The organism is Streptomyces sp. NPDC050263 (assembly GCF_040655955.1).
GTDB lineage: Bacteria > Actinomycetota > Actinomycetes > Streptomycetales > Streptomycetaceae > Streptomyces.
Window position 1 is genome coordinate 1 of the sequence record NZ_JBFAKW010000020.1, and the last position, 107,024, is coordinate 107,024.

86 protein-coding genes and 8 pseudogenes are annotated in these 107,024 nt (G+C 71.9%); 43 read left to right on the forward strand and 51 right to left on the reverse strand.

From position 1 onward, the window contains the following. Positions 1–120 precede the first annotated feature (120 nt). Entirely contained in the window at positions 121–714 is a 594-nt protein-coding gene (locus tag AB0J04_RS12185; RefSeq protein ID WP_363168272.1) for a TetR family transcriptional regulator, read from the reverse strand. Positions 715–850: 136 nt separating this feature from the next. On the opposite strand from AB0J04_RS12185, the gene AB0J04_RS12190 reads away from it, so the two are divergent. The 3 genes from AB0J04_RS12190 (at position 851) to AB0J04_RS12200 (ending at position 2,033) form a co-directional block, all read left to right on the forward strand. Beyond that, on the forward strand, positions 851–1,435 hold the full coding sequence (locus tag AB0J04_RS12190; protein WP_363168273.1) for a dihydrofolate reductase family protein: 585 nt from the start codon (positions 851–853) through the stop codon (positions 1,433–1,435). 88 nt (positions 1,436–1,523) lie between these two features. Next, positions 1,524–1,718 (forward strand): hypothetical protein, encoded by a 195-nt coding sequence (locus tag AB0J04_RS12195; RefSeq protein WP_363168274.1) that lies wholly within the window; start codon positions 1,524–1,526, stop codon positions 1,716–1,718. Positions 1,719–1,760: 42 nt separating this feature from the next. After that, a complete protein-coding gene (locus AB0J04_RS12200; protein ID WP_363168275.1) occupies positions 1,761–2,033 on the forward strand; it encodes a hypothetical protein in 273 nt (90 codons plus the stop codon). A gap of 3 nt (positions 2,034–2,036) precedes the next feature. Here AB0J04_RS12200 and AB0J04_RS12205 read toward each other — a convergent pair whose 3' ends face one another. The 3 genes from AB0J04_RS12205 to AB0J04_RS12215 are packed head-to-tail and all read right to left on the reverse strand — an operon-like array spanning position 2,037 to position 3,710. Further along, positions 2,037–2,846 (reverse strand): VOC family protein, encoded by an 810-nt coding sequence (locus AB0J04_RS12205; RefSeq protein WP_363168276.1) that lies wholly within the window; start codon positions 2,844–2,846, stop codon positions 2,037–2,039. Positions 2,847–2,880: 34 nt separating this feature from the next. Beyond that, positions 2,881–3,297, reverse strand: coding sequence for a VOC family protein (locus AB0J04_RS12210; RefSeq protein ID WP_363168277.1), 417 nt, complete (start codon positions 3,295–3,297; stop codon positions 2,881–2,883). 11 nt (positions 3,298–3,308) lie between these two features. Continuing rightward, positions 3,309–3,710: a helix-turn-helix transcriptional regulator gene (locus tag AB0J04_RS12215; RefSeq protein WP_363168278.1), complete on the reverse strand. Its 402-nt coding sequence runs from the start codon at positions 3,708–3,710 to the stop codon at positions 3,309–3,311. 102 nt (positions 3,711–3,812) lie between these two features. Here AB0J04_RS12215 and AB0J04_RS12220 point away from each other — a divergent pair. The 4 genes and pseudogenes from AB0J04_RS12220 to AB0J04_RS12235 all read left to right on the forward strand — a co-directional run. Beyond that, positions 3,813–3,944, forward strand: a pseudogene (locus AB0J04_RS12220) (inorganic phosphate transporter); the annotation flags it as partial. A 175-nt stretch (positions 3,945–4,119) separates the two neighbouring features. Next, positions 4,120–5,916 carry a histidinol-phosphate transaminase gene (locus AB0J04_RS12225; protein ID WP_363168279.1) on the forward strand — a complete coding sequence of 599 codons (1,797 nt, stop codon included), beginning with the start codon at positions 4,120–4,122 and terminating at the stop codon, positions 5,914–5,916. Continuing rightward, the gene (locus tag AB0J04_RS12230) at positions 5,916–6,719 is read left to right on the forward strand and encodes a phosphatidate cytidylyltransferase (protein ID WP_363168280.1); all 804 of its coding nucleotides are present in this window, start codon (positions 5,916–5,918) and stop codon (positions 6,717–6,719) included. The genes AB0J04_RS12225 and AB0J04_RS12230 overlap by 1 nt, the downstream gene beginning before the upstream one ends. A gap of 185 nt (positions 6,720–6,904) precedes the next feature. Continuing rightward, positions 6,905–7,591, forward strand: a complete 687-nt coding sequence (locus AB0J04_RS12235) for a hypothetical protein (protein ID WP_363168281.1) — start codon at positions 6,905–6,907, stop codon at positions 7,589–7,591. Positions 7,592–7,780: 189 nt separating this feature from the next. On the opposite strand, the gene sodN is transcribed toward AB0J04_RS12235, so the two are convergent. Continuing rightward, complete coding sequence (gene sodN, locus AB0J04_RS12240; RefSeq protein WP_010353595.1) at positions 7,781–8,176, reverse strand: superoxide dismutase, Ni; 396 nt, start codon at positions 8,174–8,176, stop codon at positions 7,781–7,783. 144 nt (positions 8,177–8,320) lie between these two features. On the opposite strand from sodN, the gene sodX reads away from it, so the two are divergent. After that, a complete protein-coding gene (sodX, locus tag AB0J04_RS12245; protein WP_363168282.1) occupies positions 8,321–8,764 on the forward strand; it encodes a nickel-type superoxide dismutase maturation protease in 444 nt (147 codons plus the stop codon). Here the strand turns inward: sodX and AB0J04_RS12250 are convergent. Continuing rightward, complete coding sequence (locus AB0J04_RS12250) at positions 8,659–9,297, reverse strand: CGNR zinc finger domain-containing protein (RefSeq protein WP_363168283.1); 639 nt, start codon at positions 9,295–9,297, stop codon at positions 8,659–8,661. The two genes, sodX and AB0J04_RS12250, sit on opposite strands and share 106 nt — an antisense overlap. 100 nt (positions 9,298–9,397) lie before the next feature. Between AB0J04_RS12250 and AB0J04_RS12255 the strand changes: the two genes are divergently transcribed. Next, positions 9,398–10,204 carry a class I SAM-dependent methyltransferase gene (locus AB0J04_RS12255; RefSeq protein ID WP_363168284.1) on the forward strand — a complete coding sequence of 269 codons (807 nt, stop codon included), beginning with the start codon at positions 9,398–9,400 and terminating at the stop codon, positions 10,202–10,204. Between the two features lie 118 nt (positions 10,205–10,322). On the opposite strand, the gene AB0J04_RS12260 is transcribed toward AB0J04_RS12255, so the two are convergent. From AB0J04_RS12260 to AB0J04_RS12270, 3 genes are read right to left on the reverse strand one after another with little or no spacing between them, the layout of a single operon-like run. Beyond that, positions 10,323–11,084 (reverse strand): amino acid ABC transporter ATP-binding protein, encoded by a 762-nt coding sequence (locus AB0J04_RS12260; RefSeq protein WP_363168285.1) that lies wholly within the window; start codon positions 11,082–11,084, stop codon positions 10,323–10,325. Continuing rightward, complete coding sequence (locus AB0J04_RS12265) at positions 11,081–12,019, reverse strand: amino acid ABC transporter permease (protein WP_363168286.1); 939 nt, start codon at positions 12,017–12,019, stop codon at positions 11,081–11,083. Before AB0J04_RS12265 ends, AB0J04_RS12260 begins: the two co-directional genes overlap by 4 nt. Positions 12,020–12,077: 58 nt before the next feature. Further along, on the reverse strand, positions 12,078–13,046 hold the full coding sequence (locus tag AB0J04_RS12270; RefSeq protein WP_363168287.1) for an ABC transporter substrate-binding protein: 969 nt from the start codon (positions 13,044–13,046) through the stop codon (positions 12,078–12,080). A 619-nt stretch (positions 13,047–13,665) separates the two neighbouring features. On the opposite strand from AB0J04_RS12270, the gene AB0J04_RS12275 reads away from it, so the two are divergent. The 4 genes from AB0J04_RS12275 (at position 13,666) to AB0J04_RS12290 (ending at position 16,992) form a co-directional block, all read left to right on the forward strand. Then, the gene (locus tag AB0J04_RS12275; protein WP_363168288.1) at positions 13,666–14,895 is read left to right on the forward strand and encodes an NADP-dependent malic enzyme; all 1,230 of its coding nucleotides are present in this window, start codon (positions 13,666–13,668) and stop codon (positions 14,893–14,895) included. 246 nt (positions 14,896–15,141) lie between these two features. After that, the gene (locus tag AB0J04_RS12280) at positions 15,142–16,107 is read left to right on the forward strand and encodes a zinc-binding dehydrogenase (protein ID WP_363168289.1); all 966 of its coding nucleotides are present in this window, start codon (positions 15,142–15,144) and stop codon (positions 16,105–16,107) included. Positions 16,108–16,192: 85 nt separating this feature from the next. Next, positions 16,193–16,402 carry an HTH domain-containing protein gene (locus AB0J04_RS12285; RefSeq protein WP_018571396.1) on the forward strand — a complete coding sequence of 70 codons (210 nt, stop codon included), beginning with the start codon at positions 16,193–16,195 and terminating at the stop codon, positions 16,400–16,402. Beyond that, positions 16,402–16,992: a Clp protease N-terminal domain-containing protein gene (locus tag AB0J04_RS12290; RefSeq protein ID WP_363168290.1), complete on the forward strand. Its 591-nt coding sequence runs from the start codon at positions 16,402–16,404 to the stop codon at positions 16,990–16,992. The genes AB0J04_RS12285 and AB0J04_RS12290 overlap by 1 nt, the downstream gene beginning before the upstream one ends. Before the next feature lie 26 nt (positions 16,993–17,018). Here AB0J04_RS12290 and AB0J04_RS12295 read toward each other — a convergent pair whose 3' ends face one another. Together AB0J04_RS12295 and AB0J04_RS12300 are read right to left on the reverse strand one after the other, a co-directional pair. Beyond that, positions 17,019–18,128 carry a helix-turn-helix transcriptional regulator gene (locus AB0J04_RS12295; protein WP_363168291.1) on the reverse strand — a complete coding sequence of 370 codons (1,110 nt, stop codon included), beginning with the start codon at positions 18,126–18,128 and terminating at the stop codon, positions 17,019–17,021. A gap of 1 nt (position 18,129) precedes the next feature. Further along, a complete protein-coding gene (locus AB0J04_RS12300; RefSeq protein ID WP_363168292.1) occupies positions 18,130–19,089 on the reverse strand; it encodes a hypothetical protein in 960 nt (319 codons plus the stop codon). Positions 19,090–19,234: 145 nt separating this feature from the next. Between AB0J04_RS12300 and AB0J04_RS12305 the strand changes: the two genes are divergently transcribed. Then, the gene (locus AB0J04_RS12305) at positions 19,235–20,089 is read left to right on the forward strand and encodes a hypothetical protein (RefSeq protein WP_363168293.1); all 855 of its coding nucleotides are present in this window, start codon (positions 19,235–19,237) and stop codon (positions 20,087–20,089) included. A gap of 81 nt (positions 20,090–20,170) precedes the next feature. Here AB0J04_RS12305 and AB0J04_RS12310 read toward each other — a convergent pair whose 3' ends face one another. Then, positions 20,171–20,353, reverse strand: a complete 183-nt coding sequence (locus AB0J04_RS12310; protein WP_358801197.1) for a DUF6104 family protein — start codon at positions 20,351–20,353, stop codon at positions 20,171–20,173. Positions 20,354–20,520: 167 nt separating this feature from the next. On the opposite strand from AB0J04_RS12310, the gene AB0J04_RS12315 reads away from it, so the two are divergent. The 8 genes from AB0J04_RS12315 to fxsT all read left to right on the forward strand — a co-directional run bounded on the left by AB0J04_RS12315 (position 20,521) and on the right by fxsT (position 34,121). Then, a complete protein-coding gene (locus AB0J04_RS12315) occupies positions 20,521–21,078 on the forward strand; it encodes a CU044_2847 family protein (protein WP_363168294.1) in 558 nt (185 codons plus the stop codon). Then, positions 21,075–23,339 carry a trypsin-like peptidase domain-containing protein gene (locus tag AB0J04_RS12320; RefSeq protein WP_363168296.1) on the forward strand — a complete coding sequence of 755 codons (2,265 nt, stop codon included), beginning with the start codon at positions 21,075–21,077 and terminating at the stop codon, positions 23,337–23,339. The genes AB0J04_RS12315 and AB0J04_RS12320 overlap by 4 nt, the downstream gene beginning before the upstream one ends. A gap of 109 nt (positions 23,340–23,448) precedes the next feature. Then, positions 23,449–24,471: a MoxR family ATPase gene (locus AB0J04_RS12325; protein ID WP_363168297.1), complete on the forward strand. Its 1,023-nt coding sequence runs from the start codon at positions 23,449–23,451 to the stop codon at positions 24,469–24,471. Between the two features lie 7 nt (positions 24,472–24,478). Further along, positions 24,479–27,847, forward strand: a complete 3,369-nt coding sequence (locus AB0J04_RS12330) for an SAV_2336 N-terminal domain-related protein (protein WP_363168298.1) — start codon at positions 24,479–24,481, stop codon at positions 27,845–27,847. A 28-nt stretch (positions 27,848–27,875) separates the two neighbouring features. Further along, positions 27,876–28,058 carry an FxSxx-COOH cyclophane-containing RiPP peptide gene (gene fxsA, locus AB0J04_RS12335; protein WP_363168299.1) on the forward strand — a complete coding sequence of 61 codons (183 nt, stop codon included), beginning with the start codon at positions 27,876–27,878 and terminating at the stop codon, positions 28,056–28,058. Positions 28,059–28,325: 267 nt separating this feature from the next. Then, a complete protein-coding gene (locus AB0J04_RS12340) occupies positions 28,326–29,471 on the forward strand; it encodes an FxsB family cyclophane-forming radical SAM/SPASM peptide maturase (protein ID WP_363168300.1) in 1,146 nt (381 codons plus the stop codon). Then, on the forward strand, positions 29,471–30,946 hold the full coding sequence (locus AB0J04_RS12345; protein WP_363168354.1) for an HEXXH motif-containing putative peptide modification protein: 1,476 nt from the start codon (positions 29,471–29,473) through the stop codon (positions 30,944–30,946). Before AB0J04_RS12340 ends, AB0J04_RS12345 begins: the two co-directional genes overlap by 1 nt. A gap of 133 nt (positions 30,947–31,079) precedes the next feature. Continuing rightward, complete coding sequence (gene fxsT, locus AB0J04_RS12350) at positions 31,080–34,121, forward strand: FxSxx-COOH system tetratricopeptide repeat protein (RefSeq protein WP_363168301.1); 3,042 nt, start codon at positions 31,080–31,082, stop codon at positions 34,119–34,121. An 80-nt stretch (positions 34,122–34,201) separates the two neighbouring features. Here the strand turns inward: fxsT and AB0J04_RS12355 are convergent, their stop codons facing one another. From AB0J04_RS12355 to AB0J04_RS12370, 4 genes are all read right to left on the reverse strand, one after another. Continuing rightward, the gene (locus tag AB0J04_RS12355) at positions 34,202–38,005 is read right to left on the reverse strand and encodes a multifunctional oxoglutarate decarboxylase/oxoglutarate dehydrogenase thiamine pyrophosphate-binding subunit/dihydrolipoyllysine-residue succinyltransferase subunit (protein WP_363168302.1); all 3,804 of its coding nucleotides are present in this window, start codon (positions 38,003–38,005) and stop codon (positions 34,202–34,204) included. A gap of 302 nt (positions 38,006–38,307) precedes the next feature. After that, complete coding sequence (locus AB0J04_RS12360; protein WP_363168303.1) at positions 38,308–39,411, reverse strand: ATP-binding protein; 1,104 nt, start codon at positions 39,409–39,411, stop codon at positions 38,308–38,310. Continuing rightward, complete coding sequence (locus AB0J04_RS12365; protein ID WP_310433446.1) at positions 39,408–40,148, reverse strand: response regulator transcription factor; 741 nt, start codon at positions 40,146–40,148, stop codon at positions 39,408–39,410. The genes AB0J04_RS12360 and AB0J04_RS12365 overlap by 4 nt, the downstream gene beginning before the upstream one ends. A 122-nt stretch (positions 40,149–40,270) precedes the next feature. Beyond that, positions 40,271–40,957, reverse strand: a complete 687-nt coding sequence (locus AB0J04_RS12370) for a spermidine synthase (RefSeq protein ID WP_363168304.1) — start codon at positions 40,955–40,957, stop codon at positions 40,271–40,273. A gap of 229 nt (positions 40,958–41,186) precedes the next feature. Between AB0J04_RS12370 and AB0J04_RS12375 the strand changes: the two genes are divergently transcribed. Beyond that, a complete protein-coding gene (locus AB0J04_RS12375) occupies positions 41,187–41,960 on the forward strand; it encodes a rhomboid-like protein (protein WP_363168355.1) in 774 nt (257 codons plus the stop codon). On the opposite strand, the gene AB0J04_RS12380 is transcribed toward AB0J04_RS12375, so the two are convergent. Together AB0J04_RS12380 and AB0J04_RS12385 are read right to left on the reverse strand one after the other, a co-directional pair. Then, on the reverse strand, positions 41,957–42,973 hold the full coding sequence (locus AB0J04_RS12380) for a DUF5954 family protein (protein ID WP_363168305.1): 1,017 nt from the start codon (positions 42,971–42,973) through the stop codon (positions 41,957–41,959). The two genes, AB0J04_RS12375 and AB0J04_RS12380, sit on opposite strands and share 4 nt — an antisense overlap. Before the next feature lie 130 nt (positions 42,974–43,103). Further along, entirely contained in the window at positions 43,104–43,760 is a 657-nt protein-coding gene (locus AB0J04_RS12385) for a GNAT family N-acetyltransferase (protein WP_363168306.1), read from the reverse strand. Between the two features lie 110 nt (positions 43,761–43,870). Between AB0J04_RS12385 and lon the strand changes: the two genes are divergently transcribed. Together lon and AB0J04_RS12395 are read left to right on the forward strand one after the other, a co-directional pair. After that, positions 43,871–46,285: an endopeptidase La gene (gene lon, locus AB0J04_RS12390; protein ID WP_363168308.1), complete on the forward strand. Its 2,415-nt coding sequence runs from the start codon at positions 43,871–43,873 to the stop codon at positions 46,283–46,285. A gap of 229 nt (positions 46,286–46,514) precedes the next feature. Further along, on the forward strand, positions 46,515–46,994 hold the full coding sequence (locus AB0J04_RS12395) for a MarR family transcriptional regulator (RefSeq protein WP_351903378.1): 480 nt from the start codon (positions 46,515–46,517) through the stop codon (positions 46,992–46,994). Between the two features lie 27 nt (positions 46,995–47,021). On the opposite strand, the gene AB0J04_RS12400 is transcribed toward AB0J04_RS12395, so the two are convergent. Then, on the reverse strand, positions 47,022–47,813 hold the full coding sequence (locus tag AB0J04_RS12400; protein WP_363168310.1) for a hypothetical protein: 792 nt from the start codon (positions 47,811–47,813) through the stop codon (positions 47,022–47,024). Between the two features lie 369 nt (positions 47,814–48,182). On the opposite strand from AB0J04_RS12400, the gene AB0J04_RS12405 reads away from it, so the two are divergent. Genes AB0J04_RS12405 through AB0J04_RS12425 form a run of 5 tightly spaced genes read left to right on the forward strand, consistent with a single transcriptional unit; the run spans position 48,183 to position 53,811 of the window. Further along, positions 48,183–50,999, forward strand: coding sequence for a nitrate- and nitrite sensing domain-containing protein (locus AB0J04_RS12405; RefSeq protein ID WP_363168312.1), 2,817 nt, complete (start codon positions 48,183–48,185; stop codon positions 50,997–50,999). Beyond that, on the forward strand, positions 50,996–51,499 hold the full coding sequence (locus AB0J04_RS12410; RefSeq protein WP_363168314.1) for a roadblock/LC7 domain-containing protein: 504 nt from the start codon (positions 50,996–50,998) through the stop codon (positions 51,497–51,499). Before AB0J04_RS12405 ends, AB0J04_RS12410 begins: the two co-directional genes overlap by 4 nt. Continuing rightward, the gene (locus AB0J04_RS12415) at positions 51,496–51,918 is read left to right on the forward strand and encodes a DUF742 domain-containing protein (RefSeq protein WP_363168315.1); all 423 of its coding nucleotides are present in this window, start codon (positions 51,496–51,498) and stop codon (positions 51,916–51,918) included. Before AB0J04_RS12410 ends, AB0J04_RS12415 begins: the two co-directional genes overlap by 4 nt. Continuing rightward, on the forward strand, positions 51,899–52,543 hold the full coding sequence (locus AB0J04_RS12420) for an ATP/GTP-binding protein (RefSeq protein WP_363168316.1): 645 nt from the start codon (positions 51,899–51,901) through the stop codon (positions 52,541–52,543). Before AB0J04_RS12415 ends, AB0J04_RS12420 begins: the two co-directional genes overlap by 20 nt. Positions 52,544–52,557: 14 nt before the next feature. Continuing rightward, the gene (locus AB0J04_RS12425; RefSeq protein ID WP_363168317.1) at positions 52,558–53,811 is read left to right on the forward strand and encodes a styrene monooxygenase/indole monooxygenase family protein; all 1,254 of its coding nucleotides are present in this window, start codon (positions 52,558–52,560) and stop codon (positions 53,809–53,811) included. Here AB0J04_RS12425 and AB0J04_RS12430 read toward each other — a convergent pair. The 4 genes from AB0J04_RS12430 to AB0J04_RS12445 form a co-directional block, all read right to left on the reverse strand. Next, on the reverse strand, positions 53,760–55,061 hold the full coding sequence (locus tag AB0J04_RS12430) for an NlpC/P60 family protein (protein WP_363168318.1): 1,302 nt from the start codon (positions 55,059–55,061) through the stop codon (positions 53,760–53,762). The genes AB0J04_RS12425 and AB0J04_RS12430 overlap by 52 nt on opposite strands. A gap of 101 nt (positions 55,062–55,162) precedes the next feature. Next, positions 55,163–55,465 carry a hypothetical protein gene (locus tag AB0J04_RS12435; RefSeq protein WP_363168319.1) on the reverse strand — a complete coding sequence of 101 codons (303 nt, stop codon included), beginning with the start codon at positions 55,463–55,465 and terminating at the stop codon, positions 55,163–55,165. Positions 55,466–55,479: 14 nt separating this feature from the next. Next, positions 55,480–56,130 (reverse strand): helix-turn-helix domain-containing protein, encoded by a 651-nt coding sequence (locus AB0J04_RS12440; protein WP_363168320.1) that lies wholly within the window; start codon positions 56,128–56,130, stop codon positions 55,480–55,482. A gap of 37 nt (positions 56,131–56,167) precedes the next feature. Further along, the gene (locus tag AB0J04_RS12445; RefSeq protein ID WP_363168321.1) at positions 56,168–57,109 is read right to left on the reverse strand and encodes a diiron oxygenase; all 942 of its coding nucleotides are present in this window, start codon (positions 57,107–57,109) and stop codon (positions 56,168–56,170) included. A gap of 132 nt (positions 57,110–57,241) precedes the next feature. Here AB0J04_RS12445 and AB0J04_RS12450 point away from each other — a divergent pair, with 132 nt between their 5' ends. Together AB0J04_RS12450 and AB0J04_RS12455 are read left to right on the forward strand one after the other, a co-directional pair. Then, positions 57,242–57,844: a Uma2 family endonuclease gene (locus tag AB0J04_RS12450; protein ID WP_363168322.1), complete on the forward strand. Its 603-nt coding sequence runs from the start codon at positions 57,242–57,244 to the stop codon at positions 57,842–57,844. Beyond that, positions 57,841–58,080, forward strand: a complete 240-nt coding sequence (locus AB0J04_RS12455; RefSeq protein ID WP_363168323.1) for a hypothetical protein — start codon at positions 57,841–57,843, stop codon at positions 58,078–58,080. The genes AB0J04_RS12450 and AB0J04_RS12455 overlap by 4 nt, the downstream gene beginning before the upstream one ends. A 37-nt stretch (positions 58,081–58,117) precedes the next feature. Here the strand turns inward: AB0J04_RS12455 and AB0J04_RS12460 are convergent. The 7 genes and pseudogenes from AB0J04_RS12460 to AB0J04_RS12490 all read right to left on the reverse strand — a co-directional run. Further along, positions 58,118–58,609 (reverse strand): annotated as a pseudogene (locus AB0J04_RS12460) (DUF3291 domain-containing protein); the annotation flags it as partial. 153 nt (positions 58,610–58,762) lie between these two features. After that, positions 58,763–60,220, reverse strand: a complete 1,458-nt coding sequence (locus tag AB0J04_RS12465; protein WP_363168324.1) for a penicillin-binding protein 2 — start codon at positions 60,218–60,220, stop codon at positions 58,763–58,765. Continuing rightward, on the reverse strand, positions 60,217–61,665 hold the full coding sequence (locus AB0J04_RS12470) for an FtsW/RodA/SpoVE family cell cycle protein (RefSeq protein WP_363168325.1): 1,449 nt from the start codon (positions 61,663–61,665) through the stop codon (positions 60,217–60,219). The genes AB0J04_RS12465 and AB0J04_RS12470 overlap by 4 nt, the downstream gene beginning before the upstream one ends. Positions 61,666–61,718: 53 nt before the next feature. Continuing rightward, positions 61,719–61,949, reverse strand: a pseudogene (locus AB0J04_RS12475) (SH3 domain-containing protein); the annotation flags it as partial. 835 nt (positions 61,950–62,784) lie between these two features. After that, entirely contained in the window at positions 62,785–64,101 is a 1,317-nt protein-coding gene (locus tag AB0J04_RS12480; protein WP_363168326.1) for an ATP-binding protein, read from the reverse strand. After that, positions 64,098–64,820 (reverse strand): hypothetical protein, encoded by a 723-nt coding sequence (locus AB0J04_RS12485; protein ID WP_363168356.1) that lies wholly within the window; start codon positions 64,818–64,820, stop codon positions 64,098–64,100. The genes AB0J04_RS12480 and AB0J04_RS12485 overlap by 4 nt, the downstream gene beginning before the upstream one ends. Before the next feature lie 204 nt (positions 64,821–65,024). Next, positions 65,025–65,534 carry a dual specificity protein phosphatase family protein gene (locus AB0J04_RS12490; protein WP_363168327.1) on the reverse strand — a complete coding sequence of 170 codons (510 nt, stop codon included), beginning with the start codon at positions 65,532–65,534 and terminating at the stop codon, positions 65,025–65,027. A gap of 113 nt (positions 65,535–65,647) precedes the next feature. On the opposite strand from AB0J04_RS12490, the gene AB0J04_RS12495 reads away from it, so the two are divergent. Further along, positions 65,648–66,451: a nuclease-related domain-containing protein gene (locus AB0J04_RS12495; protein WP_363168328.1), complete on the forward strand. Its 804-nt coding sequence runs from the start codon at positions 65,648–65,650 to the stop codon at positions 66,449–66,451. A gap of 160 nt (positions 66,452–66,611) precedes the next feature. Here the strand turns inward: AB0J04_RS12495 and ligD are convergent, their stop codons facing one another. Continuing rightward, entirely contained in the window at positions 66,612–67,493 is an 882-nt protein-coding gene (gene ligD, locus AB0J04_RS12500; protein WP_363168329.1) for a non-homologous end-joining DNA ligase, read from the reverse strand. Between the two features lie 83 nt (positions 67,494–67,576). Between ligD and AB0J04_RS12505 the strand changes: the two genes are divergently transcribed. Further along, positions 67,577–68,683: a Ku protein gene (locus AB0J04_RS12505; RefSeq protein ID WP_363168330.1), complete on the forward strand. Its 1,107-nt coding sequence runs from the start codon at positions 67,577–67,579 to the stop codon at positions 68,681–68,683. 7 nt (positions 68,684–68,690) lie between these two features. Here the strand turns inward: AB0J04_RS12505 and AB0J04_RS12510 are convergent, their stop codons facing one another. After that, positions 68,691–70,052, reverse strand: coding sequence for an acyltransferase (locus AB0J04_RS12510; RefSeq protein ID WP_363168331.1), 1,362 nt, complete (start codon positions 70,050–70,052; stop codon positions 68,691–68,693). A gap of 224 nt (positions 70,053–70,276) precedes the next feature. Between AB0J04_RS12510 and AB0J04_RS12515 the strand changes: the two genes are divergently transcribed. The 5 genes from AB0J04_RS12515 (at position 70,277) to AB0J04_RS12535 (ending at position 76,746) form a co-directional block, all read left to right on the forward strand. Next, positions 70,277–71,482: an MFS transporter gene (locus AB0J04_RS12515; RefSeq protein WP_363168332.1), complete on the forward strand. Its 1,206-nt coding sequence runs from the start codon at positions 70,277–70,279 to the stop codon at positions 71,480–71,482. Between the two features lie 405 nt (positions 71,483–71,887). Then, positions 71,888–73,681, forward strand: coding sequence for a beta-galactosidase family protein (locus AB0J04_RS12520; protein WP_363168333.1), 1,794 nt, complete (start codon positions 71,888–71,890; stop codon positions 73,679–73,681). A gap of 111 nt (positions 73,682–73,792) precedes the next feature. Continuing rightward, on the forward strand, positions 73,793–74,941 hold the full coding sequence (locus tag AB0J04_RS12525; RefSeq protein ID WP_363168334.1) for a LacI family DNA-binding transcriptional regulator: 1,149 nt from the start codon (positions 73,793–73,795) through the stop codon (positions 74,939–74,941). Beyond that, positions 74,938–75,675, forward strand: coding sequence for an ABC transporter ATP-binding protein (locus AB0J04_RS12530; protein WP_363168335.1), 738 nt, complete (start codon positions 74,938–74,940; stop codon positions 75,673–75,675). The genes AB0J04_RS12525 and AB0J04_RS12530 overlap by 4 nt, the downstream gene beginning before the upstream one ends. An 84-nt stretch (positions 75,676–75,759) precedes the next feature. Next, entirely contained in the window at positions 75,760–76,746 is a 987-nt protein-coding gene (locus AB0J04_RS12535; protein WP_363168357.1) for an ABC transporter ATP-binding protein, read from the forward strand. Between the two features lie 23 nt (positions 76,747–76,769). Here the strand turns inward: AB0J04_RS12535 and AB0J04_RS12540 are convergent, their stop codons facing one another. The 5 genes and pseudogenes from AB0J04_RS12540 to AB0J04_RS12560 form a co-directional block, all read right to left on the reverse strand. Next, entirely contained in the window at positions 76,770–79,652 is a 2,883-nt protein-coding gene (locus AB0J04_RS12540) for a hypothetical protein (RefSeq protein ID WP_363168336.1), read from the reverse strand. Between the two features lie 35 nt (positions 79,653–79,687). Continuing rightward, positions 79,688–82,936 carry an ABC transporter permease gene (locus AB0J04_RS12545; protein WP_363168337.1) on the reverse strand — a complete coding sequence of 1,083 codons (3,249 nt, stop codon included), beginning with the start codon at positions 82,934–82,936 and terminating at the stop codon, positions 79,688–79,690. Positions 82,937–83,249: 313 nt separating this feature from the next. After that, a pseudogene (locus AB0J04_RS12550) lies at positions 83,250–83,662 on the reverse strand (PIN domain-containing protein). Next, positions 83,659–83,920 (reverse strand): annotated as a pseudogene (locus tag AB0J04_RS12555) (CopG family transcriptional regulator). Before AB0J04_RS12555 ends, AB0J04_RS12550 begins: the two co-directional pseudogenes overlap by 4 nt. Positions 83,921–84,170: 250 nt before the next feature. Next, positions 84,171–85,190, reverse strand: coding sequence for a DNA-directed RNA polymerase subunit alpha (locus AB0J04_RS12560; RefSeq protein ID WP_363168338.1), 1,020 nt, complete (start codon positions 85,188–85,190; stop codon positions 84,171–84,173). A gap of 96 nt (positions 85,191–85,286) precedes the next feature. Here AB0J04_RS12560 and AB0J04_RS12565 point away from each other — a divergent pair. Then, positions 85,287–85,695, forward strand: a pseudogene (locus AB0J04_RS12565) (ABC transporter ATP-binding protein); the annotation flags it as partial. Positions 85,696–85,698: 3 nt separating this feature from the next. Further along, positions 85,699–85,854, forward strand: a pseudogene (locus AB0J04_RS12570) (IS5/IS1182 family transposase); the annotation flags it as partial. A gap of 85 nt (positions 85,855–85,939) precedes the next feature. Here AB0J04_RS12570 and AB0J04_RS12575 read toward each other — a convergent pair. From AB0J04_RS12575 to AB0J04_RS12635, 13 genes are all read right to left on the reverse strand, one after another. Then, positions 85,940–86,629 carry a hypothetical protein gene (locus AB0J04_RS12575; RefSeq protein ID WP_363168340.1) on the reverse strand — a complete coding sequence of 230 codons (690 nt, stop codon included), beginning with the start codon at positions 86,627–86,629 and terminating at the stop codon, positions 85,940–85,942. Further along, positions 86,629–90,669 carry an HPC2 multi-domain protein gene (locus AB0J04_RS12580; protein WP_363168341.1) on the reverse strand — a complete coding sequence of 1,347 codons (4,041 nt, stop codon included), beginning with the start codon at positions 90,667–90,669 and terminating at the stop codon, positions 86,629–86,631. The genes AB0J04_RS12575 and AB0J04_RS12580 overlap by 1 nt, the downstream gene beginning before the upstream one ends. 351 nt (positions 90,670–91,020) lie before the next feature. Beyond that, positions 91,021–91,830, reverse strand: coding sequence for a hypothetical protein (locus AB0J04_RS12585; RefSeq protein ID WP_363168342.1), 810 nt, complete (start codon positions 91,828–91,830; stop codon positions 91,021–91,023). Between the two features lie 639 nt (positions 91,831–92,469). Further along, positions 92,470–94,041 carry an ATP-binding cassette domain-containing protein gene (locus tag AB0J04_RS12590; protein ID WP_363168343.1) on the reverse strand — a complete coding sequence of 524 codons (1,572 nt, stop codon included), beginning with the start codon at positions 94,039–94,041 and terminating at the stop codon, positions 92,470–92,472. Continuing rightward, the gene (locus AB0J04_RS12595; RefSeq protein ID WP_363168344.1) at positions 94,038–94,925 is read right to left on the reverse strand and encodes an ABC transporter permease subunit; all 888 of its coding nucleotides are present in this window, start codon (positions 94,923–94,925) and stop codon (positions 94,038–94,040) included. Before AB0J04_RS12595 ends, AB0J04_RS12590 begins: the two co-directional genes overlap by 4 nt. Beyond that, positions 94,922–95,875 carry an ABC transporter permease gene (locus AB0J04_RS12600; RefSeq protein WP_363168346.1) on the reverse strand — a complete coding sequence of 318 codons (954 nt, stop codon included), beginning with the start codon at positions 95,873–95,875 and terminating at the stop codon, positions 94,922–94,924. The genes AB0J04_RS12595 and AB0J04_RS12600 overlap by 4 nt, the downstream gene beginning before the upstream one ends. Beyond that, positions 95,872–97,455 carry an ABC transporter substrate-binding protein gene (locus tag AB0J04_RS12605; RefSeq protein WP_363168347.1) on the reverse strand — a complete coding sequence of 528 codons (1,584 nt, stop codon included), beginning with the start codon at positions 97,453–97,455 and terminating at the stop codon, positions 95,872–95,874. Before AB0J04_RS12605 ends, AB0J04_RS12600 begins: the two co-directional genes overlap by 4 nt. Positions 97,456–97,477: 22 nt before the next feature. Then, entirely contained in the window at positions 97,478–98,281 is an 804-nt protein-coding gene (locus AB0J04_RS12610) for a class I SAM-dependent methyltransferase (protein ID WP_363168348.1), read from the reverse strand. Continuing rightward, on the reverse strand, positions 98,278–99,558 hold the full coding sequence (locus tag AB0J04_RS12615; protein ID WP_363168349.1) for an MFS transporter: 1,281 nt from the start codon (positions 99,556–99,558) through the stop codon (positions 98,278–98,280). Before AB0J04_RS12615 ends, AB0J04_RS12610 begins: the two co-directional genes overlap by 4 nt. Further along, a complete protein-coding gene (locus AB0J04_RS12620; RefSeq protein WP_363168350.1) occupies positions 99,542–100,600 on the reverse strand; it encodes a dipeptide epimerase in 1,059 nt (352 codons plus the stop codon). Before AB0J04_RS12620 ends, AB0J04_RS12615 begins: the two co-directional genes overlap by 17 nt. Further along, complete coding sequence (locus AB0J04_RS12625; RefSeq protein ID WP_363168351.1) at positions 100,597–101,700, reverse strand: pyridoxal-phosphate dependent enzyme; 1,104 nt, start codon at positions 101,698–101,700, stop codon at positions 100,597–100,599. Before AB0J04_RS12625 ends, AB0J04_RS12620 begins: the two co-directional genes overlap by 4 nt. Beyond that, complete coding sequence (locus AB0J04_RS12630) at positions 101,697–102,560, reverse strand: DUF364 domain-containing protein (RefSeq protein WP_363168352.1); 864 nt, start codon at positions 102,558–102,560, stop codon at positions 101,697–101,699. The genes AB0J04_RS12625 and AB0J04_RS12630 overlap by 4 nt, the downstream gene beginning before the upstream one ends. Next, positions 102,557–103,813, reverse strand: coding sequence for an ATP-grasp domain-containing protein (locus AB0J04_RS12635; protein WP_363168353.1), 1,257 nt, complete (start codon positions 103,811–103,813; stop codon positions 102,557–102,559). Before AB0J04_RS12635 ends, AB0J04_RS12630 begins: the two co-directional genes overlap by 4 nt. A gap of 129 nt (positions 103,814–103,942) precedes the next feature. On the opposite strand from AB0J04_RS12635, the gene AB0J04_RS12640 reads away from it, so the two are divergent. Together AB0J04_RS12640 and AB0J04_RS12645 are read left to right on the forward strand one after the other, a co-directional pair. Further along, the gene (locus AB0J04_RS12640) at positions 103,943–104,128 is read left to right on the forward strand and encodes a Tn3 family transposase (RefSeq protein ID WP_363168358.1); all 186 of its coding nucleotides are present in this window, start codon (positions 103,943–103,945) and stop codon (positions 104,126–104,128) included. Positions 104,129–104,326: 198 nt separating this feature from the next. Beyond that, positions 104,327–104,560 (forward strand): annotated as a pseudogene (locus AB0J04_RS12645) (hypothetical protein); the annotation flags it as partial. A 69-nt stretch (positions 104,561–104,629) separates the two neighbouring features. On the opposite strand, the gene AB0J04_RS12650 reads toward AB0J04_RS12645, so the two are convergent. Next, complete coding sequence (locus tag AB0J04_RS12650; protein WP_363168359.1) at positions 104,630–106,657, reverse strand: AAA family ATPase; 2,028 nt, start codon at positions 106,655–106,657, stop codon at positions 104,630–104,632. Between the last annotated feature and the right edge of the window lie 367 nt (positions 106,658–107,024).

Below are 107,024 nucleotides of genomic sequence, written 5' to 3' on the forward strand. Positions count from 1 at the left end.
CCAGGGGGCTGTTCTAGGACAGCCCCCTGGCCGGTCCCTTGACGGCCCCGGCGGGTCCCGCGCATCCCCACGGTGGGCGGGGCCCGCCCCCGGCCGCTGTCTTCCGCACCCCCGGCCTGCTCAGTGGGCCTCCGGCACCACCGTCGCCACGATCCGCTCGACCAGGCCCTCCGGGACGGCGACTTCCGGCAGGGCGCCGTCCAGGACGTCGGGCAGGGTCAGGTGTTCCAGGATCAGGCCGAGCATCGCCAGGTACAGCACGACGACCGTCTCGTCGCCGCCGGGCAGGCCCGCCTCGCGGTGGAAGTCCATGCCCTGCTGGAGGTCGCCGCGCACCGACGTGGTGAAGGAGGCGCGCAGTTCGGGGCGTCGGGTCGCTTCGAGGCGCATCTCCAGCAGCGCGAGATATCCCGTCCGGTCGCGGGTCGCGCGGGCCATCAGGTCGTGCATGAACGCCGTGACCAGTGAGCGGTCCCGCGGCAGGGTCAGCAGCCCGCCGAGCACCTCGGGGTCGGGCGCCAGCCGGACATGCAGTCGGGCGTCGATCTGCCGCAGCAGGTCGTCGCGTCCGGTGAAGTAGTTGGAGGCGGTGCCCACCGGCACACCCGCCGCCGCGTCCACCGCGCGGAAGGTCAGCCCCCGCGCCCCCTCGCCGGCGAGCACCTCGACCCCGGCGTCGACCAGGGACGCCCGGCGCTCCGGATTTCCGGCCATGCGGAATCCACTCCCTCACTTGGCTCCGTTTCCCGAAACATCGGGAAACCCGCTTGCAACCACTTCGGCTGTAGTACTACAACTGAAGTACTACAGCCGAAGTGGTTCACGACGCAGCCTACGGAAAGAGCCCTCCTTGCGAAAGCTCACGTACTTCATCGCCTGTTCCCTCGACGGCTTCATCGGGGACGAGACCGGGGACGGCTCCGCGATGATCTCCTTCGTCGACGAAGAGTTCTTCGACTTCCTCAAGACGGAGTATCCGGAGACCCTGCCCACCCACGGCCGCCGCCCGCTGGGCATCGACGACCTGGCCAACCGGCGGTTCGACACGATCATCCAGGGCCGGGCCAGCTACGACCTCGCTCTGAAGGAGGGCGTCACCAGCCCCTACGCCCATCTGCGCCAGTACGTCGCCTCGCGCACCCTCGCCGAGTCGCCCGACCCGGACGTCGAGATCATCGCGGACGATCTGCTCGGCCGGGTCCGCGAACTGAAGGCCGAGGACAGCGGCCTCGACATCTACCTCTGCGGCGGCTCCCGCCTCGCGGGCGAGCTGTTCGACGAGATCGACGAGCTGGTGATCAAGTCCTACCCGATCGTCTACGGCACCGGCATGCCCATGTTCGGCGCCCGATGCGACATGGCCCGCTTCGCCTTCGGCGGCCTGCGCGCCTTCGGCAACGGCGCGGTGGTGCGGACGTACGCCAGGGAGCGCTGAGGGGCAGCCGACGGGCAGCCGAGAGGCAGCCGAGGGGTGTCGGCGCACAGCGGGGGCGTTCGCGCCCGGCCCGGCCTACTCTGAGGACATGGACAGGGAACAACGCGTCTGTCCCACCTGTGGGCAGCCCGTGCAGTCCGTCGTCCAGCGCTACAAGACGCTGGGCGCGTGGGTCCCGCGCTGGGTGTCGGGGCCGTGCCACAACCCGAAGTGCGACGCGCATGTGGGGCCGGACGCCGAGCCCGAGCAGGAGCCCGACGCGCACACCGCCCCGACCTCCTGACATTCGACCCCGGACGGCCGCCCGCGCGGCTACCGTGGCGCCATGGGGAGCAGTCGGCGTCGGATGTGGCGGTGGGCCGTCGGGGCGTGGCTGGCGGCCGTGGTCGTCGCGGGCGGTCTGACGCTGTGGCTGCAGGACTCCGCCGCACCCCCGGCGCGGCAGCCGTACGGCGGGTCCGTGCCCGACGAGTCCGCGGCGCCGCTGTTGCACACGGCCACCGGCGGCGACACGGACGACAACCCGTGCCCGAGCCCGGGCGGGCAGGGGCCGTCGACCGACGACCGGGTCATCTGCGTATACGCGACGGGCCCGTAGCGGTCACGAAGCCTGCCGCGGCAGTCCGCCGGTCTTCGCGTCGCGCCCGGTCAGGCAGTACAGGCCGCCGGCCGGGTCGCGCATCACCGTCCAGTGCGGACGGCGGGCGACGAGCTCCGCGCCGAGCCGCTCGTGCCGGACCCGCACGGCGTCGACGTCCGGTCCGCAGGCCAGGTCGAGATGGGCGGCGGCCGCACCGCCGTCCTCGGGCCGTTCCTCGTCGAGCCGCTGGAGCAGGATGCGGACCGGAAGGCCGGCCGGCGGTTCGACCACATGGAACTCGGGCAGGGAACCCGGCCGGGCCGACCAGTCGGGCAGCAGGCCGCTCCAGAAGGCGACTTCGGCGTCGTACGCCGACGGCGGGACGTCGAGGCACACCTGATCCAGGCGGCTGCCGGCCACCACGGGCGGCCGCACCGACTCCCCGTGCCACGGCACCACGCAGAACGCCGGCCCGGCGGGGGAGCGCAGCACCGCCCACCCCTCGTGGGCGGCGGCCGTCTCCGCCCCCAGCCTCCGGGCCTCCTCGACGAACGCGGGCACGTCCTCGACGGCGAAGTCGAGATGCGCGCCGCCGTCGCCGCCCGCGACCCCCTGGACCTTCACACAGGCGTCGGCGCCCGCCGCCAGCAGGGTGACGAACTCCCCGTCCTCGCCCCGGAGGTCGGAGAGCGAGGTGTCCGTGACGGCGGTCCAGAACGCGCAGGCCCGCTCGAAGCGCGCGGCGGGCCGGTCGACGAAGGCGTACGTCCAGCGCACGGGGGTGCGGACGGAGGTGCGGGCGGGAGTGCGGGCGGGGGTGTGGGCGGTCATGGCGCGATCGTAGGCGGCCGGACGGCGTCGCTCGTCACGCGTCCTTGCGTTCCATGAACCGCAGCAGGTTTCCGGCCGGATCCCGGAACGCGCAGTCGCGCACCCCGTACGGCTGGTCGGTCGGCTCCTGGAGCACCTCGACGCCGGCCTCCCGCACGCGCGCGTGCAGCGCGTCGCAGTCGGCGGTGGAGAAGATGACCCCGCGCAGCATGCCCTTGGCGAGCAGCCGGGCCAGCGCGTCCTTGTCGGCGGGGGAGGCGTCGGGGTCGGCGCCCGGGGGTTCCAGCACGATGCTGACGTCCGGCTGGAGCGGCGAGCCGAGGGTCACCCACCGCATCCCCTCGAAGCCGACGTCGCCTCGGACCTCGAGCCCGAGGACGTCGCGGTAGAAGTACAGCGCCTTGTCGTGGTCGTCGACGGCGATGAAGCACTGGTGCAGTCTCAGGTCCATGGTGTCCAGCCTTAGGGGCGTCGAGGGAGCTTCGGGCGGGTGAACTTCCGGGCCACGCACGGCGGGATCACCGCGCTCGGCTCGTGCGACCGCGCCCGGTACGCACTCGGGGTCTCGCCGACGAGCTCGGTGAAACGGGAGCTGAACGAGCCGAGCGAGGTGCAGCCGACCGCGAGGCAGACCTCCGTCACGGTCAGGTCGCCGCGTCGCAGCAGGGCCTTGGCACGCTCCACCCGGCGGGTCATCAGGTAGCCGTAGGGCGTCTCGCCGTAGGCCTCGCGGAAGCTGCGCTGGAAGTGTCCCGAGGACATCAGCGCCGTGCGCGCGAGCGCGGCGATGTCGAGCGGTTCGGCGTACTCACGATCCATGCGGTCCCGCGCCTGCCGCAGCCTCACCAGGTCCTCCCGTTCCATCACGCCAGGATTGCACGATCCTCACCCCACGGGCGCGGGGACCTGGAACAGCCTTTGCCTCCGGTTCGCCTCCCGTACGCAAGCGCTTGTTCCCATGAGGCGATGGACCACATCACGTTCCTCGTGGCGGTCGCCATCGTCACGGCCCTGGCCTTCGACTTCACCAACGGATTTCATGACACGGCGAACGCGATGGCCACCTCCATCGCCACCGGCGCCGACCCCACGACCGCCTGAACGCCCGCGCGTCGGAGGGCACTTGGGCTCTGGGCCCGGCTGCCCCAGTACCGGCTGGCCCGCCTGAGTACGCGTACTCAGGCGGGCTGCGTCGCTCGGCCCTGGCTCGCCCGGTCCGTGCTCCCGACGATGGAGTGCTTTCCGTACCGAGACAGTTGCTCGAGAGGTGCTCATGGGCCGTGACCTGCAGTTGCGCGTTGCCACTCCGGAGGATTCGGAGTGGATCCATGAACTACGCCACCGGGTGTACGCGGCCGAGCTGGGCCAGCATCCGCCGGATCCGGCCGGGCGCCTTCGCGACGGGCTGGACGACGGCGGCAACGTCTACCTGGTCGCGGCGCGAGGAACGGTCCCCATCGGCTTCGTCAGCCTGACTCCGCCCTGGTCGGGGCGGTACGCGCTGGACAAGTACCTGACCCGTGACGAACTGCCGCTGCTGACCGACGACGATCCCTTCGAGGTGCGCATCCTCACCGTCGAGCCGCGCTGGCGGGCCACCGCGGCGGCGCCCCTGCTGATGTACGCGGCGCTGCGCTGGATCGCCGCCCGGGGCGGTCGCCGGGTGGTGGCGATGGGACGTGCCGAGTTGCTCGGCATGTACCGGGCCGTCGGCCTGCGCCCGGTCGGCCGCACGGTCCACAGCGGTGCGGTGACGTTCGAGGTGCTGACCGGCGAAGTCATCGAGCTGACGAGGCTCACGAGGGAACGGTACGGGGCCGCGCTGGAGCGGCTGAGGTCCACGGTGGACTGGCGGCTGGACATGGCGTTCGCACCCCGGCCGGACGGCTGTGAACACGGCGGCGCCTCGTTCACCGCCATCGGCACGGACTTCCGCACCCTGCACCGGCGTTCCGGCATCGTCGCCGCCGACGTGCTGGACGCCTGGTTCCCGCCGGCCCCCGGAGTACGGGCGGCGCTCGCGGAGGACCCGGCCTGGGCCGCCCGGACCTCGCCGCCGTCCGGCGCCGAGGGACTGCTGGCGGAGATCGCCGCCGTCCGGGCCCTGCCGCCGGAGACCCTCGCCGTCGGCGCCGGTTCGTCCGACCTGATCTTCCGGGCCTTCGGTCAGTGGCTGACCCCGCAGAGCCGGGTGCTGCTGACCGACCCGTGCTACGGCGAGTACGCCCATGTCACCGAGCGGGTGATCGGCTGCCGGGTGGACCGGTTCCGGCTGCGTCGCGAGGACGGCTGGCGGATCGACCCCGACCGGCTGGCCGACGTCGTCGGATCCGGCCGCTACGACCTCGTCGTGGTGGTCAACCCGAACAACCCGACCGGACGTCACGCACCGGCCGCGGAGCTGCGCCGGGCGATCGTCGCCGCGCCGGCCGGCACCCGCTGGTGGATCGACGAGGCGTACCTGGGCTACGTCGGCCCGGCCGAGTCGCTCGCCGGGCTCGCCGCGACGGACCCTCGGGTGGTCGTCTGCACCTCGCTGTCCAAGATGTACGCGCTGTCCGGCATGCGGGCCGCGTACCTGGTGGCCGAGCCGGACACGGCGGCAGAGCTACGCCGACGGACACCGCCCTGGCCGGTCAGCCTCCCGGCCCAGCTGGCCGCGGTGGCTGCCCTGCGCGACCCGGCGTACTACAGCGACCGTTGGCGTCGCACACATGAGCTGCGCCGTCAACTGGCCACCGCCCTGGCCGGGTTGGACGAGGACCTGGCGGTCGAGGAGTCGGTGGCGAACTTCCTCGCGGTGACCCTGCCGTCGGACGGGCCGAGCGCCGCGCGACTGGTGGCCGAGTGCCGTCGGCACGACGTGTACCTGCGCGACCTGTCGCCGTTGTCGCCCCGGTACGAAGGGCGCACCCTGCGGATCGCGGTCAGGGACACCGCCGAGAACGCGCGCATCGTGGCTGCGTGCGGAGCGGCGCTGGGGGCGCTGGGCGGGCTGCGGACGGGGCAGGCGTCGCGCGCCGAGACGCCTGCCGTCGCAGCCGTCGCCGCCGCCGTCGGATCCGTTTGATGGTCACTGTGGCCTCGCTGGCGCCCTACCTCGGTGGGGCGTTGGTGGTCGGCGGCGTCGCGGTCGCGGTGTCCCGGCGTCGTGAGCTGATGATCCGGTGGTGCGCGTGGGCGGTCGGAGTGCCGCTGGTCACCGGTGCGTTCTGGTGGGGTCGGCCCGGCGCCGCGGCTGTCGCCGTCGCCGTCGGGGTGATCTCGGTGCTGGAGTTCGGCGGGCTGATGCGGCTGGGCCGGGCGGACCGGGTGGTGCTGGCCGCGGCCGTGGCAGCCGTGGTGCTGACGGTCTGGCTGGCGCCCGGACAGGTGTTCCGGGCGGCCGGGATCGGGGCGCTCGCGGTGGCCGCGGTGCCACTGCTGGCCGGGGACGCCGACCACGGCCTGCGCCGCCTGGGCGCCGGTCTCCTCGGGCTGGCCTGGCTGAGCGTGTCGGCCGCGCTGGTACCGCTCGGGGCGAGTGCGCTGGCGTTGTTCGTGGCGGTCTCGATCGCCGACATCGCGGCGTACTTCGCCGGTCGACGGCTCGGCGGGCCGCGACTGTCGCCGCTGTCACCGGCCAAGCGGTGGAGCGGGACGCTGGCCGGGGCCGCGGCGGGCCTGGCGACACTCGCCGTGCTGTCCGCGCTGAGCTGGCCGACGGCGGTCGCGGTGGCGGTCGGCGGCCCGGCCGGGGACCTGCTCGAATCCATGGTCAAAAGGGGTGCGCAGGCCAAGGACGCCGGGCGCTGGCTGCCCGGCTCCGGCGGCCTGCTGGACAGGATCGACTCACTGCTCGTCGCCCTGGCCGTGGTGCTGGTCCTGAGCTGAGCCGACTGCCTGAAACTCCCGTACGGGGATGAGTGGTTGTACTCATCCCCGTTCGAGGCCCCTGGCCCACCGTAGAGACCACGAACAGGACCGACCCGAACGCGGCCCAGAACTCGGCCCAGAACTCGGCCCCGAACTCGGACCCGAACGCGGCCCCGGACCGACCCGAACTCGAAGGAACCCAGATGCCGAACGCCTCCCGCCCGCGCCGCCTGCCGCGTCGGCTCTTCGCGCTTGCCACCGACAACCGGCTCGCTCGGGGTTACCTGGCGGTCTTCGCCGCCTCCGTCCTGGTCATGTTCCTCTTCCCGGACAGCGGCCTCGCCCAGAGCTCCATGATGCTCACGGCGCCGCTCTCCTTCCTGGGCGTGGTCCTGCCCTTCGGCCCCGGCACCCAGGGCGGCGGGGTGGTCGAGGCGTCGACCATCGTCCTCTGGGCGCTCTGGGTGGGCCTGTGCGCCCTCGTGAACGCCGCCGCGCTCGGCGCCCTCGCCGCGGCGAGGCCGACGACCGCCGCAGCGCCCGCCCCGCGCACCGGCCGGCGACGGACCCGGGACCTGCTGGCGCCCGCGGTGGACAACTGGCTCGCGCGCGGCTACCTCGCCGTGGTCGCGGCGGCGCTGGGCTTCTTCCTGGTCGCTGTCCACGCGCTGCCGGACCCGGGGTTCGCCGGCATCTGGCCGCTGATGTCCACGGCGCCGTTCAGCATCCTCGCCCTCCTGGTGGCGGTCCCCACGGAGGACTCCACGCTCGCCTGGCTGAACCCGCTGACCTTCTCCGCCGGCGTGGCCCTGTGCGGCCTGTTCAACGCGGTGCTGCTCGGCCGCCTCGCCCGCCGACTGCGGGTGCGGGAGGCACGTCCGGCGGCGTGAGCGAGACGCCGGACCGGCGGCCGGGGGCGGTGTCGCCGATCCGGCCAACGCCTGAGACGTGCTTCGACGTGCCTCGGCCCTGGGCGCACAAGACCGCACCCGGACCCTCTGGACGCCGGGATCGGCGGCCTGTGGGGCCGGGTGCGGTCTTGTGGAGCTGCGGAGCAGGTGGAGCAGGTGATCGAAGGATCAGGCCTTCTTGGTCTCCCAGAAGATCCGGTCGATCTCGGCGATGAGCTCCAGGGCCTTCTCGCCGGTCTTCGGGTCCGTCGAGGCCTTGGCGGCCGACAGGGCCTTCAGGGTGTCGTTGACCAGAACGTGGAGCTCCGGGTACTTCTCGAAGTGCGGGGGCTTGAAGTAGTCGCTCCACAGGACCGACACGTGGTGCTTGGCGAGCTCGGCGCGCTGCTCCTTGATGACAACGGCGCGAGCCTGGAAGTGCGGGTCGTCGTTCGCGGCCATCTTCTCCTGCACGGCCTTCACCGACTCCGCCTCGATGCGGGCCTGGGCCGGGTCGTACACACCGCAGGGCAGGTCGCAGTGTGCGCTGACCTTGACCTTGGGGGCAAACAGGCGGGAAAGCATGGAGCATTCCTTCCTCGTGATCGTCTTCTCAGGTGGGACATTACTCCCTGAGGGACGGCTTTTCGCGGGTGCCCCCATGGGCTTAGGACAAAAGTCCGGGGTCAGACTGAGACTGGTGGAGGAACGACCGGGGAGGTGCCGGCGATGCCGGAGCTGTCGCAGGAGACCGAGCGCGCGAGGGCGGCCGCGCTCTTCGGACTGGCCGAGGTGACCGGCCCGTCCATGGTGCCGACGCTCTACCACGGCGATCAGCTGGTGGTGCAGTACGGCGCGCGGGTGCGGCCGGGGGACGTCGTCGTGCTGCTGCATCCGTTCCAGCAGGACCTGCTGGTCGTCAAGCGGGCTGTGGAGCGGCGGGACGGCGGGTGGTGGGTGCGCGGGGACAACGCGTACGCCGGCGGCGACAGCACCGACTACGGGGTCGTGCCCGACGAGCTGATCCTGGGCAGGGTGCGGCTGCGCTACCGTCCGCGGAAGCCGACTCAGCGCTCGCCGTTGGCGCTGGTGCGCTGGGCGCTGTCGGCGGCCAGGCCGGTGCCGAGGGTTCGGTCCGTCCGGTCCGCCTCCAGGCGTTTGCGGGCGCGGTAGGCGGCCACGTTGGCGCGGGTCGCGCAGCGGTCGGAGCAGTAGCGCCGGGAGCGGTTCGTGGACGTGTCCAGGTAGGCGTTGCGGCAGGGGGGCGCCTCGCACAGGCCCAGGCGGTCCACGCCGTACTCGGTGAGGTGGAACGCCAGGCCCATGGCCGCGATCGCCGCGTAGCCCGCCGTCGCGTTCGACGGGTGGTCGGCCAGGTGCATGTGCCACAGCGGGCGGCCGTCGTCGTCGCGGAAGTCGTGGCCGGAGATCTGCGGGCTCACCGGGAACTCCAGGAGGAGGGAGTTCAGCAGGTCGACGGCGAGGGTCTCGTCGCCGTCGTCGGCCGCCTCGAACACCGCGCGCAGGCGGGCCCGGACCGAGCGGAACCGGGTGACGTCCGCGTCGGTGGCCCGGCGGCCCGCGGACCGGTTGATGCCGAACAGGGCGCGCACGGCCTCGACCGAGGTCAGCGCGTCCTTGCCCCGGGCCGGTTCCTCGCTGTTCACGAGGCGCACGGCGTAGTCCGAGTAATAGGCCAATTCCACTTGTAGTCCTTACGGAGGCGCTCTAATGTCGGGGTGCGGGCGGGGTAACGGCCGTTCGTAGTTCCAGGGTATTACGGGACATACGCGGTGGAGGATTGCGATGACGGACGCGCGGACGATCACGACCGGTACGACGGGTGCGACCGCTACGACGGCTGCGACCGGTACCGACTGGGCTGCCTGGCAGCGGAGCTGGGACCGCCAGCAGGAGTGGTACATGCCGGACCGCGAGGAACGCTTCCGGGTCATGATCGACATGGTCGAGGCGGTCGTCGGGGCGGAGCCGCGGGTGCTCGACCTCGCCTGCGGGACCGGGACCGTCACCGCCCGGCTGCTCGCCCGCCTCCCCGGCGCCACCAGCACCGGGGTCGATCTCGATCCGGCGCTCCTGGCCATCGCCGAGGGGACTTTCGAGGGCGACGACCGGGTCACCTTCGTGACCGCCGACCTCAAGGACCCGGAGTGGGCGACGGCGCTGCCGTACGACTCGTACGACGCCGTCCTGACCGCCACGGCCCTGCACTGGCTGCACAGCGAACCCCTCGCTGCCCTCTACGGATCGGTCGCGGAACTCGTCCGCGACGGGGGTGTCTTCATGAACGCGGACCACATGATCGACGAGACGACGCCCAGGATCAACGCGGCGGAGCGGGCGCTGCGGCACGCCCGCATGGAACAGTCCAAGGCCGGCGGGGCGCTCGACTGGGCGCAGTGGTGGCGGCTGGCGGGCGAGGATCCCGTCCTCGCCGGGCCCACCGCCCGCCGGTTCGAGATCTACGGCGAGCACGCGGACGGGGACACGCCCTCCGGGACGTGGCATGTGCGGCAGCTGCTGGAGAGCGGTTTCGGCGAGGCTCGCGCGGTGTGGGCATCGCCGTCGGACGCGTTGGTGCTGGCGTTGAAGTGAGAGCGCGGAGGACGGGGCGCGGAGAACGGGGCGCGGAGGACGGGGCGCCGAGCGCGGGGCGCGGAGGACGGAGGGGCGGTACGGGAACCCCGTACCGCCCCTCCGTCCTCTTGTGTCGCTACAGCACCTTCGACAGGAACGCCTGCGTCCGCTCGTGCCGCGGGTTGGTCAGGACCTCGCGCGGGTTGCCGGATTCGACGACCACGCCGCCGTCCATGAAGACCAGGCTGTCGCCGACCTCGCGGGCGAAGCCCATTTCGTGGGTGACGACGACCATCGTCATGCCGGACTCGGCGAGGTCGCGCATGACGTCGAGGACGTCGCCGACCAGCTCCGGGTCGAGGGCCGAGGTCGGCTCGTCGAACAGCATCAGCTTCGGGTCCATGGCCAGCGCCCGGGCGATGGCCACGCGCTGCTGCTGGCCGCCGGAGAGCTGCGAGGGGTAGCTCCCGGCCTTGTCGGCGAGGCCGACGCGGTCCAGGAGCTCGTTCGCGCGCTCCCGCGCCCGGGCCTTGCTGACGCCCTTGACCTGGACCGGGGCCTCGATGACGTTGTCCAGCGCCGTCATGTGCGGGAACAGGTTGAACCGCTGGAACACCATGCCGATGTCCCGGCGCTTCAGCGCGACCTCGCTGTCCTTGAGCTCGTACAGCTTGTCGCCCTTCTGGCGGTAGCCGACCAGCTCCCCGTCGACGTACAGGCGACCGGCGTTGATCTTCTCCAGGTGGTTGATGCACCGCAGGAAGGTCGACTTGCCGGAGCCGGACGGGCCGATGAGGCAGAACACCTCACCGTTCTTGACCTCCAGGTCGATGCCCTTGAGGACCTCGACCGCGCCGAAGGACTTGTGGACGCCCTCGGCCTTCACCATCGCGGTCATGCCGTGACCCCCTTCGGGCGGCGCGCGGGCAGGACGGCGGCCCTGAGGCGCTGGAGCGGGGTCGGCGGCAGGCTGCGGCTGGAGCCGCGGGCGTAGTACCGCTCGACGTAGTACTGGCCGACGCTCAGGATCGAGGTCATGATCAGGTACCAGGCGGCGGCGAGGAAGTACATCTCCACCGTGGAGCCCGCGTTCTGACCGATGTCCTGCGCCTCCTTGAACAGATCGGCGAACTGCACGGCCGAGACGAGCGAGGTCGTCTTCAGCATGTTGATGACCTCGTTGCCCGTCGGCGGCACGATCACCCGCATCGCCTGCGGGATGACGATCCGGCGGAGCGTCTTGATGTGACTCATGCCCAGGGCGTGCGACGCCTCGGTCTGTCCCTCGTCCACCGACAGCAGACCGGCACGGCAGATTTCGGCCATGTAGGCGGCCTCGTTGAGGCCGAGGCCGAGCAGCGCCGTCAGCAACGGCGTCATGAAGGACGACCAGTAGTCCTTGTAGATCGGGCCCAGGTTGATGTACTCGAAGACCAGGCCCAGGTTGAACCAGACGAAGAGCTGGACCAGGACCGGGGTGCCGCGGAAGAACCAGATGTAGAACCACGAGATCGACGAGGTCACGGGGTTCGTCGACAGCCGCATCACGGCGAGCAGGATGCCGCCGGCGATGCCGATCACCATGGACAGCACGGTGAGCAGCAGGGTGTTCCAGACACCGTGCAGAATGCGGTCGTCGAAGAAGTATTCGGGGATCGCGTCCCAGTTGATGTTGCCTTGCGCGAAGGCGTAGACGACCGATCCCAGCAGTGCGAGCGCGACGACGGCCGAGACGTACCGCCCCGGGTGCCGGACCGGGATGGCCTTGATGGCCTCCGGCCCGGCGGAGGGTGTCGCGTCGGGGCCGTCCGTCTTGTTGACGTCAGCAGTCACGGGTGGAGCCTTTCAGAGCCGATCAGGGGCGATCAGAGCCGAGTCGAACGGTGCCGGTTCAGGAACCGCCGTTGATCTTGGCCTCGGTGATCGCGCCGTCCGCGACACCCCACTTCTCGATGATCTTCTTGTACTCGCCGTCGGCGATGATCGCCTGGACGGCCGCCAGCAGGGCGTCCCGCAGCTGGGTGTTGTCCTTGGCGACGGCGATGCCGTACGGCCCGGCCTCGACCTGGTCGCCGACGATCTCGAAGTACTTGCCGCCGCCGCTCGTCTTCACCGAGTAGGCGGCGACGGGGAAGTCGGCGGAGACGACGTCCGCGCCCTTGGAGCGCATCCGGGTCTCGGCCTCCGGGTTGGTGGCGAAGTCCTCGATCTTGAGGGTCGCCTTGCCGGCGTCCGTGCACTTCTTCGCCTGGTCCTTGGCGAGGTCGTGGGAGAAGGTGTTGCGCTGCACCGCCATGGTCTTGCCGCACAGGTCGTCCCAGGTCTTGATGCCCTGGGTGTCGCCCGCGTTGGTGTACAGGGAGACACCGGCGGTGAAGTAGTCGACGAAGTCGACGCCCGCGCCGACCTTCTTGCCCGTGTCCGCGTCGATGCCGTCCTGGCGGTCCTTGGTGTCGGTCATGGCCGACATCGCGATGTCGTAGCGCTTGGACGCGAGACCGCCGATGAGGGTGTCGAACGTGGCGTTCTCGAACTCGAACTTCACGCCGAGCTGCTTGCCCATGGCTTCCGCGACGTCCGGGTCGATACCGACCGTCTTGCCGGAGCTGTCCTTGAACTCGACCGGCGCGTAGGCGATGTCCGAACCGACCTTGATGACGCCCTTGTCCCGGATCGGCTGCGGCAGCTTGGCGGCCAGCGGGGCCGAACTCGTCGAGGCGCTGCCGCTGCTCTCCGACTCGTTGTCCTTGGTCTGGTCGCCGCACGCGGTGAGCAGCAGGGCGCCGGCGACCGCGAGAGATCCGACCGCTGCCAGGCGGGTGCGCGCGGCGGTCGTGCGTCGGGTGATGCTGGCGGTCATGGTGGGTTCCTCCGGCGGATGGATGGAGATGCCGATGGTTCGACAATGCCGATGGGTCGACGAGAACACACACCTTTGGGTGTCGCGACCTCGTGTGATTACGGCATCTTGCCATTCGGACTACGTCCTTCAGGGGTCCACCCATGTCAAAATCGGATAACGGGCGACCCCCGAACCCCATCAGTCCGGTACATCACGACCGGATTGAGCCGGACCATCTGCGGGAATCTCCCGTTCCGGCCGGAAGATCTTCGGTTCATCTTGTGATGTGATCGTTTGGCGTGCGCTTCATACCTTGACTTGACTCCATGTGAGTCCATGTCAAGCGGTTTCAGGCCCCTTGGCGAGTCTTCGCGCATGACGCATGTCACTCCCGGTGACCACTGTCGAAGGTCCACAGGTCGAGGGATGTGACCTTGCACGAATCGACTCGTCGGCTGTGGTCTCCGTCCGGTAAGAAGGTTTTTTACACCCCTCATCCGGGGCTCAGGGCGCGTGTGCGGCGCGCCCGACGCGCAGGCGCCCGTCGCATCACCTCTGGGGCCCGCGCGATGCCCGCCCACTTCTCAATCAGGAGTGGCCACCCTCAAGCCAATGAAGACCTAAGGGGTAAGACACAGTGGCAGCGGAGATCGTCAATCCTCGCAGCGAGAGCGCCGACGGATCGGGCCAGGAGGGCGGTGCGGAGCCCCTCGATTCGTTCGACCCGGTGTTCGCGCTGCACCGTGGCGGCAAGATGGCCGTGCAGGCCACCGTTCCCGTCCGTGACAAGGACGACCTGTCCCTCGCCTACACGCCCGGTGTGGCGCGGGTGTGCACCGCGATCGCGGAGCAGCCGGATCTGGTCAACGATTACACGTGGAAGTCGTCCGTCGTCGCCGTCGTGACCGACGGCACGGCTGTGCTCGGGCTTGGCGACATCGGCCCGGAGGCCTCCCTTCCGGTGATGGAAGGCAAGGCGATTCTGTTCAAGCAGTTCGGCGGAGTGGACGCGGTCCCGATCGCGCTCGCCTGCACGGACGTGGACGCGATCGTCGAGACGGTGGTGCGCCTCGCGCCCTCGTTCGGCGGAGTGAACCTCGAGGACATCTCGGCGCCGCGGTGCTTCGAGATCGAGCGCCGGCTCCAGGACGCGCTCGACATCCCGGTCTTCCACGACGACCAGCACGGCACCGCGATCGTGTCGCTGGCGGCGCTGCGCAACGCGGCGAAGCTCAGCGGGCGTGACCTCGGCGAGCTGCGGGCGGTCATCTCGGGCGCCGGCGCGGCCGGTGTCGCCATCGCCAAGATCCTGGTCGGGGCCGGCATCGGGGACGTCGCGGTCACCGACCGCAAGGGCATCGTCTCGGCGGACCGCGAGGACCTCACCGACGTCAAGCGCGAGCTGGCCGAGATCACCAACAAGGCCGGGCTGAGCGGTTCGCTGGAGGACGCGCTGGCCGGCGCCGACGTGTTCATCGGCGTCTCCGGCGGTACGGTCCCGGAGGAGGCGGTTGCCTCGATGGCGAAGGGCGCGTTCGTCTTCGCCATGGCCAACCCGACCCCCGAGGTGCACCCGGACGTCGCCCACAAGTACGCGGCGGTCGTCGCCACCGGGCGGTCGGACTTCCCGAACCAGATCAACAACGTGCTGGCGTTCCCGGGCATCTTCGCCGGTGCGCTGCAGGTGCGGGCGTCTCGGATCACCGAGGGCATGAAGCTCGCGGCCGCGGAGGCGCTGGCCGGGGTCGTCGGCGACGATCTCGCGGCCGACTACGTCATTCCGTCGCCGTTCGACGAGCGGGTCGCCCCCGCGGTGACTGCGGCCGTTGCCGCGGCTGCCCGTGCCGAGGGCGTTGCCCGCCGTTGACGTTCGGCTGAATGGCCCCGCCCGTCAGGGCGGGGCCATTTCTTGCCCACCCACCAGCCCGTTCGGGTGAGCTGCCGCGGCGCCGTCCCCGAAGGCTTCGCCTCCCGGGACCCCCATCGGCCCCGAAAGGGCCTCGTCCTCGAACTCCCCGGAGGGGACGCCCCCGGACGGGCTGTTCCGCAAGAGGGCGTGTCTCACAGTCGTCCCCGGTTTCGCCCGCCCCTCCCCGCGCCTATCGTCGAAGACATGTTCGCCGTCTACGCCGCCCGAATCGACCGCGACCAGCCGCTTTCCGGCCTGGAGTTGGGGGAGCGTCCGGCCCCCGAGATCCGGCCCGGCTGGAGCGTCGTCGACGTCAGGGCCGCCTCCCTCAACCATCACGATCTCTGGTCGCTCCGGGGCGTCGGTCTCCCGGAGGGCCGGCTGCCGATGATCCTCGGCTGCGACGCCGCCGGTGTCGACGCGGACGGCAACGAGGTCGTCCTGCACTCCGTCATCGGGCAGACCGGGCACGGGGTCGGACCCGACGAACCCCGTTCCATCCTCACCGAGCGCTACCAGGGCACCTTCGCCGAGCAGGTCGCCGTGCCGACCTGGAACATCCTGCCCAAGCCCAAGGAGCTCTCCTTCGCGGAGGCCGCCTGTCTGCCCACGGCCTGGCTGACGGCGTACCGGATGCTCTTCACCAACGCGGGTGTGCGGCCCGGTGACTCCGTTCTCGTCCAGGGGGCGGGGGGCGGGGTCGCGACGGCGGCCATCGTGCTGGGCAAGGCGGCCGGTCTGCGGGTCTTCGCCACCAGCAGGGACGAGGCCAAGCGGAAGCGGGCGCTGGAGCTCGGCGCCGTCGAGGCCGTGGAGCCGGGGGCGCGGCTGTCGCAGCGGGTGGACGCCGTGATCGAGACCGTCGGCGCGGCCACCTGGTCCCATTCGGTGAAGTCGCTGCGGCCCGGCGGCACGCTCGTCATCTCCGGGGCCACGAGCGGCGACCGGCCCTCGCACGCCGAACTCACCCGGATCTTCTTCCTGGAGCTGAAGGTCGTCGGCTCCACCATGGGCACCAAGGACGAGTTGGAGGACCTGCTCTCCTTCTGCGCCGCAACGGGTGTCCGCCCCGTCATCGACGAGGTGCTCCCGCTCGACCGGGCCCGCGAGGGCTTCGAACGGCTCGCGTCCGGCGACCAGTTCGGCAAGATCGTGCTCACCCACTCCTGACATCGTGCTCACCCGCTCCTGACGAGGACACCGCGAGTTGTCAATTTCGGTTGACATCCCTGCTGTGTCAATGTAAGTTGACGCCATGACCGAAGCAACGGATCTCGCCGAGCGCGCCGGCGACCGCGATCCACGGGTCGGACTGCGCGCCGTCGCCGCACTGCGCCGACTGCTGGAGCAGTTGGAGGCGGTGCAGGTGCGCAGTGCGCGCAATCAGGGCTGGTCGTGGCAGGAGATCGCCGCGGAACTCGGGGTCAGCAGGCAGGCCGTGCACAAGAAGTACGGGAGGCAGTGATGTTCGAGCGGTTCACGAAGGACGCCCGGGCCGTGGTCCGGGGGGCGGTGGTGCACGCCGAACGGGCGGGGGCCGAGCGGGTCGAGGAGACGCATGTGCTGCTCGCCCTCCTCGACCGCGAGGGCAGCCGCGGTTCGTTCGCGTTGGCCTCGCTCGGGCTGCCGCCGGGCCGGCGCGAGGGACTGGTACGGGATCTCGGCGAGGTCCGCCGCCGGGGCGGCCTCTCCCGCGCCGACGCGGACGCCCTCTCGGGGCTGGGCATCGACGTCTCGGAGATCGTCGCGCGGGTCGAAGAGGCCCATGGGGAAGGCGCGTTGGCGGCCGAGGGCAACGGTGGGCGGGGCGGTTCCGGCGGGCGCCTGTTCGGCGGGCGGCCCTTCGGCCGCGAGACCAAGGAGCTGCTCACCGACACCCTGCGCATCGCCCTCAGCCGCCGCGAACGGTCCATCGGCGACGAGCACCTGCTGCTCGCCCTCACCAGCCGCCGCGGCGTCCCCGCCGAACTCCTCGCCGACCACGGCGTCACCTACACGGCCCTCACCCGGGTGCTGTACGGCCATGGTCGAGAAGGCGAGGCCAAGGCCGGCTGAGGGGCCCTGTCAGGGCCAGGGGCTCGTCAGGGCCTCGGGGCGCGGAGTATCACTCCGATGTGTGCCGCCGCCGTCGACAGATGGCGGCGGGCCTCGCGGAGCTGGTCGCCGGTGACGCCGTGGTCGCGCGCCGCGTCGCGGATGTCGTCCCGGAAGCGGTCGAGCAGGCGGTCCAGGTCGCGGGCCGGGTCGCCGCCGGGGTCCTCGTGCGCCCAGGCCGGCTCGTACTCGGCCGGGAAGTCCTCCGGAGTGCGGGAGTACTCCGGACGCTCGGCTGCCGAGGGCTTCGGCGGCGTCGGTCCTGTCGTGCCGGGGCGGGCGAAGCCGAAGTCCTTGCCGTGTTCCCTTCCGAAGTCCTTGCCAAACTCCCCGAACTCCTTGGCGAGTTCGGTCAGGCCCTCCCGGACGCCGGTCGGCCAGTCGCCCCGGGTGAAGTGGTCCTGGACCTGTTCCTGGACCCGGCGCGCGATGCGCTGCACCTCCTCCTGGGCCTGGGTCCGGGCCCGCTCCTGAGCCTCCTTGGCCTGGCGGCGGGCCCGCTGGGCTTCGTCCCGCGCGCGACGGCTCTCGTCCTTCGCCCGGCGGGCCTGTTCCTTCCACTCCTGCTTGACACGGCGCATCTCCTCCTTGGCGGCGCGCCACGCCTCCTTGTCGCCGTACTCCCCGTACTCCGCGGAGTCGCCGTGTTCGCCGTGTTCGCCGTGGTCTCCGTGCGCGCCGTGTTCTGCGGAGCTCGCCCCGGTGCCCCTGCGGGCCTCCGAGGCCGCGGCTCGCATCTCGCGGCGCAGATCGCCCGCCGCGCCGCGTACGTCGGCCCGGATCTCCGCGGCCAGCTCGGCGACCGATTCGCGGATCTCCAGCTCCAGGTCGACCAGTTCGCCGCTGCGGTCCGCCAGTTCGGCCCGGCCCGCGTCGGTGATGGCGTACACCTTGCGGCCGCCCTCGGTGGTGTGGGTGACCAGGCCCTCGGCCTGCAGCTTGGCCAGCCGGGGGTACACCGTGCCCGCCGAGGGGGCGTAGAGCCCCTGGAAGCGTTCTTCGAGAAGGCGGATCACCTCGTAGCCGTGACGCGGTGCTTCGTCCAGCAGCTTCAGGAGGTAGAGGCGGAGACGGCCGTGGGCGAAGACGGGAGGCATGTCAGAGCACCTTCTTGTCGTCGGTCGTGCTGTCGGCCGGGTCGGCGGAGGAACGGTCGCCGCCCGGGCCGGAAACGGCATTGTCTCCCGCCTCGGCCCCGGCTTCGGTCCCCGCCTCGGTTCCGTGTGCGGCCCAGGCCTCGGCGTCGGCCTCCTGCTCCGGAGGCCTCCGGAGCAGGGCGATCGAGCCGGAGACCGTCGTGGCCTTGAGGCGGCCGTTGCCCGCGCCCAGGCGGCCGGTGATGCGCTTGGCTCCCCACTGGCCGCTGACCCGGAGATCCTCGAAGGCGTTGGAGACCGAGCCGCTCGCGGTGTTCGCCTCCACCTGTGCGTCCGCCGGGTGGGGCAGCCGGATGGCGATCTCGCCCGAGACGCTGGTCAGGTCGATGTTCGTGGGGCGGCTCGTGGGGTCTATGTCGACGATCATCGACCCGCTCACGGAGTCGGCCTTCACGGAGGAGCCGGCCTCGACCACGGTCAGGTCCCCGGAGACGGAGTTGAAGCGCAGATCGCCGGTGAGGGCCTGGGCCTCCACGCTCCCGGAGACGGTGTCCGCGCGCACCGGGCCCGCGAGCCCCACCAGGGTCGTGTCTCCGTTGACCCCCTTCACCTCGGCGTGGCCGTCGATGCCCGAGACCACCGCCGCGGCGCTCACCACGCCCACTTCCACCCGGGTGCCGGCCGGCACGGCGAGCGAGACGACGGCGCTGCGCCGCCAGCCCTTGCGGTCGAGCCACTTGAGGAAGCCCTTCCAGGGCAGGTCCTCGTACGCCACCGTCAGGTTCCCGTCGAGGTGGCTCACCGCCAGGGGCGGTCCTTCGATCCGGGAGATTTCCAGGTGGGCGGAACCTTCGTCCGTACCCACCACGTTCACAGTGCCGTTGACGATGCGCACGTGCAGTTCGTGCACGGGCTCGTCGAAAGAGAGCTTCCTCGGCTCGGCGACGGACCACTCGGACATGGTGCGGACCTCCTCCAGGGCAACGACACGACACGCCATATCGCGTCTCACGTAAAACACGATATATCGCGGTCGTCGAAAGTCAAGACACCCGTTCTGGTGATCATTCCCGCCCAAAGGTGACGAACTGGCCTAGCGTGTGATCATGCCGAGCGAAGACACGGAAGCCGGGGAACACGGCGGCGCGCTGCTGCTCTGCCGGGCCGAACCCGAGTCCGTCGCCCCCGCCGCCCATCTCCTGCGCGCCCGCATGCTGCTCACCGGGGCCGGAGAGTCAGGCGGCGAGTGGAGCGTCCTGGTTCCCGAGGGCGGGCCGTGGCAGCGCGGCGGCGAACCGGTGGACCGCGTCCTCACCGGCTGGGCCACCGCCCTGGCCGTCGGCGCCCCCTGGCCGGTGCTCGCGCTGTGGTGGGACGCCGACCGCGCCGGGTTCACCCTGGCCTCGGGCTTCCGCCGTCCCGTCGGCTACGTCTGGCTCGCGGACGGCACTCCGGTCGGCGAGGACGAGGCCATGCGCACCTTCGCCGCCCGACTGGGCCTCGACCCCGTCCACGACATGGAGTGCCTGGAACGGCTCACGCGGCAGGACGGCGGCGCCGACGCCCACGCGCGTGTGCGTGCCGTGGTCGCCGTCCTCGCCCGTACGGGCCTCGCGCTCCCCGTCGGCCTGGCTCCCGGCGCCCCCGCCGACCGGCTGCGCGACGTCGCCCGCGCCCGGCCGGACGTCCGGCAGATCGCCTGGCTGGGCTGGCGGGAGACGCTCCGCGTCGAACTCGACGCCGTGGAGGACAAGGTCGAGCACAGCCCCCTGGGGCCCTGGCTGCCCTGGTCGGGCAGCCCGCGCGCGCGTGCTCTCGTCCTCGCCCAGGTGGCGGCCGGTCTGCCCCTCACGGTCTGGGGAGTGCGCCGGCGCAGCGCGGGCTGGATCGCGGCGGGCGCGCTGCTCCTGGCCCACGGTGCGCTCGGACTGTCGTACGAACTGGTCCGGCCTCGCGACTGACGCGACTGACGCGACTGACGCGAATGGCTGTGACTGACGCGACTGGACCGTGGCTCACCGGACCTGTTCGGCCTGCTGGGTCTACTCGTCGTCCTCGTCGTCGTCCAGTCGTGCCAGCCACGTCGCCAGGCGCTCCACCGGCACCTCGAAGTCCGGGTTCAGGTCGACGAACGTCCGCAGCTGCTCGGCGAGCCACTCGAAGGTGACCTCCTGCTCGCCGCGCCGCTTCTCGAGTTCCTCGATTCCGCGATCGGTGAAGTACATGGATCGTGCTCCGTGGGTGGGTCGCAGGGATAGGGATCCTCCCTCGGGGGAAGGACCTTTGTTCCTGTGAAGGGGGAAAGGTTCCGCTGTCCGGTGGGGAGGGGACAGGAAAAGGATAGGCGTACGCACGGGCGGGACCAGGGGGACCGGGGATGCGGGGGAGTGCGATGAGCGGTGATGACGTGACGCGGGTGGCGCGTATCGCGCTACCGGACGGAACACCGGTGTGGGCCCGGATCTCGGGGGCCGAGGAGCTGTCCGCGCCGGCCGGGCAGGCCGGGCGGCTGTCGTACAGCGACACCGGGTTCACCGAGCGGGTGGAGGCGAGCGTGGAGAGTCTGCACGCGCTCGTCACGGGGGTCGCGCGGTCGCTGGCGGAACCACTGCGCGCGGTGCGGCCCGACGAGGTGAGCGTCGAGTTCGGCATCGAGCTGACCGCCAAGGCCGGGAAGGTCGTGGGACTGCTCGCCGACGGCGAGGCCAAGGCGGGCATCACGGTCACCCTCACCTGGAACAGCGGCCCACCGGACCTCGACGCACCACTCCCTGCGGCCGACCCGCACGCCGCCACGGCGCCCCGCGCGCGTGACGGCTCGTCCTCCACGGCGCCTCGCGCGCGTGGCGGCTCATCGTCCGACGGAAGCGGGGCGCGGCACGAGGGCGCGTCCCCCGGCGCGTCGATGCACGGGGGCGGCGACGGCACGCTCGGCGGGGGCGGAGCGTGACGGGCGGGCACGCCCTGGGCGCATCGAACGCGTTCGATGCGGCCCGCCGTGCACTGCGTGGACTCGTCGTGGCGGCGACCGTGCGCATTCATCGCCCGGTCGTCGGGTATGCCCTGGAGGAGCCCGGCACGTTCCTCGGGAGTGGCTTCTTCGTCGCCCCGAACTGGGTTCTGACCTGCGCACATGTGGCCTGCGGCGGGGAGGGGGGCGAGGTCGCGGTGGTGTATGAGACGGCGCCCGGGCGGGGTGTCTCGACCGCACCCGGCAGGGTGGTGGCGACCCTCCCCGACCGCGCCGAACAGACCGTGCCCGCGGCCGGCAACTGGCCGGCCCCGGACCTGGCCCTGGTCCAGCTGACCGAACCCGCGGACGACCACGAGTGCGTGTACGTCTCCGAGCGCCCGGCCGCCTACTACGGCGAGGGCCGGGTGCTGTACGCCGGCTGGACCGAGAACGAGGGCCGCTTACAGGTCCTCGACGGCACGCTCACCGTGCAGGGAACGATCGGCGGCTGGTCGTCGGACGTGCAGATGCGGCTGGGCGACAACGACCTGCCGTACGGCGTCTCCGGCGGCCCGGTGATCGACCCCGCGCGCGGTGAGGTGATCGGCGTGCTGAAGGCGCGCTCGGACCACCGGCCCGGCGGCACGTCCACCGGGATCGAACAGCTGCGCACCCTGCGGGTCCCCGTGGAGCGGGTCTCCGCCGAGCACAGCGACCTCTACCAGGCCGTCTTCCACGCCCACGACCGCTACCACCGCGACCGGCAGCGGCACCCGGCCGCGCGCCGCCAGACGTGGACCGACGTGCAGGGTCGACTCGGCGCCCGCCCGGGGCGCACCCTCAGCCCGGACGAGCGGATCCAGCTGCTCGGCCGACTCGCCGAACTCCCGCCGCCCGACAGCACCCGCGGCCTGCTGGACATCCTCGACTCCCTGCCGGACTTCCAGGCGCCCACCCCGCTGCCCGCGCCGCGCGGCTGGCGCGACGGTCTGGGGGCGCTGTACGAGAGCGCGAGTGACGACGGGGCGCTGGAGCTGGTGCTCGACTACGCGATGCGGGCGATGTCCGCTCCGCGCCCGTTCCTCGTGCCCAGCACCCCGGATGCCGAGAAGGCCCTGTGGGTGTGGGTGTGGCAGGCCGCGCAGCGGCTGAGCGCCCGCTACCGGGCCGGCCTCGCCGAGCAGCGCATCGAGCGTCTGCGCTGCCGGGACCAGGCGGAGCACGACGTGGAACAGCACCCGAACCACGACATCCCCGACACGTTCTCGGGTACTCCCCGTCCGGTCCCCGCCGGCGCCGGCCCGAGGCCCGGCGCCGGCGCGCACAGGCCGCACCGGCGTCCCGACTCCGACGCACGCGCGCGTGCCCGCGCCCGTGCCGTCGGCAGCGTGGCCCGGCCCTCCGCTCTGCTCGAACTGGTGCAGCGCGGCTGGGAGCCGGACCGCTGCGACTGGTCGGTCTCCGTGTCCGCGCCCGGCGGGGACGCGGTCCGGCTGCACGAGACCGAGCGCACGCCCCTGGCCGAGCTGCCCGCCCACCTGGCCGGTCCGCTCGCGGAGGCCTTCCGCCACTGCGACGAGCCCGGCCGGCCCGCGCTGCTCCAGGTGGCGCTGCCGCACGCGCTGCTCGGCCTGGAGGTGGACACCTGGCAACTGCCTCCCGAGACGGAGCCGTTGGGCACCCTGCGGCCGGTCGTCGTGCGCTGCGCCGACCGCGACCGGCTGCCCGACGACGCGTTCGGCGCGTACGACGCCGGCCGCTTCGACGACCCGTACGGCCCGGACGACTTCGGCGATGTGGACGAGGAGCGCCGGGCCCGCTGGCGCTGGCTGCACGCGCACCGCGCGCGGGCCGAAGTCCTGGACTGCGACGAGGGGTTGCGCAAGCCCGTGCCGACCGTGGAGCAGTTGCGCGCCCTGTCGCACGGCACCGTCCCGGTGCTCTGCCGGTACGGCGACCTCCGCTTCGAGGACGACGCGGCGGCACTCGCGCGGATCGTGCTCGGGGGCTACGGCGTGGCCCTGTGGCGGCGTCGGCGCGGACAGCCCGACGACGTGTGCGGGGAGTTCCATCGCGGCACGATCGACGAGATCGCCGAACCATCCAGCGCGCAGGCCCTTCCCGAGGCCGTGCACGATCTTCGGATGCGGCTGCGCGCGGGCCGCACCGAGTCCTTCTGGGCGGACGGGGTCGCCCTGTTGTACGACGATCCCCACCAGCCCCTCCCCGGAACCGGTGACCTGCTGGAGGCTCCTTGAGCCCACCCTCGCGCGGGGCCGGTCGGCCCCTTACCAGGCACCCGCAGGATGGATAACGTGATGCACGTTCGGACGGCCGCGGCGGTGGACGAGTGACGAGGACCGGATCATGACCGAATCCAGTGAGTGGCTCATCTACCGAGGCGCCGGCGAACCGCACGACGGGATCGAGCGACTGCCCGATCCGCCCCCCTGGCGGGACTTCACCAGCCGTGACGCGGCGGGCTCCGGCGACGGATCCGAGGACCGCAGGCTCGGCGCGCACCGGCATCTGGCCGAGCTGCACCGGCCGGGCGCCGAGGAGCTGGAGATGATCAACGCGGCGCTCTATCTGCGCCGCCCGCTGCTCGTCACGGGCAGCCCCGGCGCGGGCAAGAGCACCCTCGCCCACTCGGTGGCGTACGAACTCGGCCTCGGCAATGTGCTGCGCTGGTCCATCGTCAGCCGTTCCGCGCTCCAGGACGGGCTCTACCACTACGACGCGATCGCCCGGCTCCAGGACGTCCAGATCGCCGCGCAGGGCGGGTTCGGGTCGGCGGCGGGCACTCCGGGCGCGGTCGAGGGCATCGGCAGCTACATCCGGCTGGGCCCGCTCGGCACCGCGCTGCTGCCCTCGGACACCCCGCGCGTGCTGCTCATCGACGAGCTGGACAAGAGCGACATCGACCTGCCCAACGACCTGCTGAACGTCCTGGAGGAGGGCGAGTTCGCGATCCCCGAGCTGGAGCGGATCGCCGACCGGCTGCCGGACGGCGAGGCGGAGGTGCTGACCGCCGACGGCGTGAAGGTCCGGGTGCGCGACGGCCGGATACGCTGCCGCGCCTTCCCGTTCGTGGTGCTCACCAGCAACGGGGAGCGGGACTTCCCGGCCCCGCTGATGCGCCGCTGCATCCACCTGGAGCTGGGGCGCCCCGACCACAACCGGCTCGCCACGTTCGTCCGCGCCCATCTCGGGGACGAGGCGGCGCGCGCGGGGGACGATCTGATCACCCGGTTCCTGGAGCGGTCGCGCAGCGAACTCCTCGCGGCCGACCAGCTGTTGAACGCGATCTACCTCACCGACGCGGCCGCGCCGCCCAGTCGGGACCGCCTGGCAGACCTGCTCATCCAGCGACTCGACCGCCCGAGGTGAGGGCCTGATGCCCGACGCAGCGGCCCGCCACGGCCCCGTACCGCCCGACGGCGATCCGCTCGCCGAACTCGTGGCGCGGTTGCGGGAGGTCGGGCTCGATCCCGATGTGGCGCAGCTGTGCGACGCGCTCTGGCTGGCGCGGTGGACCCGGCCGGTGGACGTGGCGGAGCCGGAGGAACCGCACACCGCGACCGGCGGGCCGCCCGGACTCCGGCTCGCCGGGACGCACGACCGGGACCCGGGCGGCCGGGACGCGCGGGAGCGGACCGGGCGGCCGGAGCGGCCCCCGCAGGACATGGTGGCCGACGGGCGCGTGAACCTGTACCCGATGCCGCAGGACGGGCTCCCGCGGGCCCGTGGCGCGGGCCGCGCCACCGCGCTGCCGGTCGGCGTTCCCGCGGCCCCCGCACTGCCCGCCCCGCTCGAACTCCAGCGCGCATTACGGCGGTTGCAGCGCTACCGGAGCCCGGCGCCGCCGCTGCGCACGACGCTCGACGAGACGGCGACGGCGGAGCGCAGCGCCCAGGCGGGCGGCCTGATCCTGCCCGTCCACCGTGCCGTCACCCGGGGGGACGCCCGGCTGCAACTGGTCCTGGACGCCTCCTCGTCGATGCGTGTGTGGGATCGGCTCTTCATCGAACTCCAGCAGGTTTTCGGCCAGTTGGGCGCCTTCTCCGACATCCAGGTCAGTCATCTGCACCAGGGCCCGGACGGCGAGCCCGCCGTCAGCCGCAGCCCCGACACGTTCGCGGCGCCGCTGCATTCCACCGACCGGCTCAGCGACCCCACCGGCCGCCGGATCGTGCTCTTCGTCAGCGACTGCGCGGGCCCGCTGTGGCACAGCGGACAGGCGCACCGGCTGCTGCACCACCTCTCCCGGCAGGGTCCGGTCGCCGTGCTCCAGCCACTGCCGCAGCGTCTGTGGAACCGCACCCGACTGCCCGTGATCTTCTGTGAGTTGAGCCGCGGCGAGACCCTCGGCGGAGCCTCCGCACTGCGCGTCCGCACCCCCGCAGGCGTCCCCGCGGAGGCCCGCCGCGGCGCTCTGCCCGTGCCGGTGCTGCCGCCCGAGCCGGTCGCTCTCGGCGCCTGGGCCAGGCTGCTGTCCGGGGCCGGCGCCGGGCCCGTGCCGGGCACCGTGGGCTGGGTGCGCGCCGACCAGCCGCCCGCCCCGACCCCGCGCGCGGACCGGCGGCGCACCCCGTTCGAACGGGTCAGCAGGTTCAGCTCCAGCGCCTCCTCGGCCGCCGCACGGCTCGCCGTCTACCTGGCGGCCGCGCCCCTGTGCCTGCCGGTGATGCAGCTCGTCCAGCGCACGATGCTGCCCGACTCGGGCCCGTCCGAACTCGCGGAGGTGCTGGTCGGCGGCCTGCTCACGCGCGCCACGGAGTCGGCCGAGTACGCCGACGACGGCGCCCAGTGGTACCGCATCGAGCCGGACGTCCGCGACGCCCTGCTGTCCCGGCTCGGCCGCGACGAGGCCATGCTGGTGCTCAAGCACTGCTCGGAGTACATCGAGCAGCGCTTCGGCAAGGGCGGCCCCAACTTCCCGGCCCTCGCCCTCGCCCAGCTCGGCGACGGCGGCGCGGGCCGCCCCTACACGCCCACCGCCCGCCCCGCGGGCAACGGCGGCGACCACGGCGACAACGGCGGCAACGGCGACGAAGCGCCCGTGCCGCAGCCCTTCGCCGAGGTCGCGGCCCGCGTCCTGCGCCGGTTCATGCCGCTGCCCGAGCAGTTCGAGACCCACGGCGGACGCGGCGGCCCGGGACAGCCCGCGGACCGGCCGACGCACCAGGCTGTCCGCAGGGCCCGCGCCCTGATCGAACGCTTCGACAGCGAGGGCATGATCCAGGACGTGATCGACGCCGTGCAGTTGCTGCGCGGCGCGACCGAACACGAGCGGCCCGTCGGCGCGGACCCCGAACTGTGGGCCGAGTACGCGCACTGCACGCTGCGCCTGTGGGAGGTGCAGGGCGGCGACGACCTGCTCCAGGAGGCGGAGGCGGCCGCGGAGCGGGCCACCGCGCACCCGCGCCGGCTGCACGAACGGGCCGTCCTCGCCCGGGTGCTGCACGCCGCCGCCACCGACCGCAGGCGCCGCGGCGACCGGACCGGCGCCCTGGACCTGCTGCGCCGCGCCGACCGTGAGTACGCCGTGGCCTGCGCGGCGCCCGACCTGGACGAGAACCAGACGCTGAAACTCACCCTGGAGCGGGTGCGGGCCCTGGAGGCGCAGTGGCGGCTCGGCGGGGACAGCGCGCTGCTCCAGGGCGCCGTCGGCATGCTGGAGGCCTTCGCCGACGTCTGGCCCGACCGCCGGCTGCGCCCGCCCGAACTCCCCCTGGAACACGGCCGGATCCTGCTGCGGCTGTCCGGTGCCACCGCCGACCCCGTGCAGGCCCGGCTCTACGCGGAGCAGGGCGCGCAGTCGCTGCGCAACGCCCTGGACACGGCCGAACCGCCGTCCACCGCCGAGTCGGTACGCGCGCGTGTCCGGATCCTGCTCGACCTGGTCGACGCGCTGCTCCGGGCCGGCGGCCCGCTGGACGACGCCCAGACCCGGGTCGACGAGGCCCTCGCCCTGGTCCGCGAACAGGGCCGACGGGCGGCTCTGCTGGCGCGCGCCGGGCGGATCGCCGTCGCCCGCTACGCCGAGTCGGGCGAGCCGGCGGAGCTGGAGACGGCCGCGGACCGCTTCGCGCAGGCCGCCCAGCGGATGTCACGCGACGCGCCCGCGCACGCCGACGTGCTCGCCGAGTGGGGCGAGGCGCTGCTGCGGCTGGCCGGGCTTCAGTCCGGCGCGCGGGCGCAGGGCACCCTCTCCCGGGCGATCCGCGTCCTGCGGGACTGCCGGATGGAGACTCCGGCGGGCAGCGCCCAGGTCGCCCACCGGCTGCTGCTGCTCGGCCGCGCGCTGATGCTGCGCTACCGGGCCCGCGGGGACCGCGTCGACCTGCGCGAGGCCGAGCACCTTTTCGGCCTCGCGGCGGCGGACGCGGAGGACCCGCTGCTGGCCGCGCGCTGCCGACTCGACCTCGGCCAGGTCCAGTTCGAGGCCTACCGCAGCCTGCGCCGTCCGGCCCGCCTCGACCTCGCGGTCGACGCCTTCCGCGACGCGGCGGAGGCGGCCCGGGAGGCGGAGGGGGCGGCCGAGACCGATCGCCGCCGGCAGGAGGCCGTCCAGGCGGGTGCGCAGGCGCACCACTGGCGGGGTATGTCCTATGAGGCGGCTGCACGACCACGGGCCGCCAGGGAGGCCTACCGGGCCGCCCGCGCGGAGTGGTCGCGGCTGCCGGAGGGCAGCCTGGTCGCCGACGGCCCGACGGCCGCCGAGACGGCGGAGCGGCTGGCCGCACTGGAGCGCGTGACGTGAGCGGGTCGAGTCGGGAGGGGTGGGCACGATGGACGTACGGGGCGAGTCCGCGGGGGTGACGGGGGAGCAGCTGCCGGATCTGCTGGCGCTGGATCTCGCGGAACTGGGCACGATCGAGCATCCCGTGCTGCGGGAGGTGGTGGAGGAACTGCGGGACCGGGCGGGGAAGTCGACCGACATGCTGTGGGGCTTCGACTCGGTACTGCTCTGACCGCGCTGCTCTGACCGGGCTGCTCCGACCGCGCTGCTCTGACCGGGCTGCTCCGACCGCGCTGCTCCGACCGGGCTGCTCCGACCGCGCTGCTCCGACCGCGCTGCTCTGACGGCCCCGTACCGCACGGGTTCGATCGTTTGAAGTCGATTCCAGTCTCTTCTGTGCAGGACTCGGACAAGTTCGGTCGCGCGGGGTTTGTGCACGGCATCCACCCGGGAATGCGCCCCATGCGGCACGCAGGGCCGACGGCATGGGGGTGCTGGGGTGTCTGGACAGGGCTTCCGGCAGTTCATCGTGAAGATGCACGGCCGCTGCAACCTCGCCTGCACCTACTGCTACCTGTACGAGGGCCCCGACCGCACCTGGCGTACCCGCCCCGGGGCCGCCGCCCCCGAGGTCCTCGACCGCACCGCGACCCGTATCGCCGAACACGCGCGCAGCCACGCCCTGACGGCCGTCTCCCTCGTCCTGCACGGAGGAGAGCCCCTGCTGGCCGGCGCCGAGACGCTGGCCGGCTTCACCGCCCTGGTACGCGCGCGTGTCCCCGCCCACTGCACGGTCCACGCCGTCGTCCAGACCAACGCCACCCTGCTCACCGCACGGCGGCTGGCCGTCCTGGCCGACGGCGGCGTCAGGATCGCCGTCAGCCTCGACGGCGGCCTCGCCGCGCACAACGCGCGCCGCGTCGACCACGCGGGTCGCCCGTCCTGGCCCGCCGCCTCGCGCGGGGCCCTGCTGGTCGCCGAGCACGCCCCGCAGGCGTACGCCGGCATCCTCACCGTCGTCGACGTCACGCTGGACCCGGTGGAGACCTACGAGTCCCTCCTCGCGCTGCGTCCGCCCGCACTGAACCTGCTGCTGCCGCACGGCAACTGGTCCGCCCCACCGCCGCACCGGACGGGCGCCCGGCACGGGGAGTGGCTGTCCGCCGTCTTCGACCGCTGGTGGACGGCCGGCCGGCGGGAGACCCGGGTCCGGCTCTTCGAGGAGTGCGTCGCACTGCTGCTGGGGCTGCCCTCGGCCACGGAGGCCCTGGGCCTCGCGCCCTTCGACGCCGTCGTGGTGGAGACCGACGGCTCGATCGAGCAGGCGGACTCCCTGAAGTCCGCGTACGACGGCGCCGCGCGGACCGGCCTGGACGTCTTCCGGAACACCTTCGACGAGGCGCTGAGGCATCCGGCGGTGGCCGTCCGGCAGGCGGGCGTCGCGGGCCTCGCGGACCAGTGCCGAAGCTGTCCGCTGCTGACGGTCTGCGGCGGCGGCCACTACGCCCACCGCTACCGCGCCGGACACGGCTTCCGCAACCCCTCCGTGTACTGCGCCGACCTCCAACACTTCATCCACCACGTCGCCACCCGCCTCACCGCGGCCACGCCGGTTCCGGTCGCCCGCGAACGGAGCGCACCGTGATCCGGCCGACGGTCCCGGACCGGATGCTGGCGGAGTTGGGCCGCACCGAGGCGGGCCCCGACACGCTCGCTCTCCTGGTGCGGGACCAGGACACCCGACGCCTGCTCCTGCTGCGCGCCGTGCTCGACGCGGCCGACGCCGCGGACCCTGCCGTCTGCTCCGTCGGCCGAAGGGCGCGCCTGCGCGACGACTGGGCCCTCCTCACCGAGGCCGACAGCCCCCGGCCGCCCGACCCCGGGCACCCCCGACCCCACGGTCAGCGGCCGGGGCGGCACGGTGTCGGGCTCACGCCCGCCCGGGCCCGTCTCTTTCATCCGTTGACCGGGCCGTGGGCGCTGAGCTGCCTGCGCGGGCTCGACGACCGCAGCGGACCGCCGGACGAGCGGCGGGCCCGTCGGCTCCGGCAGGACCTCGCCCACTTCAGCGCCGTAGCCGCCGTGGCCGCGGCCCGCGCCGGGATCCCCTTCGCCGTACGGCTGACCGCCCGCGCCGGGGCGCTCACCCTGCCCTCCCTCGGCTCCCTGCGCACGGCCGCCGCCGGCGACGTCCCGGTCGACGTCACCCACCGGGACGGATGTCTGGCGATCCGTCAGCCCGACGCGCCGGACGTCTTCGTGCGGCTGGAGCGCGGGATCGGCGCCTGGTCCGGTGCCCTCGCCTGGACGCCCGCGCACGCCCTGCCCGGACTGCTGCCCGGCACCGCGCCCATGCCCCTGGACGACGTCGACCCCTACCGTGCCGGGCCCGGCCCCCGCCGTCGGACGCTCGACGGAGCGGCCACGCTCGACCACACGGACTACAAACGATGGCTCCAGGCATGGTCCGGCGTCGCGGCCGCGCTGCGCACCGGCGGCGAGCACCGGGTGGCCGAGGCGCTCGCGCTGCTGCGCTGTCTGGTGCCGCTGGAGCGCCCGCCCGGCGCGGGCGCCGACGGGCGGGACAGCCGCAGCGCGACCCGGCACGAGGCGTTCGGCGCGCTGCTGGCCAGCCCCCCGCAGCACGCCGTGGCCCTCGCCGCGACCCTCGTCCACGAACTCCACCACACCCAACTGGCGGCCCTGGCCGATCTGGTGACGCTGCATCACGCCGGCCCGGAGGCCCGGTACTTCGCCCCCTGGAAGACGGATCCCCGCCCCTACGACGGCCTGCTCCACGGGGTCTACTCCCATCTGGCCCTCGCGGACTACTTCCAGCGTCGTGCGCTCGTCACGCCGCCGCCCGACGCCGAGTACGCCTGGTCCCGGCACGCCCGCCACCGCGCCCAGGTCGGGGCGGCCCTGCCCGCCCTGGTCGGCTCGCCCGACCTCACCGTCCGAGGGCGCCGTCTCGTCGACGAGATGACCGCCACATACGAACGCATGGCCGAACATCCGGCGCCCCGAAACCACACGGCCCGGGCACAGGCCTACGTGAAGGCGGTGCGCGCCTTGTGGACACAGCGTCATACTCCCGCGCTGCCACGCCCGAAACCATGAGGATGGCCTGCGCGGGGCCCTCCGGTGCGCGAAGATCGTCGGGCCGAGGCGCGCGCTGGAGAAGTCGGCGGGCTTACGCGCGACGCGCCGAGGTCCTAGGATTTTCGAGGTACTACGTGCTGGAGGCCGCTGCATGTCTGGAGCTCGTACGCCGGTCGGGGCAACCGGGAGGGGGTCCGCGAGGCAGACGGTCACGATCCACTTCGCGGGATTCAACCGGGCCTGGGCGGCCTGGATCGGTGACCGGCTCGAACGACGCGGCCTGCGGGTCGTGTACCTGCGCTGGGACTCCCCGGCGGAGGTCCCCCTGGTCGACCTGTTGCGCGACCTGGAACTCGCCGAGGGCCGCATCCTCATCGTCGTCAGCGAGTGGTACTTCCAGCTCGGCCCCCGGACGCAGGAGGAGTGGAACGCGGCCCTGCGCGAGGTCGTCGCCCCCGACCCGTCGCGGTTCGCCGCCGTCTCCGTGACCACCGCGTCCGTGCCCGCGGCGACCGCCGTCCTCGCCCCGGTCGATGTGACCAACATGGGCGCCGAGGAGGCCGAGCGCCGCCTGTTCGACCGGCTCGACCTGCCGCTCGACCCACTGCCCGAGGCGCCCGACGGCCCCCGCCGCGGCCCCCGCTTCCCGGCGGCCATGCCCGAGGTCTGGGGCGGGGTGCCCCGCCGCAACACCCGCTTCACCGGCCGCGAGTCGCTGCTCAACGACGCCTACCACCTGCTGCAAGGGGCCGAGCCGGGCGCCGGCGTGGTCACCTTCCACGGCATGTCCGGGGTGGGCAAGACCCAGATGGCCGCCGAGTACGTCTACCGGTTCGGCTCCGAATACGACGTCGTGTGGTGGGTCAACGCCGAGAAGCGGGTCACCTACCGGCGGCTGCTGGCCGAACTCGCCCCGAAACTCGGGCTGCAGACCGGCCAGGAGTACGGTGAACGGCTGCGCTCCGTCCGCGACTCGCTGCGCCGCGGCGACCCGTACGGGCGCTGGCTGCTGATCCTCGACGGAGCGGACGAACCCGACCAGGTCTGGGACCTGGTGCCGACCGGCCCCGGCCATGTCATCATCACCTCCCGCAACCCCGAATGGACCGAGCACAACAGCAAGTTGCTGGAGGTGCCCGTCTACGCCCGGGACGAGTCGGTGGCGTTCATCCGCCGCCGCGCCCCACGGCTGTCGGAGGTGGAGGCCGACCAGCTCGCCGACGCGCTGGAGGACCTGCCGCTGCTGCTGGACCAGACGGCGGGCTGGCTGAACGACTCCGACCTCTCGGTGCGGCAGTACATCGCCCTGCTGGACGGCGGTATCGACAGCGACGTGGTGAAGGTGTCGGCGGACTTCCCGCTCGCCTTCCAGACCGCCTGGTCGATACTGCTGAACAAGCTCCGCGAGACCGTCCCCGAGTCGGTCGACCTGCTGCGGCTGTGCACGTTCTTCGCCCCGGGCTTCATCCCCGTCCGCCTGCTGCGCGAGATGTCCAGCGACCAACTGCCCGAACAGCTCGCCGGACTCCTCAACGACCCGCTGCTGTGGAACAAGGCGATCAACCAGCTCCGCCAGTACTCCGTGGTCCGACTGGAGTCCCACGAGACGGCCGGCGACGAGGGATCCCTCTCCGGCGAGTCGCTGTATCTGCACCGCATGGTCCACCAGATCGTGCACAAGGACATGCCCGACGTGGACCGCAAGGAGTTCATCGACGTCGTACGCCAGGCCCTCGCCGCTGCCGACCCGCGCAGGCCCACCGACCCCGACCTGTGGCCGGGATACGCCGAGATCGTGCCGCACCTGAAGTACGCGGACGTGCTGCAGACCCAGGACCCGGGCGTCCAGCGGCTGGTCTTCAACTGCCTGCGCTACATGTACTTCTCCGGCGAGTACAACGCCGGCATCAAGCTCGGCGAGCGCGCGATGAAGGCCTGGCGCGAGCTGCTCGGCCCGACCCACCCCAAGATCTGGGAACTGACCTACCACTACACCAACCTGCTGCGGGCCGTCGGCGACTACGCCTCCACCGAGGCCGTCAGCCGCGCCGCGGCCGAACATCTGAAGGCCGAGCGCGGCCCCCAGGACCTGGAGCACCTGCGGGCCGCCGCCGGCCTCGCCGCCGACCTGCGAGGCCTCGGCCGCTACGACGAGGCGCTGGAACTCTCCCAGTGGGTGCTGGTCGCCTACCGCGACCTGCTCGGCGAACAGGACTCGCGCAGCCTCAACTCGCTGAACAACCTGGCCGTCTCCCTCCGGCTGCTCGGCCGCTACCAGGAGGCCCTGGACCACGACCGGCGGACGATGGAGTCCCGGCGCCAGCTGCTGCGGGCCCGGCATCCCTGGACCCTCGGCTCCGAGATCTCCTACGCCATCGACCTGCGGCTGCTCGGCCGCTACGCCGAGGCGGAGTCGATCCAGTCGAAGAACGTGCGCGAGATCCGGCTCGTGATGGGCCCGGACAACCCCCAGACCCTCAAGGCCGAGCACAACCTCGCCCTGTGCCGCTACCGGCTGGGCGAGCGGGACCGCGGCCGCGACCGCGCGGGCGAACGCGAGGAGCCCGGGGACCTGCTGTCCAGCGTGCTGGAGCGCGGCGAGCGGGTGCTGGGCGAGACCCACCCGCTGACCCTGATCTTCGCGACCGCCCAGAGCTGCTACGCCCGCGAGCACGGCGACATCGACCGGGCCCGCGAGCTCAGCGAGGCCGTCGTCGCCCGCTACGAGATGATGCTCGGCGACGGGCACCCCTTCGTCGCCGGCGCCCGCGCCAACCAGGCGCTGATCCTGCGCAACGTCGGCGAGCGGGAGGCCGGTCACGTCCTCCTCGAACAGGCGCTGGCGGCGATGACCGAGGCGGTGGGGGAGAACCATCCCTGGACGCTGGGCTGCGCCCTGAACGCCTCGGCCCTGCGCAATATCGTCGGCGACACCGAGAGCGCCGCCGACCTCAGCCGGGAGACGGTGACCCGGGCCGTCGAGTCGCTCGGCCGCACCCACCCGCTGACCCTGTCGGCCCGTATCGCCCACGCGGCGGACCTGCGCGGACTGCGCGACCGGCGGCAGGCCGAGAAGGTCGAGCAGGAGGCCCTCTCGGACCTCGACTCGACGCTGGGCAGCAAGCACCCGCACACCGTCTCGGCCCGCTCCCGCAACCGCCCGTACTGGGACTTCGAACCCCAGGTGATCTGAGCCCGGCACGGGCGAAGGGCCCGGCCCCCGGAGACTTCCGGGGGCCGGGCCCTTCGCCCGTGGTGCGGGTGACTCGAGGACTACGCCTCGAACACCTCGGTCACCAACTGCTCCTGCTCCGCCTGGTGCCGCTTGGCGGAACCGACCGCCGGGGACGAGCCGTGCGGGCGCGAGATGCGCCGCAGCCGCTCGCCGTGCGGGACGTCCGCGCCGACCGCGAGGTCCAGGTGGTCGATCAGGTTCAGGGCGATGAACGGCCATGCGCCCTGGTTGGCCGGCTCCTCCTGCGCCCAGATGTACTTCTCGGCGTTCGGGAACTTGTTGACCTCGGCCTGGACCTCCGCGCCGGGCAGCGGGTACAGCCGCTCCAGCCGGATGATCGCCGTGTCCGTGACCCCGCGCTTCTGCCGCTCGGCGTCCAGGTCGTAGTAGACCTTGCCGGTGCAGAAGACGACCTTCTTGACCGCGTTCGGGTCGACCGAGGCGTCGCCGATGACCGGGCGGAACTGCCCGCTCGTGAACTCCTCCGCCTTCGACGCGGCGGCCTTGAGGCGCAGCATCGACTTCGGGGTGAAGACGACCAGCGGCTTGTGGTGCGGGTTGTGCACCTGCCACCGCAGGAGGTGGAAGTAGTTCGACGGGAGCGTCGGCATCGCGACCGTCATGTTGTTCTGCGCGCAGAGCTGGAGGAACCGCTCGACACGGGCCGAGGAGTGGTCCGGGCCCTGGCCCTCGTAGCCGTGGGGGAGGAGCAGCGTGACACCGCTCGTCTGGCCCCACTTCTGCTCGGCGGCCGAGATGTACTCGTCGACGACCGTCTGCGCGCCGTTGACGAAGTCGCCGAACTGCGCCTCCCACATCACGAGCGCGTCGGGACGGGCCAGCGAGTAGCCGTACTCGAAGCCCATGACCGCGTACTCGGAGAGGAGGGAGTTGTAGACGTTGTAGCGGGCCTGGTCCTCGGCGAGGTACTGGAGCGGGGTGTGCTCCTCGCCCGTCTCCCGGTCGATGAGGACCGCGTGCCGCTGGCCGAAGGTGCCGCGCTGGGAGTCCTGGCCGGACAGCCGGACCGGGGTGCCCTCGAGGAGCAGCGAGCCCACGGCCAGCGTTTCGCCCATGCCCCAGTCGATCGTGCCGTCCTCGACCATCGACGCCCGGCGCTGCAGCTGCGGCAGCAGACGCGGGTGGACGTGGAAGTAGTCGGGGATGTTGACCTGGGACTCGGCGATCCGCTTCACGGTCTCCGTGGAGATCGCGGTGTTCACGGCGACCGGGAACTCCGCGTGCGGGTCGGAGACCGCGCCCGCGGCCTGCTGCGAGGTGATGGCCTCACGGACCTCCGTGAAGACCTTCTCCAGCTGGCCCTGGTAGTCCTGGAGCGCCTGCTCGGCCTCTTCCAGGGTGATGTCGCCGCGACCGATGAGGGACTCGGTGTAGAGCTTGCGCACCGAGCGCTTCTTGTCGATCAGGTCGTACATCAGCGGCTGGGTGAAGGCCGGGTTGTCCGACTCGTTGTGACCGCGGCGGCGGTAGCAGATGAGGTCGATCACCACGTCCTTGTTGAACGCCTGACGGAACTCGAAGGCCAGGCGCGCGACGCGCACGACGGCCTCGGGGTCGTCGCCGTTCACGTGGAAGATCGGGGCCTCGATCATGCGGGCCACGTCCGTGGCGTACATCGAGGAACGCGACGACTCGGGAGCCGCCGTGAAGCCGACCTGGTTGTTGATGACGATGTGGACCGTGCCGCCGGTGCGGTAGCCGCGCAGCTGAGACATGTTCAGGGTCTCGGCCACCACGCCCTGGCCCGCGAAGGCCGCGTCGCCGTGCAGGGCGACCGGCAGGACGGTGAAGTCCGTGCCGCCCTTGTTGATGATGTCCTGCTTGGCGCGGCTGATGCCCTCGATGATCGGGTCGACCGTCTCCAGGTGGGAGGGGTTCGCGGCCAGCGAGACCTTGATCTGCTCGCCGTCCAGACCGGTGAAGGTGCCCTCGGCGCCCAGGTGGTACTTCACGTCGCCGGAGCCGTGCATCGACTTCGGGTCGAGGTTGCCCTCGAACTCGCGGAAGATCTGCGCGTACGACTTGCCGACGATGTTGGCGAGGACGTTCAGACGGCCGCGGTGGGCCATGCCGATGACGACCTCGTCCAGCCGCGACTCGGCCGCGCTGTCCAGCACCGCGTCGAGCAGCGGGATGACGGACTCGCCGCCCTCCAGGGAGAACCGCTTCTGGCCGACGTACTTCGTCTGGAGGAAGGTCTCGAAGGCCTCCGCCGCGTTCAGTCGGCGCAGGATGCGCAGCTGCTCCTCGCGCTCCGGCTTGCTGTGCGGGCGCTCGATGCGGTCCTGGATCCAGCGACGCTGCTTCGGGTCCTGGATGTGCATGAACTCGACGCCGGTGGTGCGGCAGTACGAGTCGCGCAGCACGCCGAGGATGTCGCGCAGCTTCATCAGGGACTTGCCCGAGAAGCCGCCGACCGCGAACTCGCGCTCCAGGTCCCACAGGGTGAGGCCGTGCTCGGTGATGTCGAGGTCGGGGTGCTTGCGCTGGCGGTACTCCAGCGGGTCGGTGTCGGCCATGACATGGCCGCGGACCCGGTAGGAGTGGATCAGCTCGAAGACGCGCGCGGCCTTGGTGACGTCGTCGTCGTGGCTGGCGTCGATGTCCTTGAGCCAGCGGACCGGCTCGTAGGGGATGCGCAGCGCCTCGAAGATCTCGTCGTAGAAGCCGTTCTCGCCGAGCAGGTAGTTCGCGACGATCCGCAGGAACTCGCCGGAGGCCGCGCCCTGGATGACCCGGTGGTCGTAGGTCGACGTGAGCGTCATGACCTTCGCGATGCCGAGCTTGTTCAGGGTGTCCTGGCTGGTGCCCTGGAACTCCGCGGGGTAGTCCATCGAGCCGACGCCCATGATGACCGACTGGCCGGGCATCAGACGCGGCACGGAGTGCACGGTGCCGAGGCCGCCGGGGTTCGTCAGCGAGACGGTGACGCCGGTGAAGTCGTCCATCGTCAGCTTGCCGTCGCGGGCGCGGCGGACGATGTCCTCGTAGGCCTGCCAGAACTCGAAGAAGTTCAGCGTCTCGGCCTTCTTGATGCCGGCGACGACGAGCTGGCGGTCGCCGTTGGCCTTCACCAGGTCGATGGCCAGACCGAAGTTGACGTGCGGCGGCTTGACGAGGGTGGGCTTCCCGTCCTTCTCCGCGTAGTGCCAGTTCATCGACGGCATGGCCTTGATGGCCTGCACCATCGCGAAGCCGATCAGGTGCGTGAAGGAGATCTTCCCGCCCCGGGCCCGCTTGAGGTGGTTGTTGATGACGATGCGGTTGTCGAACAGCAGCTTCACCGGGACCGCGCGCACGGACGTGGCCGTGGGCAGCTCCAGCGAGGCGTTCATGTTCTTGGCGACCGCGGCGGACGGACCGCGCAGCGTCACGAACTCCGGGCCCTCGGCGGCCGCGGCGGCGGGTGCGGGCTTCGCGGCGGCCGGGGCCGCCTTCGCCGGGGCGGGAGCCGCAGCCACGGGGGCGGGAGCGGCGGCCGCGGGCTTCGGCAAGGTGGCCGGGGCCGGCGCGGGGGCGGGAGCGGCGGGCGCGGCCGGGGCCGCAGCAGCCGGGGCGGCGGGCGCCGGGGGCGTGCTGGTGGTCGCTGCGGCCCCCGCGGCCGCAGTACCCGCCGGAGCCGAAGGCGCGGCGGCCCCCGGCTTGTAGTCGGCGAAGAAGTCCCACCAGGCACGGTCTACCGAGTTCGGGTCCTGGAGGTACTGCTGATAGATCTCGTCGACGAGCCACTCGTTCGGTCCGAACGCAGCCGCGGGATTCTTGCCCGCTTGGTCTGCGTCGGTCGAGACACTCGATGCGTTACTGGGGGACTGTGGCGACACGGCGGCAACCGCCCTCTTCCGCTTCACAAGGTTATGGACAGCGGGAATAAAGGCTACGCCCCCGGGAGGGTGAAGGTCAGGTCGAGCCGGGCCATCGTCGCGTAAGTCACATCGGAAAGCGCGTTTCGCGGACGGAAATGGCGGGAAACAAGCGCGGTTGCGCTGCAAAAGGGAAGTGTTGATGCAGGTCGCGCACGCCGAACGTGCGAACCCGTGCCGACCTGGGCCGGTCCTCTGCCTGATCACACGTGTCCGACTGCGCGAACTGCCGTGGATCTTGTGGCTCCGGTTCGAACTTTACGTCAACTTGGGACGGATGACTCTCCCGGAAGGGTGATAAGAATCCGGCAACCCCGCTCGGATTCGGCCACCCCGATCCGGCCGCCGTGAAGATCGACCGCCCAGCGGGCGATCGCCAGCCCCAGGCCCGTGCCGCCGTCGCTGCCCGGACCGTGCGGCCGGCGGACGGCTCCCCGGTTGAACCGCTCGAACACGCGATGCCACTCCGAGCGCGGAATGCCGGGCCCCTCGTCCAGGATCTCCAGCTCCAGCGACTCCGGCTGCGGCCCGCGCCGCGCCTTCACCGTCACCCGTCCGTGCGGGGGGCTGTGCTTGACCGCGTTGTCGATCAGGTTGGCGACGACCTGGTGGATGCGCTCCGGATCCGCGTGCGCGGTCAGCTCCGGCGGGGAGACGTCCAGATGCAGATGGACGTCCGTGCGGGTGTGGTTGCCGCCCGAGCCCATGGTGGCGCGCGCCGAGGCAACCATGTTGGCCTCCTTCAGCACGCCCGACAGATACGGCCACACCTCGAAGCGCCGCCTGCGCAGCGGGACGACGCCGTTGTCGAGGCGGGACAGGTCCAGCAGGGTCTCCACCAGCCGCCCGAGCCGCTCCGTCTGCTTCAGGGCCGTGCGCATCGTCTCGGTGTCGGCCTCGGCGATGCCGTCGACCACGTTCTCCAGGACGGCGCGCAGGCCCGCGATGGGCGTGCGCAGCTCATGCGAGACGTTGGCCACCAGCTCCTTGCGCTGCCGGTCCTGCGCCTCCAGCTCGTCCGCCATGACGTTGATCGTCTGGGCCAGGTCGCCCAGCTCGTCACGGCGGTTCTCGCGCACCCGGCGGGTGTAGTCGCCGTGCGAGATGGACCGGGCCACCGTGTTCATCTCGTCCAGCGGCGCGGTGAGCGAATGCGCCACGAACTGCGTGATGAGCAGTGTGGCGATCATCGAGAAGACCGTGATGAAGCGCAGCTCCGTCTTGGTGTGCACCGCGATCATCGACAGACCGGTCGTGATCAGCACCGAGATCACGACCAGCGCGCCCAGCTTGGTCTTGATCGAGAACGGGCGTACGCCGCCCCAGGGCTCCCCGGGGCTTCTCGGTCCGTCCGGCCCGGAGCTCATGGCGTCGGGGTCTCCAACGCGTAGCCCACGCCGTGCACCGTGCGGATCCGCTCGGCGCCGATCTTCCGCCGCAGCGCCTTGATGTGGCTGTCGACGGTACGGGTGCCGGAGGCGTCCGCCCAGTCCCAGACCTCGGCGAGGAGCTGCTCACGGGAGAGCACCGCGCGCGGGGTGTTCGCCAGGCAGACCAGCAGGTCGAACTCGGTGGGCGTGAGGTGCACGTCCTCCGAGCGCACCCGCACCCGGCGCTGCGCGTGGTCGATCTCCAGCTCGCCGAGCCGCAGGATCCCGCTGCGCGGGGTCGTCGCCGCGATCGCGGCGCGCTCCACCCGGCGCAGCAGCACGTGCACGCGTGCCGCCAGCTCCCGCATCGAGAACGGCTTGGTCATGTAGTCGTCCGCGCCCACGCCGAGCCCGACCAGCATGTCGGTCTCGTCGTCGCGCGCGGTGAGCATCAGCACCGGCACCGGACGGGCGGCCTGCACACGACGGCAGACCTCCAGACCGTCGAAGCCGGGCAGCATGATGTCGAGGATCAGCAGATCGGGCTGCCAGGCCTCGGCGGTGTCGACCGCCGCGGGACCGTCGCCCGCCGTTTGCACGAGGAATCCCTCGGCGCGCAGGCGGGCCGCGATGGCGTCGACGATCGTCGGGTCGTCCTCCACCACCAGGACGCGCCGCTGCGCTCCCGGGGTCGCCGTCGCCGTGCTGTTGTGTGCGGTGTGTGTCTGCTCCATCGCCCGCCCCTGAGTGTGCTTTCCGGAACCAGTGGGGTGATCCCTTGTCTGCGCATGACTGCGGTTGACGCATGAATGATCGGCGTCAGGGGTGCAGCGTACGGGGAGTCACCGCGGGTTTGCTATCCAGGTCGGACGCCGAGGTGCACGACGTCCGGCACGCCTCGGGCAACCTGGATCTCTTCGGTACGCACCTGTTGGAACCCGGCATTCCCCATGGTTCCCTCGAATTCCGGAGAGGGCTGGGCTGACCACACGGCCAGTACTCCACCGGGTCTCAACACCCGTCTGCAGCTTGAGAGTCCGGCCGCCGAGTAGAGGCTGTCGTTGCCCTCGGTGACGGTCCAGCCGGGCCCGTTGTCGATGTCCAGGCATACCGCGTCGAACGTGTCGCATGTCTCATTGACGTAGTCGACGAGGTCCGTTTCGACGATCTTCGTACGGGGGTCGGCGAGCGCCGGTCCGGAGAGCGCGGCCAGTGGGCCGTCGAGGTGCCAGTCGATGACGGCCCGCTCGCGCTCCACCACCGTGACCGCGCTCCAGCGGGGGTCGGCGGCGGCGTGCGCGAGCGAGAAGCCGACGCCGAGGCCGCCGATCAGCAGGTCGGGGGCCGGACGGTCGTCCAGCGCGTCCCGTGCCGCGTCCACCAGCAGTCGTTCCGAGCGGCCGTCCGAGGTGTCCATCAGGAAGCAGCCGTTGGCGATGATCTGGAGCAAGTCCCCGTGCTGGCGCAGGACGATCTCACCGTAGGGGCCCTCGCGACGGTCCAGGACAAGCGGCGCGTCGGGGATGTCGTACGGGGTGGGCATCGGCCCATCCTGGCAGTTCCCTGACGGTTTGTTGAGGGAATTCCGTGGGTGACGAGTGCGGTTGACGCACGCTTGTTCGGAAAAGGCTCTGGGCTCCCAGGAATCAGCAGGGAGGAGCCTCGGAGCTTCCTGTGAATCGGCTTCGACGTGGCGCCCGTCACAGACAGCGGTCGCGCGTGACACGAAAGGTGGAGTGAAACGGAAGGAGCGCCTCACGGTGGAACTCACGGTGGATGGCACGGTCGCCCCCACGGGCGCGGCCCTGCCCGACGTCTCCGGACTGCCCGACGTCTCCGGACTGCTGGACGCCATCCCGGGCCAGCGCACTCCGCACCCCGCCGCGCAACCGGCCATGCAACCGGCCGCGCAACCGGCCGCGGAGCCCGACGCGACGGACTCCCCACCCCGCTTTCGGCTCCCGGTGCCCTTCACCCTCGCCTACGCGGCCGTCCTCGCCTTCACGTCTTTCCTGACCTCGCAACTGGACCCCACCCTCGTGCACGCCCTGCACCAGGGCTTCAGCACCGACGTGGCGCACCTGTCGCAGACACCGGTGCTGGTGCTGGTGGGCAGCGGGCTCTGGGTGGCGGGCGGCTTCGCCTCGCTCTTCACGCTCAGCTTCCTGGTCGTCCTCACCCTGCTGGAACGGCGCATCGGCGGGCTCCGCACGGCGCTCGTCTTCCTGCTCGGGCATGTCCTGGCCACCCTCGCGACCGAGGTGCCGGTCGGTCTGGCCGTGCTCGTGGGCCGGCTGCCCGACAGCTCGCTGCACCGCCTCGACTACGGCATCAGCTTCGGCGTCGCCGCGAGCGTCGGCGCGTTGGCCGGGCTGCTCAAACCCTGGCTGCGCTGGCCCCTGCTCGCCGCCTTCGGCGGGATGCTGCTCCAGGACCTGATCGCCTTCACCGACCCGCTGACCAACTGGGGCCACCTGATCGCCCTGACGACAGGCATCGCCACCTGGCCGTGGATCCGCCGCGGAGATCCATCAGAAGCCCCCTAGTCCTCGAACTGGACCGTGCCGTCCTCGTGCAGGGTCGGGTGGAGCTTCATGGGGCCGTACTCGTCGACGTCCGAGGGGCGGGGCGGCTCGGGGCCGTCCGGGCCCAGGCGGACCATCCGTTCGACACGGCAGATCCGGAACAGCCGATCCTCCACGCGCGCCTCGTCGGCCCGGCCGGCGGTGCGGAACGCCTCCGCGGCCCGCGCGTAGAGGGCCTTCTTCCGCTCGTCGAAGCGGTACAGCATCGCCCACACGCGGGACATCCCCTCGTACAGCGTGCGGCGCGCCTCGTGCGGGGTCGCCGCCAGTGCCCCGCACGGGGTCCAGCCCGAGTCGTCGCGTTCGGCCACCGAGAAGCCGACGGGCAGCCGGACCACGTCCGGGTGCGTCCTGGTCGCCCGCGCGGAGTCCGCGCGCACGTCGGCCGGGAACCGGGCCCCCGTGTACGTGAAGTCGCGCAGGCCGAGCCGCAGGGCGCCCGCCATCGGGCCCTCGTCCCGGCCGGGGTCGAGGACGAAGCCCACGTCGGGTGACGGGGCGGCGCTCTGGTCCTCCCAGGACGGGGCCGTGGTCTCCGGGTCGGTGGGCCGGGGCGGTTCCAGACCGTCGTCGCCGGTGCGGGCGAACTCGTCGCCGCGCACCACCCGGTAGCGCACGCCCAGCGCCTCCACCTCGTCGGCCGGCGCCCTCTCCAGCACGGCCACGGCCGCCAGCAGCTCACGCCGGGCGGCCGGGTCGCCGGCGCCGTCCTTCGCCTTGAACCACAGGTGCGAGTTCAGCCCGTCCCGGGCCTGCTGGGGCATGCCGTCCACCATCGGTTTCAGCAGCCGCCAGCGCGGATGGGCGGCCGGGTCGCGCGCGGCGATGCCGAAGACGGGCCCGCGCAGCGCGATGTGCGGATATCGCCGGGAGGCCTCGACGGCGTCCGCCTCCGTCACCCAGGCGACGGGGTCGTCGCGGCGGACCAACTCGGCGTGGAGGGCGTCGAGACGTCGCTTCCAGTCATCGGTCATATGCGCATTGTGGTCGGGTGAGGGGATGCTTCGGGGCGAATGCCGGAAGTGAGCGGGGTACGGGGAGGGGGCGCGAGGGGCGTGCCCCGTCGTGCGGCGCCGGAGGGTGCGCCCTCTCGGCCGCCTGACGTCACCCGCGCGTGCTTCCGGTGAACTTCGCGCTGGTCAGCGGCGACTCGACGCGCCAGCCCAGCGACTCGTACAGCCCCCGTCCGGCTGGTGTCGCGCCCAGTACGCCGGTCTGCGCTCCCTGTGCGACCGCCGTGCACTGGAGCGTGCGCATGACGAGGGTGCCGAGCCCGCGCCGGAGGTGCCCGGGGGACGTCTCGATCTGGTCGACGACCGCCGTCGCGCCGGTCGGAGCGATCTGTCCGCGCGCGGCCAGAGAGCCGTCCGGGGCGACGATCATCGTGCGGGTGACGCCGCCGATCGACCAGGTGCGCTGCCGGTAGCCGTCGGGGACCGGGCCGGCCGGGGCGTCCGTCAGCGCGGCCGACATCAGATGGCCGGGCTCGGGATCCGTCCACCAGTCCGGCCCCAGCCAGGCCCCGGTCACCGCCGGGTCGGCGAACACCTTCAGCCAGACCCCCGCCCCGGTGACCGAGCCGGCCACGTTCCGGACGGTCGCCTCGTCGACGTCGTCGTTCGTCGCGCCGAGGACGTGCCGGGTGACGTGATGGGTGCCCGTTCCCACGTCGATGGTCCAGCCCCACGGCTCGACCACGGGCGGAGCCGCCCCGCGCGACACGACCCAGCCGTCCACCCAAGCCTGTGCGAATACGTTCATATCGACTCCAGTCGCGATCGCCCACAGCGAACGGTAGCGGTGCGGGGAACATTCGGGGGCTCAGGTGCATTGAGTCGGCATAGCTCAACTTGACTGCCTAAGGGGAGATCATGGCTTCGACGTCCACACTGCTCACCCTGCCCGTGCTGCCTCTCGACGACGAGGTCGTGCTCCCCGGCATGGTGGTTCCACTGGACCTCAACGACACCGACGTACGCGCCGCGGTCGAGGCGGCCCAGGCCGCCGCCCGGTCCGCGGGCGGGAAGCCCCGCGTGCTGCTGGTGCCGCGCATCGACGGGACGTACGCGAGCACGGGTGTGCTCGGCACCGTCGAACAGGTCGGCCGCCTGGCCGACGGCGACCCGGGCGCGCTGATCCGCGGCCGCGGCCGCGTGCAGATCGGCGCGGGCACGACCGGCCCCGGCGCCGCGCTGTGGGTCGAGGGGACGAGGGCCGACGAGAGCGTGCCCGAGCCGCTGCCCGGCCATGTCGCCGAACTCGTCAAGGAGTACAAGGCGCTCGCCACCGCCTGGCTGCGCAAGCGCGGCGCCTGGCAGGTCGTCGACCGCGTCCAGGCCATCGACGACGTCTCCGCGCTCGCCGACAACTCCGGCTACTCGCCGTTCCTGACCACCGAACAGAAGGTCGAGCTGCTGGAGACCGCCGACGCGGTGGCCCGGCTCAAGCTCGCCACCCGGCAGCTGCGCGAGCACCTCGCCGAACAGGACGTCGCCGAGACCATCGCCAAGGACGTCCAGGAGGGCGTCGACAAGCAGCAGCGCGAGTTCCTGCTGCGCCGCCAGCTCGACGCCGTCCGCAAGGAGCTGCGCGAACTGGGCGGCGAGCAGGAGGGCGAGGAGTCGGACGACTACCGCGCCCGTGTCGAGGCCGCCGACCTGCCCGAGAAGGTCCGCGAGGCCGCTCTCAAGGAGGTCGACAAGCTGGAGCGGTCCAGCGACCAGTCGCCCGAGGGCTCCTGGATCCGGACCTGGCTGGACACCGTCCTCGAACTGCCGTGGAACGAACGGACCGAGGACCGCTACGACATCCAGGGCGCCCGCGCGGTCCTCGACGCCGAGCACGCCGGTCTGGACGACGTGAAGGAGCGCATCACCGAGTACCTCGCCGTGCGCAAGCGACGCGGCGAACGCGGACTGGGCGTCGTGGGCGGCCGGCGCGGCGGCGCGGTGCTGGCCCTGGTCGGGCCTCCCGGGGTCGGCAAGACCAGCCTCGGCGAGTCCGTCGCCCACGCCATGGGCCGCAAGTTCGTCCGCGTCGCCCTCGGCGGCGTCCGGGACGAGGCCGAGATCCGCGGTCACCGCCGCACCTACGTCGGCGCGCTGCCCGGCCGGATCGTGCGGGCGATCAAGGAGGCCGGGTCGCTGAACCCGGTGGTCCTGCTCGACGAGATCGACAAGGTGGGCTCCGACTTCCGGGGCGACCCGGCCGCCGCCCTGCTGGAGGTCCTCGACCCGGCCCAGAACCACACCTTCCGGGACCACTACCTGGAGGTCGAGCTCGACCTGTCGGACGTGGTCTTCCTCGCCACCGCCAACGTCCTCGAAGCCATCCCGGAGGCCCTGCTCGACCGCATGGAGCTGGTCCGCCTCGACGGCTACACCGAGGACGAGAAGGTCGTCATCGCCCGCGACCACCTGCTCCCGCGTCAGCTGGAGCGCGCGGGCCTGGACAAGGACGAGGTGGCGCTCGACGAGAGCGCGCTGCGCAAGCTCGCCGGCGAGTACACCCGCGAGGCCGGCGTGCGCACCCTGGAGCGGTCCATCGCCCGGCTGCTGCGCAAGGTCGCGGCCCAGCACGAACTGGGCGAGCGGAAGCTGCCGTTCACCGTCCGGGACGAGGACCTGCGCGCCCTGATCGGCCGGCCGCACCACGTGCCCGAGTCCGCCCAGGACCCGGCCGAGCGCCGCACCGCCGTGCCCGGAGTCGCGACCGGTCTCGCCGTGACCGGCGCGGGCGGCGACGTCCTGTTCGTCGAGGCGTCGCTGGCCGACCCGGAGACGGGCGCGGCGGGCCTCACCCTGACCGGTCAGCTCGGCGACGTGATGAAGGAGTCGGCGCAGATCGCGCTGAGCTTCCTGCGCAGCCACGGGGCCGAACTGGAACTGCCGGTGGGCGACCTCAAGGACCGGGGCGTGCACATCCACTTCCCGGCGGGCGCGGTCCCCAAGGACGGCCCGAGCGCCGGCGTCACCATGACGACGGCCCTCGCGTCCCTGCTGTCCGGCCGACTGGTCCGCACCGACGTGGCGATGACCGGCGAGGTCTCGCTGACCGGCCGGGTGCTGCCCATCGGCGGCGTGAAGCAGAAGCTGCTCGCCGCGCACCGGGCCGGCGTCACCACCGTCGTCATCCCCAAGCGCAACGAGCCCGATCTGGACGACGTCCCGGCGGAGGTGCTGGACAAGCTCGACGTCCACGCCGTCACCGACGTCCGCCAGGTCCTGGAACTGGCGCTCGCGCCCGCCGTGAACGGCGCGAGGTCGCAGGTTCCCGTGGCGGCGTGACGGACGCCGCGGGTGGGGCGGGGCCCGGGTTCCATGAGGGAGCCCCGGGCCCTCGCCGCACGCGAGCAGTACGCGAGCCGCCCCCCGAGCCCGGCCCGACGACGCCGCACGCACGCCCGGCCCGACGCCGCACCTGACGCGGGGCCTGGGAAGCTCCGTCGGTCTGTGCCTGCGAAATACTTAAGCGCTGCGCCGATGGCGGCGAGGCGGCGAGATCAGGGGTGCTGACGTGCACGAGGACACAGACGGCGAGACGTCGTCGCGTGGTGTGGAGCAGGGCGACCGGGAGTTCCTCTCCCTGGAGCGGGAGCTCACGGTGCTGCTGCGCCGCGCCCGCGCCAACCAGGGCGAGATGGCCCGCGAGGTCCATCCGGACCTGGAGTCCGCCGCCTACGGGCTCCTCGTCCGGCTGGAGGAGTGCGGCCGCCAGCGCGCCACGGAGCTCGCCGCCTACATCGGCGTCGGCAAGGCCACCATGTCCCGCCAGCTGCGCGCCCTGGAACAGCTCGGCCTGGTCGCCCGCGAACCGGACCCGGCGGACGGCCGCGCCTGGCTGGTCGACCTCACCGAGGAGGGCCGGACCCGGGTGCGCCGGGTCCGCGAGGCCCGCCGTGAGCGGTACGTCAGCCATTTCTCCGACTGGGACCGCGCCGAGGTCTCCGAGCTGGCCCGCCTGCTGAACCAGCTGAACCGGGGCATGGAGAAGTAGCCGGAACCTCGGCAGGGGCCGGCGGCCCTACGGCTCCACGCACACCACCGTCGCGTCGTCGTGGGTCTTCGCCCGGCCCAGGAAGGCCCGCCCGGCGGCGGCGTCGGCCCGCTCCAGCGCCCGGACCCGCTCCACCAGCGAGCGGCCCCCCTCCTCGCGGACGACGGTGAGCAGGTCCGCCCAGTCGCCCTCCCCGAAGAGCTCCGTCCAGCGGGTGGCCCCGTCCGACAGCGCGGCCAGGGAGCGGACCTCCGCGCGCGGCACGGTCGCGGTCACCGCCCGCGCGGCCACCGAGGGGTCGGCCGCGGCGGTGAAGAATCCGCCCTCCCTGTTACGGAGCGTGCCGTCGACGACCTCGGCGCTCCGCAGCAGCTCGCGCGGCAGCCGGGCCAGCCGGTCGTCGGTGACGGGGACGACCGTGCCGTCCGGGGACGCGAGCAGCAGCGTCGCGTCGCACAGGACCAGGTACTCGACGGTCTCCGGCGACCACCGCGCGAGAACCACTGTGGCCTGAGGGGTGCGTGGGTGAGAAAGGTCACAGGTTTCGACATGGGCCTCAGCGGTACGCGCAATGGCCAGGGCGAGCGCCTCGGCCAGCGGAACATCCGTGAGTGAAACGGTCAGTTCGGTCAGCGCGCCGCCGAGGTGTGCGGTGAACCAGGGGACCGAATGCAGACAACCCGCGTCGCCCTTCGGTGGCGTCACTCCGTCCAGGACGACGAGCGAACCGCCCTGTCCGGAGGCGGAAAGCCCGACGCTCGCGAAGTCCTCGTTGAGGCGCGCCCGATCGCCGGCCTCCGACACAAGTTCCGTACGCATTCGGCCAGTCTGCACGACCCCCTCACGGTCTTCGCAAAAGGCTGGCATCACTCGCCGAACAGCCGCACCGTCGCAGGTCAGACGGGTGTTTTGGGTGGGAATGCAGTACTCCGGGAAGGCGTGGCGGCGAATACTGTCAAAGCCCGCCGCCCACGTCCAACCGGCCTGCCGCACAAGGCCGCTGCACGCGCCAGAGGAACTTGCCCGCCAACTCCCCTCCGATGTTCACTCCTTCGGGTGGCGGGGCAAGCGATGCGCGGCCCCTGCCCACCGGCACTGGGAGGGTCGGGAGCCGTACCGGACGTACGCGCCAGTTGACGGAGCGTCACATCCGGCCCATGGGTACACGAGTCAGGAATGCGAGCACCGGTGCAGAAGACGCGGCCTCGGCGTACAGGCAGGCAGACGGCCTCCGAGGGGGGCGCGGAGCGCACCCCTGTCGGCAAGGGCCGTCCGACCCACGTGCGCAATCGGCTGATCGTCGCGGTGGCCGTGGTGGCCGCCGCCATCGCCGGGGCCGGCGCCCCCTCGATCCTGGCCGCCTCCGGCCAGTTGAAGGACGCCCAGGACCTGGTCACCCTGGCCGAGCAGACCCAGGACGCCCTCGCCCTCGCCCAGTCCCTCGCGGACGAGCGCGACGAGGTCAGCACCTATGTCGCGGCCGGCCGGGTGAAGTCCAAGGCGCCCTCCGCCGAGGGCAGCGCCCGGGTGGACCGGCAGGTGCGCGAGCTGACCACCGAGACGGAGGTCTCCGCCGCGCTGCGCGAGGCCCTCGGAGCCGTCCCCTCCGTGCGGCAGGCGGCCCTCACCGGCAAGAGCTCGGCGCTTCAGTCGCACGAGGCGTACTCCCGGGCCATCACCGCCCTCCACGTCCTCGTCGACCGGCTCGCCGAGCAGATGCCGCCCCGCGCGGGCTCCGGCGCGTACGCCCTCGCCGAGCTCGACACCGCCGTCCAACAGGCCTCCGCGGCCCGGGGACTGCTCCTCGCCGCGCTGAACGTGCCGACACGGGTCGAGACCGAGTACGACCCCTTCACCGGCCGCTCGACCACGGAGAAGGTCTCCTCCTCCGCCGACACCAAGCGGCGCGACGCCCTCACCGCCGCCGCGCAGCAGGCCCGGCTGCGTTCCGACGCGGCCCTCGCCGACTTCCGGGAGGGCGCGCCGCAGGACGCGGTCGCCTCGTACGACTCCACGGTCACCGGAGGCGACGTAGACGCCGCCGAGGCGTACCTCGCGTCCCTCACCGACCAGCCGGAACTGAGCGGCGCCGAACTCGACACCAGCGTCAAGAAACTGGACGCCGCGCTCTCCGCCCGCGTCGACCTGATGCGCGGCGTCGAGTCCTCCCTCTACGGCAAGCGCACCGAGGACCTCGCGCAGTTGCGGGACGACGACGTCACCGACCTGGAGCTGCGGGTCACCCTCCTCGGCGCGCTGATGCTGCTGGCCGTCGTCGTCGCCACCGGCATGGCGCGCAGCCTCACCCGCCCGCTGTCCGTGCTGCGCCGCGGCTCGGCACGGCTCGCCGAGGCCGAGAACCCGGCGGCCGAGGAACCGGTCGGGTTCACCGGCCGCAACGACGAGTTCGCCCAGGTCGTCCGCTCCGTCAACGCCCTGCACCAGCACGCCGTGGCCCTCCACGAGCGCGTCGCCACCCTGGAGTCCGACCGCAAGCACCTGGTCGGGCAGCGCCAGCGGATGGCCGACGCCCGCGAGGAACTGCGCGCCGAACTCACCGACTCGGCCACCCAGCTGGACGGCCTGCGCGACAGCATCAGCGGCACCTTCGTCAACCTCGCCCTGCGCACCCTCGGCCTGGTCGAGCGCCAACTCGCCGTCATCGAGGGCCTGGAGGAGCGCGAGCAGGACCCCGACCGGCTGGCCACGCTCTTCAAGCTCGACCACTTCGCCACGGTCATGCGCCGCCACAGCGAGAACCTGCTGGTCCTGGCCGGCACCGAGCACGTCCAGCAGCACGCGGGCCCGATCCCGCTGGTGGACGTGGTCCGCGCGGCGGTCAGCGAGATCGAGCGCTACGAGCGCGTCCGGATCTCCGCGCTGCCCCCGCACGCGCACGTGGCCGGCTTCGCCGCGGACGACCTGAGCCATCTGCTGGCCGAACTCATGGAGAACGCCACCTCGTTCTCCCCGCCCGACCTGCCCGTCGAGGTCTCCGGCTGGCTCCTGGAGAACGGCGAGGTCATGCTCTCCGTCCAGGACGAGGGCATCGGCATGACCGAGGAGCGGATGGGCCGGCTCAACGCCCGCCTCGCCGAGTTCGACCCCGAGACGCCCTACGACCAGGAGGGCGAGGAGGGTCTCGGCCTCGGCCTGTACGTGGTGGCCCGGCTCGCCCACCGGCACGGGGTGCGGGTGCGCCTGCGCGGGCAGAAGCAGGGCGGGGTGGCCGCGGTCGTCGTCCTGCCGACCCCGCTGCTGGCCGCGGCCCCGGCCGCCGCGATCCCCTCGGCGACCCCGGCCTCGGCTGCCGGCCAGACCTTCACCCTGCCCGGCGCCGACGCGGAGGCCAACTCCAACGTCCTGCCGGGCCGTGCCAAGTCCACGGACCCGCTGATCGCCCTGGCGGAGCAGGCGGCACAAGAGGCGCAGACCCCGGAACCGGAAACGACCCCGGAACCGGAACCGGCATCGGGGCTGGAAACGGCAGCCGAGACCACGATGGAACTCCTGCTGCCGACCCCGCAGTCGGAAGCGCAGCCGCAGCCGCAGCCGCAGCCGCAGCCGCAGCCGGAGCCGGAACCCACGCCCGCACCCGCCATCGAACTCGAACCCGAGGTGCGCGGCGGCCACGACAGCAGCGCCGAGCACAGCCGCGTCCCGGACCTGCCGGACGCACTGGACGTACCGGATGCGTCGGACGCACCGGCCGGAACAGCGGAACCCGTCACCGACAAGGGCCTCCCCAAGCGCACACCCAAGATCACCGCACCCGCCCAAGCCCCGCGCCAGCGGACCGGTTCCGTCGACGCGGACGCCCTCCGCCGCCGGCTGGGCGGCTTCCGTCAGGGGGCGCAGGCCGGCTACCGCGATGTGGAAGCGGAAATCGCCGAACGGACGGGCCAGAACAAGGTCCCGTCGGCTCACGTGTCCCACAGAGCTCAAGAAGCACACGCACACGCCGAAGATGACACGGGGGGCACAGTCGAGGAGGCAAGCAGTTGACCGCGCCCAGTACCTTCGGACTGAGCAGTGAAGCCCGAAACCTGCACTGGCTGTTGACCAACCTCGTGGAGGAAGTGCCGGGCATCCAGTCCGTCGCGGTCGTCTCCTCCGACGGTCTGCTCCTGCTGTCCTCGGACCCAGGCCGCAACGACGAGGCACGTCAGGCCCGAGAGACGAAACCTTCCGGCCCGCGCGGCTCCTCCGCCGACCTCGCGACCATCGTCTCCGGCATCGGCAGCCTCACCATCGGCGCCGCCAAGCTGATGGCGTTCGGCGGGGTGAAGCACACCATGATCGCGATGGACGAGGGCAGCCTCTTCGTGATGTCGATCAGCGACGGCTCGCTCCTCGGCGTGCACGGCTCCGCCGACTGCGACATGAGCGTGGTGGCGTACCACATGGCCCTCTTCGTGGGCCGCGCCGGACACGTCCTGACCCCGGAACTCCGCAGCGAGCTGCGCCAGTCACTGGAGTCCGCGGCGGCCGGGAGCGCACGATGAGCACGCGACCCGAGAACACCAGGCAGCAGCTCCCCGTCCGCGGCGGCGACCGCAAGCCCGCCCGGGTGCGCCCCTACTCGCTCACCGGCGGCCGTACCCGCTTCGGGCACGTCCTGCTGGTGGAGACCTTCGTGGCGGCCCTCGAAGCCCCGGAAGAGCGCAGGGAACTCACCAACGGTTCGCTCAGGTCGGCGGTCATGCCGGAGCTTCGGGCCATCGTCGAACTGTGCCGCCGGATGCGCACGGTGGCCGAGATCGCCGCGCTGCTGAGGATGCCGCTCGGCGTGGTCCGGGTGCTCCTCAGCGACCTCGCGGACCAGGGAAAGATCCGTGTGTACGGCACCGGTACCGCTCACGGTACGGGCCGTCCCGACCGCGCTCTGCTGGAAAGGGTGCTGAGTGGACTCCGTCGTCTCTGACGCCGCCGCCTCCTTCGGCGTCAATCCGCCCGTCGAACCCGACGAGCCCCTTCAGCCCTGGCAGCTGGACCGGACCCGCGCCCCCATCGCGACGAAGATCGTGGTGGCGGGCGGTTTCGGCGTCGGCAAGACCACCCTCGTCGGCACCGTCTCGGAGATCGAGCCCCTCCAGACGGAGGCGCTGATGACCGAGGCCAGCGAGGAGACCGACGACCTCACCGGCACGCCCGAGAAGACCACCACCACGGTCGCCATGGACTACGGCCGCCTCACGCTCGACGACGACCTGGTGCTCTACCTGTTCGGCACACCGGGCCAGCAGCGGTTCTGGTTCATGTGGGACGACCTGGTGCGCGGTGCGATCGGCGCGGTCGTCCTCGCCGACACCCGCCGGCTGAAGGACTGCTTCCCCGCGCTGGACTACTTCGAGAGCTGCGGGCTGCCGTACGTCGTCGGCGTCAACCACTTCGACGACAGCGAGAAGTTCGAGCCGGACGACGTGCGGGAGGCGCTCACCATCCCCGCGCACATACCTGTCATGATCATGGATGCGCGGCGCCGGATCTCGGTGATCGAGACCCTCTTGGCCCTGGTGGGCCACGCGCTCGACGAAACCCCCGAGTAGGAGACGTTCCCCGCATGCGGAAGATACTCGTCGTCGGAGCCGGCCAGTCCGGTCTCCAGCTCGCCCTCGGCCTCCAGTCGCACGGGTACGAGGTCACCCTGATGTCCAACCGGACGGCGGACGAGATCCGCGCCGGACGGGTCATGTCGACGCAGTGCATGTTCCACACGGCGCTGCAGCACGAGCGCGATCTCCAGCTGAACTTCTGGGAGTCCCAGGCCCCGAAGATCGCCGGAGTCGGCATCTCGCTCGCGGCGCCCGGCTCGCACGACCCGGGCCCCACCCAGCGCGTGATCGACTGGGTCGGCGCCCTCGACGGCTTCGCGCAGTCCGTCGACCAGCGGGTCAAGATGGCCGGCTGGATGGAGACCTTCGCCCAGCGCGGCGGCCAGCTCGTCATCCACGGCGCGGCCGTCTCCGACCTCGACTACTTCTCCCGCGCCTACGACCTCGTCCTGGTCTCGGCCGGCAAGGGCGAACTGGTGTCGATGTTCGCCCGCGACCCCGAACGCTCCCCGTACGCCGAGCCGCAGCGCGCCCTCGCCGTCTCCTACGTCCACGGTCTGGGCCCGCGCCCCGAGCACCCGGACATGGAGGCCGTCCGCTGCAACCTCGTCCCCGGCGTCGGCGAGCTCTTCATCATGCCGACGCTCACCACCTCGGGCCGCGCCGACATCCTCTTCTGGGAGGGCATACCCGGCGGCCCGCTGGACGTCTTCAACGGCGTCAAGGACCCGGCGAAGCACCTCTCCCTGACCCTGGAACTCATGGAGAAGTTCACGCCGTGGGAGTACGCGCGCGCGACGGACGTCGAACTCACCGACGCCGGCGGCACGTTGGCCGGCCGCTACGCGCCCACGGTCCGCAACCCCATCGGCCGGCTGCCGGGCGGCGGCCTCGTGCTGGGCGTCGCGGACGTCGTCGTCGCCAACGACCCGATCACCGGCCAGGGCTCGAACTCCGCGTCCAAGTGCGCGGCCGCCTACCTCGCCTCGATCCTGGAGCGCGGTGAGAAGGAGTTCGACGAGGAGTGGATGCGGGCCACCTTCGACCGCTACTGGGACACCGCCCAGCACGTCACCAAGTGGACCAACGCCATGCTGGCGCCGCCGCCGGAGCACGTGGTGAACCTGCTCGGCGCGGCGGGCCAGCTGCCGCCGGTGGCGAACCGATTCGTCAACGCCTTCGACGACCCGGCCGACCTCGAGAACTTCTTCTACGAGCCCGAGAAGACGGGGGCCTTCCTGGCGGAGGTCGCGGGGGCCTGAGGACCTGCCCCCGCAGGTCGGCCGTCCGGGCGGACGGCTCCCAGTACCGGGAAGGACGCGATCGGGGAGATCTTGATCTTCTCCCCGGTTCGCGGCGCCTGGACCACCTTGCCCTCGCCCAGGTACATCGCCACATGCGTGGCCTCGGGGAAGTAGATCACCAGGTCGCCGGGGCGCAGCTCCGCCAGGGGGATCCGCGGCAGCCGCGCCCACTGTTCCTCGCTGGTCCGGGGGATGCGCGTCCCGGCGTGCCCCCAGGCCTCGGACGTCAGGCCCGAGCAGTCGTACGACCTCGGGCCGTCCGCGCCCCACTCGTACGGCTTGCCGAGCTGCCGCAGGGCGTAGCGCACGGCCCGCCCGCCCTCCTTCGACGGCTTGCGCGGCTTGCCGTCCTCGGCGATCGCGCCGGACGCCATCAGCTCCTCCTGCGCCTGCGCGACCCCCTTCCTCTCCAACTCGGCGAGGGCGGCGAGCTGCTCGGCGGTCAGGGAGGCCAGGAGTTCCTCGACGTCGGCCAGTCGCCGGTCGACGTCGTCGCGCTCCTTCTTCCTGCGTTCCGTAAGGGTGAGCTGGTCGTCGAGAGCGGCGCGCGCCGCGCGCGCCAGCCCGTCGGCCTTGCGTTCGCCGCTCTCCAGCCGGCCGACCGTCTCGGCCCGCGAACGCGCCAACCGGCCGATCACATGCCCCTGGTCCAGGGCGTGCTGCGGATCGCGGGCGAGCAGCAGCCGCACGTAGGACGAGACGTCGGTGCCGGTGCTGCCCTGGTACTGCTGGCGGGCCAGCCGCCCGACCGCTCCCCGGCTGTCCTGCAGGGTGAGCCGGGCCTTCGCCAGCTCGGCGTCCAGCCGCCGGGTCTCGGCCCGCCGCTGCTTCAGCCGCTCCTCGGTGGCGTTGAAGGCCTCGGTGGCCTGCTCGGCCTCGCGGTACAGCTGCTGAAGCTCCGTCAGCAGCTCGGCCACGGTCCGCTCGCCCGGGTCCTTCGCTTCGGACGCCGGCGGTTCATCCGGTTCCCGGGCCTCCGCCCCGGCCACCAGCGCTTCGCCCGACGCCGACGACTCCGGCGCGGTGACCGGTGGTTTCCCCGGGGCCGGGGCCGGGGCCGGGGCCTGGGTCGGCGGCTCGGCCACGGTCCGCGCACCGGGCTCCGGCGGCTCCGGTACGGCCATGGCGAGCCCGGGGGCCAGGACGGCCTGTGCGGCGAGCGCCGCCGCCCCGACCGTACAGGCCAGACGCAGCAGTCTTCCTGACACGTCATCACCTCCGCTGCGGGGTGGCCCCTCCATCCCGCAGGGCGAGCATCAGGCGTGGGTGCGCGGCCCGCGCGCCGAGTGCGCGGTTCGGCGCAACGCGGTCACTCGTCGGCGTCGTCCCGCGGCCGGCCCGGCGTGGCGTCCGACCTGGACCAGGGCCAGCGTGGTCGGTCGCTCTGCTTCCCCTCGGGGTCGAACTCGTACTTCCAGCCCTGCGGCAGCCCGAGCTTCTTGCTGTGGCCGCGGGGCACGCGTCGGTAGACCAGGACGGTGGGCGGTCCGCCGGCCGCGTCGGGGACGGGGATGCGGTACGTCTTCGGCGGGTGGCCGGTGGGGCCCAGCAGCACGGACAGCACCCGGCCGTCCATGGGTCCGCCCTCGAAGGGGGTGTCTTCGCTCTTCACGCCCCCAGTGTCGATCAGGTCCGCGCGGCGAGCGCACCCCGGACCAGCCCGGCGGTCTGCGCGTCCCGGGCCGCGGTCACGGTCAGGGCGGCGACGAACTGGTCGACCAGCCAGTCCCGCAGCTCGTCCGCGGGCGGCTGCTGGTCCTCGTCGAGCCAGATCAGGGAGGCCGCCTCGACCGCGGTGATCCACATCCGCACGGTCATCCGGAGCCGCGGCCCGGGACCGTCGACCCCCAGATGGCGGTAGATGTGCTCGGCGGCGGCGCGTCGGACGCCGTCCACGATGGCGGTCGTCCGGGAGGTCTCGACGACGCTGCCGCCCTGGAGCAGGGCGCTGAAGCCGGCGTCGTGGCGGGCGACGAAGGTGAGGTAGCGGTCGAGGGCGCGGGCCAGCCGGGGCAGCAGGGGACCCTCCTGCGGCTCGCCGAAGCAGTGCCGCAGTTCCTCGGCGGCGGAGCGCAGCGCGGCCTCGTAGAGCTGCTGCTTGCCGCCGGGGAAGTACCGGTAGACCAGCGGCCGGGACACCCCGGCGGCCTCCGCGACGTCGTCCAGCGAGACGTCCTCGGGGACGCGGTGGGCGAACAGCGAGAGCGCGGCGTCGAGCAGCTGACTGCGGCGCTCCTCGACGCTGAGCCGACGGTATGCGGGGGCGGCGGGGGACATGGATGCAGCGTAGTCCGGCGGCCCCGGGTTCGTTGCCCTATGCAAGCAGCCCCGACGACCGCCACAGCCGCCGTCCCGCTCCGCGCAGCACGCCGATGTCGTCCAGGAAGTCCGTCAGCCGCTTCGCCCCCGACTGCATGACCTCCCTCCGGTGCCCGCTCGCCCGCACCTGCGCGATCGCCGCGCGCCGGTCCAGTCCGACGTTCGTGTAGACCTCCGGATTCACGAACGCGACCGAGAACACCCGCGCGAACTCGCCCGACGTCACCCGCGTGAACTCCTGGGACCACCTCGGCGCGGTCACCATCTGACGGCGCAGCTCCTCACGGGCGTAGCGCACGTGCCGGGCCTCCTCCACGACATGGATCCGGGTGACGCCCCGGACCAGCGGCTGGACCCGCTCGTCGGCGAAGGTCAGCCGCTGCATCCAGTCGAGGACCTCCTCGCCGAGCAGGGTCGCGGTGAAGGAGCCGGGGGTGGTGGAGATCGTCTTGAACAGGCGGCCCAGGTTCCGGTGGGCGCGGCTCACCGGATACCAGGGCGTCTCGCCGCGCGTGATCAGCCGGGCGAACATCTTCGAGTGCCGGCACTCGTCCTCGATCTCGGTCAGCGCGTACCGCACGTGCGCGCTCGTCGCCGCCTTGTCGTAGATGTGCCGCACGAGCAGCTGCATGAGGATGATCTCGAACCAGATCCCGAGCGAGGCGAGCGCGGCGGCCTCGTGCCGGGACAGCAGGATCCGCTGCTCCTCGCTCATCCGCCGCCACATCGGCGTGTCGTACAGCGACACCAGCTCCGGCGGCCAGAACCACTTGCCGTCCTCGAAGGGGGCGTCCCAGTCCAGCTCCTCGTCCGGGTCGAAGGAATGCTCGGCGGAGGACGCGAGCAGCCGCTCGGCCACCTGCTCCCGGTCCTTCAGCAGGCCCAGCGCGTCCCGCAGCCCTGCGAGCGCGTCGGCATCGGTGAGGGTCGTCGTCATGGCTCTTATGAGACTGCTTGTCAGCAAGGGCGTCAATCCCTGCGTCATGATCACTCTTCGGGGGTGGCGGATCGGCGCACTCCGCTGGGTACGCTGGCAGTGTCTGCCAGGCTCCACCGCATGGGAGTAATCATGAGCGCCGCACGCGAGTACGGGCTGGATGAGGACTACGAGTGGCCCCGCCCGCCGGAGGGCGGTTGGGCGGCGGAGGACCTGGACCGGCTCCCTAACCTGCCTCCGCACACGGAGCTGATCGACGGGAGTCTGGTTCTTGTGAGTCCGCAGACGTTCTTTCACACGCGAACCATGCGTCTGTTGGAGCACGCCTTGCTGGTCCAGGTCCCCGACGATCTGGACGTCATCCGCGAGGTGACCATCAAGTTGGACAAGCGCAACCGGCCGGAACCGGATGTTCTGGTGTTCCGCTCGGAGGCTGACACCGGACCCCGGCAGACCTGGCTCGAGCCCAGGGACGTCGTCCTTGCAATCGAGGTTGTCTCGGACGACTCGGTGGACCGTGACCGGGAGGTCAAGCCGCGGAAATATGCCACGGCCGGCGTCCCCCACTACTGGCGAGTCGAGGAGAACGACGGCCTACCGGTCGTCTACGTCTACGAACGCGACCCGGCCACCAACACCTACGTCCCGACCGGGATCTACCACGATCAGCTCAACGTGGCCGTTCCCTTCCTGATCGAGATCGACCTCACCGACATCAACCGCCGTCACCGGTGACCGCAGACCAGCCCCCACAGCCGCCCTCCGCGTCCGCAACGCCGGCGCGGAGTCGCTGGGGCTCGTCCGGCGAGATCCTCGAGGTCGAGCACGCGCCGGGCACGGTGACGATCAACTCCGAGGTGTCCGCCTACGTCGGGGACACGGACGGCGACGAGATCGAGTGTGGCCGCAACAGACCGCAACGCGCCGAGTCGACCGGCCCGGCCGCACTCTTCCGGCTGAGGCTCCCCTAGCTCCCCCAGCTCCTCAGCTCCTCACGTCCTCGGATCCTCAGACCGAGCAGCCCAGGTCCTCCGGGATCGTCAGGGCGACCGGTTCCGCGCCCTGCGGCGGGAACGAGGTGCGCAGGGTGAACGCGTACGGCGTCGGGCCGTTGGTGCGCAGATGGAGCAGGCGGGACTCGGCCTCCGCGACCGTCGGGCGGTGACCGGCCGGTACCCACCACAGGGTCGTCATCGACTCCGCGACCCGCTCGAAGAACTCCCGTCGGCGGGACATGATCTCGCGGTGTCCGCCCTGGTACATGTACGCGGTCAGGGCGTTCGCGTCCCGCCACACCGACATGTTGACGATCAGCCAGTCGTCGCCGAAGAAGCTGATGTCCGTCGCGTTGCCCTCCTCGGACTGCAGCCGCCACACGAACCCGTCCGCCGCGTCGGCGTCGGCGTTGACCGGATCGAGGGCGTCCACGAAGGGCTTCAACTCGGGGGAGTCCAAAGGGAACCTGAGGCGCGAGATATTGACCTGGGCGAGCTCGAAAGCGGCTTCAGGAGCAGAGCCGGGAACAGAGTAGGAAACAGAGTCGGGAGCAGATGCAGAGGCGGTCTCAGAGGCGGCTTCCGGGACGATTTCGGCGCTGGCATCAGTCATGGGCGAACCGTAGAACGCTCCTGTACGGTCCCGGAAGCCCCCGTCTCACGAATTGAGCACCGCCTCCATCACCGCCCGGGCGATCGGCGCCGCCATCCCGCCCCCGGTGATGTCCCCGCGGCGCGCCGACCCGTCCTCCACCACCACCGCGACCGCGACCCTCGGCTCCATGTCCCGCTCGCCCTGCGCCCAGGAGACGAACCAGGCGTACGGCGTCCCGGCGTTGCCGATGCCGTGCTGGGCGGTGCCGGTCTTGCCGCCGACGATCGCGCCGGGGATCGCCGCGTTCGTGCCGGTGCCCTCCCGCACCACGCCCTCCATCAGCTCACGCAGCCGCCGCGCCGTCGAGGGGTACATCGCCTGGCGGACGGTACGGGAACCGGCCGTGGCCACCGTCGCCCCGCCCTTCCGCGTCGTCCGCTCCACCAGATACGGCGAGCGCACCAACCCCCCGTTGGCGACGGCCGCCGACACCATCGCCATCTGGAGCGGGGTCGCCCGGGTGTTGTACTGGCCGATGGAGGACAGCGCCAACTGCGCCTTGTCGAGCGAGGTGTCGAAGGTGCTCGGCGCGACGGCGAACGGGATCCGCACGTCCACGTCGTTGAAGCCGAACGCCTGCGCCGTCCGCGTCATGTGAGCCAGCCCCGTGTCCACACCGAGCTTCGCGAACACCGTGTTGCACGACCACTGGAAGGCCTCCCGCAGCGGAGCGTCCTCGCAGCCGTCGCCCTCGTTGGTCAGGCGCGTCGTCGTGCCGGGCAGCCGGTAGGGGGCGGGGGAGCGGGTCGCCGCGTCGAGGTCCGTGATCACCCCCGCGTCCAGCGCCGCCGCCGCGGTGACCACCTTGAACGTCGACCCGGGCGGATATGTCTGCCGCACCGCCCGGTTCAGCATCGGCTTGTCCGGATCGCCGTTGAGCCGCGCCCAGGCCCGCTCCGCCCCCGCGTCGTTCCCGGACAGCACGGCCGGGTCGTACGACGGACTGGACACCAGCGCCAGCACCCGCCCCGTCGCCGGCTCCACCGCCGCCACCGCGCCCTTGCGCCCGCCCAGCCCCTCGTACGCGGCCCACTGGGCATGCCGGTTCAGGGTCGTCACCACGTTGCCGCCGGGCGGCCGGCCGTGCGTGACGTCGTTCCACAGCGGGAACGGCGCGAGCAGCGGATCCGACCCGGAGAGCACCTCGTCCCCGGCGTGCTCCAGGAACGTCGTCCCGTAGACCTGCGAGGCGAAGCCGGTCACCGGCGCGTACAGCGGCCCGTCGAGGTACGTGCGCTCGTAGCGCAGTTGCTCCCCGGTGTCCCGGGACCCGGTGACCGGCTCGTCGTCGACCAGGATGTCGCCGCGCGGCTGGGCGTAACGGGCGATGGAGTCACGCCGGTTGGCCGGATTGCCGTCGTAGCTCCCGGACCGGACGACCTGGACGCGCGCGGCGTTGACCAGCAGCGCGACCAGCAGCAGGGCGCAGAACGCGGCGGCATGCCGGATGTGCCGGGTCACGCGGGCCTCCGGGGGCGTTGGTCGAGGGGATCACCGGGAGGATCGTCGAATGATTCCGTGTGCGGCCGTCTCGCCGAATCGCTCACCCGGATCAGCAGCGCCACGATCGCCCAGTTGGTGACGACCGACGAGCCGCCCTGCGCCAGGAACGGCATCGCCATGCCGGTCAGCGGGATCAGGCCGGTCACCCCGCCCGCGATCACGAACACCTGGAGCGCCACGATCGAGGCGAGGCCGGTCGCCAGCAGCCGTCCGAAGGGATCCCGCAGGGACAGGCCCACCCGGTAGCCGCGCTCCACGAGCAGGCCGTAGAGGAGGAAGAGCGCCGACAGCCCCGCCAGGCCCAGTTCCTCGCCCGCCGTCGCCAGGATGAAGTCCGACTTCGCGGCGAAGCCGATGAGGATGGAGTGGCCGAGCCCCAGCCCGGTGCCGAACACCCCGCCCGCCGCGAAGGAGAACAGCGACTGCGCGAGCTGGTTGGGCCCCTGGCCGGCCTCGATCGACGCGAACGGGTGCAGCCAGTCCTCGACCCTGCTGTGCACATGCGGCTCCAGACGGCCGACGGCGACCGCGCCGAGCGAGGCGAGCAGCAGACCGACGGCGATCCAGCCCGTGCGGCCGGTCGCGACGTAGAGCATGACCACGAACAGTCCGAAGAAGAGCAGCGACGTGCCGAGGTCCCGCTCCAGGACCAGCACGCCGACGCTCAGCAGCCAGATCGCGACGATCGGGCCGAGGACGCGTCCGGTGGGCAGTTGCATACGTGAGAAGCGCCAGATCCGGCGGCCCGAGTACGCCAGAGCCGTGCGGTTGGCGGCCAGGTACGCGGCGAAGAACACCGCGAGCAGCACCTTCGCGAACTCGCCCGGCTGGATGGAGAAACCGGCGATGCGGATCCAGATCCGGGCCCCGTTCACGGCCGGGAACAGGATCGGGAGGGTGAGCAGAGCGAGCGCGGCGACCACGCACACGTACGCGTACCGCTGGAGCACGCGGTGGTCGCGCAGCGCGGCGACGACCACGATGAACAGGGCCACCCCGACCGTCGACCACATCAGTTGCGTGGGCGCGGCCCGGTCGCCCGGCGTCTCCAGGTCCAGCCGGTAGATCAGCACCAGGCCGATCCCGTTCAGCAGCACGGCGATGGGCAGGAGGAGCGGATCGGCGCAGGGCGCGCGCAGCCGCACCACGAGATGCGCCAGCAGCGCGAGCACGCCGAGCCCGGCGCCGTAACCGGCGGCGCCGGGCGGGACGGTGCCGTCCTTCGCGAGGCCGACCGCGCAGTACCCGTACACGGAGAGCAGGACGGCCAGGACGATGAGGGCGAGTTCGACGCCACGGCGCCGGGGGAGGCGTACCGCGGGGGCGGGCGCGTCGGCCGCCGTGACGGTGGTCCCGGTTCCGGGTCCGGTTCCGGGGTCTGCGCCGGCTCCCACTTTCGTCATGCCCGGAACTTACCTAAATGTGGCCCCTTGTGGGCCTTGGAAGTGTTTGCGTGTCAGCACCAGCGCGGCGCCGCGCCGATGGCGTCGATGTAGCGCGCCGCGCCCCAGGCCCAGGTGCCGTCCGTGAGGAGGTACCAGAGGGAGTTGCCCTGGACGTTCTGACCGGAGGTCTTGCAGAAGATCGAGACGATCTCGCCGCGGTAGGCGACGCGGATCACCTCGCCGGCGCGGGTCGGCCTGCTGCGCAGCAGCAACTCGTCCGCGGTCACGCGCCCGCGGTAGCGAGGGGAGTCGTTCTGGTCGTCGGGACGGCCTCCGCCGTCGGACTGCCAGTCGTCACCACCGCCACCGGACTGCCAGTCGCTGTCGCCCCCCGACTCCCAGTCGCCGTCACCTCCCGGCTCCCAGTCGCCGTCACCGCCCGACTCCCAGTCGCCGCCCCCGTCCCCGCCGCCGGACTGCCAGTCGTTCCCGCCCCCGGACTGCCAACTCCCGGTCTGCCCGGTCTGGCCACTCTGATTGCCTTGGCCGTTCGGGTTGGCCTGGCCGGTCTGTGTGCCTTGGCCGTTCGGGTTGGCCTGGCCGGTCTGTGTTCCCTGGCCGGCCTGGTTGCCCTGCCCGGTCTGACCGGTCTGCGTGCCCTGACCGGTCTGCGTGCCCTGACCCGTCTGTGTGCCTTGGCCCGTCTGCGTGCCTTGGTCGGCCTGGCCGGTCTGGCCGTTGGGGTTGGCCTGGCCGGTCTGTGTGCCTTGGCCGTTCGGCTTGCTCTGCCCGGTCTGTGTGCCTTGACCGTTCGGCTTGCTCTGCCCGGCCTGGTTGGCCTGGCCGGTCTGTGTGCTCTGGGCGTTTTGGTTGCCCTGGCCGCTGCCGTCGCCTCCCTGGCTCTGCCAGTTGTACGAGCCGCTCTGCTGGGCGGTGGTGCCGCTGCCGGTGCCACCGTTCCCGTCGTCGGCGAGGGCCGGGGCGACGGCTGCGGTGGCAACGAGGGCGCCGGCTGCGGTGACTATGGCGAGGCGGGTGAGAGGGGAGCGCAGGGACGTGGTGGACATGGCGGTACCTCCATGAAGGGGGCGAAGCTGACTAATCGCCATATTAGGAGGGGTTCGTGCGTGTCGCCCGTCACGCTGCGCCATCGGGGAGGGCGCTCGTGGCAGGAGGCGTCTGAGGGAGCGTCAGCGTGGCCACCGCACCGCCGTCCGGCGCGTTCGTGAACGTCAGCCGCGCGCCCAGCACCTCCGCCTGGCCGACCGCGATCGTCAGCCCCAGCCCGTGCCCCTTCGCCCCGCCCTCGGTGCGGAACCGCTGCGGCCCGTGCGTGACGAGGTACTCCGGATAGCCGTCCCCGTGGTCCCGCACGGTGACCACGGGACCGTCCACCGTCAGCTCGACGGGCGACCGCCCGTGCCGGTGCGCGTTGGCGAGCAGGTTCCCCAGCACCCGTTCGAGGCGCCGCCGATCGGTCTCCACGCGCGCGTCCCGGGCGACCCTGACCTCGGCGCCGGTCGTCACGCAGGCCCCCGCTGCGCCTGACGCCCCGGATGCCTCCGCCGTCCGTACCACGCGCACCGCCAGCGCGCCCAGTTCCTCGGCGTCCAGCTCCAGCCGCTCGCGCCCGGTGTCCAGCCGGGAGATCTCCAGCAGGTCCTCGGTGAGCGTGCGCAGCGCCGCCACCCGGTCGCGCACCAGCTCCGTCGGCCGTCCCGGCGGCAGCAGTTCGGCCGCCGCGTGCAGCCCGGTCAGCGGCGTGCGCAGCTCGTGCGCCACATCGGCGGTGAACCGCTGCTCGCTGAGCAGCTTGCCCTGCAGCGAGGACGCCATGGAGTCGAGCGCGACGGCGACGGCGCCCACCTCGTCCTGAGGCCGGCCCCAATCCTTCGCGCGGGGGTCGTCCACGCGCGCGTCCAGATCGCCGGCGGTGATCCGCCGGGCCACCTGCGCGGTGGCGTGCAGCCGACGGGTCACCCGGGTCACCGCGAGGGCGCCGACCAGCAGTGTCGCCCCGATCGCCAGCGCCGACGACCACAGGATCGCGGTGTCGAGCGCCTCGATGGTGCGGGCGCTCTGCGAGTAGTCGACGGCGACCGCGAGAGCCCGCTCACCGTCGGCGGGGCCCGCCGCCCACATCGTCGGCCGCCCCCGGTGGTCGGCGACCATCGTGCCGCGCTCCCCGGCCACCGCCAGCGTTCGCAGCGACTTGGGCAGCCCCGCCGGATCGACGCTCGCGCCCCGCTCGAGCGTATCGCCCGCCTCGAACGCCGTCGTCGCGTCCGTCAGCCGGGACAGCGCGAGGTCGCGGGCCTCGCCGACGGTCTGGTTGGTCACCGACACATGCACGAGGACGCCGAGCAGGGCGGCCAGCGCGCAGCACATCACGGTGATGAAGGCGGCGGCCTTCGCGGCGAGCGTGCCGGCCCACGAGGGAAGCGCGAGCCTCATCGGCCGCTCGCCGAGGAGGACGGAACCGCGGGGCCGGACGGCGGGCCGGACGCCGTCGCGGACACCGAAGCGGACGGGTGCGAGGAGTCCTTCCGGCCGCTGCCGGTGCGCAGCATCTCGTCATGGGTGAGCAGCATGGCGTGCTGCTGCTGATCCCACGTCCACTGGAGCCGGTACTCGTAGCCGGCGACCTCCGACGGGGCGCGGATGATCACGGACCGCCCGGCCAGCTCGACCCCGCTCACGGCGTCCTCGTAGGACATGACCTGCACGAGCCTGTCGCCGCGGACGGTGTAGACGCGGACGGCGGTCAGATTGCCGGGCAACTGCCGGAAGCCCAGCGTCATGTCCTCCCGGCCGTCACCGGTGAGGTCGCGGTAGTACGCCTTGAGGACGGGACACCGGGTCCCTGCCGTGCCGCTCTTGCCGCAGTCGGCCATCCGGCGGGCGGTCTCGTCGTAGGCGCCCGCGCTGTAGTCGCCGGGGTCGGCGGCGATCTCCGCGCGCACGACCGCGACCGGGTCCGCCTTGCGGATGTCGCCGCCCGGCACGGTGACGCCCTTGACGACCTTGGTGTCCACCTCGCCGATGTCGAAGGCGGGACTCGCGGCGGGGGTGAGATCCGGCCAGAGCCGGTCCGGGCTGATCGCGGTCGGCGTCGAGCCCGCGCCCTCCAGTTCCCCGGCGTCCCCGCAGCCCACCGAGACCGAGGCCAGCAGAACGAAGCCGACGACGGCGAACGCGGAACGGGCGAACGCGGAACGGGCGAACGCGGAGCGGGCGACGCGCGTGGAGAGGGCGGAACGGCTGGGACGACTGCGGAACACGGGACTCCTGTGACTCCTCTGCGGCGACGACGATGCCGGGCCCGTACACCATATTCGTAGGGAAGTCCGTTTTACGTACCGGCTGCGACGAAACGATTACTCGGCCAGTTCCTCCAGCAGTCTGGCCGTCGGCAGCCCCGCCCGCAGGTACTCCACGAACAACTCGTTGTGCAGGGCCCACGGCGAGCGCCGTGACCGTATCAGCCGGATCGCCTCTTCGGCCGAATGCCCGCGGCGCACCAGCGCATGGGCGACGACCAGCCCCGACCGGTTGTAACCGCTGTAGCAACGCACGAGAACCACCCGCCCCTCGTCCATCGCGTCGGCCGCGGCCTGCGCCAGCCGGATCACCCCGGCGAGCTGCGTCCCGTCCAGCGGCCCGTCCGGGATCGGCCACACATGATGTTCCACGCCGGTATCGGGCCCGTGCCCCTGCCGGGCCCGGGTCAGCGTCTGGACGACGTCGAACTCACCCCGGACCACGGCGAGCTCCAATGCCCCGGACGGCCCCCGGAACTCGTGCCCGCCCATCCACAGACCGGGCACGATCTCACTCCACGGACGCTCCGGAGCCGGTACGTCGGGTTGCTTCCTGCGGGTCCGCAACGGCGCCTCCCCAAACGCGCTGCCTAGGGCCTGCCCAACTCCTCCCGAAGGTAACCGCCTTCTTGCCCCGGGAGCACCCCTCCTGTTCCCTTGGGTCAAGGGGTGATTGCCGCATGAACGGACTGCGCGTCATACCGACCTGGCGACACGGCCAGGAGCGGCTCTACGTCTGCCTCGCCGACGGCAGGAACATCGCCTGGTACGACCGTGAGGCGGCCAGGGTGAACCTCATCGGGGACGACCGCAGAGAGGACGTCCTCGAAGCCCTCGGCCCCTTCATCACCGGCCCGGTCACGGTCGGCCCGCCCCCGGTCCCCACACCCGCGGAGCTGGCCCGCCTCTCCCTCCACCCGGACGACGACCTGGCCCCCAACCGCCCCGGCGAGGCGCTCGTCGTCGACCTGGACCGCGACCCGGGCCCCGCCCGCCGCCTCAGGACCGACCCGCGCCGCCGGGCCCTGGCGGCGGAACAGACGATCGGCGAGGCCCTGGACCGCCTGGACGGCGCCGGCTGGCGCACGCTGCACTCGCTGCCCCTCCCGGGCGGAGACCGCGTCCACCACCTGGCGATCGGCCCGTCCGGCCTCTTCGCGATCCACACGCTGCCCGCCCGCAAGCAGCGGGTCCGCATCGCCGACCCCATGGTCACCCTGGGCCGCCGCGACCCGGAACCCCTCCTGCGCAGGGTCCGCGCAGCCGCCGACCGGGCCTCCTACGCCCTGACGGCCGAGGTCCACCCGGTCCTGGCCCTGGTGGCCCCGACGGACGTCTCCTTCAAGACCCCGCCCCGAAACGTCCGCATCCTCACCGACACCACCCTCACCGACCTGACCCACCCGGGAGCCGTGCTCAAGCCGGCAGACGTAGAGGCACTGCACGCCATGGCAAGAGACCGGCAAACGTGGTCAAGGGTGTGAGGCGCCTGTCTCTCAGTTCTTCCAGCCCGTCTGGGGGTACCCCCTCTGGGGGAGTTCTAAGGACGAGGCCGTCCAGGCCGAACGGGGGTCCGGGGGCGCAGCCCCCAGGGACGGGAAGGGAAGGGGCGGCGGGGGCGAGAAGACCCTGCGCCCGCACCCCTCACGGCACACCCCCCGCCCGCCCCACCTCCCACAACGGCGCAAGCAGATCCCCCCGCTCCCGAACCCGCGCAGCGACGTCCGAGGCCAGAAAAGTCAACGCCTCCACCTCCCCGCACCCCTCGACCTCCTCCCACCCCACCGGCGCCGACACACTCGGCGCCGCCCGCGCCCGCAGCGTGTACGGAGTGGCCGTCGTCTTGCGTGCCGCGTTCTGGCTCCAGTCCACGAACACCTTCCCCGGCCGCAGACTCCGCGTCATCCGGTGCACGACCAGCCGCGGCAGGGCCCGCTCCGCCTCCACGGCCAGCCGCTTGGCGTACTCCGTGACCCGTTCGGACGACGCCCCCCGCACCGCCGCCAACAGATGCAGCCCCTTCGCCCCCGAGGTCTTCGCGTACGCCTCGATCCCGTCCGCCGCCATCCGCTCACGGAGCCACACCGCGACCTCGCAGCACTCGACGACGGTGGCGGGCGCCCCGGGGTCGAGGTCGAAGACGAGCCGGTCGGCGACCTCGGGGTCCTGAATCACCCACTGGGGCGTATGGAACTCGGTGACGAGGTTCGCCGCCCACACCAGACTCGCCAGATCCTGCACCAGCACCATCCGGGCCGGCCCCTCCGACCGCGGCACCTCGGCGGTGGTGACCCAGTCGGGCGTCCCCGGCGGCACGTTCTTGGCGAAGAAGACCTGCCCGTCGGGCCCGTCCGGGTAGCGCAGCCAGGACAGCGGCCGGTCGCGCAGATGGGGGAGCAGGACGTCGGCGACGGTCGCGTAGTAGTGCAGCACCTCGCCCTTGGTGAAGCCGGTCGCCGGATACAGCACCTTCTCCAGGTTGCTGAGCGCGACCCGTCTGCCCTCCACCTCGGTGATCGGCGTCATAAGATGAGAATCACACAAATCATTGGAAAACATCTGAAACGATCTGAAACCGTCCAATAAAGGCAACCCGGAGGGCGCTGCACGTGAGATCCATCTGGAACGGCGCCATCTCCTTCGGTTTGGTCAGCATCCCGATCAAGCTGGTGAACGCCACCGAGAGCCACTCGATCTCCTTCCGCCAGATCCACACGGAGGACGGCGGCCGCATCCGCTACCGCAAGGTCTGCGAGCTGGAGGAGCGCGAGGTGAGCTCCGCGGAGATCGGCAAGGGGTACGAGGACGCGGACGGCACGATCATCCCGATCACCGACGAGGACCTGGCCCAGCTGCCCATCCCGACCGCGAAGACGATCGAGATCGTGGCGTTCGTCCCGGCCGACCGCATCGACCCGCTCCAGATGGACGCCGCCTACTACCTCCAGGCGGGCGGCGCCCCGGCGGCGAAGCCGTACACGCTGCTGAGGGAGGCCCTCAAGCGCAGCAACAAGGTGGCGATCACGAAGTACGCGTTGCGCGGCCGCGAGCGCCTGGGCATGCTCCGCGTGGTCGGCGACGCGATCGCCATGCACGGCCTGCTCTGGCCGGACGAGGTCCGCGCACCGGAGGGCGTCGCCCCGGACGCCTCCGTCACCGTCCGGGACAAGGAACTCGACCTGGCGGACGCCCTGATGGACACCCTCGGCGAGGTCGACCTGGAGGACCTGCACGACGAGTACCGCGAGGCGGTCGAGGAGGTCGTCGCGGCCAAGGCGGCCGGCGAGGCGCCCCGCGAGGCCCCGGCCCCGCCGTCCAGCGGCAAGGTGCTGGACCTGATGGCGGCCCTGGAGAAGAGCGTCCGGGCGGCGAAGGAGTCGAGGGGCGAGGAACCGGAGCAGGCGGACGTCACCCGCCTACCCTCGCGCAAGTCGGCCCGCACGGCGCCCAAGCGGACGGACGGCAAGAAGTCGACGTCGACGGCGAAGAAGACGACAGCGACGAAGAGCACGGCCGGAACGAAGAGCGCGGCCGGAACGAAGACCACGGCCGCCAGGAAGACAGCCGCAAAGAAGACGACAGCAAAGAAGACGGCAGCGAACAAGACAGCGGCAAAGCGAAGCACGGCGTCGACATCGACATCGACATCCGCTTCGGCTTCGGCTTCGGGCAAGCCGACGGCGAAGAAGACAACACCCCGCAAGCGCACAGCCTGACCGCGGATCAGGCAGCCTCCTCAAGCTCCTCGCGCCCGTCCAGCCGGTCCACGCCACCACCCTTCCCGCGCAGACCCCGCCACCGGGGGAGGGCCAGAGACACCGTGCCCACCCCCAGCCCCACCGCAGGCCATACCGGGAACTCGCCGTCGTAGGCGAACCCGTGCCCGGCGAAATACGTCAACGCCGACACGCTCACACCGAGCCCGGCCCAGATCCGCCAGGACTCGGCCCCCCTCGCCTCCGGGCAGGGCCGCACCCGGATCTCCAGCGAGACCAGCCCCCGCTCCACCGGCCGCAGCACACGCAGAACCCCCACCAGAACGCCCCCCAGCACCACCAGCCACGGCACCCGCAGAGCCCACCAGGCCAGGGAGCCGTAGCCGGGTTCGGGGGCGAGCCCGGTCAGGTAGAAGGCGGCGGCCACGATGAGCACCGGCAGCATGTGCCACAGGTAGAGCGCCATGCTGCCCGCCCCCAGCACCCGCACCGCCCGTGCCACCCGGGCCCGCTCCAACGCCCGCCGCACGACCGGGGCGACCAGCAGAGCGACCCCGACCTGCGCCACGGCCCACGCCAGCATGGCCGCCGACGGCGGGTCGGTGTTGCTCAGCTCCTGCCCGGTCACCAGGATCAGACTGACGGGAAACGGTCCGGGCCCGACCAGCGCGGCGAACCCCAGCCCGCCCGCCACCGCCATGGTGACCGGCACGGCTCGCCTGCCGCTCCCCAACGACCCGTCCCGCCAGCAGAATCCGAGCTGATAGACGACACCCCACACGAGCAGGTAGTTGAGCGCCCCGACGACTTCGACGCCCCCGGAACGCGACGCGTCCGCAGCCGCGACGAGCACGCCGATGCCGAACCCGAGGACGCCCATCCCCACGGGCGCCCGCACCCCCCACCGCTCGTGAAGGGCGTACATCGCCGGAGTCAGGGCGCTGAGCAGCAGATACACCGGCAGGAACCAGAACTGCATGGCCATCGCCCACCCCACCAGCGCAAGGGTGGCGGGATCCACGCCGAGCCCGGAGCACACCCCGACGGCAAGCAGCACGAGTCCGCTGTACGCGGCCGTAGGCAGCAGCAGTCGCACTGCCCGCTGCCCCACCCACCCCGCGGCGGTGCCGCCGGCCGTCCGGGCCCGCGCCCAGGACCCGGCGGCTGCACAACCGCCGGCGAGGAAGAACAACGGCATGATCTGGAAGCCCAGGGTCAGCCACTGCGTCCAGGGCACGGTCGCGAGCAGCTCGGGCGCGTCGATCTCCCCGCCCGGCCGCCGGACCAGCCCGGTGATCAGCCAGTGGCCCAGCACCACGAGCAGGATCGCCCACGCCCGCAGGAAGTCGACGTACCGGTCACGATTCATGCCCGAATGGTTCCGTCCCTCCCAACTCCGGTACACGGAAAACCCTTTGTCGCAACCAACCCGTGCCCACCCCGACACAGTCAGCCCGCTCGCACCCCACCCCCGGCCCCCGGCCCCGGTAAAACATCTTGACGCGGCCCTGAATGTTACCGGTAACATCATTTCTCGTCGGAAGCAGCACACCGCACCCCACGCCGTAGTGGGCCGTCCGTCCTGGAGTCCGCGTGACCGACCACCCCACGGCACAGCGCGCCCCGGCCACAGCATCGCCGCCACCCACCACCGTCGGCGCCGACCCGGTCTTCACCACGCTCGCGGTAGCGGCCTCCTGCGTCGGCTTCGTACTCATCGGCGCACTCCAGGCCCTCTACGGCCCGGCGATCCCCGCCCTCCGCGAGGAGTTCGGGCTCTCACCCTCAACTGCCGGACTGGGCCTGAGCGCCCACTTCGTGGGCGGGGTGGCCGGAGTCCTCCTCTTCGACCGCCGCTACGGACGAACCGGCAACCGACGCATCCTCGCGACCTCCTACCTCCTCATGGCGACCGGAGCCGCAGGCTTCGCGCTGGCCCCGAACTGGCCCCTCGCGCTGACCGCGGCCTTCCTCGCAGGCCTCGGCTTCGGCGGCATCGACTACGGCCTCAACCAGCTCTTCGCGGTCGGCTTCGGACACCGTTCCACCGCGATGCTCAACATCCTCAACGCCCACTTCGGCATCGGCGCGATCCTGGGCCCGGCCCTGATCGCATCCGTGGGCGCGGAGCACTACCCCGCCATTTTCATCGCCTTCGCGCTGGTCAACCTGCCCCTGCTCCTCTGTCTGCGCGGAGTGCGCGACCACCCCCCGCACCTCACCACCCCCACCGAGAAGGCCACACCGGCCGACGGCGCCCTGCGCTCCGTCCTCACCGTCTTCGTCACCCTCTACGCCCTCCACGTCGCCATCGAGGCCGGCGTGGGCGGCTGGGAGCCCACGCACCTGGAGACCGTCGGCTACGGCGCGGGCACAGCGGCCACCGCGACCTCCGTCTACTGGCTGATGATGACCGTGGGCCGCTTCCTGGTAGCCCCGATCGCCCTGCGCTTCTCCGCCCAGGCCATCATCACGGTCTCCTGCGCCGGCATGACCGTCTGCCTCCTCCTGGCGGCCGTCCCGGGCCTGGCCCCCTACGCCTACGCCGGCGTAGGCCTCTTCATCGCACCGATCTTCCCCACCGGACTCCCGTGGCTCACCCGGGCGGCCCCCCGAGCCCGCCGCGCCGGCGCGCTGGTCATCGCCGCGTCCATGCTGGGCGGCGTGGCGGCGGGCCCGGCACTCGGCAAGGTCATCGAGTGGTCGGACGTCAGAGCCGTCCCCCTCCTCCTGGCCGCAGTCTCGGCAACCTGCCTGGCAGCCACCGTCTGGCTGACAAGAGCAACACGCACCACCTAGGGGGCTTCTGACGGATCTCCGCGGCGTCGCGACGCCCGGCACGCACTCTCGCCGCACCGGGCGAAAGCCCTAGTAGCTCCGCTACGAGGACTCTCGCCCGGCACACCGAGAGCACACACCGAACGCCGCTCCTTCTCCCACGGAGATCCATCAGAAGCCCCCTAGCCGGCCGAGTCGCAGACGGGGCCCCGACGCACCCGCGGCCGCCCGTCGACGGGAGTGGGTCGTGGCGGTGCGGCGCAGCCCGTCGCTCAGCTCGTCACAGCCAAGTCCCACTGTGGCAGCAGGCAGCAGTACGCCCAACACGCGACGGGCTGGCCGCACCGCCACGACCCCGACCCACCCACCGCAGGGACGGCGCACGGCACCCCCGACCCACCCGCACACGACACCGAAGGAACCCACATGCCCACCGAAGCCCCCCACCCCACCGAAGCCCCCAACCCCACCCCCGCCCTGACCACCACCCCCGACGGCTTCCTGCTCCACGGCACCCCCTTCCGCATCCTCTCCGGCGCCCTCCACTACTTCCGCGTCCACCCCGACCAGTGGACCGACCGCCTCCGCAAGGCCCGCCTCATGGGCCTGAACACGGTGGAGACCTACATCCCCTGGAACCTCCACCAGCCCGAACCCGGCACCCTGGACCTGCAAGGCCTCCTGGACCTGCCCCGCTTCCTCCGCCTGGCAGCAGCAGAGGGCCTGCACGTCCTCCTCCGCCCCGGCCCCTTCATCTGCGCGGAGTGGGACGGCGGCGGCCTGCCCCACTGGCTCACCACCGACCCCGACATCCGCCTACGCTCCAGCGACCCCCGCTTCACCGACATCATCGACCGCTACCTGGACCTCCTTCTCCCCCCGCTCCTCCCGTACACGGCGGCAGCCGGCGGCCCGGTCATCGCCGTACAGGTGGAGAACGAGTACGGCGCGTACGGCGACGACACCGACTACCTCAAGCACCTGGAGCACGCTTTCCGCGAGCGAGGCATCGAGGAGCTCCTCTTCACCTGCGACCAGACCGCCGGCGATCACCTCAAGCACGGCACCCTGCCCGGCGTCCTCGCCACCGGCACCTTCGGCAGCCGCGTGGACGAGTCGCTCGAGCGCCTTCGCGAGGCCCAGCCCGAAGGCCCGCTCATGTGCTCGGAGTTCTGGATCGGCTGGTTCGACCACTGGGGCGGCCCGCACCACGGCAGGGACGCCGAAAACGCGGCCGCCGACCTGGACCGACTCCTCTCCGCGGGCGCGTCGGTCAACATCTACATGTTCCACGGCGGCACCAACTTCGGTTACACCAACGGAGCCAACCACCACCACGCCTACGTCCCCACCATCACGTCCTACGACTACGACGCCCCGCTGACGGAGAGCGGCGACCCGGGCCCGAAGTACCACGCCTTCCGCGAGGTCATAGCCCGCCACGCCCCGGTCCCGCAGGAACCGATCCCGGCCCCGTCCCCCAAACTCCCCCCGACGACAGTCGAGTTGACGACGTACACCCCCCTCCTTCCCCTGGCCGGAACCCCGGTCCACGCCAAGGACCCCGTCACCGCCGACGAGATGAGCCAACGCGCCGGCTACACCCTGTACCGGACAACGGCCCCCACCCCCGGACCCGGCCTCCTCCACTTCGCCGGCGGAGTAGGGGACCGAGCCCAGGTCTTCCTGGACGGCGCCCCCGCCGGCGTCCTGGAGCGCGAGCGCTACGACGAGACCCTGCCCGTCCACGTCCCCCGCGCCGACGCCGTCCTCGAGGTACTCGTGGAGAACATGGGCCGCGTCAACTACGGCCCCCGCATCGGCGTCCCGAAGGGCCTGCTGGGCCCGGTGACCCTCAGCGGCAAGCCGGTACAGGGCTGGGACTGCCACGCGCTGCCCCTGGAGACCACCCCGGACCCGGCCTCGTTCACCAGGTCCGAGCCGACCTGCGCCGAACCCGCCTTCCACCACGGCACGTTCGAAGTGAAGACCCCCGCGGACACGTTCCTCTCCCTCCCGGGCTGGACGAAGGGCCAGGCCTGGATCAACGGCTTCCACCTGGGCCGCTACTGGAACCGAGGCCCCCAGCGCACCCTCTACGTCCCGGCCCCGGTCCTCCGCCCGGGCGCCAACGACCTGGTCCTCCTGGAACTGCACGGCACCACCACACCCCAGGCCCACCTGACCGACGCCCCCGACCTGGGCCCGAAGGGCCCCTGACGACAAGCACGCACCCGCACCGCAGGTCCCCGCCGCCACCCCACCCCTGCGGCCTATCCTGTCGTTGGTTTCACGAGGACCACCCAGGCCGAAGGAAGAAGAGCACCCACCATGACCCCAGGCGCCGCGGACGGCTCGGCGACCAAGGGACGCAGTCGCCGCAACTTCGCGGGCGCGCGCCCGGTGATGGACGACGTCGCCAAGCTGGCCGGCGTCTCCAAGCAGACCGTCTCCCGGGTGCTCAACGACCACCCGGCCGTCCGCGCCGAGACCCGGGAAGCGGTCCGGGCGGCGATGCGCACACTCGGCTACCGCCCCAGCAGCAGCGCGCGCTCGCTGGCCAGCGGCCGTACCCGCATGCTCGGCGTGATCTCGTTCGACGCGGCCCGCTACGGCCCCGCCTCGACGCTGACGGCGATCAACACGGCGGCGCAGGAGGCGGGGTACCTGGTCAGCTCGATCGCGCTGGACACGGCGGACCGGGACACGGTGGTGCGGGCGGCGGACCGACTCTCGGCGGAGGGCGCGGACGGCGTCATCGCGATCGCACCCCAGGTCAGGGTGGCCCGAGCCCTGGCCGAGGCCCACCTGGACACCCCTTTGGTCGTCATGGACAACGACCTGGGCGACGGCACCCCCATGGTCACCTCGGACGCCGTCACCGGCGCCCGCACGGCGACGGAGTACCTCCTCTCCCTCGGCCACCGCACGGTCCGACACGTGGCGGGCCCGAAGGGCTGGACCTCCGCGGACCGCAGGTCGGACAGCTGGCAGGCCACACTCCGGGCAGCCGGAGCCGAGGTCCACACCCCCCTGACCGGCGACTGGAGCGCCGACTCCGGCTACGACCTGGGCCGCGAACTGGCGAAGGACCCGACCATCACCGCGGTCTTCGTCTCCAACGACCAGATGGCGCTGGGCGTCCTGCGCGCCCTGTACGAGGCAGGCCGCCATGTCCCCGACGACGTCAGCGTGGTCGGCTACGACGACATCCCGGAAGCCGCCCACTTCCTCCCGCCGCTGACCACGATCCGCACGGACTTCACCGACATCGGCACCATCGCCCTGCGCATCCTCCTGAACCACATAGACACCGCCCCCCACCGCCCCGACCCGCACCTCACGGTCGTCCCAGTGGAACTACGCATCAGAAACAGCACCGCAGCCCCCCGCCGACCACGGCGGAGGTCCGGCGTACCGTACGGCGCGGATACGGGACCGCCTCGGCCGAGCCGGGGTGGGGCGAGGGAGGAAGCATGAGCGAGCGGTCCAGCGGCGACGGCGCCGTGGCGGACGTCGGGACGCGGACGCCGATCGGCGAGATGGTGGTGGTCGAGGACCTGCGCCGCACCTACGGCAGCGGCGACACCGCCGTCCACGCCCTGCGCGGTGTCTCCTTCACCGTGCCGCGCGGCGAACTCGTCGCCCTCAGAGGCCGTTCCGGCTCCGGCAAGACCACCGTGCTCAACCTGGTCGGCGGCCTCGACACCCCGGACGGCGGCCGGATCGTCCTGGACGGCACCGATCTGGCCGGCCTCGGCGACGACGACCTGCTGGCGCTGCGCCGCGACCGCATCGGCTTCGTCTTCCAGTCCTTCGGCCTCATCCCGATTCTGACCGCTGCCGAGAACGTCGGGGTCCCGTTGCGCCTGCGGAAGGTCCCGGCCCGCGACCGCGAGGCCCGCGTCGACCTGCTCCTCTCCCTGGTCGGCCTCTCCGACCATGCCGACCAGCGTCCCGGCGAGCTGTCCGGCGGCCAGCAGCAGCGGGTCGCGATCGCCCGCGCGCTCGCCAACGACCCGGCCCTGATCATCGCCGACGAACCCACCGGCCAGCTCGACGCCGACACCGGTCTCACCGTGATGGACCTGCTGCGCGCCGTCGTCCGCAGCGAATCCGTCACCGCCCTCGTCGCCACCCACGACACGCAACTCCTCGCGTTGGCCGACCGCGTGCTCGAACTCCGCGACGGCCGCATCGTCGAGGACATCTGATCGGTGCAGACCTCACCTCCTCATCTCCTCACCTCCTCGGGGGACCGCGTGGCAGTTCACGAACAGCTCTCCGGGGCACCGGACTTGGACGAGTTGCGTCGGCGGGCCGCCGCGGCCGCCGCCCCGCAACGCGAGGAGGGGCTGGTCGTCTGCGAGAACCTGGTGCGGATCTACCAGACCGAGGGCGTCGAAGTGCAGGCCCTCCAGGGCCTCGACCTGGCCGTGGCCGAGGGCGAGATGATCGCCGTGGTCGGCGCCTCCGGCTCCGGCAAGTCCACCCTGCTGGGCATACTCTCCGGCCAGGACGTGCCCACCGCGGGAGCCGCCCAGGTCGCCGGACACGACCTGCTGACGATGAAGCGCCGCGAGCGGCTCGACTACCGGCGCGGCACCGTGGGCTTCGTCTGGCAGCAGACCTCCCGCAACCTGCTGCCCTACCTCTCGGCGGCCGAGAACGTGATGCTTCCGATGACGTACACCGGGATCAAGCGCTCTCAGCGCCGGGCCCGGGCGGAGGAACTGCTCGACCTGCTGTCCGTCGGCCACTGCCGGGACCGCACCCCCGACACGCTCTCCGGCGGCGAGCAGCAGCGGGTCGCCGTCGCCGTCGCCAACGCCAACGAGCCCCGGGTGCTGTTCGCCGACGAACCCACCGGCGAACTCGACACCGCCACCAGCGACGAGGTCTTCGCCGCACTGCGCCGGGCCAACGAGGACCTCGGCGTCACCGTGATCGTGGTCACCCACGACGCGCTGGTGTCCGAGCAGGTCCAGCGCACCGTGCGGATCCGCAACGGCCGTACCTCGACCGAGGTGCTGCGCCGGGTCGCCACCGGCGAGGACGGCGTCGAGGTGCTCACCGCCGAGGAGTACGCGGTGCTGGACGGCAGCGGTCGGCTGCAACTCCCGGGCGAGTTCACCGAGCGCCTGCACCTGCGCAAGCGCGTGCGGCTGGCCCTGGAGAGCGACCACATCGGCGTATGGCCCGACGAGGCCGCGCGGCGGGCGAAGTCCGAAGCGGAGGACGCACAGGAGGCGGAGGGCACGGCGGGTGGCGGCCGGACGCGCTGAACAGGCCTCGCGCGCGCGGCCGTTCACATGCGGCGCAGTTCGGCCCCCAGGCCGCTCCGGCGGGCGAGGACGGTCTCGGCGGCCGCGGCGACCAGGATCAGCGCGGTCACGCCGACGACGAGGGCGAGGGTCAGCGAGTAGTCGGTCCGCAGCGCCGGTTGGGCCGGGCCGCCGGTGAACTGCCGCAGGTCCAGCGTCCCCGCCATGAGCCGCGGTTCGAGCAGCCCGAGCAGCGTGCCGCCCACCGCCGATGCCACCGCCAGCGGCAGCAGTTGCAGGAAGTGCACCGCCCCGGCCTCCTTGCCGCCGAGTCCGAGCGTGCGCAGGAACGAGGTGGTGCGCCTGCGCTCGTGGGAGGTGAGGGTCAGTTCCAGGGCGAGCGCGAGCAGACCGGACAGCGCGGCCAGGATCGAGCCGACGGTGTAGATCGTGCCGAGGCCCTGCGTCAGGCCGTCCGTGCGCAGAGTGCTCAGCGTCTCGGAGCGGACGCGGATCCGGGCCAGCGGCCCGAGCGCCTCGGCCGCCGCCGACCGCAGTGCCGCGGCATCGGCGGCGGCGGGACCGTCGGCCTTGAGGAGCAGGACGGTGCTTCCCGAGGGCTGCTGGGGCATCAGGTGCTCGGCGGCGGCGGTGGTGATCAGCATCGGCGTCCCGGCGGCGATCTGCGCCGTGACCGGCCCGAGGAGAGGGTCGCGCAGTTCCGCGGCGGTGAGGGTGCCGACCGGCTTGAAGTCCAGGTTCACCGACGGCCGTCCCTGGGCCACGACGGTGGCGGTGAAGCCGCCGGTGCGCTCTGTCGCCCGCAGGTCGGGCGAGAGGAAGGACGGCAGCGGGGCGTTCGCGTCCGCCCGGGTTCCCGGCGGGGTGGCCGGCCCGGACAGCAGGGCGTCGGCCAGCGGCGACTTCGGTGCGATGGCGGCCAGTTGCCGAGGATCGACGGTGATCACGGCGACCTGGGAGATCACCGCGCCGTCGGCCTGTCCCACCAGGTCGAGGGTGTGCAGATGCTGGAGGGCGGTCCGTATTCCGGTGGTGGCGGTGCCGTCCCCCGGTGCGGCGGCCGCGGTACCCGAGGAGGCTACGGCCCCGGCGGGGGCTACGGTCCCGGCCACGGTCGCGCTCGCGTCGGCCCCGGTGGTCCAGGCCGCACCCGTGGCCAGGCCGTCGCCGATCGTACGTTGCACGAGGCCGCCGAACACGGCCGTGCCCAGGGTCAGGACCAGGACGAACAGGGCCAGCCCGGTCGCGGGGGCGTCGTGGGCGGCCCGGGCTGCCCCGATGAAGCCCACCGCTCCCCGGCCGCGCCGGGTCTGCCGCAGCACCAGGCGCAGCACGAGCGGGTAGATCCGCAGCAGGAGCAGCACGACGGCCAGCGCCACCAGCACCGGCACCGCGCCCAGAATCCCGTCGGGGCCCTGCGAGCGCAGCGCGACCACGCCCGCCGCGGCCGCGAGCAGCACCGTCAGCTCCAGGACCACGCGCCGGCCGGCGGCGGTGTTCCGGCGCGAGCGCCGCAGCCGGCCGGGCCTGCGCGGCTCGCGGACCGCGAGCCAGGTCATCAGCGGCACCGTCAGCATCGCCACCGCGGCAGCGAGGGCGGCGGGCACCGGTTGCGGCGATCCGGACGTGCCGGTGGGAGCGACGATCCGCCCGGCCGCCCAGCCGAGCGGGGCGGCGATCAGGACCACCGGCCAGGCCACGGCGCAGCGCAGCAGCACCAACCGCGCGGTGGACGCGCCCCGCGCGCGCTGCAACCGCAGGTGCGCCCGCCTTCGACGCAGCAGCAGTCGTACGGCGACGGCGACCGTGGCCAGCGCGACCGCGGCCAGCGCGTCGACGGCGTACGTCGCCAGCGCCCGGGCCTGCTGGTCCTGAGCGGTGAACGCGGCGAGCAGCGGCGTCAGGGAGTCGGTCACCAGCAGGGACTGGGTGGCCTGGCCGCCGACACGGCAGCTGGTGTCGCCGGTGACCCAGTCGCTGTCCCGGCACAGGGCTGCACTCAGGTCCGCGCTGTAGTGGGACAGCGGCCCGGTCAGTGCGCGGGCCCGGTCGAGCGCCGCCCCGGACAGGTCGGCGCGCAACTGCCAGGTCACCCGCGGGCCGCCCACCCCGGCGCCGGCCAGCAGGTCGGCGGCGTCGACCCCGACGAGGCCGCGGACGGCGAGCACCGTGCCGGCGGAGCGCTCCGCCGGGTAGCGCGACGGCTGGTCGAGCGTCTCCCGGCCGGTCCAGAAGTCGTCGGCCGTGGCGCGGTAGACCCCGCTCACCAGCAGCTCCGCGCGCGGCGGTGCGTTCTGTGCCCCGGGCGTCCTGGTGAACTCGAGGGCCAGCCGGCTGCCGGCCCGGACGCCCAGCGCCTGTGCGGTGGCCTGCGACAACCCGATCTGGGGCGCGGTGCCGGGCGGCGTGCGGTCGGCCGGCGCGCGGCCGCTGACGTAGTGCAGATGGGCCCGCGCGGACGGCAGATGGCTGACCGTCAGCTGGGTGCTGGTGATCGCCGGCCCCGGTGGCTGCGGTGGCTGCGGTGAGATCAGGGACGCCGGGTTGTAGTCGTAGCTGCCGCCGCCGGCGAAGGTCAGCTGCCGCGCGGCGGGGCCGCTGAGCTGCTCGGTGAGGGTGCGGCCGGCACCGAGCAGCGCGGCCATGTCCACGGCGGGCGGCGAGGTGTTGAAGACCGACGCCGTGGTGCTCAGGCTGATCAGGGGCGCCTCGGCCTGAGCGGCGTCGACGCGCTGACGCAGTGCCCGGTCCTCCTGGCGGCCCGCGAGGGCGGGGGCCCAGGCGCACAGCGCCGTCACCACCAGGACCAGCACCGCCAGGCAGGCCAGCAGCGGCAGGTCGCCGCGGGCCTCCTTGCGTATCAGCCGCCGCGTCACCGCCGTGCCCGTGCCCACGGGTCGGGTCACCGTCCGCGCTCCCCGGTCGTGTCCGGCCGTCCGGCTCAACGGTCTTCCCCCGCTCGCAGTACGCGTACCAGGTCCACCCGGGCCAGCAGCCGGGCCAGCGCCAGCACGACCGCGCTGATGGCCACGGCGGTCGCCACCGCGGTCAGCGCCACGGTGCCCCAGGGTATGACCAGCGGCAGCGGCGGATAGGGGGCCTGTCCGCTGTCGTCGACGGTGACCAGCGGCAGCACCGCCGATGCCAGGGCCATGCCCATCAACGCCCCCGGGACCACCGCGAACAGCGCCAGACTCAGTTGCTCGGCGCCCAGCAGCGCGGACAGGCTCTGGGAGCGGACGCCGATCGCCCGCAGCAGGGCGAACTCCCTGCGGCGCTGCCGGGTGGAGACCACCGCGTGCACGGTGAAGGCGATGACCGCGAAACCGGGGGCCAGGTACCGGACCAGTTCCAGCACCCGGCGCAGCCCGCTGCGGAACGGGTCGGCCTGCAAAGACGCGGCGGTGCGCGCCGTGGTGGTGACACGGCCCAGCGCGGGCTGCGCCTCGGCGGCGGCGGCCGTGCGCGCGCTGTCGGTGCTGCTGAGCCACCAGAACGCGGGATCCTGCTGGTCGATACCGGCCTGCGTCATGGCGGCGGCGAGTCGGCGCTGATCGGCGATCAGATGCCCCTGCCCGCGGCCCAGTCCGGGCAGCGAGTCGACCAGGCCCACGATCCGGGCGGTGACCCGGCCGCCGCCCAGACCGAGTGTGGTGGTGCTGCCCACGCTCAGGCGCGCGTCGCGCAGCGTCGAGGCGTCGGCGCGCACCGGAAGCGGTGCCGGCTTGCCGGCCGGGCCCGCCACGAGTCGCACCTGGCTGCCGGGCAGGGTGTCGTAGTCGCTGTCGGCCAGTCCGCCGAAGGCGTCTTCGGCCGACTCGGCGGACTCGGAGGCCCGGATACCCGTACTGACGGTGGTCCGGAGCACCTCGGAGCCGCCGGGAACGATCGAGCACACCCCGGGGGTGCCGAAACGGTAGCCGTCGGCCGGCTTTCCGCTGCACGCCCCCGCGGTGGAGTCGGCGGCGTGGTCCGTGCCGTCGGCCCAGACCTGCCCGCCGGGCAGCCGGGTGACCCAGGCGTCCGTGGCGCCGCGCGCGCCGACCCGGATCAGTTCCAGATCCAGCCGCGCGGGACGCACGTTCGGCTGCGGCAGCACGTTGACGGCGGTCACCGTCAGCGGATACGTCCGCGGGTGGCCGCCGCTCAGCGGCACGTCGAGCGGGACCACGACGGTGTGCCTCGCTCCGTCGGCGGGGGGTAACGGGGCCGCCACGGCACTGACGAGGCCGGACGCGTCCTGCACGGTCAGTTCCAGGATCGGCGCCGCGTGGCTGCCGTCGCTGCGCAGCCGCTCGTCCAGCAGCAGCGCGGTCGGACGCCCGGGAAGCGGTATCCCGGGGACGACCGGTGAGGGGGTGCGCGGAGCGGGCCCGCCGATCGTGCCGACCAGGCCTTCGGTGGCGCCGCCGGGCAGGTTCACCGTCGCCTGCGTCACCGGTGCCACGGCGGTCACCGCCGGCAGCGCGCGATAGGCGGCGCCCAGCACGGAGGAGGGGTAGCCGTCGTCCGCGGACGGGGAGATCCGTACGTCCGCGCCGACGGTGAACGCGGCCTCCTCGGACGCCAGGCCGCCCAGGCAGGCCAGCGCGGTGGTGGCGAAGGCGCTCACCGCCATGGCCAGGCACATCAGCACCACCGGTCCCGCGTTGCGGGCGGCCCGCCGGCTCAACTGCCAGCCGGCCAGCGCGAGGACCAGGCCCCGGCTGCGCCGGCCGAACGCGTCCAGCAGCAGGGAGGTCAGCGGCAGCAGCCGGAGCAGCAGGAGCGCGGCGGCGCCGGCCACCAGGGCCGGCACCAGGACCAGCACCGGGTCCGCGGACGCGCTGCCGGCGCCCACGTCTGCGATCAGCGAGCGGTGCCGCCGCAGCTCCAGATACCCCAGGGCCGCGACGGCCAGCAGCGCCAGGTCGGCGCCCAGGCGCTGCGCGGCGGCGGCCCGTGCGCCGCGCGCCGGCCGCGACGGCGTCGACGGCAGCACGGGCAGCAGCACCGCTGCGGCGTGCACCAGCAGGGTCAGACCCACCGCAGCCCACGCGCCGTCGCCCCGGCTGCCGGGGTGCAGCAGCCCGGCCAGGAAGGGCGCGGCGACGGCGGCCGGGACGCCGGTGAGCGCCCACTCGGCCGCCGCTCCGCGCAGCAACCGCAGGGTGCCGGCTCCTCTGGCCCGTTGGAGGGCCAGCTCACCGCTGCGCCGCACGGTCAACTGACGAGCGGCCAGCACCAGGGTGGCCAGGGCGAGGACCGCCAGCATCACGCTCGGCAGGTAGAGGGAGGACCGGGCCGCGACCATCGGCACCGTCAGGTCGTCGATCGCGCCCGGCAGACCGGAGGCCACCCTCAGGTCGTCCAGCGACGGTGGCCGCCCCTGGAACACCGACACGCGGCTCTGGCTGCCGGCGAAGGCACGCAGTCGGTCGCGCAGCGCGGCGAGGCTGCCGGCGTCGAGACGGGAGAGGTCGGGCTGCACACTCCAGTGGGCCGTCAGATGCCCGTTCAGGACGGCGCTGCCGTTGAGAGCCGACGCCGAGACCACCAGCAGGTCCTGGCTGGCGGCCTCCCCCTGGGTCAGGTCGCCGGCCATCGCCGGCCAGAACCCGACGGCGCCGGTCGCCCGGAAGACGCCGGTGATCCGCAGGGTCATGGAGCGGCTGAAGGCGTCCTGCACCTGAAGGGTGGAACCGGCCGTGACGTCCAGGCGCTTGGCCAGCGTGTCGGGCACCGCCGTGTCGACCGGGGCGGTGGAACCGGTGGCCACCCGGACATCGGGCAGCGAGGTGAACGCGCGGGCCGGGGCGTCGGCCGTGCCGGCGGGCCACCGCCCGGCGATCAACTGCCCGAACCTGCCCCCGTCCTGCACCGCGACCGGGTGCAGCCCGCTGCCCCCCGGGCCGCGTGGCGGGCCCATGACCCCGTCGATCCCCGTCACCGAGACCGGCGACGTGCCCAGCAGCCCCACATAGGTCCGCTGCGGCACCCCGGCGAACACCCGCTCACCGGCGTCCCGCACATCCCGATCGGCGGCGGCCATCCCCTCGGCCCGGAAGGACGCGTTGACGCTCACCTGCGCGTCGACGTCGGCAGCCAGCCGCCGTACGGCCCCGGCCTGCACCGAACTCCCCGCCAGCGCCGTGAGCGCGGCCAGCGCCGTCGCACACAGCAACACGGTCAACGCGACAGCGGCCAGCACCAGTCCGTGCTGGGCGGCCCGCCTGGCGACGACGGGAAGCCGCCGAACGGGGCGCGGAGCACCCGGGCGTCGCCGCGGCGAAGACGTGAAGGCCGTGGCGACCACATGAACCCCCGCAGAATCGAACATGTGACGGCAGTGGCGCGCCACAGTCGTACCAGGCGTCCCCTGGCAACACAATAATCGCTGATCTTTGCCGGCTCGGAACACCGTAGCGACCGACCGCGGAGCGGCCGCAGGCCCACCGCCCTCGCGAGCGCCATCAGCCCAAGCGCGGAGCGGCTCGAGCGATGCCCTGGCCGCCACGGCAGGATCAGATATTGATGATGGTGGCGTGCCCACCGCACAGCGCTGTGAGGTTCTCCGGATCGGAGGTCAGGATTGTCACGGGGCCGGGGGCGGTGAGGGCGGTGGCCCCGAGCACGGCGTCGAGGGCGCGCTTGTGGCCGTGCAGGCCGGCGTCCGCAAGGAGTGCGGCGGCGTGGCGGGCGATGGGCTCGGTGACCGGCTCGATGACCAGCCGGGACAGGGGCCACTCCAGGGCCGGGCGGTTGATCCGGGGCGGATCACCTCGACGAGGGTGGCTGCGGAGGTGATGACACGCAGGTCGTCGGCGCGGGCCAGGGCGAGCCAGCCGGTGACCGTGCGGTCGCGCAGGACGGCCTTGGCCAGCCCCTGGCTGTCCAGGACCAGCGTGCCCCCGGGCGCGGCGGGGGATCGGGTCACGCGGCGCTCGCCCCGCCCGTCTGTTGCCGACGGGCCTGGTGGAGCTGGTCGCGCAGCGCCTGGATCTCCTCGTCCGTCACGGGCCCGTGCTCGGCCTCGGCGACCTGGATGATCTCGTTGAGGTTTGTCCCGCTCGATCTGGCGGGCGACGGCTGCGGCGACGTGGGCGGATAGTCCGGAGGGGCCACTGCGGGCCTTGGCGGCCTCGGCGATGTCGCGCGGCATGGTGATCGAGTACTTGCCGGTAGGCCCACTCATGCCGCTCATGCCGCTCATGCCACCGCTGATCCTCCTTGACGGCACGCCGGGCCCGAATCCGGTGACCGCGGGTGGCCGAGCAGCGGGTCGTACGTGATGCGCCGAAGTTTGCGCCTTGTCGCCGGCTGCCTTCGCCGGGGACGGCGCGCGGGCGCGGACCCGGCCGAGGTCTTCCTCGGGGCAGGGAACACGGTGGCGGTTTTCGTGTCCCTGTCCGCGAAGAGTCTCCAAGGCCGGTGCGGCCCGGCGTTCAGTACTGCTCGGTCTCCACGAAACCCCCGTCCACGCCGTCGGCGCCGAAGGCGTCGGCAGCGGCGGTCGGGTTGAATCCGGGCGGGCTGTCCTTGAGACCGAGGCCCATGCCGGCGAGCTTTTCCTTGACCTCGTCGATGGACTTCGCACCGAAGTTGCGGATGTCCAGGAGGTCGGCCTCGGAACGCGCCAACAGCTCACCCACGGAGTGGACACCCTCGCGCTTGAGGCAGTTGTACGACCGGACGGTGAGCTCGAGCTCCTCGATCGGCAGGGCGAGATCGGCGGCGAGGGCGGTGTCCGTGGGGGACGGGCCCATGTCGATGCCCTCGGCGTCGATGTTGAGCTCGCGGGCGAGCCCGAACAGCTCGACCAGCGTCTTGCCGGCGGAGGCCATGGCGTCACGCGGACGCATCGCCTGCTTGGTCTCGACGTCGACGATCAGCTTGTCGAAGTCGGTGCGCTGCTCGACACGGGTCGCCTCGACCTTGTACGTGACCTTGAGCACCGGCGAGTAGATGGAGTCGACCGGAATACGCCCGATCTCCTGGCCCACCTGCTTGTTCTGCACGGCGGAGACATAGCCGCGACCGCGCTCGACGGTCAGCTCCATCTCCAGCTTGCCCTTGCCGTTGAGCGTGGCGAGGACGAGGTCGGGGTTGTGGACCTCGACACCGGCCGGAGGCGCGATGTCGGCGGCGGTGACCTGACCCGGACCCTGCATGCGCAGGTACATCACGACCGGTTCGTCCTGCTCACTGCTCACGACCAGCTGCTTGATGTTCAGGATCAGATCGGTGACGTCCTCCTTGACGCCCGGCACGGTGGTGAACTCGTGCAGGATGCCGTCGATCCGGATGGACGTGACCGCCGCACCCGGGATGGAGGAGAGGAGCGTACGGCGCAGGGAGTTGCCGAGGGTGTAGCCGAAACCCGGCTCCAGCGGCTCGATCACGAACCGGGAGCGGAACTCGTCGACGACTTCTTCGGTCAGGGACGGACGCTGAGCAATCAGCACGGGGTGTTGCCTCCAGTGGTTTGGCGCCCGCTATGTGACGCCGTGGACACCACGAAGGGTACGGGGCGGTACGGGCCGTACGGGCGCATCGGGCTCCGGGCGCTGCGACCGGCGGCGGGCGCCGTGCGCCTAGGGGGCGACGTGCACGCCAAGGCGCTCCGGCCGTCGCGCGGGTGCCGGCGGCGCTGCCGCAGGAGTCGTCGGCCGAGTCCGACTTCACCGTCGCCGAGGTGGTCGCCATGGGACGGCTGCCGCACCGAGGTCGTACGTTCGCGTAGGACGACGAGATCTGCGCCGAGGCCATGGACCGCACCGGCGTCGCCGAATCGCCGAGCGGGGGTTCCTCGCGCTGTCCGGCGGAGAGAAGGGCGTTCTCGTCGCCCGCGCGCTCGCCCGGCAGCCCAGGGTGCTCGTCCTCGGCGAACCCACCGACCATCTGGACATCGCCCACCAGTTGGACGTGTCGTCCCTGGTCCGGGCCAGCGGGCCGACCGTGCTCGCCGCCCGGCTCGGGCTCCTGTTGGAGGACCTGTCCGTCGATGGCAGCATCACCAAAGCCCCGGGCGGGGGTGAGTGCGCCGATCGCTCTCCGGTTGATCGCGGCAAACAGGGCCTGAAACGCTCCACGCCGGTCGAGGGCTACGGCATCCCGCTGGGACGGGTGTCACCGCGATCCGGCACGCGACCGGCGTCCGGGTTCGAGACCTCCCGGTCCGGCCTCGACCGGCTCCTGCCGCAGCTCTGACCGATCAAGCGGCGGCGAGACGAGCCGCTCGGTAGGCGATCGGTTCGGTGTCCAGCGCCTTCAGCGCGTCCCGGAACTGTTCGGTCGGCTCGTCACCGGGATCCTCGACGGCCCTCACCAGCCAGCCGTCCCCGAGCGCCTGGGAAGCGTACGCAGGCAGGGCCGCGAGTCGATCGCGCACCTGGTCGGTGAGCCCCTTGCCGAAGACATAGGTCCACGGTCCGAACTCTTCCGGCAGGTTGGAGCCGGGCCGAAGGCGCTTGGACGGATAGATCTCCCCGTACCCGTCGAGGTGCCACGCCGTCAGATGCGCCAGGCTCGGGCTGAGGCCTCCCACGAGCTGTGATGTCAGGGCGACAGCCATCTCCCATTCCTGCTTGAGAACGTTCCCCGGCTCGTCCAGGTGGACCGTCAAGAAGATCGTGCCGACGCCATCCGGCTCGAAATCGCCGAGACTCACATGAACCCAGGAGTTCAGTGCCGAGTGAGCAGGATGCCTGAGGGCGACCGTCATGGCCTCTCCCTCCCCGTTGAGGAAGCGCGTGCTGCGGGCACCTTTCGGCTGAAAGCCTTCGCCGGCGAACTGGCCCAGCGCGGCAACGGCTCTGCGCAGCACGGTGCTCTCGGTCTCGTCGGACGCCTCCACCTGAAGGACCAGCTCGCTGCCCGCCGCGTACGAATCATCCATGGCCATCACCCGCTCCATCTCACGTCGATGCCCATCGTCGCACCCACCTCCTTGGCGTCCTCGATGACGTCTCGGAACTCTGCCTGTGAACGTGTGTCGAGGTTGCTGAACTCAGGCCAGTCGATGATGTGCGTGGTGTATTTTCCACGACCGCCTTCTATTTGACCGGTGAGCTGGGCCGTCAATTTGGTCACCAACTCGGCCCGGCGTTCGGTGCTGAGCGTGCCGGTCACGTGCTTGTACTCGATCATGACGTGTTGCGCCCGGCCGTCGATGCTCATCCGGGCCGTGTAGTCGACGCGCTTCTTCCCGACCTTCACCTCGACGCCGGTGAGATCTCCACCCTTGTGAAGGAAGTTCACGATGGCTTCCATCTGCTTGCGGATGCCCATGTTGAAGGGCCGCTGCTTGTTCGCGCCGTTCTCGAGCTGGTTCGCGAGGCCGTCGGGGTTACCCTCGAGATCCGGCGCTTCGTCGTGTTTCAGCTTGTCCCGGTGGGTGGCGATTGCGGCGCGATACGCCTTGATCACCTCCATGTCGGCCCGCAGGATGCCCGCTCCGCTCCGCACCAGCTCGGCCGGGTCGACGTGCACCATCGGGAAGCTGCGCTCGTCGGCCGATCCGAACCCGCCTGCGCGTTGGATCTGCAGGAACGAGTAGCTCTCGCCGAACAGGAACGTTCCGCTGTCCGGCCGCACGTCGTAGCCGAGCAGTCCCTTCGGTACATCGGCGACGGGCTTGCCGAGCCAGGGCTCGATGGAGTTCTTCTGTTCGAAGATCTCCTTGAGCAGGTCGGCAAGCTGTTTCTGTTCGCCGGAGAGCTCCGCCTGTTCCTTGGTCATCTTCTGCTTGGCCGCCTCTTCCCCCTGCTTAGGGACGTGCACCGCAAGCTTCGCGATCTCGTTCGCCTGACCACCGGCGGTTGTCGCCAGCTGGAGCGCGGCCTGAGCCTTCTGCTTGACCTCGGGAGTGGTCTTCTCGTCGGCGATGACGCGGTGGAGAAAGCTCACGACCGGCTGTTCCGTGCTGGCGACCATGAGCGTCGCCTTGCCGCCGGAGGCCGCGACGAAGAGCCGATGCGCGTGCCCGTCCGCGGAGAAGTTGACGGTTTCCCAGTCCGGTTTCAGGGTGTGGCCTTCGCCCGGCCGCTTTGGGTCCGGCCCGGCCTTGCCCTTGTCGCCCTTGAGCTTGGACTTGAGTTTTGCCCAGATCTGCTTGCCCAGCTTGACGATCCTGGCGACGACCCAGTCGACGGCCTTCATCACCGGTTTCGACAGGGCGGTGAAGAACTTCTTGATCTTGTCGGCGATGCCGCCGATCCCGAGGATCGCCGCGAGCGCGCCGATCAGCACCGGGATGCTCGCGGCGAGCGCCTTCTCGATCAGTGCCGGTACGCCGCCCGCGCCGCCCCCGGCGATGGCGATGATCGCGTCGAGGACGGAGTTGACGAACTCGACGATCTGCGCGCCGCGGTCGATGATGAACGTGACGATGTCGATGATCATCTTGACGGCCTTGACGAACGCCGAGGCCGGGTTCAGCAGCGAGATGATCCAGGTGATGCCCGCGACGAGCACGGTCGGGATCAGGTACCGGCTGATCTTGCCGAGCAGGTTGGACTTGAGGTCGCCGACCTGTTCCTTGATCTCCTCGGTGACCCCGGCGACGCCCTCGTTCTGCAGCTTGCCGACCAGCGGCACCCCGGCCTCGACCGCCGACATGGCCTGCTCGGGAATGCCCTTCCTCACGATCCGGCCGCGGATCGCGTTCCAGGTCAGGCCGAGCAGCGAGGCGATCATGCCGAGGATCCCGCGCAGGTCGAACTTCGCCGGCAACTGCAGCCCGGCACCGCTCATCGAGCCGAGCAGCCAGCCGATCAGCCCCTTCTGCAGATGCGCGCCGATGTTGTTCATGAAGTTGCCCAGCCCGGCGCCCAGCGCCGACACCAGATGGCTGAGGAACCCGATCGGGTCCTTGAGGATCGCCATCACCGCGGCCGCGGCCTTGGCCAGGATCCCCAGCAGCAGGTCCTTGAGCTGCAGGATCGTCTTGATCACGCCGCCGACCGCGTCCATCGCCTTGGCGATCAGGCCCTTGTTCTTCTCTTTCTCGGCCTCGATCTCGGCGTCCACCGATTTGAGCGCGTCGTTGTACTTCGAGGCCAGGGTGTCGACGAGTTCGTTGCCCTTGGCGTCCACCGACTCGGTCAGCTCGTCGAACTTGCCCGAGAACTCCCCGGCCGCCTTCTTCCCGATCGCCTGCAGATCCGCCGGCAGCTTGGCGACCTCGGCCTTGAGCTGGTCCCGCCCGGTCGCGATCCGCTGCTTGGCCCGGGTCAGTTCCCCGCCGATCAGGTCCGCCACGTTGGAGATGACCTGTTGCATGCCCGCGACATAACTCTGCCGCGCGACCACGAAGATCTGGTTGGCCTCCTCGGGCAGCCCGGCGAACTTGTCCTTGATCCAGCGACCTTTGCCGATCAACCCCGAATAACGCTTGTCCTTGTACGCGTCCATGCGCCGCTCGTGGTCGGCGGTGAACGCGTCCCGGACCTTCTTCTCCCCGGCGGTGAACGCGTCGTCGACCTTCTTGTCGAGCCCGTCGAGGATCTGCTCGACGTCCTTCTGGGTCGCGTCGAACACCTTCTGCAGGATCCCGGTGACCTGCGCCCGCTTCGCCTCGTCGCTGCCCTGCGCGCCGTGCTGGCCCTGGGTCACGGCCGCGGTGGCGCCCTTGTTGGCGGCGGCCATCGTCTGCATCGCGGCGCCGCCCTGCTGCACGGCATGCTCCTTGGCCGCGGCCAGGGTCTGCGCCTCCTTCCCGCGTGCCTGGGCGGGCGCGGTTGCGGCATGCTGCTCGCCGGCCTTCTTGTCGTTGAGCGCCCCGGTGAACTCCGGCTCGTTCGACTTGGCCAGCTGCTCGTCGGTGACCTGCGCGTCCGTCATCTGCTGGTCGACCTGCCGCGGCCCGGCCGAGAAATCCGTGGCGCTCGCGGGCGCCTTGTCGGGCACGGCGTTCGCCGGGTCCGGCGTGGCAGGGGTCGCGGCCGGCTGCCCCGGCTGCAACGGCGTGACCGGCTTCTCCTTGGCGGCCGACGTGTCCGGCGGGGCCTTGGTCGTGGTCTCGATCTGCCCGGCCGACTGCTTCTTGCCGTCGGCGACCTGACCCTGCACCTGCCCCTTGACCGCGTCGGCCTTGCCGGACCCGCTGAAGTTGTCGGCCTCGTCCAGATTCTTCGGCGCCTGCGCGGCAATGGCATCGTTGACGGCCTTGACGAACGCGGCCTTGTCGAACCCACCCGGCTTCGCCGCGTTCATCTTCTCCGCGTTGGCCGCCTTGCCCTGCGCCTGCTTGTCGTCCTGCGGCGGCTTCGCGGCAGCCTGAGCGGCCTGCGCGGCGGTCGCCGGCGGTTTGTGGGCGGACATGGTCTTCTGCTTGTTGCGGATGTCGGACTTGAGCGTTGCGAGCTTGGTGCCGTCACGTTGCCCCTCGGCAAGCCGCTGCACCCCGGCCGCAGTTCCGGCCCCGGCCCCGGCGACACGCGCGTTCCCGACAACGGCCGCAGGACTTGTAGGCCAGACACCGGCCGCAGAACCAGCAGCACCCACCGGCCCGGCGGCGTCCGCAGACCTGGCGACGTTCACTGAATCGGCGCCTGCAGGACCATTCATGTCCGCGGGCTCGGCGACGACCGCGGGCCCAGCAGCGTCGACGGGGCCGGTGGCGGCCACAGGACCGACAGTGCTCGCGGGCCCGGCTGCCGTAGCGGGCCCCGCTTGCGTGGAACCGGTAGCCGCCGAACCGCCGGTCGACGCGTGACCGGCAGGCCTCGGCCCGCGCGCCTGATCGTTGCGGCGCTGGGCGATCAACCCGGCCACGGCCCGGTTACCCGCGGCGGACTGCAGGCCTCGAGCCATCGACGGGCTCAGAGCGGCCGAACGCGGCGCCGGCCGCCCCGCGAGTTCAGTCGCGGCGGTGTCCGTCTCCGCGCGCCGCGCGAAGTGACGCTCTGCTTCGTTCTCGATCTCTCGTTCCTGAGCCGGCATAGCCCATCCCCCGTCAGCAACGAGGTCAAGTCTCGAACGTGCACGTGCTCGATTCAGGAGCGCCAGGGCCATCCGGGCAGTCAGCTACCGGTGCCCCAAAGGGCAAGCGGCAACGGTCCGAAGACCGCGAGAGCGTGACACCGTTTTGGTGGGCCCGGATCCCGCCCACTCCGCAGGTCATAGATATGCTGTTCAGAAGGGGTGCCTCTCATTGAGGGGCACCCCTTCTGCGTCGGGCTGTCTCACCTTGACGCGGCGTTGTCGCGGTATGGATCGTCGCGTGTGGACCAGGTGTGGACCACGATCCGTGTCGCGCCTGATGCCTCTGCACGGCCGGCCCCATGGGTCACGTCAGCAGTGACCGTGGACCCGGACGAGGATCGTGTCGCCGGGCAGGTTCGCGAGGTACGCCTCGCTGCCCGGCCATACGGCTGGCAGCGGAGAGTCGTGCGGACACAGCGCAGGCTCACAGAAGGCGTGGACGGCCTCCATGCCGTGCTCGAACACCTCCAGCCACCAGCCATCCAGCGTGAGTACATCCGTGTTCGCTGTTCTTGTCGACGTGAGATGTCGGATGTACTCGGCACGGGTTCCCTCGTAGCCGATGACGGGGTGCTCCGAAGGATCGCTGTCGCCAAGGAAGTGCAGGAAGCCCAGGCCGAGGCTGAAGGGGTGGTCGAGGTACGCCTGGATCAGCGGTTGGGCCCGGTAGGCGGAGAACATCGCGTCCGAGTACCCGTCACCGGGAAATGCGGCGGGATCGTTCCGCCAGCGGTCCACGAAGTCCGTGAGGGGAACAGCAGCAGGGTGCACGGCGGACAGGCTGTGCCACAGATCCCACGACGCGGCAGCGGCACGCTCGGAAGCAAGATGCGGCTGGGAGAAATCGAGCAGGGCGCGCGGTCCTCCGGCGCAGACGCCTGGAGCGCTGGGACGGGGTGTGCCGTCGAATGCAGGGTCATCATGGATGAGCCGGGGATCGTCTTCGTGCCCGGGGGCGACGGCGAAACCCATGCCGTTGCTCCCGCCGCGAATGCGGCGGGAGTCCCACATGCCACGATCGACAGGGTTGTTCCCCGAATCGGAGTCGAAGGGCGCAAGGGCCTTCGTAAGCGACCCTTCGACATCGTCCGCAGCCTCGGCCGGCAGACAGACCGTCACCGTTACGCCAGCCATCACTTCTCCTTGTCGTCTCGGCGAAACAGGATGATTGCACGCGTGCCGGTCGCGTCACCGGCCAGGTGCTGCTCAGCGGCTTTGTCTCGCTGGGAGCGGGACCATGCCCGGGACAGCGAGAAGGCGTCTTCCTGGCCCCGGTATTGGGGTGAGGACGACGCCTGCGACCGGACGGACCCGGCCCGTTCGTCGTCGGCAGCCTCCAAGGCCCGTTGGATCTGCTGGCAGCCATGCTGTCAGGCCATCCGCTTCCTCCGGCGCCTCCGCCTCGTCCGCGGCCACAGATACCGCCCCGGGGGTTGGGCGGGCCGTCCTGCGCGTCGATCCCGCGCAGGGCGGCCACGAACGCCCCCAGCCACGACGAGGACTTGCTCTGACTGCTCACCCGTGCTCTCCCGCACCCGACCCCAACACCTTGGAACGGCCAGCGACTGCCGCTCCTCCCTGCCGCGGCAGCCCAAGGGCTGTCCGGCAGGCGGCGAGATCCTCCGCAGAGACTCGGGCAAGCTGCCGGGTGACGGCCATGGCAACCAGTGTCCCCGGGCGCCCCACCTTTTCGAGCGCCCTGATCGTCGCAAGATCTTCGTCAGAGCCCAGTGACGTGATCGTCCACAGGGGTGACGGTCAGGTGCCCGTTCCCGCTCCCAGCCGTGTCGTTGTTTCTGTGAGCGACAGCGTGAACGGGTGACTCGGTGCGGTGAGGACTCGTTGGGCCGGTCCCTGTTCGACGAGTTCGCCGGCGTCCAGGACGGCAATGCGGTCGGCCAGGGCCGCGGTGTCCAGATCGTGGGTGATCAGGACGAGGGACAGGTCGTCGCGGTCGTGGAGCATGGTGGTGAGGATGCTGAGGACGTCCCGGCGGGTGATCGGGTCGAGGCCGGAGGTGATCTCGTCGCAGATGAGGACGCGGGGTCGGGCGAGCAGGGCGCGGGCGAGGGCCGCGCGCTGGAGTTCGCCGCCGGAGAGCTGCCCGGGGCGTCGGCGGACGAGATCCTCGGGGAGGCCGAGGGCAGTCAGTGCGGCCAGGGCTTCCTGTGTCGCGGCGGAGGTCTCTGTCCCGCGCAGCCGTATCGCGGTGCGGGCGATCTGGTGCAGGACGGGACGGTGTTCGTCGAAGGCGGCGCGCGCGTCCTGGAAGACGTACTGCACGGCCGCCAGTTGTGCACGGCCGCGGTCGCGCAGGCTGCGCGGCAGTGGTGTGCCGTCGAGGAGGATCTTCCCGGCGTGGTCGCGGTGGAGTCCGGCCAGGCAGCGGGCGAGGGTGGTCTTGCCGCTGCCGGAGCGGCCGACGACGGCCAGAGTCTCTCCCGCGCGCAGGTCGAGTTCGTTCAGGCGCAGTACCTCGGTCGTGCCGCGTGTGGTGTTGCGGTGGTGTGCGGTCAGGCCACGTATCCGCAGGACGGGGAGGCCGGTGCCGGTATTGCATTCCGGTTCCGTGAACTCCGGTCGCCCAGAAAGCAGTTCGCGGGTCCAATCGTGCTGAGGCGCGAGCAACAGACCTTGTGCCGGGCCCGACTCCACGACCCGGCCCGCCCGCATGACGATCACCTGGTCGGCGAGTGCCCGTACGACGTCGAGGTCGTGGCTGAGCAGCACGACGGCGATGCCACGTGCCGCGACAGCCGCCAACTCGTCGACGATACGGCTCTTGGTCAGGGCGTCCTGACCGGTGGTGGGCTCGTCGGCGACGATGACCCGGGCGCCGAGCAGCAGTGCCTGGGCGAGGACGACGCGTTGCTGCTGGCCGCCGGAGAGCTGGTGCGGGTATCGGTGCAACAGGGTGTCTGGGTCTGGGAGTTGGGCCTCGGTGAGGGCGCGCAGGACGCGTTCGCGGGCCGCCGTCCGGCGTCGGCCGCGGGGCAGGTGGCGTACCTGGGCGCGGGCGATGTCCGTCAGGAGGGCGGAGATACGGCGGGCGGGGTTGAGGACCGCGGCCGGGTGCTGGGGGATGTAGCCGACCAGACCGTCGACCGCCCTGCGTACGTCGCCGGTGACGTGGGCGCCGGCCGGGTACTCGCCGAGCAAGGCGAGGCCGGTGGTGGTCTTGCCACTGCCCGAGGCGCCGACCAGGGCGGTGACCCTGCCGGGGACGGCCTTGAGGCTCACTCCGTCGACGATCGCCCTGCCGCCGACCTCGACGCGCAGGTCGCGGACCTCGGCCACGGGACGCACAGTGGCCTCTCTCTCGTGTTTCACGGACGCGCTTCCTTCTCCTTCTCTGTCCGGCTCCGAACACCTTCGCCCGAGCCCCCGAACTCGGTCGTGCGGGCTGCGCCTTGTCTCTCGCCCCTGTCCAACGCGGCGTCGAAGAGGAGGTTGGTGCCCGTCGTCAGGGCGACGATCAGCAGGGTGGGCACGATCACGGCCCACGGCTGGACGAACAGACCGGTGCGGTTGCGGTCGACCATGACCGCCCAGTCGGCGGCGTCCGGGGCGACCCCGACGCCGAGGAACGCGGCCGTGGCGACCAGGTACAGCACCCCGGTCAGCCGGGTTCCGGCGTCGGCGGCCAGGGTGCGCAGCATGGAACGGCCGACGTAGCCGACGGCCATGCGCCACCAGGTCTCGCCCTGCATGCGCAACGCCTCGACCGCGGGGCGGGCGGCGGCCTCCGCGGCGGCGGCGCGTACGAGCCGGGCCGCGTCGGGCACGTTCGCCAGTGCCACCAGCAGGGCCAGACCGACGGGGCCGGGCGAGAACACGGTGGCGGCCAGCAGGATCAGCAGCAGCGACGGGACGGCGAGCAGGACGTCCAGGGGACGCATCAGCAGCTCCTCCAGCCGGCGGCGATGCGTGAGCGCGCCGGCCAGGCCGACGGGGAGCGCGACGAGATACGCCAGGGCGGTGGCGGCGAGAGCGGTCAGCACGACGGGCCGGCCGCCGTGCAGCACCTGCTGTCCTACGTCCCGACCCACGAAGTCGGTGCCGAGCCAGTGGCCGTCGCCGACCGTGAAGGACACCGTCCGCGGCCCTGGTTCGCCGGCGAACAGCGGGCCCAGCAGGGCGAGCACGAGGGGTATGGCGACGACCGTCACACCGAGGGCGAAGCGGGTCGTGCGGAGTCTCTTCGGCTTCGTCATGCGGCTACCCCCGCCCGGGGTGCGAGTCGGTGGGCGACGAGATCCGCGCCCAGGTTCAGCACGACGGTCAGCACGCCGAACACCACGGCGAGACCCTGGACCACCGGCACGTCGCGTTCCGCGACGGCGTTCAGCAGGACGGTGCCGAGCCCCGGGATCACGTAGAGCGCCTCCACGACGATGACACCGCACAACAGCCAGTCGATGGTGCGGGCGAGGTGCTGGGCGGCGGGGGCGAGGGCGTTGGGAAGAGCGTGGCCGTAGCGGATCCGGGTGCCGGAGATGCCGTAGCGGCGGGCCTGGGCGACGTAAGGGGAGGCGAGCGCGTCGATCATGCCGGCCCGTACCAGTCGGGACAGGGAACAGACCGGGCGGGAGAGCAGGACCAGCACGGGCAGGACGAGCGCGGCCGGGTGGCCGAGCAAATCGGTGCCGTAGCCGACGGCGGTCGGCGGCAGCCAGCCCAGCCTGAGTGCGAGGACCGTCACCAGCAGCACGCCGAGGGCGAACTCGGGCACCGCGTACACGGCGAGCGTGACCGAGCTGATCAGCCGGTCGGTGAGGCGTCCAACGCGCCGGGCGGCGAGCACGCCGAGGCCGAAGCCGATCGGGACGAGCAGGGCCACGGTGAGCGTGGCCAGCAGGAGCGTCGGGCCGAAACCGGCGGAGATGTACTGGCCGACCGGGCGGCCGGAGGTCAGGGAAGTGCCGAAGTCGCCGTGCGACAGGCCCGTCGCCCAGTCGGCGAACCGTTCGTAGGCGGGCCTGTCGAGGTGCATGGCCTCACGGATGGCGGCGATCCGGGCGGGGTCGGGCTGGTCGCCGGCCAGGGCGACGGCGGCGTCGCCCGGCAGCGCCTCGGTGAGCGCGAAGACCAGCAGCACGACGGCCACGGTCTGTGCGACGCCGAGGAGCAGCCGCCGGGCGACGAAGGAGCGCAGTCGGCTCACGCCAGCCAGACCTTGTCGAAGCGGGCCCAGTCGAGCGTGTTGGCGGGGGCCTTGGCCTCAACTCCCTTCACTGTCTTCGCTGTTCCGAGAATCCAGTCGGCGAAGCCCCAGATGAGGAAGCCGCCCTCGGTGTACAGCCGGCGCTGCATCCGCTCGTAGACGGCTGCCCGTTCGGTCTTGTCACGGGTGGACTGGGCCTGCTGGTAGAGCGCGTCGAAGTCCTTGTGTCTCCACTTGGTGGCGTTGGTGGTGGAGTCGGTGAGCAGGCGCTGGGAGATGTGGGCCTCGATGGGCAGGGCGCCGGAGCGGTAGCAGGACAGGGTGCCGTTGTCGAGGATGTCGGCCCAGTAGGAGTCCTTGCTGCCCATCTTCACGTCGACGGTGACGCCCGCCTTCCTGGCCTGGTCGCGGAAGATGCCGGCGGCCTCGGTGAACCCGGCGGCGACGGTCGAGGTGTCGAGGGTGACCTTCAGGTTCTCGGCGCCGGCCTGCTTGAGCAGGGCGCGGGCCTTGTCGAGGTCCTGTTCGCGCTGGGGGAGGCCGTCGGCGTAGTACTCGTAGCCCTTGCCGAACAGGTCGTTGCCGATCACGCCCGCGCCGGACAGGGCACCGCCGACGAGTTCCTTGCGGTCGGCGATGAGGAAGAACGCCTCGCGTACGCGCTTGTCGTCGAAAGGGGCCCGGTCGGTCTTCATCGCGAAGCCCTGCATGGCGCTGCCCCGGAGCCGCACGATCTCGATCTGCCCCTTGCCCTCGTGGGCGCGGGCGGTGGTGGGGTTGAGTTCGTGGGCGTACTCGACCTGTCCGCCGAGGAGCGCGTTGACGCGGGCCGACTCCTCGTTCGCGACGACGAACTCGAGCTCGTCGAGGTGCGGGGCACCCTCCCAGTAGTCGTCGTAGCGGCGGAATACGGCGGAGCGGCCGGGGGCGAAGGAGACGAACCGGAAGGGTCCGGAGCCGATCGGCTTCTTGTCGAAGTCGCCTGACTCACCCGCGTTCTCCGGGACGATGTACGCGCCGAACGCGGCCAGCACATTGGGGAATTCGGCGATGGGCCGCTTGAGGACGAACTCGATGCCCTGCTCGCCGGTGGCGCGGCTGGCGTCGAGGTCGATGGGGTCCAGGGACGCTCTGGCGCGGAACGCCTGCTTCGGGTCGGCGATGCGGCGGTAGCTGTAGAGGACGTCGGCGGCGCTGACCGGCTTGCCGTCGTGGAAGGTCGCCTTGCGCAGGGTGACCTGCCATCGGTCCAGGGTCTTGTTCGACTCCCACTTCTCCGCGAGGCGGGGCTGGGCGGAGAGGTCGGCGCCGTAGTCGGCGAGCTTGTCGTACTGAGCCTTGGCTCGGGCGGCGTCGGCGAAGAGGTTGGCCATGTGCGGATCGAGCGTCTCGCCGGCGCCGCCGCCCGCGAACGCGGCGCGCAGCCGCCCGCCCCTCTTCGGCGTGCCGTCGCCCTCGGCGTCGGAGCCCTCGCGGCCGGAGCCGCCGCACGCGGTGAGTGCGAGCGCGCCGAGCGAGAGGGCGCCTGTGGCGGCGAGGAAACCGCGGCGGCGCAGGCCGGGAAAACGTTCGTCGTACATGACCGTCCTTGAGGTGCGGGTGTCAGTGGGTGGAGTGAAGGCGCGCGACGACGTGCAGCCGGTCCGCGTCCGTCGTGGTGCCGGGCAACCGGCCGTTCTGCCATGGCGGCTCGGTGCGCGGACCGGGCCCGTCGTGGAGTTCGAGCACCTCGAAGCCGTGCACGGCCAGCAGGTGACGCAGCTCCTGAGGGAACAGCAGCCGCCACGCGGAACGCTGCTCGACCGGCGCCGACCCGTCGTCGGCGGTCCACGCGCGCGTACGGCGCAGGAGCTGGGCCGTACGGTCCACGGTGAGCGAGGTGGTGGACCGGTAGGCCGTGCCCTGCCAGGAGAAGGAGTTGACGGCGGGCGTATCGAGCAGGTCGCTGCGGCCGAGGAAGTACGCGCCGTTGCGCATCTCCGCGATCAGCAGGCCGCCCGGGGCCAGGGCGTGGCGGCAGGACTTCAACAACGCGTCGAGCTGGTCGTTGGTGTGGCAGTACAGCAGGGCGCTGTCCAGGCACACGACGGCGTCGAACACGCCCTGGCCCAGGTCGAAGCCGTGCAGGTCGGCACGGACGTACTCGGGCCCGGGGTGGTGGGTGCGGGCGTGGGCGAGCATCGCCTCGGAGAGGTCGGCACCGGTCACGCTGCGGCCGGCGCAGTGGAGGTGGGCGGCGTCGCGTCCGGTGCCGCAGCCCAGGTCGAGCACGTGCGGTCCCGCGCCGTGCCGCCGGAGGCAGTCCTCCGTCCAGCGCCCGGCCAGTCGGCCGGGGTCGGGGAAGCGGGCCTCGTACAGCTCGGGGTTGTCGGTGAGCAGGTTGTGCGCGGCGGTCGTGGACGTCATGCCGGGTCCCTCCTCAGGCCGCCCGCGGGTACGGCGGGCTTTGACGGCGTCGGCAGCGACCCGAGCCGGTGCAGCCAGGCCACGCCCAGCGCGGAGGCGAACCCGAACAAGGCACAGCACGCCCACGGCAGCCAGGCGGCGTCACCACGCTCCCCGGTGTCCATGGCCCAGCCGACGACGGTGTTGCCGACGGCGGCGGCGATGCCGGAGACCACGTAGAAGACGCCGAAGTAGGTGCCGGTGAGTTCGGAGCGGCCGAAGCCGGGGATCAGTTCCATCACGAACGGCTGGGCGATCATCACTCCGAGGTGGAGCAGCAGGGCGCCGATCAGTACGGGCAGGGCGCGCAGCGCCGCGTCGACCGCGCCGTCCGGACCGTCGGACCCTCCGGCCACCACGGCGGGCGGCAGGAACGCCAGGGCCATGAGACCCAGGCCCGTCGCGATCCAGCGCGCCCGCTCCCCCCGCTCCTTGAGGGCACGGGTGACGCGCAGTTGCAGCGCCAGGTTGGCGAGGGTGCCGACGACGAAGACGAGTCCGGCGGCGCCGTCCCAGCCGGTGGCCTGCCGGGCTCCGTCGGGCAGCAGCAGGTACAGCTGGTTCTCCAGGGTGAACATGCCGACCATGGCGAGCGCGAAGGCGAGGAACGCTTTGTCGCCCAGGACCTCACGCCAGTCCGCGAGGACCGTGCCCGTGCTCGGCTCGGCCTCCCGGGCAGGCAGCACGAGGGCCTGCGCGACGGTGAGGGCGGCGAAGATCCCGGCGGCGGTGAGCGCCGACGTGCGGAAGTCCACGAGCAGCAGCGCGCTGCCCAGCAGCGGGCCGATCAGGGCGCCCACGGTGGCGAACACGTTGAACAGGGCGAACGCCTCGGCCTTGCGCTCGGTGGCCTCCTGGGCGATGTAGGTGCGCACGGCGGGGTTGAACAGCGCCCCGGCAAGCCCGCTGAGGACGGACGCGGCGAGCAGCACGGTGAGGTTGTCGCCGAGCGCGAACAGGGCGAACCCGACGGTGCGCAGGGCACAGCCGGCGATGATGACGCCGCGCGCGCCGAGCCGGTCGGAGGCGGAGCCGCCGATGATGAACAGCCCCTGCTGGCTGAGGTTGCGCACGCCGAGCACGATGCCGACGACGGCCGCCGACATGCCCAGGTGGTCGGTGAGGTGGGTGGCGAGGTAGGGGATGAGGAGGTAGAAGCCGATGTTGACGCCGAGCTGGTTGACCAGCAGGAGCTGGACCGCGAGCGGGAAACGGCGCATCTCACGCCACGCCTTCATACGCGCCCACCTCCTGAACTCCCAGGCCGGGACGGTCACTTGCACGTACGACGCCGTCCTCGCCGCCGATACCGGTCCACGGGTCGTGGGCCAGCAGCAGGTGTCCGTCGAGGTCGGCCCAACGGGCCCGGTCGGCGAGGTGGACGGCCGGCGCGAGGCCGAGGCTGCTGGCGGTCAGGCACCCCAGCATCAGCTCCGTGCCGCTGCCGGCGATCGCCTCGGCGATGCGCAGGGCCGCATGCGCCCCACCGCACTTGGCGAGCTTGACGTTGACGCCCTGGACGCGGCCGGCCAGGCGGCGTACGTCCTCCAGATCCACGGCGTCCTCGTCGGCGATGACCGGCAGCGGCGAGCGCTCGGCCAGTGCGCCCAGCGCTTCCGGGTCGCCGGGCGCGACGGGCTGCTCCACGGCCTCGACGCCGAGGTCGGCGAACCGGTGCAGCAGCGCCTCGGCCTGCACCACCGTCCAGGCGCCGTTGGGGTCGAGCAGGAGCCGGGCCCGGGGCGCGACGTCGCGGATGACCCGGACGCGCTCCACGTCGTCCTCCGGGTCGGGGGTTCCCGCCTTGACCTTGATGACCTCGAAGCCGCTCGCCGCGAGACAGCGGGCCTGTGTCGCCGCATGGGCGAGGGAGGTGATGCCGATGGTGCGGGCGGTGACCGCGACCGGTGGCGCGGCGGCACCGAGCAGCCGGTGGACGGGGCGGCCCGCGCGCTTGCCGACGAGGTCGAGCAGCGCGGCCTCGGCGGCGGCGGTCACGGCCGGGGGAGTGCCCTCACCGGCCGACTCTCCTGCCCGCAGGGCCTCCAGGGCGCTCTCGGGGTCGGGGAAGCGGGCGAGTTCCGCGCCGGCGACGGTGAGGAGCCGTTTCAGGGTATCGACGTCGAGTCCGTAGTAGACGCTGGTGACGGCCTCACCATGACCACTGGCGCCGTCGTGCTCGACGGTCAGCCACACGGCGTCGCGGGTGGTCATGGTGGAGCGGGAGATGCGCAGCGGCTCGGCGAGATCGAGGCGTACGGTGCGCAGGCCGGCCTTCACGGGGTCCTTTCCGGATGGGGTACCACGGCCTGGGGTACGGCCTTGAGCGGGTCGGTGACACGGGTGCAGCGCACCCAGCCGGCGGCCTCGGCCGCGCCGGGGTACGGGATCTCGACGGGCCGGGTGGCCGCGGTGGTCGGGTCGAGGCCGTGGGCGGCGGCGAAGTCGTCGTCGTAGACGGTGCCGAGGTAGCGATGCGGGCCGTCGGGGAAGACGGTGGCGACGACCGCGCCGGGGTGGACGCGGGCGGCCCAGGCGGCGACGCGGGCGGCGGCGCCGGTGCTCCAGCCGCCGCTGACGAAGTTGCCGCGGGCCAGGCGGCGGCAGCTGTCCACGGCCTCGGCCGGGCCGACCCAGTGGACCTCGTGGAAGGCGTCGTAGGCGACGTTGCGCGGGTGGATGCTGCTGCCCAGGCCGCGCATCAACCTCGGCCGGGCGGGCTGGCCGAAGATGGTGGAGCCGGTCGAGTCGACGCCGATCAGGCGCAGCGCGGGCCAGCGCCGCCGTAGCGGGCCGATGACTCCCGCGCTGTGGCCGCCGGTGCCGACGCTGCACACCAGGATGTCCAGATGGTCGATCCGGTCGATGAGCTCGGCGGCCAGGGAGGCGTAACCGGCGCTGTTGTCCGGGTTGTTGTACTGGTCCGGCCAGTAGGCGTCGGGCAGCACGGAGAGCAGCTCCCGCAGCCGCTCCAGCCGCGCGGCCTGCCAGCCGCCCCGGGGCGCAGGGCGGTCCACGATCTCCAGCCGCACCCCATGCGCGCGCAGCAACTGCCGCATGGACGGCTCCAGTTCACTGTCGCCGACCAGCACGACGGGATGGCCGAGAGCCTGGCCCGCGAAGGCGAGCCCGATGCCGAGCGTGCCCGAGGTGGACTCCACCACCGGTGCGCCGGACCGCAGTTCGCCGCGCTCACGGGCGCCCAGCAGCATCGACACGGCGGCCCGCGCCTTCATGCCGCCCGCCGCGAGCCCTTCGAGCTTGGCCCAGAAGCCGGGGTGCGGTCCGGGCAGGTCGGCGGTGATGCGGACCAGGGGAGTGCGGCCGAGCAGGGCGAGCAGCTCCGGGCGGGCGCGGGGGCGTACGGCCGCCGTGGTCATCGTCCGCCCTTCGGGCCGGGGCCGCCGTAGCGGTGCACGGCGCCGGGACCGCCATCGAGCCAGAAGAAGGGATACGGCTCGGCGCACACCGCGCTCACCCCATGGCCCAGAAAGCGGGGCAGTACGGCGCTGCCGGTCTGGGCGAACGCCACCAGCTGCTTGTCGTGAGCCAGCGCGTGCCGCCGCAGCGGCTCGAACGTGTCGTTGCCCAGCGTCATCCCGGACACCAGCAGGGCGTCGCAGCGCCCGGCCTCGGTCGGCGCGTCGGTGACGACCGGCTCGCCCCACTCGGTCAGCCCGCCCTTGAGGTCACAGGGCACATAGCTCAGCCCACGCGAACGCAGCCCCTCCAGCAGGGAGTTGACGACTCCCACCACCAACACAGTCGCGCCCGGCGGCAGATCGAGCAGCGCGACGACGGCCTCCGCCCGGGCCCGGGACTTCTCCAGCGACGTACCGGCGGGCAGCGGGACCGGCCGTGCTCCGTTGCGCGGAGTGTGCGCAGCGAGGTGCATCAGATAGGCGTCCAGCGCGGCCACGCGCACCGGTAGCAAGGGATGCTCCAGCAGATGGGCTACGTCGGCGCCCACACACTCCTCGACCACGCGGTCGGGCAGTGTCCCGGGCTCGACCGCGCACGAGCCGACGGCCCCGGCCAGACGCAGGCTGAGGACCTCGTTGCGGTAGCCGGTGCCGCGCCCGCAGTGCCGTACCGCCTGCCGGGTGGTGAAGGCCACGGCGATCCGCTGCGTGGCGGGATCCGGCCCCAGCCCACCGGCACGGACATGCGCCACGAGCTCGTCGTACGACGCGTACGTCTCGAACGTCGTTGTGCGGGCTGTGCCGCTGACGGCGGTCATCGGATCACCAGCCCGGACCGCAGCTCGCCGAGCAGAGCCTCGACGTGGTCGCGGGCGCCCAGCCCCTCGGCGTCGCCCGCCATGACGTGCCCGAGGTACTCGTTGTTGCTGCCCGCCGCCTTCACCTGCTTGCCGGGCTCGGCGAGCAGCACCTCCAACACGCCTGGTACATCGCGGAGTCGGCCGCCATCCAGCTGGTGGAGGGTGCCCGAGGTCTCCGGCACGAGGAAGCCGATGGCCGCGCTGCGCAGCCCGGTGTCGCCGCGCCGCAGGTCCGGCTCGCAGCCGAGGGACACCTCCACGAAGGCGGCGGCCAAGTCGATGCCGGTGACATGGCGGACCAGCTCGGTGATGCGGTTGCCGGCGGGCCGCGGATTGACCTCGACCACGCGCGGACCGGCGGTGGTCAGCTTGATCTCGGTGTGCGCCACCACACCCTCGGTCAGGCCGAGCGCCTTGAGCGCGGCGAGGGCGGTCTCCGCGGCGGCCCCGGTGTCGGCGGTAGGGAGGGCGGCGGGGAACATGTGCCCGGTCTCGATGAACGCGGGCGCCCCGCCGATGCTCTTGTCGGTCACGCCCACCACGTGGACCGCGCCCGCGTGCGACACCGTCTCGACGCTCACCTCGGGGCCGTCCAGCAGCTCCTCGATCAGGACGGCGGGCTCCCGCCGCTGCCCACGGGCGTTGACCGTGAAGTCGGCCAGCACTCGTACGGCGGCGGCGAGTTGCTCCTCGTCGTCCACACGCCGCACGTACATGCCCGCGCACAGGTCTACCGGCTTGACGACCAGCGGATAGCCGATCTCCCGCGCCGCCCCGGCGACGTCGGCCCACTCCTCGTGCACGGCGAAGCGCGGCCCGGGCACCCCGGCGTCGGCGAGGACACGGCGGGTGGCGTCCTTGCGGCAGGCGTCCTCCACCGCCTGCGGGGTCGAGCCCGGCAGACCCAGACGCCCGGCGATCCGCGCCACAGTCGGCAGGTAGTAGTCACAGGAAGTGATCACGCCGTCGAAGCGCAGCACCGCGTGCAGCCGCTCGATCTCCGGCAACAGGGTGTCGGTGTCGTTGGTGTCGGCGGTGATCACATGGCGGGCGCCGAGCAGCGGATGCGCCGCACCCTCGGGCGCCGCGCGCAGGTAGTGGTGGAGGTCGCGGGTGAGGAACGTGAACTCGTGCCCGCCCTCCCGGATCGCCCGTGGCAGCAGTCTGCTCATCGACCCGACCCAGCTCTCGACCATCAGCAGATGAGCCACAACTCCCCTTTTCGTGCCGGCGGTTCAGACGTCGGGGCAGCCCGGAGAACCCTCGGTTGGGAGGGACCGGGCTTCGCGCCCCGCACACGCTATCGATAATCATTTTCATTTACTAGTCCCTTTCATGAGCTGTCGTACGTGGCGAACCGGCACTTCCCGATCGCGCTGCTGAACGAGGCCGTCGCCGACCTGGTCGACGAGCACGCCCGCCTCGACATCTCCCGGGCACGGGGCGACGGAACCGCCGTGGCGGCGGACGGCGCCCACATGGACACTTCGACCTCATGCCCAGGATCAGGAACTGGAAGGGCCTGACCTTCTACCGGCCCGGCAAGACCACCGAGTACGTGCACATCGACGCCTTCCGTGCGCGAGGCGCCGTCTCCTCGGCGACGCTGCTGAAGAGGCTGCGGTCCGGCTCGCACAGGAACGCCACGGACGTCGCCTTCCGCGACATCGGCCGCGACGAACAAGGTCGAGTCGTTCAACCGGTTCTCCCGGCGGGTCGGCTTCGGCAACCAGGGCGTACTCGCCGACAACGACCCCGTCGAGCAGGAGAAGGCGATGAAGTTCAACTCTCTGCTCACGAAGGCGGTGATCTTGAGGCCCTGGCCCATGTCTCGCCGTACCCGACCGAGCACATCAAACGGTTCGGCGAGTACAGCACGCACGAACTCGGCCTCGAACCCGACGCGTACGACCCGAAGCTCGACGTCGACCTCACCCCGCTGCGCGAAGGGGATCTGAACGTCGTCCGCTTGGACCGGGCCGCGTGATGCCGGGCGCGATCGCGGCGACGACGCGGGCCCCGAGTCGTCAGACGGGCTGGACGGTGATGGTGCAGAGGCGCTTGGTGGCCCGGGTCAGGGCTACGTACAAGTCCCTTTCCCCACCGGGGCGGGCCGTGATGATTTCCTCCGGGTTCATGACGACGACCTCGTCGAATTCCAGGCCGCGTGCTTCGGACGCCGGCACGATGCGTGCGTGGTGAGCGATGCCTTGGGCCGTCAGCTCGCTCACCCTGCTGTCCGCGCAGATCACTCCCAGAAGGGCCCCCGGGTGCGCGGTGCTCTGGGCGCGGAGTTCCTGAACGACGGCGGTGACCAACCCGTCCGCAGCTGTGGTCACGGTGCGAGGACTCTCACCGCTTCGCAGTGACCGGGTGGGCTTCTGGTCCGCAGCGATCCGCGTGAGCAGGTCCCGGACGCTCTCCAGGATCTCCTGCGTGGTGCGGTAGCTGACGGTCAGGTTGTGCAGTTTGAACCGCGGCCCGACGTTCGGGCTCAGTGCTTCCTTCCAGTCGCGTGCTGTCGCGACCGGGCCCGCCTGGGCGAAGTCACCCACCAGCGTCATCGCCCTTGCCGGGCAGCGGCGGACGATCATCCGCCACTGCATGGCGGTCAGTTCCTGCGCCTCGTCGACGACGACGTGCCCGTACGTCCGCTCGGGCGGGCCGTCGACCAGGCTCGCCGCCTCGTCCAGCAACGGCACATCGGCATCGGTCCACGGGTCGTCCGGACCGCGCAGCAGAAGGGAACGCTCCTGCGCGGTCAGGCGGGGCAGGCGCTCGGCGAGAGCGCCGGCGTTCGTCAGGAGCGCCTTCACGAGGTCACCGGGTACCAGCCGCGGCCACAACGCCTCGACCGCTCGGTCGACGCCGGCGTCGTCTAGGAGATCGGCTCGGATGGCGTCCAGGTCCAGCTCGTGGACCGGACCCGAGTCGGCCGCGCCTTCGGCACGGCGCCGGGCGGCTCCTGTGAACCGGTCGAGGTCCATGCCCGTCATCCTGGCGGCATCGGCGTCGATCTGCTCCAGGAGGTCGCCCATGTCTCGTTGCATCGCGTCGGTGACGGCGTCGGTCAAGAGCTCCCTGAACACCTGGCGCGCGGGGTTGTGCCCCGGTGCGGCCGCCACGGCGGCGTCGCGTGCCGTGGCGACTTCCTCGCCGGACAGGTGAACCAGTTCCTGTCCGACCCGCACGGTGAAGTCACCCGCGGGGGCCTGGTGGACGCGCAACAGGCCGGCCAAGGCGTCGGCGAGGTCGGAGCTGCCCTTGAGACGCGCCGTATCGAACGGGTCCACCGCGTCCGTGGACACTCCGGCCAGTTCCCGGCAGGTCGCCAGAACGACGTCGTTCTCTCCGAGCGAGGGAAGGACCTGGGAGATGTAGTCGAGGAACCGGGCGTTCGGGCCCACCACCAGCACGCCCTCCTCCGCGGCGCGCGGGAACGCGTACAGGACATAGGCCGCCCGGTGCAGGGCGACCACCGTCTTGCCGGTGCCGGGCCCGCCCTGCACCACGGTCACCCCGCGGTGGGCGGAGCGGACGATCTCGTCCTGCTCGGCCTGCAGCGTCGCGACGGCCGCGTGCATCCTGCCCGTACGCCGTGCCGACAGAGCCTCGGTCAACGGGCCGTCCCCCACGACGTCCTCGTCGGTCGGGGCGGTCCCGTCCAGCAGTTCGTCGCTCACCGAGATGACCGTTCGCCCCTCGAGGCGCAGGTGTCGGCGCCGCCGCAGGTCCATCGGGTGGACCGGTGTCGCCTCGTAGAAGGGCCGCGCCGCGTTCGCGCGCCAGTCCACGAGCAGAGGCAGGTCATCCTCCTCCGTATGCAGTCCGATCCGCCCGATGCGCAGGGCCGTGCCGTCCGTCCAGTCGATGCGCCCGAATACCAGCCCTTTTTCGGCGACCTCCAGCCGGCCGATTTCCTTGGCCAGACGCTCGGCGGCGATTTCTCTCTCGTATGCCTCACCGGCGCTTTCCGCCGGGGCCTTCAGCGCACTCGCTCGGTGTGCTCGCGCCTCGGAAAGCCGTTCGGTGAGCAACTCGTATAAGGAGGACACATAATCCCGCTCCGATTCAACCGCACGCACTGCGGGATCATTAATTTTCGACAACAGGGGGCTCCTTCGATTCGAGCCACACCATACGGTCAAGGTTCCCTGAAGGTAACGACGTGGTGTACGACAGTGATCGCGGTCTGAGCCGGAACGCAGAGTGAGCCGCACGGGTTGGTGTTGTTGTGACGCAATACCTGGCCCGTACGGCTCTCTCGCATCGTATCTGCACTGGCATCTCGCGTCGTCGACTCGGCGCGCTCATCGCGGAGTTGGCGCCCGGGTGGATGGCGCGGGAGGACTCGCGGCTGCGGGAACGTCGAGGTCACGAGCGTCTGCGGGCCGAGGGCGGTGGGCCGGGCCATCAACTGGT

Bases quoted from the DNA above. Each gene is read 5' to 3' on its own strand.
- AB0J04_RS12185 (WP_363168272.1), bottom strand. From the start codon at position 714: ATGGCCGGAAATCCGGAGCGCCGGGCGTCCCTGGTCGACGCCGGGGTC.
- AB0J04_RS12195 (WP_363168274.1), top strand. From the start codon at position 1,524: ATGGACAGGGAACAACGCGTCTGTCCCACCTGTGGGCAGCCCGTGCAG.
- AB0J04_RS12200 (WP_363168275.1), top strand. From the start codon at position 1,761: ATGGGGAGCAGTCGGCGTCGGATGTGGCGGTGGGCCGTCGGGGCGTGG.
- AB0J04_RS12205 (WP_363168276.1), bottom strand. From the start codon at position 2,846: ATGACCGCCCACACCCCCGCCCGCACTCCCGCCCGCACCTCCGTCCGC.
- AB0J04_RS12210 (WP_363168277.1), bottom strand. From the start codon at position 3,297: ATGGACCTGAGACTGCACCAGTGCTTCATCGCCGTCGACGACCACGAC.
- AB0J04_RS12215 (WP_363168278.1), bottom strand. From the start codon at position 3,710: ATGGAACGGGAGGACCTGGTGAGGCTGCGGCAGGCGCGGGACCGCATG.
- AB0J04_RS12225 (WP_363168279.1), top strand. From the start codon at position 4,120: ATGGGCCGTGACCTGCAGTTGCGCGTTGCCACTCCGGAGGATTCGGAG.
- AB0J04_RS12230 (WP_363168280.1), top strand. From the start codon at position 5,916: ATGGTCACTGTGGCCTCGCTGGCGCCCTACCTCGGTGGGGCGTTGGTG.
- AB0J04_RS12235 (WP_363168281.1), top strand. From the start codon at position 6,905: ATGCCGAACGCCTCCCGCCCGCGCCGCCTGCCGCGTCGGCTCTTCGCG.
- sodN (WP_010353595.1), bottom strand. From the start codon at position 8,176: ATGCTTTCCCGCCTGTTTGCCCCCAAGGTCAAGGTCAGCGCACACTGC.
- sodX (WP_363168282.1), top strand. From the start codon at position 8,321: ATGCCGGAGCTGTCGCAGGAGACCGAGCGCGCGAGGGCGGCCGCGCTC.
- AB0J04_RS12255 (WP_363168284.1), top strand. From the start codon at position 9,398: ATGACGGACGCGCGGACGATCACGACCGGTACGACGGGTGCGACCGCT.
- AB0J04_RS12260 (WP_363168285.1), bottom strand. From the start codon at position 11,084: ATGACCGCGATGGTGAAGGCCGAGGGCGTCCACAAGTCCTTCGGCGCG.
- AB0J04_RS12270 (WP_363168287.1), bottom strand. From the start codon at position 13,046: ATGACCGCCAGCATCACCCGACGCACGACCGCCGCGCGCACCCGCCTG.
- AB0J04_RS12280 (WP_363168289.1), top strand. From the start codon at position 15,142: ATGTTCGCCGTCTACGCCGCCCGAATCGACCGCGACCAGCCGCTTTCC.
- AB0J04_RS12285 (WP_018571396.1), top strand. From the start codon at position 16,193: ATGACCGAAGCAACGGATCTCGCCGAGCGCGCCGGCGACCGCGATCCA.
- AB0J04_RS12290 (WP_363168290.1), top strand. From the start codon at position 16,402: ATGTTCGAGCGGTTCACGAAGGACGCCCGGGCCGTGGTCCGGGGGGCG.
- AB0J04_RS12295 (WP_363168291.1), bottom strand. From the start codon at position 18,128: ATGCCTCCCGTCTTCGCCCACGGCCGTCTCCGCCTCTACCTCCTGAAG.
- AB0J04_RS12300 (WP_363168292.1), bottom strand. From the start codon at position 19,089: ATGTCCGAGTGGTCCGTCGCCGAGCCGAGGAAGCTCTCTTTCGACGAG.
- AB0J04_RS12305 (WP_363168293.1), top strand. From the start codon at position 19,235: ATGCCGAGCGAAGACACGGAAGCCGGGGAACACGGCGGCGCGCTGCTG.
- AB0J04_RS12310 (WP_358801197.1), bottom strand. From the start codon at position 20,353: ATGTACTTCACCGATCGCGGAATCGAGGAACTCGAGAAGCGGCGCGGC.
- AB0J04_RS12315 (WP_363168294.1), top strand. From the start codon at position 20,521: ATGAGCGGTGATGACGTGACGCGGGTGGCGCGTATCGCGCTACCGGAC.
- AB0J04_RS12325 (WP_363168297.1), top strand. From the start codon at position 23,449: ATGACCGAATCCAGTGAGTGGCTCATCTACCGAGGCGCCGGCGAACCG.
- AB0J04_RS12330 (WP_363168298.1), top strand. From the start codon at position 24,479: ATGCCCGACGCAGCGGCCCGCCACGGCCCCGTACCGCCCGACGGCGAT.
- fxsA (WP_363168299.1), top strand. From the start codon at position 27,876: ATGGACGTACGGGGCGAGTCCGCGGGGGTGACGGGGGAGCAGCTGCCG.
- fxsT (WP_363168301.1), top strand. From the start codon at position 31,080: ATGTCTGGAGCTCGTACGCCGGTCGGGGCAACCGGGAGGGGGTCCGCG.
- AB0J04_RS12360 (WP_363168303.1), bottom strand. From the start codon at position 39,411: ATGAGCTCCGGGCCGGACGGACCGAGAAGCCCCGGGGAGCCCTGGGGC.
- AB0J04_RS12365 (WP_310433446.1), bottom strand. From the start codon at position 40,148: ATGGAGCAGACACACACCGCACACAACAGCACGGCGACGGCGACCCCG.
- AB0J04_RS12370 (WP_363168304.1), bottom strand. From the start codon at position 40,957: ATGCCCACCCCGTACGACATCCCCGACGCGCCGCTTGTCCTGGACCGT.
- AB0J04_RS12380 (WP_363168305.1), bottom strand. From the start codon at position 42,973: ATGACCGATGACTGGAAGCGACGTCTCGACGCCCTCCACGCCGAGTTG.
- AB0J04_RS12385 (WP_363168306.1), bottom strand. From the start codon at position 43,760: ATGAACGTATTCGCACAGGCTTGGGTGGACGGCTGGGTCGTGTCGCGC.
- lon (WP_363168308.1), top strand. From the start codon at position 43,871: ATGGCTTCGACGTCCACACTGCTCACCCTGCCCGTGCTGCCTCTCGAC.
- AB0J04_RS12400 (WP_363168310.1), bottom strand. From the start codon at position 47,813: ATGCGTACGGAACTTGTGTCGGAGGCCGGCGATCGGGCGCGCCTCAAC.
- AB0J04_RS12415 (WP_363168315.1), top strand. From the start codon at position 51,496: ATGAGCACGCGACCCGAGAACACCAGGCAGCAGCTCCCCGTCCGCGGC.
- AB0J04_RS12425 (WP_363168317.1), top strand. From the start codon at position 52,558: ATGCGGAAGATACTCGTCGTCGGAGCCGGCCAGTCCGGTCTCCAGCTC.
- AB0J04_RS12440 (WP_363168320.1), bottom strand. From the start codon at position 56,130: ATGTCCCCCGCCGCCCCCGCATACCGTCGGCTCAGCGTCGAGGAGCGC.
- AB0J04_RS12445 (WP_363168321.1), bottom strand. From the start codon at position 57,109: ATGACGACGACCCTCACCGATGCCGACGCGCTCGCAGGGCTGCGGGAC.
- AB0J04_RS12450 (WP_363168322.1), top strand. From the start codon at position 57,242: ATGAGCGCCGCACGCGAGTACGGGCTGGATGAGGACTACGAGTGGCCC.
- AB0J04_RS12470 (WP_363168325.1), bottom strand. From the start codon at position 61,665: ATGACGAAAGTGGGAGCCGGCGCAGACCCCGGAACCGGACCCGGAACC.
- AB0J04_RS12480 (WP_363168326.1), bottom strand. From the start codon at position 64,101: ATGAGGCTCGCGCTTCCCTCGTGGGCCGGCACGCTCGCCGCGAAGGCC.
- AB0J04_RS12495 (WP_363168328.1), top strand. From the start codon at position 65,648: ATGAACGGACTGCGCGTCATACCGACCTGGCGACACGGCCAGGAGCGG.
- ligD (WP_363168329.1), bottom strand. From the start codon at position 67,493: ATGACGCCGATCACCGAGGTGGAGGGCAGACGGGTCGCGCTCAGCAAC.
- AB0J04_RS12510 (WP_363168331.1), bottom strand. From the start codon at position 70,052: ATGAATCGTGACCGGTACGTCGACTTCCTGCGGGCGTGGGCGATCCTG.
- AB0J04_RS12520 (WP_363168333.1), top strand. From the start codon at position 71,888: ATGCCCACCGAAGCCCCCCACCCCACCGAAGCCCCCAACCCCACCCCC.
- AB0J04_RS12525 (WP_363168334.1), top strand. From the start codon at position 73,793: ATGACCCCAGGCGCCGCGGACGGCTCGGCGACCAAGGGACGCAGTCGC.
- AB0J04_RS12530 (WP_363168335.1), top strand. From the start codon at position 74,938: ATGAGCGAGCGGTCCAGCGGCGACGGCGCCGTGGCGGACGTCGGGACG.
- AB0J04_RS12575 (WP_363168340.1), bottom strand. From the start codon at position 86,629: ATGGCCATGGATGATTCGTACGCGGCGGGCAGCGAGCTGGTCCTTCAG.
- AB0J04_RS12580 (WP_363168341.1), bottom strand. From the start codon at position 90,669: ATGCCGGCTCAGGAACGAGAGATCGAGAACGAAGCAGAGCGTCACTTC.
- AB0J04_RS12595 (WP_363168344.1), bottom strand. From the start codon at position 94,925: ATGACGAAGCCGAAGAGACTCCGCACGACCCGCTTCGCCCTCGGTGTG.
- AB0J04_RS12605 (WP_363168347.1), bottom strand. From the start codon at position 97,455: ATGTACGACGAACGTTTTCCCGGCCTGCGCCGCCGCGGTTTCCTCGCC.
- AB0J04_RS12610 (WP_363168348.1), bottom strand. From the start codon at position 98,281: ATGACGTCCACGACCGCCGCGCACAACCTGCTCACCGACAACCCCGAG.
- AB0J04_RS12615 (WP_363168349.1), bottom strand. From the start codon at position 99,558: ATGAAGGCGTGGCGTGAGATGCGCCGTTTCCCGCTCGCGGTCCAGCTC.
- AB0J04_RS12625 (WP_363168351.1), bottom strand. From the start codon at position 101,700: ATGACCACGGCGGCCGTACGCCCCCGCGCCCGCCCGGAGCTGCTCGCC.
- AB0J04_RS12630 (WP_363168352.1), bottom strand. From the start codon at position 102,560: ATGACCGCCGTCAGCGGCACAGCCCGCACAACGACGTTCGAGACGTAC.